Genomic DNA, 114,158 nt, shown 5'->3' on the forward strand with positions numbered 1-114,158 from the left:
TGAATGGTGTCGGGCCTAAGCTTGCCTTGGCCCTTATGTCCGGCCTTGAGGTGGATGAACTGGTACGTTGTGTCCAGGCGCAGGACACTTCGGTGCTGGTCAAAATCCCCGGAGTCGGCAAGAAGACCGCCGAGCGACTGTTGGTCGAGCTGAAGGATCGCTTCAAGGCCTGGGAGACCATGCCGTCCATCGCTACCTTGGTGGCGGAACCTCGGGGGGCTGTGGCAGTCTCAAGCGCCGAGAGTGATGCCGTCAGCGCGCTGATCTCCCTTGGCTTCAAGCCGCAAGAGGCGAGCCGTGCCGTAGCCGCCGTACAGGAAGACGATTTGAGCAGTGAAGACCTAATCCGCCGTGCACTGAAGGGAATGGTCTAACGTGGTTGCTCGAGCTTTTTTTGCTGAGTTGCTCGTCACGTTGGGGGGGCAGCGTTATTCGCTTCCCTGCGACCGCGGCGAGTTGCCCGTGTGGTGTCTGATCTCGCAATCCATCTGCGCTCTGCCTGATTCGGAGCTCAGCAAGGGTGAGCGGTTATGATCGAAGCTGATCGTCTGATAACTGCCACCGGTCGGGACCGCGAGGAGCAGTTCGACCGCGCCATCCGCCCGCTGAGTCTTGCTGAATATATTGGTCAGCCGGTGGTGCGCGAGCAGATGGATCTCTTCATCCGTGCGGCGCGTGGGCGCAAAGAACCGCTGGATCACACGCTTATCTTTGGTCCGCCAGGGCTGGGTAAGACCACGCTGGCTAACATCATCGCCCAGGAAATGGGTGTCTCGATCAAAAGCACCTCAGGCCCCGTGCTGGAACGGCCGGGCGATCTTGCGGCGTTGCTGACGAACCTGGAAGAGGGTGATGTCCTCTTCGTCGACGAGATCCATCGACTGTCACCAATCGTGGAGGAAGTGCTTTATCCCGCGATGGAGGATTTTCAGCTCGACATCATGATTGGTGAGGGCCCCGCGGCACGCTCGATTAAACTCGACTTACCACCGTTTACGCTGGTTGGCGCGACGACGCGGGCCGGCATGCTCACCAATCCGCTGCGCGACCGTTTCGGTATCGTCCAGCGTCTCGAATTCTACTCGACGGCTGACCTGGCAACGATCGTAACTCGATCAGCCGGAATCCTCGGTCTACCTATCGAGGCGGAAGGGGCGGTCGAAATCGCCCGTCGCGCCCGTGGTACGCCGCGTATTGCCAATCGCCTGCTCCGTCGGGTGCGTGACTTCGCCGAAGTGCGTGGTAATGGCGAAATCAGCCGCACTACCGCAGACCTCGCGCTGAACATGCTCGATGTCGATGAGCGCGGTCTGGATCACCAGGATCGCCGTTTGCTGCTAACGCTGATCGAGAAGTTCGATGGCGGTCCGGTTGGCATCGACAGCCTCGCAGCTGCTATCAGCGAAGAACGTCACACCATCGAGGATGTGCTTGAGCCCTATCTGATCCAGCAGGGTTACATCATGCGCACCCCGAGGGGGCGCGTCGTCACGCGTCACGCCTATCTGCATTTTGGTTTGAATCTGCCAAAACGTTTGGGAGATACGCCGACTCCCGACCTTTTCGGTGGCGACACAGAGTGACGAAAATTTCTTTGTTTTACCCGATTGGCAATTGCAGGGCCTGGCACTAGTATGCGCGCGGAATCACAAGCTCAATTGTTCTCCCATCGCTGTCGCGTGTATTACGAAGATACCGATGCGGGTGGCATCGTTTACTACGTCAATTACCTAAAGTTCATGGAGCGGGCCCGTACCGAGCGGTTGCGTAGCCTGGGTTTTGCCCAGTCGCAGCTGGTTGGTGAAGACCTGCTTTTCGTCGTGCATTCGAGTGAAGCGCGTTACCACGCCCCGGCGCGTCTGGACGATGAGTTGCTGGTAACAGCCGAAGTGGTCGAGGTGAAGCGTGCAAGCCTGCGTTTCAAGCAGCAGGTGCGGCGAGCTGACGATGATGTGCTGCTCTGTGAAGGGCAGTTCGTGGTGGCCTGTGTGCGCACCGAGAGTTTGAAACCCCGTCCCATTCCCGAGCTGCTTCGTGTCGCTTTCGTCGGGTCGGGTCTACCCCCAGCAGGAGAGTAAGCGTGGAATCCAACGTCGATCATATGTCCATGTGGAGCCTGATCAGCAACGCCAGCTTTGTGGTTCAACTGGTCATGCTGATCCTGGTAGGCGCCTCGGTGACTTCATGGATCTTGATTTTTCAGCGCGGCAACATGATCCGAGCCGCCAAGCGGGCGCTGGACGCTTTTGAGGAGCGTTTCTGGTCGGGCATCGACCTGTCCAAGCTTTACCGGCAGGCCGGAAGCAATCCGGACCCGGACTCGGGCGTCGAACAGATTTTTCGGGCAGGTTTCAAAGAGTTTTCCCGCCTGCGTCAGCAGCAGGGCGTCGATCCGGACGCGGTTATGGATGGTGTGAATCGTGCGATGCGAGTGGCCATCTCTCGCGAAGAAGAAAAGCTCGAGCAGGGCCTGCCGTTCCTGGCAACCGTTGGTTCGACTAGCCCTTATATCGGCCTGTTCGGTACCGTGTGGGGCATCATGAACTCCTTCCGCGGGCTGGCGCAGGTTCAGCAAGCCACTCTAGCCACCGTTGCGCCTGGTATCGCCGAAGCACTGATTGCCACGGCAATCGGGCTTTTTGCGGCAATTCCAGCGGTCATCGCTTACAACCGCTTCGCGGCGCGTGGCGAGATGCTCATCGGTCGTTATTACACCTTTGCCGACGAGTTCCAGGCGATCCTCCATCGCAAAGTTCATACCTCCGAAGATTGAGGCCCGCTGGCCATGGCAAGAATTCGCAACAGACGCAAACCCGTCGCCGAGATGAACGTGGTGCCGTACATCGACGTGATGTTGGTACTGCTAGTGATCTTCATGGTGACCGCCCCAATGCTCAACCAGGGTGTGAAGGTCGACCTGCCAAAGGTCAGTAGCGAAGTGCTGCCCCAGGATAACGATGCGCAGGTGCTGACGATTTCGATCAAGGCTGACAAGACCTATTACTGGAACATTGGCAGCGAGGTCGATACCGATACCGTCCAGGACAAGGCGCTAACGCTAGAAGAAATGACCAAGGCGGTCACCGCGATCATGAACCAGAACCGCAGTCAGGGTAAGCAGATCCAGGTCTTCGTGCGAGGCGATAAAGCCGTGGATTACGGTTCGGTAATGGCGGCGATGGGCGGGCTGCAGGAAGCGGGCGTGGGTAACGTCGGCCTGATTACCGAGGCGCCTTGATGCAACAGCCGGATCGTTCGCGCTCTGAGAGTCTCTACTGGCCCACCATTTTGGCGGTGGGCCTGCATGTCATAATTTTTGGGATGCTCTTCGTTAGCTTCGCCATGACGCCGGAGCTTCCGCCGTCCAAGCCTATCGTCCAGGCCACCCTGTATCAGCTCAAATCCCAGAGCCAGGCCAAAGTACAAACGAACCAGAAAATTGCGGGCGAAGCGCAGAAGACCGCTGCTAAGCAGTATGAAGCCGAGCAGCTGGAGCAGCGTAAGGTCGAACAGCAAAAACAGGCGGCCGCAAAAGCTGCGGAACAAAAAAAGGCTGATGAGGCTCGAAAGGCCGAGACAGCCAAGGCTGATGCAGTGAAGAAAGCCGCCGAAGCCAAGAAGGCAGATGAAGCAAAAAAAGCCGAGCAGCTGAAGCAGGCGGAGATAGCCAAGAAAAAAGCGGCCGAAGAAGTGCAGAAGAAAAAAGCCGCCGAGGAAGCGAAAAAGAAGGCCGCTGCCGAAGCGGCGAAAAAGAAAGCCGCAGAAGAGGCGAAGAAAAAAGCGGCTGCTGAGGCAGCAAAGAAGAAGGCCGCCGAGGAGGCGAAGAAAAAAGCCGCAGCCGAGGCTGCCCGAAAGGCTGCTGAAGACAAAAAGGCACAAGCATTGGCCGAGCTACTTTCGGATGATACGGAACGACAGCAGGCGATGGCCGATACACAGGGCGACCAGACCGCGGGGAATTTTGATGATCTGATTCGCATGCGGGCTGCTGAAAACTGGACTCGGCCACCGTCGGCGCGAAATAACATGTCGGTAACGCTACGAGTCAACATGCTGCCGGACGGCACCATTACCGCTGCGACTGTTTCACGTTCCAGTGGCGATGCACCGTTCGACAGCTCCGCAGTAGCGGCAGTAAAGAATATCGGTCGGCTGACCGAGATGCAGGGGCTCTCTGCTCAGGATTTTCAGCCGTATCGTTCGTTCACGATGACGTTTACGCCTGAGGATCTAGCGTTGTGATCAATTACCTTCGAGGTTTCATCGTTCTTCTCTTGTTTGTGCTGGGTAATGCCACAGCCCAGGAGAAGAACATCGTTGTTACCAGCGGCGCGGACCGGGCGATCCCGATCGCGGTGGTGCCGTTCGGCTGGCAGGGTGGGACTGTCCTGCCTGAAGACATGGCCGAGATAATCGGCAATGACATGCGCAATTCCGGAATCTTCCAGCCGATTCCCAAGCAGAACATGATCAGTCTGCCCACTCGTGGCACTGAGATCATCTTTCGGGACTGGAAGGCGCTCGGCGCGCAGTACGTCATGGTCGGTAGTATCACTCCGGCTGCCGGCAAGCTGCAGATCCGCTACGAGGTGTACAACGTAGCCACCGAACAGCAGATCCTGACTGGCACTGTCGGTGGTTCTCAAGACCAACTGCGGGACATGGCGCACTACGCGTCCGATCAGGCTTTCGAAAAGCTCACGGGCATCAAAGGCGCATTCTCGACCCGTCTGCTGTATGTCACAGTCGAGCGTCTTGGTGGCGCCAATACTCGCTATACCCTGCAACGCTCCGACTACGACGGTGCTCGGGCGGTGACCTTGCTGCAATCCCGAGAGCCCATCCTTTCCCCACGTTATTCGCCGGACGGACGCCGTATCGCCTACGTTTCATTTGAGCAGAAGCGTCCGCGCATCTTCATGCAGCACATCGATACCGGTCGTCGCGAACAGATCACCAATTTCGAGGGGCTTAACGGTGCGCCAGCATTTTCGCCGGATGGCAATCGCCTGGCATTCGTGTTGTCGAAGGACGGCAATCCCGAGATCTATGTGATGGACCTCGGCTCGCGTCAGTTGCAGCGTCTGACTGACCATTATGCGATCGACACGGAGCCATTCTGGGGTGCTGATGGCCAAACCATCTATTTCACCTCAGACCGCGCCGGCAAGCCGCAGATCTACAAGCAGCGTCTTGGCACCAATAACGCCGAGCGCGTTACCTTTGTGGGCAACTACAACGCTAACCCTAAGTTGTCGGCCGATGAGAAGACGCTGGTCATGATCCATCGTCAGGAGGGTTACACGAACTTCAAGGTGGCGGCGCAAGACCTGCAGCGTGGGAATCTGCGCATCCTCTCCGAGACAAGTTTAGATGAGTCGCCCACTGTTGCGCCTAATGGCACCATGCTAGTCTACGCGACCCGCCAGCAGGGCCGGGGAGTCTTGATGCTCGTATCAATCAATGGTCGAGTTAGGCTCCCGCTTCCTACTGCTCAAGGCGAAGTCCGTGAGCCATCGTGGTCCCCTTACCTGAACTGATGCGGTATCAACGCTTTATCTAACCAAAACACACCTGGGGTTGTTACACATGGAAATGCTGAAATTCGGTAAGTTCGCTGCGCTGGCTCTGGCTATGGCCGTAGCTGTTGGTTGTTCGTCCAAGGGCGGCGACGATTCTGGCGAAGGTTCCTCTGCCATTGATCCGAACGCTGGTTATGGTGCCGACAGTGGTGCCGTTGACGGCAGCATGAGCGAAGAAGCTGCTCTGCGCGCTATCACTACTTTCTATTTCGAATACGACAGCTCGGACCTGAAGCCGGAAGCCATGCGCGCGCTGGACGTTCATGCCAAGGATCTGAAGTCCGCTGGCAACCGCGTTGTTCTGGAAGGCCACACTGACGAGCGTGGTACTCGTGAGTACAACATGGCTCTGGGCGAGCGTCGTTCCAAGGCTGTTCAGCGTTATCTGGTTCTGCAGGGCGTATCGCCTGCACAGCTGGAACTGGTTTCCTACGGTGAGGAGCGTCCGGTTGCTATGGGCAACGACGAGCAGTCCTGGGCTCAGAACCGTCGCGTTGAACTGCGTAAGTAATAAACCATGCTCAAGCACCGTTATGCTCTGACGCTTTTTGCACTTGGACTGCCGCTGTTTGCGGCGGCCCAGGTTCCGGTAGTGGACTACGACTCGCAAAACCAAAGTGGTGCGGCTGGGTCGGGCTATTCAACCGGGGCGGATACTGGCGGTGCCTATGCCGGGGGCGGAGCGTCAGCTCCGTCTTCGGCGCAGGGCATGCTCTTCGTGCAGTTGCAGCAAATGCAGGAAGAGATTGCGCAATTGCGCGGCATGCTCGAAGTGCAACAGAACGACATCCAGCGCCTGAAACAGGAAGGGCTGGAGCGATATCAAGATTTAGACCGTCGCTTGTCGGCTGCCTCTTCGGGTGGATCGACCAGCCAGAATTCTTCGACCGCTGGCGCAATTGACGCTAGCGGGGCCGCGCAGGCGCCCACAGGCACCTCAACAGCGCAAACGGCGAGCAGTCAGTCAGCTGATCCTGAAAAGGAAAAGCTTTATTACGACGCCGCATTCGATCTGATCAAAGCAAAGGATTTCGACAAAGCCAGTCAGGCATTTGCCGCTTTCCTGCGCAAGTACCCCAGTAGTCCCTATGCGGGTAATGCTCAATATTGGTTGGGTGAAGTGAATCTCGCCAAAGGTGATCTGCAAGGTGCCGGACAGGCATTCGCCAAGGTCAGCCAGGCGTATCCTCAGCACAACAAGGTGCCCGATTCGCTGTACAAACTTGCGGATGTCGAGTTGCGTATGGGTAACCGTGACAAGGCCAACGGGATTCTTCGGCAGGTCATTGCCGATTATCCGAACAGCTCAGCTGCGCAGTTGGCTCAGCGTCAACTGAATCGATAGGCCATCCCTTGCTTCTGCTTCAAACCCGCCCCTCCGGCGGGTTTTTTCGTTAGAATCGCGGCCCCTTCCCGCAACGGAGGCGGATGGCCTGTTTAGCCGTTACGCCCGTGGCTGATATGCACCATACCTTGCGAATCACCGAGATTTTCCATTCGCTGCAGGGCGAGACGCGCACCACTGGCCTGCCCACTGTGTTCGTCCGCCTGACCGGCTGCCCGCTGCGCTGTCAGTACTGCGATACTGCCTATGCCTTCGGCGGCGGCGAGGTCATACCGTTCGATGCCATTTTGGCACGCGTCGCCGCGTATCGGCCGCGGTACGTTTGCGTCACGGGTGGTGAACCACTGGCCCAGCCGAACTGCATACCATTGCTTAGGCATTTATGTGACGCCGGCTACGAAGTTTCTCTGGAAACCAGTGGCGCTTTGGATATCTCGGCGACTGACGTGCGGGTAAGTCGGGTGGTAGACCTGAAAACGCCAGGCTCGGCAGAAGTGGCACGCAACCGCTACGAGAACATCGGTCATCTAACGCGCAATGACCAAGTCAAGTTCGTGATCTGCTCGCGTGAAGACTACGATTGGGCAGTGACCAAGCTGATCGAGTACAGACTAGAAACGCGGGCGGGTGAAGTGCTTTTTTCACCCAGCCATGGGCAGGTAGAGGCGCGGGCGCTGGCCGACTGGATTGTCGCCGACAACCTTCCGGTGCGTCTGCAGTTGCAGCTGCACAAAATTCTCTGGAACGATGCGGCTGGGCATTGACTGGTCGCAAAGGTTTTCGACGGGCTTTAACTATGACTTCCAAGAAAGCTGTAATCCTTTTGTCCGGCGGGCTCGATTCGGCGACCGTGGTCGCGATGGCCAAAGCTGACGGTTATGCCTGCTACAGCATGAGTTTCGATTATGGCCAGCGTCATCGCGCAGAGCTGCAGGCTGCGGAGCGGGTGGCTCAGCACTTGGGCGTAGTTGAGCACAAAGTGATTGGTATGAATCTTAACGGGATTGGCGGATCGGCTTTGACAGATAGCAGTATCGCCGTGCCTGAAGAGCTAGGAGAAGGAATACCTGTCACCTACGTGCCGGCACGCAACACCCTGTTTCTTTCGCTGGCATTGGGTTGGGCTGAGGTGCTGGGCGCCCGGGATATTTTCATTGGTGTGAATGCAGTCGACTACTCAGGCTATCCAGATTGTCGTCCGGAGTTTGTCGAGGCTTTTGAGCGGCTGGCCAATCTCGCCACCAAGGCGGGTGTAGAAGGGCGCGGGTTTTCCATTCATGCCCCGCTGCAGGACCTAAGCAAAGGGGAGATCATCCAAGCTGGCGAGCGATTAGGTGTCGACTACAGCATGACCGTTTCCTGCTATCAGGCAGACGAAGATGGGCGCGCGTGTGGCAAGTGCGACAGCTGCCGATTACGTGCAGCCGGCTTCAGCGAAGCTGGTGTCCCTGACCCTACACGCTACAAGTGATTCAAAAAAAACTTGATTTACTCAATCAAATCAGTATCATGCGCCCCGCATCGGGTCGTTAGCTCAGTTGGTAGAGCAGTTGGCTTTTAACCAATTGGTCGTAGGTTCGAATCCCACACGACCCACCAAATTCCCTAGGGAACGAAAAAGCCGGAGGCCGAAAGGTCATCCGGCTTTTTTATATCCGCAGTTTATAAAGCTATAAGACCAAGCGTGCGACACGGTTATTAAGGTCAGTTCCTCTACGACCTTGGTATGTGACCCGAGCGTCTTTAAACGTACTAGACTGCCATCTTCCGATTTCTCAGTGGTTCGAGGCTCAAATGTATTCTGATCGCATCCGCTTGTCCTCCCTGCATAGCAAGGTCATGAGCGCCGACGAGGCCGCTACTCATGTGCTCGACGGTATGACTGTCGGCATGAGCGGTTTTACCCGTGCCGGTGAAGCCAAGGCCGTTCCCATGGCGCTGATCAAGCGTGCCAAGGAAAATCCGCTGAAAATCAGCCTGATCACCGGTGCCAGCCTTGGCAACGATCTGGACGGGCTGATGGCTGAGGCTGGCCTGCTGGCCCGTCGTATGCCGTTCCAGGCGGACGCAGCGCTGCGCAAGGCGATCAACGCGGGCGAGGTCATGTTCATCGACCAGCATCTGTCGCACACCGTTGAGCAAATGCGTAACCACCAGATCAAGAAGCCCGACCTCGCAATTATCGAGGCCGTTGCGATCACAGAAGATGGTCACATCGTGCCGACCACGTCGGTGGGCAACTCTGCCAACCTGGCTCTGTTTGCCGACAAGGTGATCATCGAGCTGAACATGGCACACAACCCGAATCTCGAAGGTCTGCACGACATCTACATCCCGGGTGAGCGCCCGAATCGCCAGCCGATCCCGCTGCTGAAAGTTGATGATCGTATCGGCACCGGCGCCATCCCGATCGACCCGGCGAAGATCGCCGCTATCGTTGTCACGGATCAGCCTGATTCCTATTCCACTGTCACGCCGCCGGACGACGAGACTCAGGCCATCGCAAATCACCTGATCCACTTCTTCAAGAAGGAAGTCGATGCAGGTCGTCTAAGCAACAGTCTCGGCCCGCTGCAGGCCGGTATCGGCAACATCGCCAATGCCGTAATGTGCGGCCTGATCGATTCGCCGTTCGAAAATCTGGTGATGTACTCCGAGGTGCTGCAGGACTCCACCTTTGATCTGATCGACGCGGGCAAGATGGTCTTTGCTTCCGGTTGTTCCATCACCCTGTCCGAGCGCTGCAACAGCCGCGTGTTTGGCAATCTGGAAAAATACAAGGACAAGCTAGTTCTGCGTCCCCAGGAGATTTCCAACCATCCGGAGCTGGTGCGTCGTATCGGCATCATCGGCATCAACACCGCACTCGAATTCGACATCTACGGCAACGTCAACTCGACTCACGTTGGCGGCACCAAGATGATGAATGGCATCGGCGGTTCGGGTGACTTCGCCCGTAATGCGCATATGGCCATCTTCGTCACCAAGTCGATCGCCAAGGGCGGCAATATCTCCAGCGTGGTTCCGATGGTCGCGCACGTCGACCACACCGAGCACGATGTCAGCATTCTGGTAACCGAGCAGGGCCTGGCTGACCTGCGAGGCTTGGCGCCTCGTGAGCGTGCTCGTGCGATCATCGACAACTGCGTGCATCCGTCCTACCGCGATGCGTTGAATGCTTACTTCGATGCGGCTTGTAAGAAGGGTGGGCAGACGCCACACCTGCTGCACGAAGCGATGGATTGGCATACCAACCTCGAAGAGCGTGGACACATGCTCAAGGGCAAGTGATGCAGAGCCCGCCGACGAAAGTCGGCGGGCTTTTCAGTTCAGGCTGATCTTTTGTTGTTTCCCCATCCGCTTTCACTTTTCTGAAAGCTTCGGCTAGTATTCCCCCCCCTTGGTAACGGCAGGGGTGAAAGGCTCGGCCCGTCCTCGCTTCATCTCTTCCTTCGCTACGTCCGTATTCTCGGCCTCGATGGCTATAATCGGCGGCTCGTACACCGCCGTGCTTGCAGGAACCAGCGAACATGACGCATATCCCCGAACGTATTCTGGTGCAGGCTCACCTGGCGGCCAAGCAGCCCAAGCCGCTGACGCCTGAGCAGGAGGCGCAGTTGCGCAGTGATATCGCCGCCGAACTGAAGCGGCAAAACGCGGTGCTGGTTGCCCACTATTACACCGACCCGGTGATCCAGGCATTGGCCGAGGAAACTGGCGGCTGCGTTTCGGATTCGCTGGAGATGGCAAGATTCGGCAACGAGCACTGCGCGCAGACGGTGGTCGTGGCAGGCGTCAAGTTCATGGGTGAAACGGCGAAGATCCTCAATCCCGAGAAGCGGGTCCTGATGCCGACATTGGAGGCGACCTGTTCTTTGGACCTTGGGTGCCCGGTCGAAGAGTTCTCGGCATTTTGCGACCAGCATCCAGAGCGTACCGTTGTGGTTTATGCCAACACGTCCGCCGCGGTAAAGGCACGTGCCGATTGGGTCGTCACCTCCAGTTGTGCGCTGGAAATCGTCGAAAGCCTGATGGATAACGGCGAGAAGATCATCTGGGCCCCCGATAGGCACCTCGGAAACTACGTGCAGCGTGAAACTGGCGCCGACATGTTGCTTTGGGATGGCGCATGCATCGTCCATGAAGAGTTCAAGTCGAAGCAATTGGAGGACATGAAAGCGCTGTATCCGGACGCAGCAGTGCTAGTCCATCCAGAGTCGCCTGAATCGGTGATCGCCCTTGCCGACGCGGTCGGGTCGACCAGTCAGCTGATCAAGGCGGCGCAGACCCTGACGAACACGACGTTCATCGTCGCGACTGATCGCGGGATTTTTTATAAAATGCAGCAGCTTTGCCCGGACAAGCAGTTCATTGAGGCGCCGACGGCCGGCAGTGGCGCCACCTGTCGGAGTTGCGCTCATTGCCCGTGGATGGCGATGAATACACTCGAGCGCACGCTTGAGTGCCTGCGCACTGGCAGCAATGAGATACGGGTCGATCCGGCTTTGATACCGCGAGCAGTCAAGCCGCTCAAGCGCATGCTTGAATTCACTCAGGCCGCTCGCATCAGGCAGGCTGGCAACGCCTGATGCAAGAGCTTGGACGGGTTGTGGGCCTGAATCCTGTGGCAGCCTGAGGCTGCTGCAGGATTCAACGCAACATGTCCTCAACCATACGTTTTTCTTCGATCAGCTGTTTCTGCCGGGCATCAATTCGTGCCGCGCTCTGGAAGTTGTTCGAGCGACGTTTGGCGAAGTCCAACTGCTCGATTGCCTGATCATAATCCCCAACGAGTGCGAAATATTCCGCGCGGGCCTGATGCAGGCCGATGATGTTGCCGGTGAGGCCACGGATTTCTGCAACCTGATACCAGATGTCCGGGTCCTGTGGCCGGGCTTCCACCAGAGCGTCAAGCTCCTGCTCGGCATCCTGCAGTTTGTTTTCCTTGATCAGCAGATCAATATTCGCCTGGCGTACCGGATAATTTCCTGGGTAAAGGATAAGCAAGCCCTGCAACCGCGCGCGCGCGGCGGCAAGGCGGTTAGCCGTGATGTCCAGCTCGATCTGGGCTAGGTTGTAGGTGGCATCGTCCGGTTCCTTTGCCAGCAATGGCTCAAGGTTCAACGTGGCTTCCTTCAGCTGGCCGCTTTTCATCTGCGCCAGCGCCAGCCCGTAGCGAGCCGCGTCGAGGTTCGGATCGTCCGCTAGCATCGCGCGGAAGCGCTTGGCGCTGACCCCTGGCGTGCTTTCGAACTTCAGGTCCATGCGAGCACGTAGCAACTGATACTTCAGACTGTCTTCGACGCCTGTATCGGGGTATTGCTCGGCGCGGTTCTTGGTGTCGGCAATACGTGATTCGGTGACCGGGTGGGTGAGAAGGAATTCTGGTGGCTTCTGGTCATAACGATATTGGCGCATCAGGCGGCCGAACATCTCAGGCATGGCGCGCGGGTCGTAGCCGGCTCGCTCAAGGTTGATGATGCCAATTCGGTCGGCTTCTTGCTCGTTCTGTCTGGAGAAACGACGCTGAGATTGAATTGCCGCCGCCTGCGTCGAAATAATGGCTGCGATGCCGGCATCGCCTGCACCAGCCGCAGCGGCGACAACACCGGCGAGCATGGCCGCCATCAGTGGTAGCTGCATACGTTTTTGCGCTTCCAGCCCGCGCGCGAAATGGCGTTGCGACAGGTGGGCCAGTTCGTGCGCGAGTACCGAGGCGTACTCGGCTTCAGTCTGCGCATGAAGAAACAATCCGCCATTGACCCCAATGATGCCGCCGGGCGCGGCAAAGGCGTTCAGCTGTGGGCTGTCGAGCAGCACGAATTCCAGGCGACGATCCTGTAGCTGGCTGGTTTCGGCCAGGCGATACACGCTGCGCTCCAAGTAGTCCTTCAGCAGCGGGTCGGACAGCTGAGGGACCTGGCCACGCAACAGGCTGAGCCAGGCTCTGCCCAGCTGATGTTCCTGCTCTGGCGAGACGATGCCGGAGCTGGAGTCGCCGAGCGAGGGAAGGTCGTTGGCTAGTACCGGCTGGCCGATCAGGCAGGCAAGTGTCAGCAGGGTAGGGCGCAGCAATTTCATCCAGACTGGCTCTTAAAGGCGGGAGCGCTACTGTAGCCTTGTGCTCGGGTCGCTGGCCAGAGCCGGGCGCAGCTCGGTATCCTGCAGCCCTTTCGAGGAGATGAACATGATTCAACAGGGTGCCCCCGGCATGGCCTGTGACGCCGAGCTGGATGCGGTCGGGCTGGCCTGTCCGATGCCGCTGCTAAAGGCCAAGCTGGAACTCAATCGACTGGCCAGCGGGCAAGTATTAATGGTCACCGCGACCGACCCGGGATCGCAACGCGACTTTCGCAGTTTCGCCAATCTGGCCGGCCATACGCTGCTGCACGAAGAAGCGGACGAAGGGCTTTACCGTTACTGGCTGCGCAAGGCCTGACGGCTGTTAAGGAAGGCATATGCTCAACGTGTTACGGAGTTGGATACATCGCTATTTTTCGGATGAGGAGGCGGTGGTCCTTGGGGTTCTGCTGGTGGTCGCCTTTGCGACAGTGTTGACCCTCGGTCACATGCTGGCCCCCGTCATCGCCGGCTTGGTGCTGGCGTATCTGATGCAGGGGTTGGTCGGTGCGCTGGAGCGAATCAAGCTGCCGCATTTGATAGCGGTTTGGCTGGTGTTTTTGATGTTCATCGGTCTGCTGACCGTCTGCATGCTGTTCTTGGCGCCGTTGATGTGGCAGCAGGTGCTGACGCTGTTCAACGAGCTCCCGCGGATGCTAGTGGAATGGCAGTCGCTGCTGCTTCTTCTGCCCGAGCGCTACCCCCAATTGCTCACTGAGGTGCAGGTGCTGCGGGGTATCGATTTCATCCGCGGCGAGGTCGGTCGTTATGGCCAAATCATGCTCACGTCTTCGTTGTCGAGCCTGCCGCTGCTGCTGAGCCTGATGATCTATCTGATCCTGGTGCCGATCCTGGTGTTCTTTTTTCTCAAAGATCGCCAACAGATTAACGATTGGCTCAGTGGTTACCTGCCGCACGAGCGAGGGCTGATCACCCAGGTCGCGCAAGAAATGAATGTGCAGATCGCCAACTACATACGCGGCAAGGCGATCGAGATTCTGATCTGTGGTGTGGTCTCGTATGCAGTGTTCGCCGCCCTTGAGCTGAACTATGCGGCGTTACTGGCCATGCTCGTCGGGATTTCGGTGGTGGTGCCCTATATCGGGGCCACTGTCGTTACCATTCCGATCGCATTGATCGGGCTCTTTCAGTGGGGGGTGGGCGACCAGTTCATCTACTTGATGGTGGCCTACGCCATTATCCAGGCGTTGGATGGCAACGTTTTAGTGCCGCTGTTGTTTTCCGAGGCGGTGAATCTGCACCCTGTTGCGATTATCTGCGCCGTGCTGCTGTTCGGTGGCTTGTGGGGCTTCTGGGGCGTGTTCTTCGCGATTCCCTTGGCGACCCTGTTCAAGGCCGTGCTTTACGCTTGGCCGCGCCGGCCGGCCACGCTACCGGTGGTGGAGCACGTCGGATAATTTTAAAGGCGGCACGTCGGAAGGGCGGCCCGGTGGGGAGCGCAGCAGGCGAGGCCACGGCAAGCTGCAAGCCGTAGCCTCAGCATTCCCGGTTTGCTGCGATGGAGCTTGGTAGGTCGCTCGGATCAGCCCTGGTGCAATGCTTGTGCGGCCTGCAGCACGGCGTCTACATGCCCTGGCACCTTCACCCCGCGCCATTCCTGCCGCAGCACGCCGTCAGCGTCGATGAGGAAGGTGCTTCGGTCTATGCCCAGATACTCCTTGCCGTAAAGCTTTTTCAGCTTGATCACGTCGAATAGCTGGCAAAGCTGCTCGTCTTTGTCGCAGATCAGCTCGAAGGGAAAGCCCTGCTTGGTCTTGAAATTCTCATGGGTTTTCAGGCTGTCTCGCGACACTCCGAAAACGACCGTGTCGGCGGCAATGAAGGCGTCGTGCTGGTCGCGAAAGCCCTGGCCTTGCGTCGTGCAGCCCGGAGTATTGTCCTTCGGGTAGAAGTAGAGGACCACCTGCTTGCCCTTCAACGCATCGAGGCTGACCTGCGTGTTGCTGGTCGCCTGTGCCTGGAAGGCCGGCACGGGTTGGTCAACGGCTACGGACATGGAGGTCTTTCCTAAATTAAGGGTTCTGAGGGCGCCAGGGTTCGATCAACGCATCCAGGTTTAGTGCATCGGCGAAATCGAGGAATTGGTCCCGTAGCCAGCTGATCTGCGTGCCAGCCGGCAATGTGACGGTCATCGTCGCGTTGAGCATGGTGCCGCCAGTTTGCGGTGCCTCATAGGTATCGCATGTAAGGGCTTCGAGCTCGACACGATGGTCGATAAAGAACTGGCACAACTCGTTGAGGATGTCTGGACGATAGGCCGAGCTGACATACGCCACATAGGGCAGCGCCTGTGGTCGAGTCTCCAGTGCTTCGCTGCGCACCACATTAGTGGTGAACTCGTGCTTCTTGGCCAGGCCGGGCAGGGCCGTCTCCATTCGAGCAAGCGCGTCCCAGCTTCCGGTGATCTCCAGAACCAGGGCACAGCATTCGCCGTGTCGGGTCAGGCGCGTACTGACCACGGCGCAGCGATTCTCGTTGCTGGCTCGGCAAAGCACATTGGTGAGCGCCATCGGGCTCCGGCCCATGGCGCTGATGACGAGAAATTGTTCTCGGGGTACTGGGGGGGTGGACATGCAGATTCCTGGCGGTGATGAATCGGGCGGCCAGCCAAGCCGAAAATGGCTAAGGGTAGCGAAAAGCGTCGTCAGAGGGAATGCGTCGGCCGAGTAAGCCAGTTGACTGTCGCGCCGGTGCTCAGTCGTTCCGGCGGTTGATGCCTCCAGCGTACTCGCAAAGCGCTCGGGAGCCTTGTACCATTACGCCTCTCTTTTTCCGGCAGGAGTGGGTTGCATGATTGCGGGCAGTATGGTGGCGTTGGTCACTCCCATGGACGCACAGGGTGGTCTTGATTGGGATAGCCTGAGCAAGCTGGTCGACTTCCATCTCCAGGAAGGCACCCATGCAATCGTTGCGGTCGGTACTACTGGCGAAGCGTCTACTCTCGAAGTGGCTGAGCATATCGAGGTGATCCGTCGAGTAGTTGATCAGGTCAACGGTCGAATCCCAGTGATCGCCGGTACCGGGGCCAACTCAACGCGTGAAGCCGTCGAGCTGACTGAAAACGCCAAGCAGGCCGGCGCTGACGCCTGTCTACTGGTTACGCCGTACTACAACAAGCCGACGCAGGAAGGTATGTATCTTCACTTCCGCCACATCGCCGAAGCTGTAGCGATTCCCCAGATTCTTTACAACGTCCCCGGGCGTACTGCCTGCGACATGCTGCCGGAAACCATCGAACGCTTGGCCAAGGTGTCAAATATCATCGGCGTTAAAGAAGCAACCGGTGATCTCAAGCGCGGGCAGGAGGTGCTTGATCGCGTCGCCAAGGACTTCCTCGTCTATTCCGGCGATGACGCCACTGCCGTAGAACTGATGCTGATGGGGGGCAAGGGCAACATCTCCGTTACCGCGAACGTTGCGCCGCGCGCGATGAGCGAGCTGTGTACCGCTGCTATCGCTGGCGATGCCGACAAGGCGCGTGCCATCAATGCGCTGTTGATGCCGCTGCACCAGACACTGTTCCTTGAGGCCAATCCGATTCCGGTGAAATGGGCTCTGCACGAGATGGGTCTTATACCGGACGGCATTCGCCTGCCGCTCACCTGGCTTAGCCAGCGTTGCCACGAGCCGCTTCGCGACGCGATGCGTCAGTCCGGTGTGCTGGCCTGATAGTCTCAGGCGTACTGGTTTAATAATGAAGGAACATGCATGAAGCGATTGGCCGGCCTCTCGACCCTAGCCTTGATCATCTCTGGAACCAGCGGTTGTGGCTGGTTGTGGGGTGAAGACGGATACTTCCGCGACCGTGGCAGCGACTACCTGCAGGCACAGCAGGTGCCGCCGATGCAGGTGCCTGGCGATGTCGAGCTGCGCCCGATCGAGCCGCTGCTGCCAATTCCACAGCAAGTAGCCGACAGTCGTGCGACAGGCGAGTACGAAGTGCCCCGTCCACAGCGTCTTGTCGCCGCCGAAGAGGCGAGCGACTACACGCTGCAGACATCTGAAGATGCGCGCTGGCTTGTTGCTATGCGTGCTCCTTCGCAAGTGTGGGCGGCGGCCCGTCAGTTCTTCACCGATAACGGCTTCCAGATTGCCGAAGAGCGGCCTCAGACCGGTGAGTTCGTCACCGCCTGGCAGACCCGTGACCAGCTCTCGCCAGCATTAGTACGCAACCTTGGCCTGGGCGAAGGCGAAACCCGTGTAAGGGTTCGCGTCGAGCCCGGTGTGCAGCGTGATACCAGCGAGATCTTCTTGGTCAGCGTTGAGCGCCCCGCAGGCAGCAGTGCCGATGTTGCCTGGCCGGACACCCCGGCGAATGCGGAGCGTGATCGTGTACTGCTCGATGAGCTGCAGGCAGGGCTGAGCAGCAGCACCGCACAAGGTGGATCCGCCTCGCTGCTGGCTGAGCGCGAGTTCGACGCGCCAAGCCGTGTCACACTCAATGAAGCCGGCAGCGGCGAGCCAGTGTTGCAGCTTGACACCGATTTCAACCGTGGTTGGTCGAGCGTCGGTCGTGCTCTAGCTGCGAGCGATATCCTCGTCGAGGATTTGGATAGAAGCCTTGGCGTTTACTACGTCAATCTGGCGGAAGGCGCGGCTAATCCAGACGAGAAGCCAGGTTTCTTCTCGCGCTTGTTCGGTGGAGCCCCTGACCGCGAAGAAATCGAAGCCCGCGCCGAACGTTATCAGGTACGCGTGACCGCTGTGGGAGACAAGGTACAGGTCACCCTCGACAAGGATCTCGACACCGTTGCTCCGGCTGAAACCTCGCGACGCGTGCTGAATATGCTCAAGGACAACCTGGACTGATTCTGCAAAACAGTCCGCTTCGATCAAGTCAGGCGAAACCTCTCGGTTTCGCCTGTTTCGTTTGATGACTGATCCAATCGTTGCGGCTGCGCTGTTGCGCAAGCCGGCGTAGGTTCGGCAACCGCGAGAATCGCCATGACCACTCCCAATTCCCTCAGCCTGAAGAAAATCTATTCTGGCAAGGTGCGTGATCTGTACGAGATCGACGACAAGCGCATGCTGATGGTCGCCACCGACCGGCTTTCGGCATTTGATGTGATCCTAGCCGAACCGATCCCGGAGAAAGGCAAGATCCTGACCGCCATTTCCAACTTCTGGTTCGACAAGCTTGCTCAGCTGGTCCCTAACCATTTCACCGGCGACAAGGTCGAGGACGTAGTATCTGCCGCGGAGCTGCCTCTGGTAGAGGGGCGGGCGGTAGTGGCTAAGCGTCTGAAACCCGTAGCAGTCGAGGCCATCGTGCGGGGTTATATCGTCGGCTCGGGCTGGAAGGAATACCAGCAGAACGGCACCGTCTGCGGCATCAAGCTGCCAGCCGGCCTGAAAGAGGCGGCCAAGCTGCCGCAGCCGATCTTTACGCCGTCGACCAAGGCGGCCGTGGGCGATCACGACGAGAACATCTCCTTTGAGCAGTGCGAAGCCATCATAGGTAAAGAGCTTGCGGCAAAGGTGCGCGATACGTCGATCGCGCTGTACAGCGCAGCCGTCGCGTACGCAGCAACGCGGGGCATCATCATCGCTGATACCAAGTTCGAGTTCGGCCTTGACGAAAACGGCGAGCTGACACTGATGGATGAAGTGCTTACACCTGACTCCAGCCGCTTCTGGCCTGCAGACAGTTACGCTGAAGGCAGCAACCCGCCGAGCTTCGACAAACAGTTTGTCCGCGACTGGCTGGAATCCACCGGCTGGAACAAGGAGCCGCCAGCCCCGCCTGTTCCAGCTGATGTGGCCCAGAAGACTGCCGGCAAATACCGTGAAGCGCTGACGCGCCTGACCAGCTAATTGGAGGCGGCCGGGCGGGGCTGATCACTGCAGCCAGCCTGGCTGTCACGATATGGCGCCGTTAAAAAAATCTGAGCAGTTGGGGTTAGACAAAACAAACCGAGCTGCTATGATGCGCGCCGCTGGAGAGATGCCGGAGTGGCCGAACGGGACGGATTCGAAATCCGTTGAACTGGCAACAGTTCCTAGGGTTCAAATCCCTATCTCTCCGCCATTCTTCTAGAAGCCCCGTAATCAAATGATTTACGGGGCTTTTTCGTTTCTGATGCTTATGGTTCTCTTTTGTGGTTCCTGAGCTGACTCCCCTGGTCGCTCTTAGGCTGGAGCCGGGTAGTTGGACCAAGCGGACGGTGTTGGCGCCTGATCCAAAGGTAGAGGCCCTGGGTGTCCGTTTTACATTGCAAGATAGATATCAAAAAGCCATCATTCCCCGTTTATGAATGTTTGGCGAGGCTCCACATGGATCGTGATATTGGGTGCTGGTACTTGCTCCAATGCAAAGTACGCCAAGACGAGCGCGCTGAAGAGAATCTGGTCCGTCAGGGCTATGAGTGTTTGCGTCCAACGCTTTCGCGCGAGCGAGTCGTGCGGGGCAAACGGCAGCGTGTCGTGGAGTCGCTATTTCCGGGCTACCTGTTTATTCGGCTCGATGCGGGAGACAACTGGGGGCCGTTGCGCTCGACGCGCGGGGTTCTTCGTCTCGTTGGGTTCGGCGAGGGTGCGCTTCCAATAGATCCCGAAATCATCCTGCAGCTCCGGCAGCGAGCAGGGCAGGCGGAAGGAGCACCCGTGTTGGTCGTCGGTGAAACGGTCCGGATCATCAGCGGCCCGTTTGCTGAGCTGGAGGCCGTCTTCTGTGCCATGGATGGCGACGACCGGGTCGTGCTGCTACTTAACTTTCTGCAGCGTGAACAGAGGATCCGCGTGCCGCTGGGCGGCATCGCTAAAGCTAAATAGAACGTTGCCGCGACACTAAAACATGATGCCTAAATGCCATCCCGCCAGTATACTCCGCGGCGATTTCTCTCCCGCCCTCATGGGGCCAGTTAGAGCGTACGGACCCTGCAGCTGACGGATACAGTCGGCGCAGCGTCAAAGCAGTGATAGATGGATGCTCGAAAGGCCGAACACAGGCCTGAGTTGGATCACCGCGTGCAATAGCGACATTTTCTTCGCGCTGCCAAGCCGCGAAGTTTATTTGGGGAACATTTCCACTCGTACGTCTTCGCGGTTCCCGCGATTTCATCGAAGCATGGATTTCATACCGCGCCGTTTTCAGGAATCCGACGGAAAATCCTGGGGCGGTAGCGTGTCTGCAGCCTCGTGACTGCTGCGCTCGTTAAAGGATTAACGTCATTTTTGATTACTTCTCCCTTTACTACACGATGCGTTCTTCCGCGTCGTGTTTTCGTTCGTCCGCCATTCAGCAGCCTGCACGAACATGACTCTGGTCCGCGTACCAGCCGGCTACGGCGGGGCCGGGCGAAACGATAACCACCGCTACCCGCTGCTCACGCAGCGGGAGGGCAAGAACCATGCAACAGCCAACGAGGACGTTCATTATGCGCAAAACCCTATCCACTCTTACTCTGGCCATGGCGCTGGCTTCCGGCCATGCACTAGCCGATCAGGCCACGCTGGCCGCCATTCAGGCGACTGGTGTACAGCTGACCGAAGCCCAGGCACAGGCCCTCGCCGTCGCTCAGGGTGACGCCTTGGCACAAGCCGTTGCGGCTGTCGTGGCTGCCAATCCAGATGCCGCTGCTTCGATCGTCGCCGCTGCCGTTGCGGCTGCTCCAGCTCAGGCTGCTTCCATCGTTAGCGCTGCCGTAAGCGCTGCTCCGGCTCAGGCCGCAGCAATCGTGACGGCTGCAATCAGCGCCGCACCAGCTCAAGCCGTAGCGATCACTAATGCAGCTGTTGCCGCTGCTCCAGCCCAAGCCGCCGCTATCAACGCAGCTGCATCAGCAGCTGGTGCAGCTCCGGCTGGCGCTACTGCCGGCTCGACCACCACCGTTTCCAACAACCCTGCAAGCAGCGGTGGCGGCGGTGGCGGTGGCAGCAGCACACCCGCCAGCCCTAACTGATCGACTCGATCGCACCAGAAGTCGGTGATGAGCCGGCTTCTGATTTTGAAACTTCCTGTCGATGGGTAAGGGACTGGAACGCATGAGCACCAAAATCAAGGCCAGCCTGCTGGCAATCGCTGTGTCCGCTGCTAGTGGCAGCGCTCTGGCTGTTGAAGCCATGAGCATGAAGATCGCTGACGGTCTGGAATTCACGCCAACCCTGAAAGTCAGCGAAAGCTATGACGACAACTTTCGTGAAGTGGAAAAGAACGAAGAATCGTCTTGGATCACCCGTATTTCGCCGACCCTGGCACTGACTGCATACGGTCGCAAATCTGAATACGTCCTGAGCTACACAGCTGACAGTGACACCATTCACTCCAGCCACAAGGACAACAACACCGACCATCACCTGACGGGTGATGCTGGGTTCCGCTTCAATGCGCGCAATCAGCTTGTCCTGAATGCCGGTTACCACAAAGTGGAAGAAACCACCTCGGCGACTCCGGGCGTGCAGGGCGACAAGTACAACAGCAAGAACATTGGTGGCGTCTACACCTATGGTGTCGAGACTGCGCGTGCTCAGGTCGACTTCGGAGCCGACTACAAAGAGCTGCGCTACGACAACACCGGGCTTCGCTCCAACGGTACGCGTCTGAACTCCGAAAAGGAGCGTGACGCCACAGCACTGCGTAGCACGCTGTACTACCGCCTCGGCGCCAAGACACGTGCTCTGGCCGAGCTGCGTCACACCGATTACTCCTATGTTTCGGCCAAGAGTCTGGACGCCACCAATCTGGCATTCCTCGGCGGTCTGACCTGGGATGCCACGGCCAAGACTACCGGCACCGTCAAGTTCGGCCGTGAAAAGAAAGAGTTCGACCGCAACATCAATGACGACCAGTCGGGCGGTATGTGGGAAGCCGGTATCACCTGGCAGCCACGTACCTATTCCACGTTCGGCCTGAAAGCGCGTCGCGCTCTGGACGAAGGCGAAAATGGCGCATCGGCAATCCAGGCAACCAGCACCACCCTGGACTGGAAGCATTATTGGCTTGATCGCGTGTACTCCATCGCCAGCTACACCCGCAGCGAGCAGGATTACATCGACGACACGGTAAATAACCGTCTCGACAAGACCGATATCTTCGGTCTGGGCCTGAACTACGAAATGCGTCGCTGGCTGGATATCGGCATCGGCTACAAGTACGCCGAGAACGATTCCAACGTGGTGAATGAGAGCTACGAACGCAACATCTATTCGATCAGCTTCACAGCCAGCCTGTAATACCCGCGGTTACGGACGATCCGGCAGTAGCAACGCTTCCGGATCATTCGCGCGTCAACCAAGAGAAACCGAGTCATATGTTCAATCGATTCTTCTACAGCATGCTTTTCGGCATGTTCCTTCTCAGCGCCAATGCTCAGGCCGAAGGCAGCTCTACCTACAAGCTGGCTTCAGGCGACGTCATTCGCATCAACGTATTTGGCGAACCGGACCTGAGCTTCGAGGAGCTGCGCCTCACCGATGCCGGCACCTTCTCTTATCCGTTCATTGGGGAGCTGCGCGCCAAGGGCAAGACTGCGTCGGAAATCGAACAGATGCTCGTTGACAACCTCAAGGGCGAATACCTGATCAACCCACGCGTATCGGTCAGCGTCCTGACCTACCGTGAGTTCTTCATCAGCGGTGAAGTGAAAGAGCCGGGCGGCTATCCCTATCAGCCGGGCCTGACGCTGCGTCGTGCCATTGCTCTTGCGGGCGGCCTGACCGAGCGCGCGTCCACCAAGCGAATCAATGTGATCCGCGATCAGCAGAGCGACAAGCCGATCAGCGGCACGCTCGACACCGTTGTGGCACCTGGCGACACCATCACCATCGAGCAGGGATTCTTCTAAGCCCGCCGAAGCTGAGCAAGCGCCGCTGTAGACCTCGCGGCCAATACTTAAATCGTCGTTCCTGATGGGCGGCCGCCGAGCCGACTGGGCGCGGTCCGGTGCCTGAGCGCCTACATCTATTCAGAGTTTTTCCGAGCATGACAAGCGACAATACCCAGATCATCGAGCGCAACCTGGTCGGCCAGCGCCAGGACGACAACGACGATGATGAAATTGACCTGTTGAAACTTTGGCAGACCGTCTGGCGCCGCAAGTGGAGCATCATCACCCTGGTGCTTGTGGTCACTATGGTCACGATCCTTGGGGTGCTCGCGATCACGCCAATCTATCGCGCGGCTGCAACGCTCCTCATCGAGGAAAAAACCGCCAAGGTCGTATCCATCGAGCAGGTGTACGGGCTCGAAGGCGCAGGCAGCGAATATCTACAGACCCAATTCGAACTGCTCAAGTCCAGGGCACTGGCGGAGCGCGTGGTGCGTCAGCTCAACCTGACCACCCACCCTGAGTTCGACCCGCGACAGCAGCCCGAGCCGCTGATCGATGTGAGCGGCGTGCTGGCCAAGCTTGATTTCCGCAAGGCGATGCCCTTTACCATGCCGGGTGACCTTGACGGCGAAATGGACAAAACCGAATCGGACATCTTCGATGCGGTAACACTCGAGTTCATGGAGCGCATCAGCATTGAGCCGCAAGGCAAGAGCCAGCTGGTAAAGGTCCAGGTCGACATGGCCGACCCTTACACTGCCGCACTCGCCGCCAACGCCTTGACCAATGGCTTCATCGAGACGCAACTCGAAGCGACCATGGAAATGTCGTTGACGGCCACCAACTGGATGAACAGCCGCCTCGGCGAACTGCGCACCAAGTTGAAGAGCGCCGAGGATCGGCTGCAAGCCTTCCGCGAGAAAGAAAACCTGGTTGATGTCGACGGCGTGGCCACCATCAGCGCCGCCGAACTCTCGCTCACTGGTGATCGCATGATTGATGCTCGTCGTCAGCGTGCCGAGGCCGAGAGCCAGTATCGCCAGGTGCAGAGTATGCGCACCGGCGGTTGGGAGCGTCTGGCGACCATTCCCGCCGTGCTTGGCCATCCGCTGATCCAGCAATTCAAGGCCGAGCAGGCCAAGGCCCAAGCGAAGGTCGAAGAACTGTCCAAACGCTATGGTCCGGGGCATCCGTCGATGGCGGCTGCACGCTCGGATCTCAGCGCTGCGTCCGGTAGCCTGCGCGGGCAGGTTGAGCAGATCGTGGCCGGTATCGAGCGCAACTATCAGCTGGCACTGGCTAACGAGAGCTCGCTGCAGGCCTCGTTCAACGCCAACAAGTCGCAAATTCAGGACATCTCCCGCAAGGAATTCCAACTGCGCGAACTGCAGCGCGAAGTCGATGGCAACCGCGCGCTGTACGACACCTTCATGACCCGTCTGAAAGAAACGGCCGCAACCTCCGATCTGGAAACCGCAAACGCCCGCGTGGTCGACAAGGCCGTGGTGCCAAACGAGCCGATCAAACCGAAGAAGTCGCTTATCGTCGCCATCGCCGCACTGCTGGCGCTGTTTGTCGGTGTCGGCCTGACCTTGCTGTTGGACGCGCTGAGCAACACCTTCAAAAGCACCGAAGAAGTAGAAGGGCGCCTGAACATCCCGGTGTTCGGCATTCTGCCGATGATCAAGCAAGGCGAGCGCAGCGACATGGCGCGGCTGTTCACCAGCGACAAGGACAAGAGCTTTTCCGAGTCGATTCGCACCATCCGGACCGGTGTCGTGCTCTCCGGGATCGATAACCCTCACAAGGTCATGGTGATCACCTCGTCCATTCCGGGCGAGGGCAAGAGTACCGTTTCGGTCAACATGGCCTTTGCACTGGGCCAGATGGAGCGAGTGCTGCTGATAGATGCCGACCTGCGTCGTCCAACGCTGGCCAAGAGTTTCGAGTTCCCGGTCGGCACGCCCGGCCTGGCCAACCTGATCGCCGGCAATGCCAAGCTGGACGAGTGCATCAAGACGGTCGACGGCCTCGACATGATCGGTGCCGGCACCGTTCCGCCGAACCCGCTCGAACTGCTGTCCTCACAGCGGTTCGCCAAGGCCATCGAAGTGCTCAAGACCAAGTACGACCGCATCATCATCGACTCCCCGCCAACCCAGGCCGTGAGCGATGCGATCATCCTGTCGACCCTGGCCGATTCGCTGATCTACGTGATCAAGTCCGACTCCACGCATATCCCTCTGGTGGAGAAGGGCGTAGGCCAACTGCTGCAAAACAACGCCCCGGTCAAAGGCATTGTGCTCAACCAGGTCGATATCAAAAAGGCCAAGAAATACGGCTACAGCTACGGCGGTTATTACGACTACTACGGCTACAGCAATACCAAACCCGCTTGACCAGTAGCCCGTCGTAGGGTGGATCACGCTCCATCGATCCACCGGGTGGCGTACCACCTGACCATCCACCCGACAGCCAAAGCAACCGACCAAAGACAAACCGAACCACCATGATCGACCTTCACAATCACCTGCTACCAGGCATAGACGACGGCGCACCAGACCTGGATACGGCACTGGCGCTCGCCCGTATGGCTGTGGATGAAGGCATCACTCACCTGGTCTGCACACCGCACATTCACCCAGGCCGCTACGACAACACCCCAGTCAGCATTGCCGCCGCCAAGGCCCAATTTATCGCGGGCTTGCAGCAAGCCAATATCCCCTTGCAGGTCGCCTCGGCCGCCGAAGTACGCTTCGGTATGGAGCTGATGGTCGGCATCACCCAAGGCGTGATCCCTTTTCTTGGCGAATGGCAAGGCAAGCAGGTCCTGTTGCTGGAATTCCCCCATGGCGAAATCCCCTTTGGTGCGGAGCGCCTGACCAGCTGGCTGATTCAACGCAACGTCATTCCGATGATTGCCCACCCCGAGCGCAACAAGGGCCTGCTGCGCGCACCAAGCAAGCTCAAACCGTTCCTCGAACAAGGTTGCCTGCTGCAGGTTACCGCCTCATCAGTGGCGGGTGGCTTTGGCCCGGCGGCCGAACAACTGGCCCATATGTTGTTGGAGGAGGGCGTAGTGACGATTCTCGCCACCGACGCCCATAACCAGCAGCACCGGCCACCGAAGCTCAACGACGGCATGCAACATGCCGCACGCCTGATAGGCGAAACCAAGGCCGAAGCCCTGGTCAAGCTCAACCCCTGGCAAATCGCCCAGTCCCACTTCCAATGACCGACCTTACCCTTGACCGGCCAAGCCGCCGGAAGCGCCAGCGTTCGCGCGCTGAATCGCAAAACGTGACCAGCATCACCCAAAAAGCGGTAATAGCGCTCGTTCTCCTGGCCTCGTTGGGGCTGTTGTTCGCCGGCCTGCGCATGGCCGGCGCCGGGTTTGCCAGCTACCAGGCAGAAGCCTTTCTCCAGGATTGGGCAGGCAAAGGAACCGAACCATCGGATGCGGCTTGGCGAGTCGCCGAAGGCGCTGCACAACGCGCCGTCGGCCTTTATCCAGTCGCCAACGGCGAATACCTTGACCGCCTCGGGCGGGTCTACAGCTGGCAACAGTTCGAACGGCCCTATGGCAGCCCGGATGCGCTCGGCTCTCGCTTGGCCGCCCTGGATGCCTATCGCGCCTCGCTCGAAGCACGGCCGGTATGGCCCAACACCTGGGCGCGGCTGGCCAATACCAAGCTGCATCTGGCGCTGTTTGATGACGAGTTCAAGCAAGCCCTGGAGCAAGCCTCAGCCCTCGGCCCCTCGCGCCTCGAAGTCCAGCGGGAAGTGGCCATGATCGTGTTTGCGGGCTGGGCACAGTTGAGCAAACAGGAACGCGCAAACTTTCTCGAATCCGCTCGGCGCAGCGTGACCTATGGCCAGCGTGAAGCCCAACAGATCCAGTTGCTCGCGGCGCAAAACGGGTTGACCGGTGCGCTCTGCAACAGCCTGCCCTTCGAGATGAAGGCCCAACGCGGACTGTGCCTGGAGAGAAAGTGAACCCATGTTCACTCGCCTGATCAATGTGGCCTTACGCGGCATGACGCTAGTCAGCAAGTTCCTGCTGATCTTCTTCCTGGCGCGTTTGCTTGAGCCAGCGGAGCTGGGTCTATATGGGCTGCTCACAGCAACAATTAGTTATGCCCTCTATTTGTTGGGTTTTGACTTCTATGCATTCACAACTCGCGAATTGCTCAAGCGCGAGCGCAGCGAGTGGGGCGGGCTATTGAAGGATCAGGGGGCCCTTTCAGGAATCATGTATGCCGTATTCTTGCCATTGCTGTGCCTGCTCTTCCTACAAGGACTCCTGCCTTGGAGACTGATCGGCTGGTTCTTCGCACTGCTGATACTTGAACACCTGACTCAGGAAGTGGGTCGCCTGCTGATCGCTATTTCGGAACAGCTCCTTGCCAGCTTGGTGCTCTTCCTGCGCTCCGGAGTCTGGGCAGTTGCGGTAACCGTGCTGATGTTTTTTGAAGCTGACGCCCGTAGTCTGCATTACGTACTAGCCGCCTGGTCGCTTGGGGCGCTTACAGCCTTGCTGCTTGGCATCCACACAATCACTCGGCTGAAAATGGGTAACTGGGAAAAACCGGTCGACTGGCAATGGATCGGCAGAGGACTGAAGATTGCTGTTCCGCTGCTAGTGGCCACCCTGGCGATACGAGGCGTCTTTACCCTTGACCGCTATTGGTTCGAAGCGCTGGCGGGCATCGAAGTGTTGGGCGCTTATGTATTGTTCATGGGCATTAGCAATGCGCTGATGTCGTTTCTGGATGCAGGCGTGTTCGCCTTCAGCTACCCCGGCCTAATCGCTGCGCATAATCGGCGGGACGCCACAGCCTTTCGCCAAGGGTTGCGCAAGTTGCTACTACAGACTCTGCTGCTATCTGCCGCCTTTGCCGTGATAGCGCTGCTGCTGATCGGTCCCTTGCTGCAATGGCTGGACCGACCCCTTTATATCGAGCGGCAAGGCCTGTTCCCGTGGGTTCTGCTGGCCACCGTGCTTTATGCCATCGGCATGGTTCCGCATTACGCCCTGTACGCCCAAGGCTATGACCGCCCAATCATGCAAAGCCACATCGCCAGCTTCCTGTTCTTTATCCCGGCTACGTGGCTGTTTTCACTTTGTTCGCCACTGCTGGCGATACCCCTCAGTCTATCCGCAGCCTTCGCACTGGTGCTGCTATGGAAGTCCTGGTTCTTTTTCCAGCTGACACCCGCACCCTACCGCGCAACTAGCACCAACCGAGCTTCAGGTTTTAACCGAGGAACCCGCTAAATGTTCAGCAACAAGATCATCCTCGTCACCGGCGGCACCGGTTCGTTCGGCAATACCTTCGTGCCGATGACACTAGCCAAATACAACCCGAAGAAAATCATCATCTTCTCCCGCGACGAGATGAAACAGTGGGACATGGCTAAGAAGTTCGAGGGTGACAAGCGCGTGCGCTTCTTCATTGGCGACGTGCGTGACAAGGATCGCCTCTACCGCGCCCTGGATGGCGTGGATTACGTAGTGCATGCCGCCGCGACCAAGATCGTGCCGACCGCCGAATACAACCCTTTCGAGTGCGTCAAGACGAACGTTGACGGCGCCATGAACCTTATCGACGCCTGCATCGACAAGGGCGTCAAAGGCGTAGTCGCCCTGTCCACCGACAAGGCCAGCAGCCCGATCAACCTGTACGGCGCCACCAAGCTAGCCTCCGACAAACTATTTGTCGCTGGCAACTCCTATGCCGGTGAGAACGGTACCCGTTTTTCCGTGGTCCGCTATGGCAACGTCATGGGCTCTCGCGGCTCGGTAATCCCATTCTTTATGTCCATCAAGGATAAAGGTGTGCTGCCAATTACCGACCAGCGCATGACCCGCTTCATGATCTCCTTGGAAGAAGGCGTGGAACTGGTCTGGCACGCCTTTCAAGACATGGAAGGCGGCGAGATCTACGTGAAAAAGATCCCTTCGATGAAGGTCACCGACCTTGCGCGCGTTATCGCTCCGGCAGCAGAACAGGAAGTAATCGGCATTCGCCCTGGTGAAAAGCTGCATGAGCAGATGATCAGCGCCGAAGACGCCTACTACACCTACGAATATCCCGAGCACTTCAAGATTCTGCCGACCATCAACAACTGGGCTACTTGCATCAAGCGCATCAAAGACGGCAAGAAAGTACCTGAAGGCTTCGTTTACTCCAGCGATAACAACAGCGAATGGATGAGCGATGAGGAGCTAAGCGCCTGGATCGACCGCAACTACGAAAAAATCGGAAGCATTTGAGTCATGATCCCTTAAGGTCGTAAGGACATTACACAAGCCGATATCGACACGGTTCTGGAAGTGCTTAATCTGACTTACTGACCCAAGGTCCGATGGTGCCTCGCTTTTAAGCAGCGTGTCGCAGAGCACGTCGGTGCCAGCTATGCGTTGGCCGTGAACAGCGCTACCTCGGCGTTGCATATCGCCTGTCTGGCACTTGGGCTTGGCCCCGGTGACCGTTTGTGGACTACTCCGGTCACTTCACGCTCGACCGCAGCGGCGGCGGACCGGACGACAGTTTCTCGCTAGGGCCCATGGAGCTTGCCGCACTGTGTCGTGACAGTAAGACGGCCCGGGCCGCGTTGGGCAAGGTGGATTACGGGCGTAAATACAGTGAGCAGGGGAACGTAAAGTTTCGGCGGTCGTTGTACTTCGTAAAGGATTTGAAGGCGGGGAGGTGATTACTGAGGATGCTGTAAGGAGTGTGAGGCCAGGGTTAGCTGTAGCACCGAAGAAAATTAATGAAGTCGTCGGCGCAAGATTTTTGATTGATATAATAGCCAACACACCCACAAGCTTAGAGCTGCTCTCGAAGAAATGAAGATAAGAATAAACTTTCTGCAGGCCACGCCAAATGATGCCAGCACGGACGTAATGAGCGTAGGAATTAGAATAATCCTGTCGACGCTAGCCTAGTAAAATTCGTTTCGATAAATAAGCTCACCTACGCTGATTTAATCACCGCAGGCGTAACAGCGCCCAGGCTCTCAAGGTACCAGTTGCATATCTTATATATGCTCGCAGTAGCCTTGTTTCTTCCTAACCAATGCTACCAATCCTTAAAAATGAAGATTCTGATAAGCTGTGAAGTAACCGAAGAGCTGAATGATATACTACAAATAATAAACGAAAATCTGGAAGGCGCTCTAATTACCATCTATGCACCGGTCAGACTGAAAAACTCCATTGAACTGATCGAAAGCAGGGCCATAGTCAAAAAGAAATATTACCGCACTATATCCCGCTCAAATTTCATAAACAAAATACTTGAATTGATAAACTTTATTCACCTGTCGCACGTTGAGAAGCCAGACATCATTATATCTGGCTTTTCAATGATGAAGCATAGACTATCCAGCACCCTTTTTAAAATCAAACATATCGCCTATCTTAGAGGCCTAATGTTTGATTCCGCGAACAAATCAGGGGTCTCTGATCTACTTCGCTTTAGCATTCCAGGCTTTATAACCAAAAACAAGCTATTTAATTCTTGCGAAGCCTCTAGCATCATAACGGTATCCGCCATAAACGAAACTTTCATAGTTGACCGTGGAGTAGATAAGAATAAAATTTCACTAATTCCGCCACCTTGGTTAAAGAAAGAAAGAAAAACAGGTATCCGCCAAATCCCTGAATTATTCTTTATCACCCAAGCGTTCGCTGCCCATGGCCATGTCGAACAACACATGGAGCAAATATCATTTTTAAGATTGTTGAGCAAGTACTGTTCTATAAACGAGAAAACGCTTACCGTACGGATACACCCTAGAGACTATTTTGACTACAGAGCCGAACTGCCTAACCTTAAATACGACAGCCAAACACCAAAGGATTTTTTGAATCACTTGTCGGCAAGCGATATTCTAATATCGCCATTATCTACGTTATCGTTTGAGCATATGTACTACGGCGGAAAGTGCATCTTTTATTCAACCCCTGCACTAGACATAGTTTATGCTAGATCTTATAAAAAGCTAACAATAAGTCCCATCTGCCAAGAAGAAATTGCTAATCTTTCGGAGATTATGGAAACAAGGTTACACAGCCTAAATATTGGATTTTCGCAATATGGAGAGCTACCTAGGAATTTTTTTAAATGAATACACCTATAAGCAGCCGCTCTTTTCTTATAACCGTCATTGCAACCCCTATTTGTCTAGTTATCCTGCTGGGCATAAACCTAGCTGCGGACAACAACATCGTTTACTCCGCATTTTCATTAATAATTTTCTTAGTATCCTGCTGCTTTCTCTTAAAAGCGAATAGAGGGGTTTTTTTTCTAACTCTCTTAAGTTTCGCCTCATTTATACCTATTGTCATCTCAAATCTATACATAGAAACGGGGCAGTATATTTCAGAGCAAGCCGTCAATGGACACAATAATGGCGCCACTATTCGACTCGCTATTTTCGTACAGGTTTACATGTTAGGGCTGTTTTGGACATCAGTCTATCTGACAAATATTATAAGCAAAAGATACCAGCTCTCTGACAGCAGCAACAAACTTAAAAAATTGGACTATATAAGTACTTGCTTTTTGGGAATCGTATTATCTCTAGGCTTCAGCACTATTCTTGTGTACGGTTCGCCATTGCTCATGGGAGTCTCACGATTTCGCTACTGGCATTATTTGCCTAGTATCTTAAGCAGAATCCCTGCGTTGATAACATTCGGTGCGTTTTTCCTTGGTCTGCTAACCGCATCCTTCGGCGTGAAACGTAAGTATATTGCTTTAACAGTAATGAATATTTTTCTGTTAATATTACTTGCCGAAAAGTTTACATCCGTTTTTTTGTATGGAATCTATTTTTTTACTGCATATATGCTAGGCCTAATTCTGGTGAGGGAAACGCAACCCAAGCTTGGAAAGTTGTTTCTGCTTAGTATTTTGCTTATTTTATTGCTGCTATTTCTCGCCGCTGCGGGCTACGTATATCTTCACGATTACAACTGGGAGGATGTTCCAAAAAAAATTGTGGATCGAGCCTTTGGCTTACAAGGCCACGTATGGTACGGAATCGACAGACTCGCCATTCAAGGAGCCCCCTTAGCGACCCCATTAGACTTATTGAAAAACCACTCTGAACAGGACCCTGCAGGGCTGGTTATGCTTATGTGGATGATCTCACCCGATCGGCTAGTTTCTGCGATGCGAGAGTTAAACATTCGATTTACGATGGGAGGACCTGCCGTAGGCTTAGCTGCTTTGAACTATTTTGGCGGCGCCATTTATCAGTTGGCTACAGGAGTTTTTTCTTCCCTTATATTTTCGTACTTATATCTTTCTGTTGCGCGGCTAAGTTTCTTTAGGATTCTCATAGCTCTTTTAGGAACAAAAATAGTCATGAATGCATTTTTTATGGGCGAGCCCTACAAAGCGTATGATGCCTTGGCGATATCATATTATTTTGCCGTCTCTGTAGACTTGATGGTAACCAGAAGGAAGCGCAGGACAACTTTCAGATTAGGTCTCAAGCGAAATATCAAACGGCAATCCGTAAACCCGATATCGATTAAGCGAAGTTTACTTTGAAAATATTAATAATTGGAGCTGGCTTTTCTGGCTCAGTTGTTGCCAGGGAGCTAGCATCTCACGGGCATGATATTCATATCACTGATGCTCGGGCTCAATTAGCTGGAAACTGTTATTCAGAACGCGATAACACTTCCGGTGTAATGATGCACAAATATGGCCCTCACATATTTCACACTGACAATGAGCGAGTCTGGAACTTCGTAAATAGATTTGCCACCTTTATGCCTTATACCAACAGAGTGAAAACAACTGTAAACGGAAGAGTATTCTCTCTTCCAATCAATCTGCACACCATAAATCAGTTTTTCGAACAAGCGCTGACTCCTGATGGCGCCAAAGCACATCTAACAAAAATTGGCGACACCTGTATCGCCAATCCAATGTCCTTCGAAGAGCAGGCATTACGCTTTGTCGGCAAAGAGCTCTACGAAGCTTTTTTCAAAGGCTACACTAAAAAACAGTGGGGACTGGAGCCAAGCGAGCTTCCAGCAAGCATTCTCAAGCGACTGCCTGTTCGTTTCAATTATGACGACAACTATTTCAACCATAAGTACCAAGGCATGCCGAAAGACGGCTACACGGCCCTAGTAGAACGCCTGCTGGACCACTCATCGATCAGCGTTGAGTTAGAGCGAAAAGTCGCACGTGCCGATATCGGGGATTACGACCACGTATTTTATAGTGGCCCGATCGATGAGTGGTTTAACTACTGTGAAGGGCGTCTGCCTTACCGCACCTTGGATTTCGAAGAGATCCGGGCGGATGGGGACTACCAGGGCTGTGCCGTAATGAACTATGGCGACGAATCAGTTCCCTATACCCGCATCGCCGAGCACAAGCACTTTGCACCTTGGGAGACGCACGAAAAAACTGTCGCATTCAAGGAATACAGCCGTGCCTGTGAGCCAGGCGATATCCCTTATTACCCCATCCGCCTAGTGCGCGAGCAAGCGCAACTAAAAAGGTACGTAGAATTGGCACGCAAAGAAACGAAGGTTTCCTTTGTAGGGCGACTGGGCACTTATCGCTATCTGGATATGGATGTGACCATCGCGGAGGCATTAGACGCTGCGGCTACCTATCTTGATTGCCTAAAAAACAATATTGCCCCGCCGGTATTTTTTGTGGATCCTATTTGATGAATACTGCTGTTTCGATCATGGTGGCTGCGCACAAGAATTATGAGTTTCCTGCAGATCTTGGCTATATGCCTATTCAGGTTGGAAGAGAAACGTCTAAGCAACAGCTAGCTATTTGCGGAGATAACACCGGGGAATCCATCTCCGAGTTAAACCGCTCTTTTTGTGAGTTGACTGGCCTTTATTGGCTTTGGAAAAATCAGAAATCAAGCATATATGGGCTGTCGCATTATCGTCGATATTTTAAGTCGATCAACGGCGAAGCATCAGTCGTTTTGCAACATTCTGTAGCGAGCTCAATAGAACTAGCCTTACTACTCAAATCGCATGATGTTGTTGTTTCCAAGCCCCGCAACTACTGGGTTGAAACAGTGCGCGAACACTACAAGAATGCGCACCATCAAGATGACCTTCTGACGGTAGAGTCGATAATTGCCGAGCAGTGTCCCGACTACTTATCTGCATTTAACGAGGTTATGTCACGCCGGCGCGTTTCGCTTTACAACATGTTTGTAATGCGTTCAGCTGAATTCAACAGATACTGCGGATGGCTATTCGCAATCTTGTTTGAGGCGCAGAAGCGAATCCCTTATCAGAGTTACGGTCCGTACCAAGGCCGAGTGTTTGGTTTTCTAGCGGAACGTTTGCTCAACGTGTGGATTGAGCAAAATGTACAGAAGGAAAGGGTCAAATACCTCCCGGTCGTGAATCTGGAGGGAGAGAACATTGTAAAGAAAGCGGTTGGCTTGCTGGGAAGGAAGTTTCGAGGCACCAAACTGGATTGATGCAACTGAGACAAAAAGCAGATTCGGCCACCAATCGCTAGCTATCAATCAGCCGATGAGACCACTTCGATTGCACAAGCTTTGCCAAGAACTATAGCGGGACCAATTTTATGTGTAGATCGCTCTGCACCCGAGCCCGATCTCTACTCCGAACATTAGCAATCGCGCCGATTGTTGAGAGGTTCGTCAACACGAGCGCTTCTGGACGCTGTATCTGTTGGAGGGGATCATGGAACTGACATTCAGACGCAGCAGAAACCTGTCGCACAAATATGGATGGCTGAGTAGCCGGCTGGCGCAGCTTACTGATGTAGGTGCAACAGCACTGGCCGCCTATGTGGTGCATGTTCTGTATTTGAAACAAAGCTTTATGTCACCGTTATACATATGGGGTACGACAGTTGGCGCATTGTTGATAGCGGTCGTGTTGCCCTCGTTGGGTATATACAACACCTGGCGAGGCCGGGTGCTTAGCCCGCTGCTATTCAAGCTGTCGACGGGTTATCTGATTGTCGGCCTCGTTTGTACCAGTCTGCTGTTCCTAACGGGGCTATCGGACTCATTTTCACGTGTGTGGCTGGTGGTTACGCTTACCGTCGCGTTTCTGACATCGCTCTCGGCGCGTGCGGCGGTGTACCCACTGCTCAAGCGTTATCGAATGCTTGGCCGCAACCGCAAGCATGTGGTGCTGGTCGGCGACGCTAATTCGTGCGCAACGGCCGCCCGTCATCTTCAATCAGAGCCGGCCGCAGGCTTCGATATTAGCGCTGTCTATCTGACCGGTGATGATCGCCACAAGGAACTCGCTGAACGAGGATTGGACTGGGTGCCCTATGCTGCCAGCCGTGTTCAGGACATAAAGAGCGACGAGGTGTGGATCTGCCTCCCATTGGCGGAAGGCGAGCGCGTCAAGCAGACCATCGCCGACCTCGGCGTGACAGCAGCAAACGTGCGCTTTATGCCGGATATGCGCGATTTCCGTCTGATCAACCACAACATTTCTCATGTGGCCAACCTGTACCTGCTCGATATGAGTTGCTCGCCTATCAGTGGCAGTGCGCATTTCTGGAAGGCGCTAGAAGATCGCCTGATTTCGGTGTTTATCGTTCTGATGATTTCCCCTGTGCTGTTGGCGGTTGCCATTGGGGTGAAGCTGTCATCTCCGGGCCCTATTTTCTACCGGCAGGAGCGGGTCAGTTGGAACGGCAAGCCGTTCGACATGTTGAAGTTTCGCTCCATGCCGGTGGACTCGGAAAAGAGCGGCGTGACCTGGGGGGGCGCTCAACAGAAGCAAACCACCCGCTTTGGCGCTTTTATTCGTCGCACCAGCCTTGATGAACTACCGCAATTCATCAACGTCCTGAAGGGTGACATGTCCATCGTTGGGCCACGACCGGAGCGCACGTTATTCGTTGATCGCTTCAAGCACGAGATTCCGGGTTATATGCAAAAGCACCTGATGAAAGCCGGTATTACCGGCTGGGCGCAGGTCAACGGTTGGCGTGGCGATACCGACTTGGAAAAACGCATCGAGTGCGATCTTTGGTACATCGAAAATTGGTCGCTGATGCTTGATTTCAAGATCATCCTGCTGACGGTGTTCAGGGGATTTATCAACAAAAACGCTTACTGAGCCTTCTGGCTGTTGCTCTGAAGAGATCTGGTGCTGTGTGGCGCCTGCAAGGCGCCATTTGTTTTACTGAAAGGAAGCACTCTTGAAAGAAACCATTCTGGTGACCGGCGGTGCCGGCTATATCGGCTCGCACACCGCCCTGGCTCTGCTCGAAGCAGACTATGACGTTGTAGTGCTGGACAACCTCAGCAACAGCTCGGATGAATCTCTTGAGCGCGTCACCCGCATCTGCGGCAAGGCTCCGGTTTTTGTACGGGGCGATATTCGCGATGCGGCGCTGCTCGATCTACTGTTTGCCAGCCACCCCATCAGCGCCGTGCTGCACTTCGCTGGGCTCAAGGCCGTTGGGGAAAGCGTGCGCGAGCCGCTTGCCTATTATGAGAACAATGTGGCCGGCAGCCTTTCGCTGTGCCAGGCCATGGCCCGTTCCAAGGTGTTCCGTCTGGTGTTCAGTTCCTCAGCTACGGTTTATGGCGACCCAAAGCAGATGCCGATTTCGGAAAGCTGCCCTACCGGTAACCCCACCAATCCCTATGGCCGCTCCAAGCTGGGCGTCGAAGAAGTACTGCGAGACCTGGCCGCTTCAGATCCACGCTGGAGCGTTGCACTGCTACGCTACTTCAATCCGGTTGGCGCTCATGAGAGCGGGCTTATTGGAGAATCGCCCAACGGCATACCAAATAACCTGCTGCCGTACATAAGCCAGGTCGCCGTGGGCAAGTTGCGTGAGCTGACGGTGTTCGGCAACGACTATGCAACGCCAGACGGAACTGGTGTGCGTGACTATATCCATGTCATGGACTTGGCTGAGGGGCATCTGAAGGCGCTGGAGCGCATCACATCGGATGCAGGCTTGCAGGTTTGGAACCTGGGCACTGGTGCAGGCTACAGCGTGCTGCAGATGATCCATGCATTCGAACAGGCGTCAGGCCGCTCGATTCCCTACCGATTTGCGCCACGTCGCACCGGCGATATCGCCGAATGCTGGGCCGACCCTCGTAAGGCCGCCACCGAATTGGGCTGGCAGGCCAAGCGAGGGATCGACGCGATGATGCGTGATACCTGGCGCTGGCAGCTGGGCAATCCGGATGGTTATGTTTCTGAAGATTCAGTGCTGGAATCGGGTGTGCCGTTACCTCCGGCATCTATCGCCTCGTAAGTGATCTTCCTGTCTATGGCACACAGGCGCGGCCACGACATTTCGCCCTTGATTTATCGCTTCGTGATGTCGAGGTCATGGCCGGTTTTGCTTTACCCAGTTGGTTTGGCGGCTCCTAGCTCGCCATCGTCGCGCTTTCCCTGACCATGCCTATACGTGGCACCTGCATTCCATAATGCGGGTTGGCTTCTTCCTTCTCTTTGATTTGTCGCGAGTCTCGATTGATGCGCTATTGGCGATTCCTGCCGTTGCTGGTTGTAACGGCAATCCTCCTGTACGCCGGGTTGCGGCCCGATCCGGTGCCGCAAGTGTTCGATCAGCAGGACAAACTGCACCACTTACTGGGCTTCGCTGCGTTGGCGTTTAGCATGCGGCTGGCGTTGCCTCGCTGGTCTGTCGTCTGGATCTTTTCGCTGTGCTTGGCGACGGCCGTGCTGATCGAGCTCGCTCAGGGTTACCAGCCGCATCGCTTCGCCTCCCTGGCGGACATGGTCGCTAACACGCTGGGAGTAGGGGCGGGCGTCGTGAGTTCTGGAGCCTGGCGTGGCATTTGCCGCCGCTGGGCGCGGCATTCGCGCCCGCTTACGGCAGTGGAATTAGCCGTGAAGGGCCGCGCTTGAGGCCCGAATACCCAAGCGCGCCGATATCTGACATAAGCCACAACCAACGCCTGAGCTGACCGTTCATCGGCGTCGCCGTTTCGCTTGCAACGTTGTACATCCGCCTCGGTCCGTATTCATGTTCGGCGGGATTCGAGGAAGACGATCGCTTCGCCCGCTCCAGATGGATGGATGAGGGCGAAATATGGCTAGTCGATTGAGGAGCGTCGAAACCGCAGTTGTTCCGGTGCCTGGTTGGCATTCATCCATGCGTCTCGCACCGGCTGCCCTTGTGTGCGGCCTTCTGGCGCTGCTGACGGGTTGCGCGAGTGAACCGGCTACGCCAGTCACCCGTGACGAGGCGCTTATCCATATACGGCTGGTCGACAAGATCGATTACAAGCCAGGCATGAAGGCCTTTGGTCTGTCGCGCTGCGCCAATGGCGTGTGTGTTGTAGAGGTGTTGCGGGAGAACTACCCCTACTGCGTGGGGCATGAGATTCGACACGTGTTCGAGGGCGACTGGCACGCCGGGCACGAGAGCACTGAGGGTTGCTGAGGCTAGCCGTTGGCAGTGGTCGGTGATTTCAGCCCCAAACCGGTGAGCCGGGTAGCACTTGATCGCTCGCGGTCGGTTCCACGCACCCGCGAGTGACTGCCGGCAAGTACTGCTATGGCACAGACCACCACCAAAGTGGCGGCGTTGGCCGGTATTTGCAGATTGAAGTCAGTACTGGAGTGGATCAACAGCGAAATGATCCCCATCGCCGCACCAAATCCTACGCCACTTCGATAGATTGATTCGCGCTGCCACAGCGCACGCAGTGCCTGCCAAAGTGCGAGCAGCACGAAGGCGGCGAGCGGCAGGCTGCCTAGCAAGCCAAACTCGATGCCGAACTGCAGGTAGTCGTTGTGGGCATGGTCGAAGTGCAATCGAATGTCCGGCCCTGGGTACTTCGGAAAGACTGCCTCGAAACTGCCTGCACCCTGGCCGATCAACGGGCGCTCCAGTAGCAGCGGAATGGCATAGCCAAACACGTCATCACGCACCTCGTTGGCCTTCTGAATAATGTCCCCATCGACGACCTTATCGCTGAGCTGCGTGCTTAGTACGCGATCCTTCAGCCGTTCAAGACCGAAGTACTGACTGATCACCAGTACGTCGATCAGGATGAGGCTGACCAGGATGATGCTGTTGCGCAGGCGGTGTTCCTTGTCCAGCAGGACGAACACGCCACCAACGATGAGCAGGCTGGCGAAGAATGCAGCGTTGCCCATGCGCGAATGCGTCATCACCAGCGCAATGACCATCACCACCAACGCCAGGCGCAATCGCGCCTTGGGGCCCATCAGCAGTTCAAGCAGGTTGACCCAGCTGAACGGACGGCTGTCACGCAGCGCCATCAGCAGACCAATGCCACAGGCCAACGTCAGTTCCAGGTAGCCGGCCAGGTGGTTGCGGTTGACGAAGGTACCGGTGGCCACGCCGATGTAGCTGGTTTTTGGGCCTATCAACAGCCACTCGACGCCCGACAGGGTCATGAGCGCGCCCCAGAAGGCTTGTAAGGTTCCGCTGACTACCAGGGTCGCTAACAACAGTGTCAGTCGCTTGCGGGTATTGAAGAGGCTGATGATGAGCAGGAATAGCAGGCTGTAGGCTACGCCAAGGGATAGATACTGGACGGTGGCGCCGTTATCGACGGTGAAGCCAAACAGCCATTGCACTGCTACCCAGAGTTGGCTGAGTAGCAGTAACGCCAACATCGGTCGCGCTGCTTGTATGGCCTTGGACGGCATGATCGGCTCGCCGCTGCGGGCTCTTTCTACGGCCCACAGCCCGCACAGGCCACCCACCAGCGCAATCAGCACACCTACCGACCAGTCACGATTGCTGCCCAGCGGTAGCGGCAGCCACACGAGAGTGAAGAGAACGAGGGCTACGAGCAGCCGGTCGAGGCGGTTGACGGGTTGAGGCATGACGGTTCGCCAGTCAGGGCCGCCCAAGCGGCTGAATGTGAGGCGCGATTGTAGAGCGTTGGTCAGACGATAACCATGGCGAACAGCCACCATTCCGCAGCTATAGCTTGCGCCGGGCAGAAAGTTACTGCGAAGGCAAGTAGCAATCTGCTGGCATCGGTTCGTTGCAGCAGGAGAGCATCCATGACGTGTGTCGCTTGCGGTTACCAGCCGACGGTAAAGAACGTGCCGAACAGCCCTATGCGTGCCCGCGTTGCGAGCCAGAATCATGGCGGCCGTCTTTGTCGCAGGCGACGAAGGATTGTTTCAAGAGCCTGGCTAAAGCGGCGCTTGGGCCGCGGTGTCGCGGACAGGATGCGCTTTGCAACGGGTTTCGCTGATGCCATGGATGACCTTGAGGCCATGAACGATCCGCGCAATACAGCGCAAAGCGTCGCGGCTGCTCACGAGAAGCGACGTGCAAGCCCAGGGCTGGTTCGCGTGATGTCCGACTGGGTGCTCTCGCGCTGGCCGGCCAAAAAAGAATCAGATGGCAGTTCTGCGAAACGCGACATGACGCCGCAAGAAGAAGCAACGCAGCTGTCAGAAGCAGTTACCCATGCGTTTGATCAGGTTGATGCCGTTGTTCATGCCTACCAGCAGAGCCGTCCGCCTGTGACTACGAGCATGCCTGAGCCAACCCCTGAAGCTTTAGCCCAGACAGCCAGCAAGGCGTCGTAGACACTGGACCTTGCTGACACCCCGACCCATCTCTGGTGCTCCGCCAGCAGGCTGCGGCGCATCAGGCGCTCCGCCACTCGCTATCGCTAGTGGACCTGAGCCGGGATCATCTCTTCCGTTCCCATCTCCCCAACGTCCTATCGGCTTTACGCCTGAAAGGCAGAAAACGTTCTTGAAACAATACATATAAAAATATAATGTAATTCAAGAATGTAATTGCCGATACGAATCAATTTTGCGATTCAGGCTGAACGGCAGGCCGATCGGCGTTATCGGTGCTATGCGCATCGAGAGGATTTTTTCTTAAGGAGCGGCCGCGCATGAAGACCATCAGTGTTCAAGGCAGTATGGGTGACGGCTTCGCAATCGAAGTGGATTGCGGCAATCACCGGGTGCTGATCGACCAGCCGCGTGCCGCGTTTGGTACTGATACCGGACCAAGTCCGCTGGAGCTGGTCTTGGCGGCGCTTGCAGGTTGCTTCGGAACGATCGGTCGTTTCCTCGCCCACCAGCGCAAGGTGGAGCTGCGCGGCATGCGCTTCGAAGTCGAGGCGGACTACGGTCCGGCCGGGTTGCTAGGGCGTGACACTAGCGTGCGGCCCGGATTCGAGGAAGTGCGCCTGCGGGTAGAGATCGATGCTGACATGACGCTTGAGCAGAAACAGGAATTCCTCGCCGAGGTGGAACGCCGTTGCCCGCTGGCAGATAACCTGTTGCATGGCACGCGTGTGCACAGCGAGTTGGCAGGCTGAGCGCTGAAGCTGCACTAGCGCCAATGCAAAGGACAAGTGGGCGCCGAGGGCACCGAAACTTTCGGCGAGGGGGACGCTGGACGATTAAATGCGCATGCTTTCTTCGGCACTGGCGAAAGTAACGTGTGCAACACACAGCGAGTCTGCGACAGCTGCGCAGATGCCTGGTCGCAGGGGCGCGGGTCCAATTGGTTTTCGATTCAATACATCTCTTCGGCCAGTAGGCCACCAAGGAGTTTTTATGCGCTATCTGTTGCCCTTGAGCTGTTTGGCGTTGAGCTTGTCTGCCCAAGCGGAGCCACTGGATCCGCTGATCAGTGAGGGGATGGCACTCATTCCTCCATTTCAGCAGCAGCTGATGGCCACGGTGAAGTCCGCTGTGGAAAGTGGCGGACCGCAACAGGCGGTGCAGGCCTGCCAGCAATTGGCGCCGCAGATCACTGCCGAGCATAGCGAGGCGCCTTGGCGGGTGGGTCGCACGGCACTGAAGCTGCGTAACCAAGACAATGCGCCCGATCCTTGGGAGCGCGCCGTGCTGGAGCAGTTCCAGCAGCGCGCTGCGGAGGGTGAGCCGCTGCAAAACATGTCGCATGCCGAAATGGTGGATGGTGAGTTTCGACTGATGAAGGCCATTCCCACTGGCGAGGCGTGTCTGGCATGTCATGGTGGCTCGATCAAACCCGAGCTGGCGGCGCTGATTGACCAGTATTACCCCGAGGATGAGGCTCGGGGCTTCAAGCTTGGGGAGCTGCGGGGCGCTTTCACGCTTAGGCGTGCTGTCGACTAGCCGTCTGCTTTACTGACCTGCCCGTGGCCGCCCGGCTGCGGCGCACGGAGAATGTAGTCGTGTATCGACAGCGCCTGCACATACAAGCTTTAGCATCCCGCCGCTTTGATCATGCGCCGATGCGTCCTGTCACGCTGGCCAGTCCAGACGCCGGTGATAACAAGGCTGATGCCGTCCACAGTCGCAGACGGCAACTCAGGTCGTCCGATGGCGGTGGCTAGCGCGATAGATAGCCAATCAGCGTTTCTGAGAATCCTCTTCGTTATCTACGCGCTCGTCGTCTCCGTGAGCGTTTTCGATCGTGTCCTCGGTTAAACGTGGTTGCGGGTCTTCGCCGGTAGGGTTCTGGTAGCCATGTGCGCTTGCCTCGTTGTTGAGGTCCCGCCGGGCCTGGCTGTTTGTATCGGCCGGCTCATGCTCGGTCGGTTCCTGATTGGCCGACGCGGTCGTTGCTAGCAGGGCTAGTAACACTGATGAAGCGATGCTCAAGCTCTTCATTTGATATCCCTCGACTGTTTGCGGGCTCCATGTTTCGGACCTGCAGCGGCTGGCGTTCGTTCGTGTCTGCTGCTGGACGGGCCGCGCCTGGAGCGGCGCCTACCGACAGGGTTGGGGCACCCAGCCGGGTTTGGACTGTCTCAGCTGGGAATCACTTACCGAGACGCTACATGATCGATTGGTTAATGAAGAACCAGCAGCTCGTTTCGTTGCTGATCTCCTTGAGCACGCTTCTGGTGTGGATGTTCTATGCGCATTTGCTCTTGCGAAACTTCAGACGGCAGCGCCAGCCGAGCCTGCTCATCAATCGAGGCGCAGGCAAAGGGCTCGGCTCGCTTTGCATCATCTCCAACATGAGTGCCGAGCCGATGTTCATCAATCAGCTCGTGGTCTCGGTGGTGACGTCACGGGGACCCTTGGAAGTGGATATCACCGACATTCGCCAGAGCATGGAAGATGACGTGCCACCCGATCTCGCCATCCACCAGACCACCCACCAGGGGCCACTGAGCAGTGGTGATTTCATTCACGTCGGCACCTTTCAGGGTATGTTGCGGCGAGTTGCCGAGCTTAATGGCATCGAGCTTCAAGGCCATCAGCCAGTGGGTGACTGGCAGTTCCACTGCATGGAAATCCGCGCGGTGGCGTTTTACGGGCCAGAGCGCCACCCGCTGGGTGTGTTGCGGCGCTTCAAACTGGGCGACCTCACCGATCCGGAATGCCGTCTGGTGCCGGAGAGCCCGTTCACCCACCAGCTGACCTCCTGGCGTGACCGTCGCCGCGTACGGAGCTGGCTATCGGAAGGGCTGAATGACTAGCCCTTCGCACGCATGGGCGTAAGCAGGCTGGAACTCCGCTTCGTTTCAAAGGTCACGTAGAACTGGCTTCTCAGCGCGTGTCGTAGCGATACGCCGGGTTCAAGCCGTGACATGCGCTGCGCAGCAGGACATTGCTGACGTGTAAATGATTGGACAGCTTGGTTTCGGCGAGGCTGCAGCAGTAAGGGAATCGGTCGTGGAGATCAACCGGGTAAGCGCAAAGGACATCAACGAAGAACACTATGAGTTGGTTGTAGTCGGGTCTGGTTTTGGTTCGAGCTTCTTTTTGACTGAAGCCTTGAAACACCTCACCGGACGCGCATTGATCCTAGAGTGGGGTGATTTCCATCCCTGGGATTGGCAGATCCAGACCCAAAGCAGTTCTGCCATCAAGCCGGACTCCACCTACGACAACCGCGGCGAGAAACCTTGGAATACCACCATCGCCTTGGGCGGTGGAATGAATTGCTGGTATTCACAGACGCCTCGTTTGCACCCCAGTGATTTCGCCATTCGGACGCGTTACGGTGTTGGCAACGATTGGCCGCTGAGCTATGCCGAGCTCGAACCCTACTATTGCCAGGCCGAGCAGATCATGTCGATCGCAGGCGACCCGGATATGACCCGAGTGTTGCCTCGCAGCCAACCCTTCCCCCAGCCTCCGCATAAAGGCTCCTCCATCGACATGTTGATGAAGGAGGCCATGCCCGACCATCATTTCATCATGCCGACCGGGCGTGCTCGGGTCGCGACCGGCACCCGAGGCGTCTGCTGTGCCAATGCCACCTGCAACCTCTGCCCGATGAACGCCAAGTTCACCGCGCAGAATGGCTTGGCCGAGCTGTACAGCCATCCCAAGGTGGATGTGTGCCTGAAGACCGAAGTGCGCACACTCGAATACCAAGGCAACATCATTAAGGGCGTCACGATCCGCTCCGATGGGCAGGAGTTCAAAGTATTCGGTGATCTGTTCGTGCTGGGCGCCAATGCCATTCAGAGCCCGGCGATCCTGCTGCGTTCGGATATCAACTTCGGCGAAACCGGTATGGCCTGCACGAGCAAGTGGGGGCCAACGTCGAGGTATATCTCGATGGGCTGGGCAACTTCGATGGCAGCACGATCACCACCGGCCTTAACTACTCGCTATACGACGGTGACTTCCGTAAGGAGCACTCGGCGTGCCTGGTCTACTTTGAAAATCGCTGGCCCTACGGGCTACGTCCAGAAATCGGGCGCTGGAACCAGACGCTGCCGTTGATGCTGGTGAGCGAAGACCTGCCCAACGTCGAGAACCGGGTCCTCATCGACCCGCAGACCGGGCAGGCGATCATCGACTACCGCGGCGAGTCCGACTACGGCATGAAGGGGGTTCAGTACGGCCTCGACAGCTTGGAAAAATTGCTCGCGCCGCTGCCGGTGGAATCGATCAATTTCAGGGAATGGCGTCTGACGGAATCGCACGTGCAGGGCACGTTGCGCATGGGGCAGGTGGATGACGGTTCGGTCGTCGATGGGCATATGGTGCATCACAAAATGCGCAATCTTGTTGTCGTCGGTACTGCGACTTACCCGAGCTGCTCGCCGGCGAATCCCAGCCTGACGGCTGCCGCCTTGTCCATCCGTGCTGCCGACCTGCTTTATAGCTAAGGATTGCCCATGAAACGTCGTACGTTGTTGGTTTCGTCCGCCGCCACACTGGGTCTGGTGGCAATCGGGTCCGGCGCCTTGATCTACGAGGACCGTCAGGTCTTCATCCCACAGCTACTGCAACGGCTGGTGGGAAACTTCCAGATGGATCCTGACGACCAGCGCAAATTCGTCGATGCGATGGCTGACCACTACGGCTCGGAGAAGCTGACCGCATTGATGGGGCTCTACAAGATCCGCCAGCAAACCGGTGTGGGAACAGCCTACACTGATCTTCGGGTCGACAACTTCGAGCGCCGCTTGTTAACGGATTTCATGGTTTCGACTGATTTTTTGCGGCAGCAGAACAAGACCAATCCCAAGATTAGCTTTCTTGGCTATCGATTGCCCTGCAGCAACCCTTACGCCCGGTTCGACGGGCTGGTGTGAGGTCATACGGTATCCGCCTGCCTCGTTGAACCCGTCGGCCGATGGCCTTTGCAATGTCATTCGATGGATCAAGTGACAGGCTGGGTGGCCCCCTCAATCCGTCTCATTCGGAGCCTGTTCATGCGCATCGCCGTCTTCAGTACCAAGCCCTACGATCGCACATTTCTCGACCAGGCCAACCAGTCGCACCAGCACCAACTGGTCTATCTGGACGCCCGGCTGACCGCGGAAACCGCGCCGCTAGCGGCGGGTTTCGCCGGCATATGTGCCTTCGTTAACGACAAGCTCGACCGCGAAGTGCTGCAGCGCTTGCATTCCAGCGGTACGGAGCTCATCGCCCTGCGGTCGGCCGGTTTCAATAACGTCGACCTCGCCGAGGCGGAGCGGCTGGGCATAACGGTGGCGCGAGTGCCGGCGTATTCGCCCCACGCGGTCGCAGAGCATGCGGTGGCATTGGTGCTCGGGCTCAACAGGATGACCCATCGCGCCTATAACCGCGTGCGTGAAGGAAATTTCTCCCTCGATGGCCTGCTCGGTTTCGACCTGTACGGTAAGACGGTGGGCGTGATTGGGACCGGTAAGATCGGCCTTATCTTCGCCGACATCATGCATGGCTTCGGTTGCAGGGTGCTGGCCAGCGATCCCTTTCCCAGCGCCGATGCGAAGGAATTCGTCAGCTATGTGCCGTTAGAAAAACTGTTCGGCGAAGCGGACATCATTTCGCTGCACTGCCCGCTGACCCCGGAAACCAACCACCTGATCGATGCCGACGCGATTGCTCAGATGAAACCGGGCGTAATGTTGGTCAACACCGGCCGAGGCCGTGTAGTCGATACGCGCGCAGTCATCGAGGGTCTCAAGAGCGGAAGGATCGGTCGGCTGGGGCTGGATGTTTACGAGGAGGAAGAAAACCTTTTCTTCCAGGACCTTTCACAGCAGGTCATCAGCGACGATTTGTTCATGCGTCTGACGACCTTTCCCAACGTGTTGATAACTGGGCATCAGGCATTCTTCACTGCGGAAGCGCTGACCAATATCGCCGAGACCACGCTGGCGAATATCAGCGTCTTCGAGCAGGGCAGCGGTGCCCTGCATCGCGTGACCGTCGACAAGCTGGTGTAGCCATCACGGTTTGCTCCCGCCTGGATTGCCAGGCGGAACCCTGGCCGGGTCAGCGTGGGCTCTGCTCGCTGATCAGCATCCCGCATGCCACCTGATAAACCTGATTTCCACGTCTGATCGTCAGTGGCGCTCGTTCAGCAATCACCGCGCCGCTGTCGAGCATCCGTTCGATGTGGGTACGCAATTGATGGTATTGCCTGGTGTATTCCCGATGCATCTAAGTCAGCCCCCTCAGCCATCTTGAGTTATTAGGCGTAGCGACCCAGTTACGACTCGCTAGAAGTCGATTTATCCCACCGTTCGTCGGAGCGTGCGCGGGCGAAGCCTGGCTGCGACCGCTTAATGCAGCGATGGTATTCGCCCATTAACGCCGGTAGTATCAAAAAGCTATTACTGCCGCGACGCTTTACTAAGGGTGAGCTAGGACGCATGAACGAACAAGCCATACCGGTGCTAATCACATTTCTCGCCGTTGCCGGTATCGCCGCGCTGTTGCTGCGTCGAGCGTTGACCCTTTCGAGTCTTCAGCGCAATGCGAAGGAAGCACAACCAACCCAAGCGAAAGTTACTCATCCCAACTCCGAGCCGACCGATAGTCCAATCGACGGGCACGGCGCGGCGATACGCCCGACCGGGTCAGCTCTGGAATAGCTGGCGCAGGCTACTGGGCGCTAGCCCGGTCCAGCGTTTGAACGAACGGCGGAAATTGGTGGTGTCGTTGAAACGCAGGTAGCTCGCTACTTCATCATTGCTGTAGCCCTTCATTTGGTACAGGTACAGCGCTACATGCTTGCGTACCTGATCCAGCTGCTCCTGAAAACCGGTGCCGTGCTTGTGCAGTTTGCGCTTGAGCGAGGCGGGACTCATGTCGAAGGACTGGGCGACACGCTCCAGATTCAGCGGCTCTCGGATGTTCGCGTAGAGATGGTCGTACAGTTGATCGATAAAGCTGCCAGGCCAGCCAAGGCTCTCCAGCTGCGCGCAACTCGCCTGCTGAGCGACCTGTCCGGCGGTCGCCGAGGCGCCTGGCCAAGGCTTGTGCAGATATTCCAGCGGCAGGCTCATCATGGTCATCTGACTGGCGAAGGTCAGCTGCTCGCTCAAATGCACCCAGTACTGCTCGACATGCCGCGGCTGCGGGTAGGCGAGGTGGAAGCGCCAAGGCAGGCGCTCGCCGGAAAGCCGTCTGCTCATCGCCACCACGGCGGTCAGGCTGGCCTCGGTGAGGAACCGCTGCTGGTTACCGATACCACAGTTGTCGGTCCAGTACAGGTATGCCCTCCGCTCGTCGAGGAGCAGCCGGGGCGTCAGTAGCGGACTGAGCAGGGCGCGGAATTGCTGCAGCTGTTCCAGCGCCTGTTGCAAGGTGCAGGCATGGGTCAACGCGTGGCTGACCTCGCCGTAGTGGCCCGGTAACAGGCGCTGGCCGAACAGAAAGCTGCTGTCGTCAGCCTCAAGCAAGCGCTGCGCGTTTCCGATCAGGGTCAGGAACTGCCGGGGGCTGATCCGCGCCTGGCCACCGATGACGTCTTCATAGAACAGCCCACTACCGCGCAGTAGCTGGTGGTTGTCGATCCCGCGTGACAGCGCCAGATCGATCAGCACGGCCGGCTGGTGATGAGCGGCGATGAAACGCGTATCGCAATCGTAACCAGTGGGCATGGCCATTTCCTCAGGCGCAGCGCGGCAGCTGCTGCTTGGTTTTGGCCAGGTTCAAGTTCAGGCGTTTGAGCAGCTGTTCAGCATCCTCGTCGAACGCCATCACTGTCCCTGTGCTTGCACGGAGGTGCACCCGTTCGCCGTGCTGTGCTGTTTTGTGCGCCAGGCTGGCCACGGCCTGTTGCAGTTCTTCTGCGATCATTCGGGCCTGGGTCTCGCCCGTGTTTGGCAACACCGCCACGAAGCGATCCCCGGCCAAGCGGCAGAGTAGATCCTGACGGCGCAGATTGAGCAGCAGTAGCTGCGCCATGGCCTGCAAAACCGCATCCCCCTCTGCCTGGCCGTAGCGCTGATTGATTGTGTTGAAATCGTCCAGGTCCACGACCACCAGCGAGAGTGGCTGCTGTTCCGCCTGGGCATGACCGAGCGCCTGCTGCACCTGCTGGCGCAAGTATTCCGCGGCGCCCAATGGGGTCAGCTTGTCGAACAGGCGGTGCTCGCGGAATCCTTTCTCACGCTTGCTCATCTGCTGGCTGATGGCACGCTGTTCCTGGTTGAGGTGATAGATGCCCAGCGTCAACAGCAGCAAGCCGATGGGCATCGGCGCGGTCTCCAGCCAATTGTCCCAGACGGCCAGCTCCGGCAACTGGATGAACTCGTCCAGCGTGTCCATCCACCAGGAAAAGAACACGCAGGCCAGGCCCAGGGCGAGCAGCCGTGTCACACGACCGGCTGGACGGCTGTGCAGCAGCATGATCAGCCAGGCGAGCGCCAGCACGGCCGAGCCGCCTTCGCCGGCGACGTCCGTCCAGTTGATCTCCGCCCAGGTTTTGATCTGGCCGGTCGCCAGGTAGACCTGCAGACCAAGATTGGCGACGAAAGCGAGGCCGAGCAGGGTGAGGGTGTGGAGCTTGAGCAGGGATTTCATCGGGTCTCCGTGGCGAGCCGCGCCAGTGCGTGAGGGCACGGAAACAGATGGATGTGACGGTTGGATGAATGGGGTGGGGGTTGAATTGGCTCAGGGATTTTTAGGGATAGGTTTAAAAGCGGTGCTGCGTAGGTTCAGCGTTAGGCTTATTGGCGAGTTGGTTGATAGCTTGGTTTCGCCCTGCCAGGCGAGTCACTTTTTCTTGTGTGGCCAAGAAAAAGTAACCAAAAAGAAGGCCACCCCTGCATCCGGGTTTTGCTTCGCAAAACTTCCCTCGCTTCGGCGCTGCTCCGGGGGTCGTCGCGAAGGGACATCCATGTCCCATCGCTCCTCGCTCGGCATCCATGCCTCGCGTCCCCCTGCGCAGCGCCTACGCTCGGCCTCCTGAAGGGGAGTCGGTCCGAGTTGCCTGAAAGTTTTAACAGCCAAACAAACACGCTTGGCTTGTTTTCTGAAGAACGAGCTACCAGACGCCACCGAACGCCCCTTCCAGTAGGCTGAATGGAATCGCTGCTTAGAGGGGCGAGCGGCATGGATGCCGCGAGAGCCGTGAAGGGCCATGGATGGCCCTTGCGCGGCGACCCTCGGAGCAGCGATGGAATGAGGGAAGTCTCGCGAAGCGAGACCCGGATGTAGGGGCAAGACCTTTTGGTTCCTTTTGGGGCAACTGCCAAAAGGGACTCGCCCAGCAGGGCGAAACCAGCGTCCCGGACCGTGCCGAAACGGCCAGCGGCACGACCCGCGCTCCCACCAATGCGTCACCCCGCCATCACCGTAGGGTGGGCTTCAGCCCACCGTGACGGAGTCGCGATGTGCTTGTGGTGGGCTAAAGCCCACCCTACGGGTTGAGCGTTGCGTCCGAGCCGAAGGCGGGTCATATCGGCTCACCTCATACCCCAAACTACCCCAATAACCCCCTCTCTGGCGCCCCAGCAAAAAAACCTGTCACAGAACCGCCATATCCCAACCCTACCGTCCGCTCCAGTTCCGGGATGGACCCGGTAAACAGCGTTCGGGGGATTGTTCATGAGCACATACCGCAGCGGCATCCGTCATGCAGGGTTCCGCATCAGCCTGCTGGCCCTGGCCGTCAGCGCCGGTTCGGCCTGGGCCGAGGAGCCGCTTGTCATGGAGCACGTCGAGGTGATCGGCCAGGCCGTCAGCATCGACGAGGCATTGAGGGACCAGCGCAACTCCGACAGCGTGAAAAGCGTCGTCCATGCCGATGGCATCGGCCAGCTGCCCGATGACAACGCCGCCGAAGCCTTGCAGCGCATCCCTGGCCTCTCCGTCGAGCGCGATCAGGGTGAAGGCCGCTTCGTCAGCGTGCGCGGCATCGCGCCGGACCTGAACAGCGTAACCATCAACGGCACCCTGGTGCCCTCACCGGAGAGTGGTCGCCGCGCGGTAGCGCTGGACGTGCTGCCTTCGGAACTGGTGCAGTCGCTTTCGGTGGTCAAGACCCTCACGCCGGACATGGACGCCAACTCCCTGGGCGGCACCATCGAGGTGGAAAGTCTGTCCGCCTTCGACCACGACGGCCTGTTCTACAGCCTCAGCACCGAAGCCAGCTACGACGAGAACGTCGGCGAGACCAGCCCCAAATTTTCCGGTGCCATCAGCAACCGCTTCAGCCTGGGCGGTGGCGTCGATAACTTCGGCGTGGCCGCGGCGCTGAGTTGGCAGGATCGCGACTTCGGCTCGGACAACGTGGAAACCGGTGGCGCCTGGGATTTCGAAGACGGCGCCCGGCTGGAAGAGTTCGAGCAGCGCGATTACGAGATCACCCGCGAGCGCACCGGATTTGGCCTTAACTTCGATTACCAGCCAGACGACTTCAGCAGCTATTACCTGCGCACACTGTACAGCCGCTTCAAGGACACCGAGACCCGTAACGCAGCCGGGGTCGAGTTCGAAGATGCGCAACTGGCCGGCGAGCTGGGCGATGCCGAGGGCTGGCGTGAGCTGAAATCCCGCGAGGAAACCCAGACCATTCAGTCCTACGTGTTCGGCGGTGAGCGCATGATGGGCCTCTGGACCCTCAGTAGTCAGGTCGGCTACAGCGAGGCGCGCGAGCGCAACCCGGGCGGCATTTCCAGCGCGACCTTCGAGGGTGACTTCGCTGACGTCGGTTTCTCCAGCACCAGCAAACCGCGCCTGACCGTCGACCCGTCTTTCTACGATCCTGCCAGCTTCGAGCTGGACGAGGTGGAGTGGGAGAAGACCGATGCGCGCGACAAAGAGAAAAACATCCGTCTGGATCTGGCCCGCGATTACGACATCCAAGGCTACGCCTCGCAGCTCAAGTTCGGTGGCAAGCTCAGCCGGCGCGACAAGACCAACGACGCCGAGATCTGGGCCTACGATGATTTCGACGACCTGACCCTGGCCGATTTCCAGAGCGGCAATGTCGACTACGCGCTGGGCCGCTTCGGCTCGGGCATCAGTGCCGGTGGGCTGGAAGGCTTGATCGGTGGGCTGGACGCGAGCGAGTTCTACGATGACGAGGAGTCGCGCATCGGCGACTTCGACATGAGTGAAGACATCAACGCGGCGTATTTCATGAACACCCTGGACTTGGACAAGTGGCGCATCATCGCCGGCCTGCGCTATGAGGGCACCGAGTTCAGCGCCAAGGGCACCGGCCTGCGCGACGGTGAGTTCGAAGCCGTCTCCAGCGACAACCGTTATGACCATTGGCTGCCAGGCCTGCATACGCGCTATGAGCTGACGCCCGATACCTTCATCCGTGCCGCCTGGACCAACACCGTGGTGCGCCCGACGTTCGAACAGCTGGCGCCTGGCTTCGTCATCGATGGCGAAGATGCGGAGTTTGGCAACCCGGACCTCAAGCCACTGGAGTCGATGAACTACGACCTCGGCATCGAGCACTACATGGGCCGTGCGGGCGCCGTGTCGGCGTACCTCTTCTACAAGGACATCGACAATTTCATCTACAACACCGATCTGGCCGGCACGGGCCAATGGACCGGATTCGACGAAGCGCTGAGTTTCGAGAACGGCAGCAGCGCCAAGCTCTACGGTGTCGAGTTGGCCTATTCGCAGAAGCTCGATTGGCTACCGGCACCCTGGAATGGCGTGCTGCTGGGCGCCAACGCCACCTTCAGCAAATCCGATGCAGAGATCGAAGGGCAGGGCAGCCGTCGCAGCATCGACCTGCCAAACCACTCCGATAGCGTCGGCAACCTCATGGTCGGTTGGGAGAATGACGTGTTCAACATGCGTCTGGCCGCCAACTACAAATCCGAGTACCTGGCCGAAGTGGCCGGTATCGATGACGCAGCCCACGATCTCTACGCAGACGATCAGCTGTTCGTGGACTTCAAGGCAGGCTACTTCATCACGCCGAATCTGCAGGTGACGTTCGAGGCGTTGAACCTTACGGACGAGTCCTACTTCGTTTACACCGGGCGCAGCAACTACAACGCCCAGTACGAGGAATACGGCCCGACCTACAAGCTCGGCCTGACCCTGACTCACTTCTGACTCTTTTCGACTTATTCGCCGCCCCGCCTCTGCTCTGTTCCCCTTTTCGGAATGGTGGCGGTCAGCGGCTGCTGATTGGAAAAACCATGTACATGACTTTGCATAAACCCATGCTGCTGAGCCTCTGCATTGCGCTTGCGGCCTGTCAGTCCGGAGCGGGCGTCGACTCCGACAAGCAGCCATCGCCGAGCCTGAGCATCGTGGATGCCGCACCGCTGGAAGCCGTGAACGCTCAGTTGATCGCCAATACGGATTTCTGGCCGAATGCGTCGCGACTGGTCGTTCGACCGGATTCGCGCGGGCTGCAGATACTCGACGCCGATGGCGCCGTGATCAGCGATTCCAAAGGCCGCTTCGAAGGGCTGGATCATCGTGTCGGTGAGCAGGGCATGCTGATCGCCACCCTCGACCGCAAGCGACAGCAGGCCGTGTTGCTAGGGCTTGACCGCCAGCGTCGCTGGAGTCAGCCGCTGTACATCCCGCGAACGGACTTCGCCATCGAGGGGCTGTGCTTGTTCCGCGACGCGGCGCGCAACAGCTTCCTCTTTCTGGTCGGTGAAGAAGGTGTCGGCGAGCAATGGCTGGTCGCCGCGAACATGCGCCCACTTGCGACGCCGCAGCGCGTACGCGGCCTGAGCCTGCCACCGGAAAGCGGCTACTGCCAGGTGGATGATCAAACCGGCGAGCTGATCGTCAACGAAGAAGGCGTGGGACTCTGGCGTTACGCGGCAGATGCTGAAGCACCGCTCGTACGTCAACCCGTGGACATCGTTCAGCCGTTCGGTGGGATCGCTGAAGCCGCTGCCGGCATGGCATTGGTGCCGGGCGGATTGCTGGCGCTAGACCCGGAAGCAGGCGCGCTGCACCTTTATGGGCGAGACGCCGACAGCTGGCGTAGCCATTCGGTACTGCCGCTCGAAGGCTTCGACGAGCCTGAGCAGATCAGCGCCCGATTGACCGAGCGTGGCGTCGAGCTGCTGCTGACCGATGAGCGTGGCGCCCACGCGGCTCGTCTGGATTGGCAGCCTCCAACGCCCACCGCGACGGCTGTCATCCCGATGTTGCCGGCCCAGGTTCAGACCGACCCTGTGCCGCACCTCGGCGATGCTGCCGACGACCCGGCGATCTGGGTCAACGCAAGCGACCGCGCCAGAAGTCGTGTGCTGGGCACCGACAAGAAGGGCGGGCTCGGTGTGTACGACATGGCCGGCAAGCAACTCCAGTACCTGCCCGTCGGACGGTTGAACAACGTGGACGTGCGCACTGGCTTTGTTCTCGGTGGCAAGCAGGTTGACCTCGCCGTGGCCAGCAATCGGGATCACAACAGCCTGCACCTGTTCGCCATCGAACCAACGAGCGGGCAGTTGAGCGACATCGGCCAGATCGCCACGCCGATCACGGATATCTATGGCCTGTGCATGTTCAAGGATCGCCAGGGCGCCATCCACGCGATCACCAACGACAAGGACGGCACCTTTCTACAGTACCGCCTTGACGGTACAGGCGGCTCGCCGCGCGGCGAGCTGGTAAGGCAGTTCAAGGTCGGCAGCCAACCCGAGGGCTGCGTGGCCGATGACCGGACGCAACGGCTCTTCGTCGGTGAGGAAGACGAGGCGGTCTGGACGCTGGATGCCCGTAGCGATGCGCCAGCGAAGCTGGAAAAGGTCATCGGTGTCGGCGGCCCGTTGCATGACGACGTCGAGGGTCTGGCGCTCTATCAGGGTGAGAAGGCCGATTACCTGGTGATCTCGAGTCAGGGCAACGACAGCTATCTGGTGCTCGATGCCTCCGCCCCCTACGCCGTTCGCGGCGCCTTCCGCGTCGGGTTGAATGCCGAACTCGGTATCGATGGTGCATCGGAAACCGATGGGCTGGAGGTCACCTCGGCCAACCTCGGCGGTATCTGGAGCCGCGGCATGCTGGTGGTGCAGGACGGCCGCAAGCGTATGCCCGAAGGGGCTCAGAACTACAAGTATTTGCCATGGACAGCGGTTGCCGACGCGCTGGGGCTGGACTGAGCCCGGTTGGCATAACCCCCTCTGGTAACGCCTGCAGCAATCGAGGCGTTGCCCGAAGCGATCCAACGAGTGCCGTCCCACGGGGCGGCCGGAGGAATACAGATGCAAAGTGAACACATGTCGGTCTGGGGTCTGGTCAGCGAAGCCAGCCTGGTGGTGCAACTGGTGATGGTAATTCTGGTGCTGGCCTCGATTGCCAGTTGGTACCTCATCATCCAGCGTGGCGCGGCCTTGCGCCGCAGCGAACGCCTTTTGAAAACCTTCCTGCAGCGCTTTCGTAGCGGCGCGGAACTGACGCAGTTGTATCGCGAGGGCAGTGATCAGCCGCTGCCCCGGGAGGCGGCCCTGCAGCACATCTTTCTCGCCGGTTATCAGGAATTCAGCCAGCTGCAGCGCCAGCCGGGTATCGCGCCGGATGCGGTGATCGAGGGGGTGGAGCGCAGCCTCTATGTCGCGATTTCCGAGCAGGAAGAGCGCTTGGAAGGCGGTTTGCAGTTCCTCGCCACCGTCGGTTCGGTCAGCCCTTATATCGGGCTGTTCGGTACGGTGTGGGGGATCATGAATTCCTTCCTTGGTCTGTCCATGGTGCAACAGGCGACGCTCTCCACCGTTGCTCCGGGCATTGCGGAAGCGCTGATCGCCACGGCCATCGGCCTGTTCGCGGCTATTCCTGCGGTGATGGCCTACAACCGTTTCTCCGCCCGTGGCCAGACCCTGAGCGCGCGTTACTACAGCTTCGCCAACGAGCTGCAGGCGCGCCTGCATCGTCGCCTGCATGCCGGCTCGCCCAACGTCGCCGCTGCTGCCTGAAGGAGCTTCGCCATGCTGGTCAAACCGCAGCGTAAACACGGCCCCAAAGCCGAAATGAATGTGGTGCCCTACATCGATGTGATGCTGGTGCTGCTGGTGATCTTCATGGTGACCGCGCCGATGCTGGTGCAGGGCGTGAAGATCGAACTGCCCAAGGTCGCCGCCGAGGCGCTGCCCACGGAGAACGAGCGGCAGATCCTGACCCTCTCGGTAAAGGCTGACGGCGGCTTCTACTGGCACCTGGGCAGCGAGCTGAATGCCGAGGATCAGACCGACAGCGCCATCGACCTCGATGACATGCGCGAGAAGGTCGCGGCGATCATCGCCGAGCGCGGCGATACCCAGGTCTACGTACGCGCTGATGATGCCGCGGACTATGGCCGCGTGGTGGCCGGGATCGCCGAGCTGCAGCGCGGCGGGGTGGTGAATCTGGGCCTGATCACCGAGGCGCCACCTGGGCAGCCTGCGCCATGAGCAGCCTGAGCATGACGCTGCCAGCCAGCTTCCCGGTAGCGCGAACGCAGTGGCGCAGCCATGCCGGTGCGGCGGCGGTCACCCTGGCGCTGCACGCGGGAGTGTTCGGTCTGTTGCTGCATGGCTGGACGCCCGAGCTGAGCGCGCCGAGCCAGACTCAAGTACTCAAGACACAGCTGATTAGCCTGCCGACACCCAAGCCGGCGGCGGAGGCTGTGATTGAGCCCGAGCCTACAGCCGTCCCGGAGCCGCTGGTGGAGACGGTCATCGAGGAACCGCAGGTCGATCCGCAGATCGAACAGCAGCGCCTGGAACAGGCCGAGCTGGCCTACAAGCGCGCCGAGCAGGAGCGACAGGTAGAGGAGGCGCGCGTCAAAGAGCAGCAACGAGCCAAGCAGCAGCGCAAAGAGCAGCTAGAGCGCGAACGGCAGGAACGCATCGAAGTCGAGCGGCAACAGCGCGAAGCCCAGCGCCGCGAGCAGCTGGCTCGTGAGGAACAACAGCGCCAACAGGCGGCACGTGCCGAAGCGGCGGCCGCTGCAGAACGCGCGCGCCAAGCCGAAGCCGCAGCGGCTGCCAGTCGGCAGTATCTGCCCATCGCCAAGGATGCACCTGACTACCCATCGCGGGCGTTGGACAAGGGCATCGAGGGCACCTGCACCGTCAGTTATTCGGTCAACCGACAGGGGCGGATCGAAAACCCGAAAGCGCTGGAAGACTGCCATCCGCTGTTTATCCGACCGTCACTTACGGCTGCTAAAAGTTTTCGCTACCAACCTCGGATCGTCGACGGTCGCGCCGTGACCGTCCCCGAGGTCAAAAACACCTTTCACTACCGCATCCAGTGATGCGGACCAGACCCATTTGCTTAACGAGTTAATGATGAAACAGGATTTCCAAAGCTTTCACGCCAACCTTTCCGCGCTCGATGATCAGGCCATCAACCCGAGCGCCAACGTCTCGCTGGAGCAGCTTGTCGATCGCAGCCGACGCAACCTGCTGAAGGGCGGGATGGGCCTTGCCGCACTGGGCTTTCTCGGTGGCAGCTTGGGCGCCTGTCGAAGCGCCGTACAGTCTGAGTCGCTGATCGGCTTCAAGGGTATTCCCACCCAGCTAGACCCAGCGTTCGACAGCGTGCAGGTCGCACCGGGCTACAGTGCGCGGACGTTCTTTTCCTGGGGCGATGCGGTCATGGCCGACGCTCCGGAGTGGAACCCGGACGCCACCGATGACTGGCAGGCCCAGCTCAAGCAGGCGGGCGACAACCATGACGGCATGCATTTCTTTCCCTTCCCGGAAAATCCGGACAGCCACGGCCTGCTGGTGATGAACCACGAGTACGCCAATCCGCCGCTGCATCCCAACGGCATGACGTTTACCGACGGCAAGCGCCCGCTGGATGAGGTGCGCAAAGAGCAGGCAGCTCATGGCGTCAGCGTCATCGAAGTGAAAAAGGATGCACAGGGCCAATGGCAACGGGTTATGCCGTCGCGCTACAACCGGCGCATATCGGCCATGACGCCGATGGCGGTGAGCGGCCCGCTGGCCGGCAACGATGCACTGAAAACCGCATCCGATCCCAGCGGCCGCGAAATCATCGGCACGCTGAACAACTGTTCCAGCGGCATCACGCCCTGGGGTACCTATCTGGTCTGCGAGGAGAACTGGCACAACTACTTCGTCAACCATGACGCCGAGGACATGGCCAAGCGCGTATCGCACAAGAGATACGGCATCGAAGGCAAGGGCCTGAGCAAACTCTACGGCTGGGAAACCGCCGACGCCCGCTTCAACGCCACACCGGACCCTGCGCAACCTCATGGTGGCCACGTACATGAGCCAAACCGTTTCGGCTGGGTGGTCGAGGTCGATCCCTTCGATCCAGCGAGCAAGCCGGTCAAGCGCACCGCGTTCGGTCGCTACTGCCGCGAGTGTTCCGTTCTTTCGCTGGGTGACGACGGCCGCATGGCCTTCTATTCCGGCGACGACACCAAGGGCGAATATGTCTACAAATTCGTCCCAAGCGGCCGTTATATAGCGGGCGATGATCAGGCCAACCGGCGACTACTGGACGATGGCACCTTGTACGTGGCGCGGTTCAACGCCGATGGCAGCGGCGAGTGGCTGGCGCTGGTCCACGGACAGAACGGTTTGACCGCCGAGAACGGTTTCGCCGACCAGGCTGAAGTGTTGCTCAACGCCCGCGCCGCTGGCGACCACGTGGGCGCGACGCCCATGGACCGGCCAGAGTGGGTGGCCGTGCACCCGCGTAGCCGCGAGGTCTATGTAACCCTCACCAATAACGACAACCGCGGCATCAAGTGGCCCACCGACAAGGCCAACCCGCGTCCCGTGAACCTGCACGGCCAGATCCTGCGCTGGAGTGAAGAGGGCGCCGACCCCACCGCGACCGCCTTCACTTGGGAAGTCTTCCTGCTGGCTGGCGAGCAGCCTGGCGCCAAGGGCGTAGACGGGCAGCCGGTGCCGCCCAACCTTACCGGCACCATCAACGGCGACATCTTTTCTTCGCCCGACGGGCTCTCGTTCGACAATGCCGGGCGGCTTTGGATTGAAACCGACTACGGCGACGAGGAGGCCGCGATGCAGGCCATGGGCACCAACCAGCTGCTCTGTGCTGACCCGCGCACCCGCGAGGTGCGGCGCTTTCTGGTCGGCCCTCGCGGCTGCGAGATCACCGGTATCACTTGGAGCCCGGACTGCCGCGCCATGTGGATCAACGTGCAGCACCCCGAGCTGAGCTTTCCGGCCAGCGATGGCAAGACGCGTCCCCGGGCCTCGACAGTGCTTATTACCAAGGATGATGGCGGCATCATCGGGACCTGATGGCTGTTAGCGATGAGAGGCCTGCCGGCGCACTCATGTTCGTGCGCCGCAGTCACGCTGAACGTTGCACCGCAACCCTGCTCTAACATCCTGATACATACTTCTCTGCATGTAACCAAGGAGTCGGGCTATGGCCATTTCGCAGCTGCGCACTCGCGTGTCCCTCGCCGTCGTCGTTTCCTGTACACCGCTGGTGAGCCAGGCGGACCTCTACTCGCTGAAAATCGAAAACGATATTTTTGCTTCTGACGATGGGCACTACACCAACGGTTTCGAGTTGATGCGTTCGTTCGAGCCTGGCGCCGATCACTGGTCGCGGCGTTTCGCCGAGGCGATGCCGGGCTGGAGTTCCGATCAGGTTGATAACGTCGCCTATCGGCTGGGACATCAGCTATACACGCCGGACGATATAACTCGAGCTGAGCTGATCGAGGACGACCGTCCCTACGCCGCGCTGTTGTTTGCTGGCATGTCGATTTTCTCGAATGATCAGCATGAAGGCTGGCGCGGCACCAGCGGTCTGCATCTGGATGTCGGGATCGTCGGCCCGGCAGCTGGGGGCAAAAAGATTCAGCGCCGGGTCCACGAAATCACCAACAGTGACGAGCCGCGCGGCTGGGACAACCAATTGCGCAACGAACCCTTCGTCAACCTTGCGTACCACTACCGCTGGTGGGGTCAGCAGCGCCTTGGCGGTCTGGAGTTCGAGTACGGTCCGAGCGCCGGCTTTGCGCTAGGCAATCTCTACACCTACGGCTCTGCGGGGTTCGGGTTGCGCATCGGGCAGCGACTAGAGCGCAGTTTCAGCATTCCGGCAGTGGCGCCGGCACAGAGCGGCAGCATGTTCTTCGATCAGGGCGGCGGCTTCGCCTGGAGCCTTTTCGCCGATGTCGAAGGGCGCTATATGGCGCAGAACATGCTGCTTGAGGGTAACACCTGGAAAAGCAGTCATTCAGTGGACCCGAACGAATGGGTGGGTGACGCCAAGGCTGGTATAGCGCTCACCTGGAACAGCTGGCAACTGGCCTTTGCCAGGGTCTGGCGGACGCGTGAATTCAATGGCCAGGCCAATCATGACCAGTTCGGCTCGCTGACGGTCTCGACCTGGTTTTGAGAATCAAGCGGGGAGCGAGTGCCCCCCGCGAAGGCTTCACTTACTTCCTAACCCAGCTGCCGTTTAGCAGGATGATCTGGCCAGGCGGGGTTTTTTCGATGGCCTTCTTACCGGCAATGGCTTCCACGTCTGCGACGCCGATGCCGTTCTTCTGCGCCAAGCGATAGTACTCGGCGCGTCGGGCCTGGTTGATCTGACTGGCGATTTCTTCGGCTTGCCCGCCGCTCTGCACGACGCCGAGATAGCCGTCGGGTTTCTCGCCGAGCTGGCCGCTGGCCTTGGCCTGGCCGAGTGCGGACATGGCCTCGTTGAGCGACATGGCGGCAGCCGGCAGCGCAAGGCACAGCGCCACAAGCAGGGTTCCGAGTTTCAGATAGGTCTTCATAAGGCTCCTCAGAACAGACCGCTGTCTTCGTTGATGATCGAGTCGAGTTGCTTGTCGACCTTGATGTAGATCTCGTGCTCGATTTTCACGTTGAGATTGATGTTGATCGGCTCGTTGGGCACGGCCAGCTCAACGCGTGGGGTACAGGCAGTGGCCAGCAGGGCCAGCGCCAGAATGCTGATGGGATGGCACAACCGCATGACGGTGTTCTCCAGATCGAGGTCGCCGCTACATTGCCTCATCTGAGGCGCTCCTGCACGCGCCGTTGAATGGTTTCGCTGACACGATCAGACAATTGGAGGCTGGTTAGCAGGGCGGGAATGTCTTCCTCGAGGTTGATTGAAAAATTGATAGGGCGGCCGCCTTCCAGCGCGGGGTTGCGACCGTGCAGCTTGAGGCCCAGGTCGAGTGTGCCGTCGGCGGCATAGTGCACATCGCTGGCGAGCAGATCGTAGTGGAAGTCATCCAGCGCCTCGGTGACCAGGCGCATCGCCGGGTTGGCTTGGCCCAATGCCTGGATTTTCGGCGAGCGGAATTGCAGCGCGCCGCCAGGCTCGCGTGCCTGCAGCGAGCCTTGTTCGATGCTGATTCCGGCTTCACTGCGCTGCAGCTGCAGCTCGCCATCGATCACGCCTGTGCCGGATAGCCCTTCGGCGGGATAGGCTTCGAGCAATAACGGCAATTGCAGCCCGCGCAGGTGCGCTTTCAACTGCTGCGTGCCCGACCCAAGGTCAGCCATACCCGGTTCCAGCCATAGCCGACCGCCCAGCAGCCGCACCTCGGCGATACTCCAGGCCAGGCGGCCTTGATCGAGGTTGTAGAGCGGGCCCGCGTATTCACCGGCGAAGCGCAAGGGGCCGAACGTGAAGCCCGGATTGGCCTCGCGCAGGGTCAGTTCCGTCACGTCCAACCGCAGCTGATCGCGCCGTAACGCGGCCGAAATCTCTACGTCGAGCCCGCTCAATTCGGTGCGATCATAAATGCCGCCGAGCCCCTTGGCGCTGAGCTTGGCCGACGCTGCGAGTGGGCCGCTGCCCGGCAGGTTGAGTTGTGCCTGCCCCTGCAGGCGTCCGTTGTTCAGCTCCAGCAAGGGCGGCCAGTCGGCGAAAGTCGCGGCCAGTGGGTTACCGGCGCGCAGGAACAGCTCAGGCAGGATAACGTTGAGGCGAGTCGCGCTACTGGCCCAGGTGTGGCTCAGCGCCACTGGCAGGCTGAGGCCGCCATCGTTGCCCAGCGGGCCGTCGAGGGAGACCTGCGATAGGTCCGCATTGAGCGTGCCGCTCCAGCGCCAGCCCTGCGGACGCAAGGCCGGCTGCTTTACTTCACTGGCCGTTACAGCGGGCTTGCCGGTGATCGCCAAACGTTGCAGTTCGCCCTCGGCGAAGCCTGCTTCCACCCCGATTCCCGCCAGCTGCAGCATCAGCTTGCTGGCGGTCAGGCCTGACGCGGCTGACAGGCTCTCTACTCGCAGCCTTGAATTTTTGTCGAAGCGAATGGTGGCGCCCTGCTGCGAAACCCGCCCGCTCAGCCGTAGATCTGCTTCGAGCCCCTGCAGGCTGAAGTCCGCCTCTGTCATCGTCGGGCTGCGCAGCGTGAGCCGGGTTTGGTCGAAGGTCGCCGCATAGGGCACAGCGGTTGCCAGTACGAGACGCGTATCCAGCGTCACAGGCGAGGGGCCGCTGGCAGACAGCTGCACGCTCAAGGGCAGCGCCTGAGTCGCCTCGTCAGCCTCTGTCGGTATGATCTTGAGACTCACGGCACTGGGCCGCAGCTGTGCCGGCAACGCCGCGAACAGATCCGCGGCCGGCTGCAGGGTGACATCGCCGGCCAGCTCGGTTGGTATCCACAGGCCGTCATCGGCAAGAAGGCTCAAGTCCAGCTGGCCCTGTAGCTGGCCAAGCCCGACCACGGGCCAGGGCGCCGGTAGATTCGCCGATAATCGCAGCTCGCCATTCAGTGCCTGCCAATCCTCCGCCAGGGTTTGCGTGTCGAGTTGCAGTGCCCAGCCGGCGCCGATCCGCATCTGCTCGGGTAGTGTCGGCAACGCGGGCGGCGTATAGGCCAGCCATTCGTTCAACCAGGCCAGCAGCCACGGCGCTTCTGGCAACTCGTTCATCGCCAAGGTACCGCGCCAGAACGTCGAATCGGTCTGTGCTGTCAGTTGGTTTTGCATGCTCAAGCGCTGCTGGCCGTCCAGCTGCAAGCCGAGGTCCAGATGGGTGTCGCTGTCTTGTTCATACGCGTGCAGCGCCAAGGCCAGGCGATGCGGCTGGTGGTCCAGCTGCAGGTCGAGGGTGGCGGGAAGCAGCTCCTCCTCGCCAAGCTGCCAGCCAAGTTGCCCCTGGGCCCGGCAGGTCCCGCTTGCACAGGGCACAGTCAAGTCCAGCGAAGCGATCTGTCCTTGTCGGGGCAGCCAAGCCGACCAGTCGTTCAGTTGCTCAGGGTCGGGTAAAGAGAGGGGCTGGTTGTCGTCGTTCTTGCTGGCAGCGGGCTGCCATTGGGCGTCGAGGCGCTCGATGCTCAGTGACCGAAGCGGCAGCAGTCGCCAACCGTCTGCAAAGTCGAGGCGCAGATTGTCGAGTGTCACTTCGAGCCGTTCGTCGGCTGATGGCTGCCGGACGAGGACCATCTGCCGCACGGCAAAATGGTCGAGCGTCAGGCGCACCCCGCTCACATCGAGCGTGACAATTCCGAGGTCGCGCTTGAGTTGCTGCCAGCGGAAGCCACCGTAAAACCCGAACCCCAGAACGAGCAGAGCCAGGCCGGCAACCGCCCAGACAAGGATTGTCCGCCGCTTCGTCATGACCCGTTCCGCTGAAAATCGATGCGTAAGCATAGGCCGGTCGTTGCGCGCTTGCGACCGCCTCACGAAGCGAGGTCGTCGAGACCGAACTGGGAACGGAAAGTTCCTTGCCATACCGCGAAACGCTGGAGGGACGTGCCCAGACGGGCGTTTCGAGAAGGTTGCGCCAAACTTGTGCACATTCGCTGTCGAGCCTTGTCAAGCGCTTATGACAATCTGTCGCAAATCAAGCGGAAGCTTATATCGACAATAACCTACTGAAAAATAAAGGTTTTTTACATTGGCGAAAAAACCGCCAGTTTAACTGCAGCCCGCTAACCACAGGCGCTAGGGGAATTTGTAACCTGTTTGCCCACAGAGTTATCCACAGCTTCTGTGGATTAAAAATTTGTGTGATCCAGATCGTGTATTTCGAATTTTTGCAAGACTTTAACTCTGTGAAAAAAGGAGTAGAGTGCGCGCCCTTGTCCCCCCGAACCATTCGGTGACCATGAGAACGCGTCCACTCGCCTCGAGCTCGCTCGAGAGCACTTCATCTTCTCCACGCCTGCCGATGCGCATGGCGTTGTGGCTGCTGGACAGCCAGCGTCTAGGACAGGCCAAGAGTGTCAAACGCATCGCCGGTCGGATGCTCAAGCAGCCGGCACTCGAAGGTGTGGTTGAAGCGCAGAGCCGCCTGGGACGGTTGCTCTGCCACGATTGCGATAGCCAGCGTGATCGTCGCATCGGTTTCGAGTTGCTGCGCCAAGCCGCTCGCGCCGGCGATCGTCAGGCGCAATTCGAGCTGGGTCAGCTGTACTTCCACGGGCAGTACCAAGAGCTGACCAAGGCGCGTCACTGGTTGGAGCAGGCTGCAGCCCAAGGCTCGGTCGAAGCCTCGCGCCTACTTTCTCGGCTGATTGCCACGCGCTAAAAGCTGCATCGCAGACGGGCCGGCCTGACCTGCAGGGTCATGCTGGCTATACTGCCCGGCAATTCAGCCGGAGCCGTTCATGCCTCTCGATCCCCTCTATTTATCCGCTGCTCTAGGCGCGCTCTGCCTGGTACTGGTCACTGTAGCGGTGCTGCTGCAGCGGCGCCTGTCTCAGCAGCAGGCTGAACTGTCGCTGCTCGAAGAGCGGCTTAGCCAGGCTCTGATGGCGCAGGAAGGCTTGAGTGCACAGCTGGAAACCAGCCGCCAGGATCAGGCAGATCTCCACGAATCCCGCGCCGCTCTGCAATCAGAAGCTGCTGTCTTGCGCCGTGAGTCCGAATGGTTGCAGGCACAGCGCCTCGAAACCCGCGAAACCCTTGATGACCTGCAAGCCGAGCGCGACGCGCAGCAGGCCGAGCTTCGCGCACTGAGCGCTGCCCATGCGGCCGTAACGGCCGAGCTGAATGAACAACAGAAGACCCACGAACAGCGCCTCACAGATCTTCAGGGTGCCCGCGATGAACTGCGCGCGCAGTTTGCCGAGCTTGCAGGCAAGATCTTCGAAGAGCGTGAGCAGCGTTTTGCCGAGACCAGTCATGAGCGGCTGGGCCAGCTGCTCGATCCGTTGAAGGAGCGCATCCAGTCATTCGAAAAGCGTGTCGAGGAGAGCTACCAGAACGAGGCGCGCGAGCGTTTTTCCCTGGCCAAGGAGCTCGAGCGGCTGCAGCAACTCAACCAGCGCCTCGGCGACGAAGCGACCAACCTGACCCGCGCCCTGCAGGGGCAGAAGACCCAAGGTAACTGGGGCGAGCTGATCCTCGAGCGGGTGCTCGAGCATGCCGGGCTTGAAAAGGGCCGCGAATACCACACCCAGGTCAGTCTCAAGAGCGCCGATGGCGAGCGCTTCCAGCCTGACGTGTTGATCCAGCTGCCCGGCGACAAGCAAGTGGTGGTGGACGCCAAGGTCAGCCTCACGGCCTACCAGGCGCTGATCTGCGCCGAAGACGAGGGCAGCCGCGCTCTGGCGCTCAAGCAGCACGTCCTGTCGTTGCGCAATCACCTGAAAGGCTTGTCACTCAAGGACTACCAGCGCCTCGAAGGGCTACAGAGCCTGGATTTCGTCCTGCTTTTCGTGCCCATCGAAGCGGCGTTCGCAGCGGCGCTACAAGCCGACCCCGAGCTGTTTCAGGATGCCTACAGCAAGCACATTGTGATCGTCAGCCCAACAACCCTGCTGGCGACGCTAAGGGTGATCGACAGCCTCTGGCGCCAAGAGCGGCAAAGCCAGAATGCTCGTGAGATCGCCGAGCGGGCAGGGGGGCTGTACGACAAGTTCGCCGCGTTCATCCAGGATCTCGACGAGATCGGTACGCGGCTGCAGCAGTTGGACAAGGCCTACCTGGGGGCACGTAACAAGCTCACCGACGGGCGCGGAAATCTGGTGGGGCGCGCCGAACAGCTCAAGCTGTTGGGCGCGCGGGCGAGCAAGCGGCTGCCGTCCGATTGGCTCGAGCGTGCCGGGGCCGAGCTGCCGCTAGAAGCTGAGGAGTAGCGCGCGTATTTAGCGTCACAGCAGCCACAACACCGCCAGCCCGGCGAGCAAACCGCTGAACATGAACGGTAGGGTCAGCATCGCCAGGGCGCGGCCGCCGATAAAGACGATCAGGCCTCCCTTGACCAGACTGTTGCTCAGCGCCGCGAGAAAGATGCCACGCACCGCGACCTGTTCAGCCAGATCGGTCCGGGCGCTGTTGGCCAGCGACAGGGTGATTGCATCCACATCGGTGAGACCGGACAGCAAAGCAATCAGATAGACCCCCGCGTCGCCCAGCCCCCTTTGCGCGCCTTCGACAAGGAACAGGATGAGTACGAGCAGGCCGGCAAAACGAAGCGCCGGACCCAGTTCGAACGGGTTCTTCAACGGTGGCTCGGCGGCGTTGTCGGGCTGCTGGCCGGCGCGCAAGTAGTAGAACAAGGCGCCGGCGGCGTAGATCAGGCCGGCCGTCAGCATGGGCGCGAGCAAGGCCGGCAGTAACGTCCTATTGATCACCCCGACTTCCAGCAGTACCCGCGGGAACATCAGCGCCGAGGTTGCCAGCAGGCCCGCGGCCAGGGCGTGGCGCATTTTCCCCGAGTCCAGGCGAGCGAGGGTGATGGTCATCGCTGTGGAGGAAACGATGCCGCCCAGCAGTGCCGTGATCATCAATCCGTGGCGGGTGCCCAACAGACGGATGGCGACATAGGCAGCAAAGCCAATACCGGCTATCAGCACCACCATCCACCAGGTGGTATAGGGGTTGAACGCCTGCCAGGGCCCATACCCCTGATTCGGCAGTGCGGGCAGCAGCACCACGGAAATGAACAGCAGCTTCAGCACGCCGCTCAGTTCCGCTTCGTTTAGCTTGTGCAGCGCGCCGTGCAGTCGCGCTTTCAGGCTCAACAGCAAGGCCACCACGACCGCCACAGCCGCGGCCAGCAAGCGACTTTCGGCCACGGCCAGGCTGCCAAGCAGGAAGGTCAGTAGCAGCGCCATCTCGGTGGTCATGCCACGATCAGTATTGGTGCGGGACTCGATCACGTAGCCGGCGATTGTCAGCAAGGCCAGCACGACGAACATTGCGATCCAGGCGGGCGTACCGAAATGACTGGCGCTCAGCGCAGCCAGGCCGCCGAACAGCCCGGTAAGGCCGAAGGTGCGGATGCCGGCCATCTCCTGGCCGTCTCTATCACCGCCGCTCCAGCTGCGTTCTGTACCGATCAGTAGGCCAACGCCGAGAGCGGTTGCTAGGTTCAACAATAATTCGAGGGTCATGGGCAAAGGCCGTCGGCAACTTCTAATGAGACCAGTCTAGCCGTCTCGCTGCGGCCGCGGTTTGCGTTGGCGCAACGCGACGTCAATGCAGCGGAACGTGGCGGCTCATCAGTGCGCGCAACGCTGCTGGCTTGACCGGTTTGGCGAGAAAATCCAGCCCTGCCGCATGGATCGCCGCGATCAGCTCCGGACGTCCGTCTGCACTGATCACCACTCCGGGCACCGGTTCGCCGAGGCGGGTGCGCAGCCAGGCCATCAGTTCCGAACCGGTCTCACCGTGATCCAGGTGGTAGTCGACCAGCACCAGTTGCGGGCGCACGTCCTCACGCAGCAGTGCCTCGCATTCGGCCCGGTTACTGGCCGTCCAGACCTGGCAGCCCCAGCGCGACAACAGGCTGTTCATGCCCACCAGAATGCTGTCTTCGTTGTCGATGCACAGCACCTGGATGCCGGTCAGAGCGGTTTGCTGCGCTTCGCCGTTGCCATTGCTGGTGACCTGCCGGAGCACCTGGCTGGCGATCGGTACCGTCACGCTGAATACACTTCCTTTGCCAGGCCAGGAGCGCACCGCCAGCGGATGGTTGAGGACCTGGCAGAAGCCGTCCGCAATCGCCAGACCCAGTCCCAGCCCTTTCTCGGCGCGCGTCTGATGGCTGTCCAGACGTTTGAACTCCTCGAAGATCACTCGCAGCTTGTCTTCGGCGATGCCCGGGCCGTGGTCCCAGACCTCGAGACGCAAGGAAGAGCCCTGGCGACGCACCCCTAGCACCACGCGACCTTTGGCGTAGCGGAAGGCATTGGTGAGGAAGTTCTGCAGCACCCGGCGCAGCAGGCGGATGTCGCTGTCGACCCGCAGTCGGCTGCCATGCACCCTGAAATCGACGCCTTGTTCGGCGGCGAGCATGGTGAACTCCGTGGTCAGCGTGTCGAACAGGGTCGCAAGTGGGAAGGGGTTACGGTCGGGGGTGATGCGACCATTTTCCAGGCGCGAGATATCGAGCAGGTCGGAGATCAGGTCTTCGGCCGAGCGCAAAGAGCTGTCCAGATGCCGAACCAGATCCCGGGCTTCCGCTGGCAGCGCATCGTGTTGGTGTGACAGGGCGGCGGAAAACAGTCGCGCCGCATTCAGGGGCTGCATCAGGTCATGGCTGACCGCGGCAAGGAAACGCGTCTTCGATTGGCTGGCCGCCTCGGCCGCGCTCTTGGCGGCCGTCAGCGCCTTGTTCAGTTTGGACAATTCATGGGTGCGCTCGCTGACGCGCTGTTCGAGGCCTTCGTTGGCATCCTTGAGGGCGCGTTCGGCGTCGCGGTAGGCGGTGATGTCACTGAAGCTCATGACGAAGCCGCCGCCGGGCATGGGGTTACCGATCAGTTCGACCACCCGGCCGTTAGGGAAGGTGCGCTCCGAGGTGTGCGCGCGGCCCTGGCGCATCCAGTACAGCCGCTTGGCTACGTGGGTGTCCGGGTCGCCAGGCCCGCAGAGCCCACGCTCGGCGTTGTAGCGGATGATGTCGGCGATGGGCCGGCCAATGTAGACCAGCCCGTCCGGGTACTCGAACATTTCTAAGTAGCGGTGGTTCCAGGCCACCAGCCGTAGCGACTGGTCGACCACGCTGATGCCCTGAGTGATGTTCTCGATCGCGCCTTGCAGCAGCGCGCGGTTGAACTGCAGCACTTCCGATGCTTCGCCGACAATGCGCACAACGTCATCGACCTGCATGTCGCGGCCTTCCAGCGCGGCCTTGACCACGGCACGGGTGGACGAGGCGCCCAGCACACCGGCCAACAATCGCTCGGTATGGGCGATCCATTGACCGTCGGCCTGCTGTCGGGGTGAGTAATCATGGCCGTGACGCCGGGCAAAGCGCTGGAAGCTGAGTTCGGCGCGCTCGGCGCCGACGAAGCGTGAGGCCAGCAGGAGCAGATCCTCGACCTGCACGGCCAGCAGCCGGCGGCTGCTGGCCGTGGGGTGGATTTCCTGTCCGATGAAACGGCTGGCCTGCCAGTGTTCGGCGACACGTGTCTGCGACAGGATTGACACCCAGAAGAACAGCGTCGCGTTGCCCACCAGCGACAGGGTGACGCCAAGCGTCAACGCGCTGGTATTGAATGGCAGATCGGTTGTGTACATCCACTGCAGGCCAGGAAACATTTCCAGCGGCCAGCCGAGCAGCGGCAGAATCAGCGTGTAAAGCCAGATCAGTCCGCCTGCGGTGAGGCCAGCAAACACACCGCGGCGGTTAGCCTGCTTCCAATACAGCGCGCCGACCATGGCCGGGGCCAACTGGGTGAGCGCGGCAAAGGCGATCTGGCCAATGGTCGCCAGGCTCGCGCTGGAGCCCAGCAGGCGATAGCTGACATAGGCCAGCAGCAGGATCGCGACGATGCTGATCCGGCGCACCGAGAGCATCCAGTGGCGGAACACTTCGAATGGTTGCTCGGCTTCCTTGCGACGCAACAACCAGGGCAGCAGCATGTCGTTGGACACCATGGTCGACAGCGCCACGCTCGCCACGATCACCATGCCGGTCGCGGCCGACGCGCCGCCAATGAACGCCAGCAGCGCCAGGGCAGGATGGGACTCGGCCAGTGGCAGGCTGATCACGAAGGAGTCCGGGCTGACGCCGCTGGGCAACAGCAGCTGGCCCGCCAGGGCGATCGGGATGACGAACACGGCGGCCAGTACCAGATACAACGGGAACACCCAGCGGGCCAGGCGAAAATCGTGCGGTTCGATGTTTTCCACCACCGTCACGTGGAACTGGCGTGGCAGGCAAACGATGGCCATCAGCGCGACCGTGGTCTGCACCATCATGGCTGGCCAGTTCACCGTTTCCTGCCAGAACTCCGAGAGTTCGGGGGCATCGTGAGCCCGGTTGAACAGGTCGCCAAACCCATCAAACAGACCAAAGGTGACGAAGGCACCGATCGCGAGGAAGGCAAACAGCTTGACCAACGACTCGAAAGCGATGGCCAGGACCATGCCGCGGTGGTGCTCGGTCACGTCCAGGTTTCGGGTGCCAAACAGAATGGTGAACAGCGCCAGCACCATCGATACGATCAGCGCCGTGTCCTGCGCGCCGGAGCCGGCCGCGGCCTCGCCCTCGTTGCCCACCAGCAGGTTCACGCCGAGGACGATGCCCTTGAGCTGCAACGCGATGTAGGGCAGCACGCCGACCAGGCAGATGAGTGTCACCACCACCGCCAACGGTTGCGATTTGCCGTAGCGCGCGGCGATGAAGTCTGCAATCGAAGTGATATTTTCCTGCTTGCTGATCATGATCATCTTCTGGATGACCTGCGGCGCCAGCAGCATCAGCAGAATCGGACCAAGGTAGATCGGCAAGAAGGCCCAGAGTTGTTCAGCCGCCTGGCCGACCGCGCCGAAGAAGGTCCAGCTGGTGCAATAGACCGCCAGCGACAGGCTATAAACCCAGGCACGAACCCGCGGCGACAACTGGCTGCGGTTGCGATCCCCGTAAAAGGCAATGGCAAACAGCACGGCCATATAAGTGAGGGCGACCAGCGCAATCAGCCCACCGGACAACGACATGCGAACTCCAGATGTACATAAGTAAGCGGGCTCCAGCCTGGCCGTTTCCACAGAGTGGTCGATCCATGCCAGGCCGGGCAGCGTTCACCGTCGCCGGTAGGCAGCCTGACCACTGGAGCTGCGCGTCAGGGACAGCCAATGAATGGTGACTACCGGGATGGTGCTTGGGGCTGCCCAGGCTCAGCAGGTTTCGATGGCCGGAAGCTACCGCTTGTTGAATACTTGAAAGGGTAAAGTTTCGCAGTAAAACGGGGCGGCGTGTTGCGGCTGCGACCATGGTCGCATGAGCTGGGCAAACACGACTGAATCCGCCGCAAAGCACTGCGCTAGACAATCTGCATGCCGGGTCTGGTGATTTGCAGCTTCAGCGCGGTCCGGGTGCCGTTGATCCGAAGCGAGCCACTAGACTGACGACCGTTTGACCGCGTCGCGCTGGCCCATTAATGACCGGGGCACTTACTGCTGCCCCTGCGATCACAACAGGGCCTCATTCCGTTCAAGTCTGGAGAAAAACTGATGTTCACGCCGGGTCCGGTCACCTTACAGCGGGGCGCCCTACGGTTGGAGCCGCTGGTAGAAGCCGACATTCCGGCCTTGGTCGAACTGGCCGAGCACAACCGCGACGAACTGATCTACCTGAACGGGCCCTTGCGCCCCGATTGGTATCGCCTGGCCGTGACCGAACAACGCCAGGGTCGTGCCGTGGTGTTCACCCTGCGCATGGCCGAGCGCATCGTGGGCACGACCCGCTTCGCCGACTTCAACCCGGCATTGCCTGCTGCAGAACTGGGTTGGACCTGGATCGACAAGGCCGAGCATGGCAGCGGCCTCAACGGATCGATCAAGCACCTACTGCTCAAGCATGCTTTCGAAGACTGGCACCTGGTGCGCCTGCAGCTGAAGACGGCGGCAAGCAACATGCGCTCTCAGCGCGCGATCGAAAAGCTGGGTGCACAACGTGAAGGACTCTTGCGCAATCACCGGCGACTCGCCGACGGTCGCCTGGATGACACCGTGCTGTACAGCATCACCGACCGCGAATGGCCGGCCGTCAAGCGCTTGCTCGAGCCCGCCACGCGCTGAACCCGCATGGGCCGGCCAGGCCCGGTTCGGCCTTTTGATTTCGGCCTGGGCAACCAAAACCCCGTGTGCCGGCCATCGCCCTTGGGGCTCGACTTGGGGTAATGTTGGGTCCCTTCAGGAGCGCTATGTCAGCGTTCATCAGCTTGTCTTCAACCTTTCCCTATGCTCCGGCCCAGACGGCGGTGCGTAGCTCATCATCGTTTGCGGTGCATATCTAAGGAGCCCCGATGTCCCGCTCGCAAGAGTTCTTGCATGGCTGCCGCGATATCCTGCCGCTGATCGTCGGCGCCATTCCCTTTGGCATCATTTTCGGAACGCTGGCTATTGGTGCAGGGCTGTCTAGCTGGCAGGCCATGGGTATGTCCGCGCTGGTATTCGCCGGCTCGGCGCAATTCATCGCCATTACCTTGATTACCGGTGGTGTGGGTGCAGCGGTGGTGTTACTCACGACCTTCGTGGTCAACCTGCGGCATGCGCTTTATAGCGCTTCGATGCAGCCTTTCGTCCGGCATTTGCCGAGCCGCTGGCGCGTGCCGCTGGCGTTCTGGCTGACCGATGAAGCCTTTGCCGTCATCCAGCATCGTTATGCTCGCGATGACGCTTCGCCGTATAAACACTGGTTCTTCCTCGGCGCTGGCCTGACCATGTATTTGAGCTGGCAGCTGGCAACGCTTGCCGGTATCGCCTTTGGCCAGGCTGTGCCCAACGTTGCCAGCTGGGGCCTGGACTTCGCCATGATTGCCACCTTTATCGGCATTGCCGTACCCATGATGCGCACCCGCCCGCAGGTCGCATCAGCGCTTGTGGCAGCGGGCGTCGCGCTGCTGACATGGGAACTGCCCTACAAGCTCGGCCTGATCGCTGCAGCGCTGGCCGGCATTATCGTTGGCGTCTGGCTCGAGCGACGGGCCGAGCGCCAGCTTCAAGCGGAGGCGTGCTGATGCAGATCTGGTTGCTGATCCTGGGAATGCTGGTTATCACCTTTCTGACTCGATACAGCTTCTTCGCCTGGCCCAACCTGCGCTTTCCTCGCCTGGTGGAGCAGGGGCTGCATTACGTACCCGTCGCGGTGCTGACCGCCATCGTAGTGCCAGGGATGTTGATGCCAGCCGGCGAATGGGCGCTGGACTGGCACAACGCCTACCTGCTGGCGGGTGTGCTGTCGATCCTGATTGCGGCCTTGACCCGGAACCTGCTGGCGACCATCGCGGGCGGGCTGCTGTTCTTTTTTCTGTTGCGCTGGGCGTTCGGGCAGTTGCCCCTGTGATGGGCTGCCCAGTCGGCGATACGGGCATGGCAGTGCTGTGCCTTTACCGGACCCTTGATACTCAAATATCCGACGTCTTATCCATGGAAGCGGATCGATGACCAAGCCTCACTCGCAATTCACCTTGTTCGGCAAGCGGCGCTTCCTGCCGTTCTTTCTGACGCAACTATCGGGCGCCTTCAACGACAACCTGTTCAAGCAGTCGCTGATTCTGGCGATCCTCTACAAGATCGGCTCGAACGCCGACACCAGTTTGCTGATCAATCTGTGCGCGCTGCTGTTCATCCTGCCGTTCTTTCTGTTCTCGGCGCTGGGCGGCCAGCTGGGTGAGAAGTACGCCAAGGAGCGGCTGATCCGGGCGATCAAAGCTGGCGAGATCTTCATCATGCTCGGCGGTGCGGCCGGTTTGTTGTTGGGCAACCTGCCGTTGCTGCTGACTGTGCTCTTCTGCATGGGGACGCAGTCCGCGCTGTTCGGGCCGGTCAAATACTCGGTGCTGCCGAAGCTGCTTGAGAACCACGAACTGGTCGGCGGCAACGCGCTGGTGGAGATGGGCACCTTTTTGGCCATCCTCGCCGGCACCATCACCGCTGGCGTGATGATGGCCAGCGAAGGCTACGCTCAACTGGTCGCCGGCAGCGTGGTGCTGGTGGCGGTCGCCGGTTACCTCGCCAGTCGAGCGGTGCCTGTGACCGGTGCGTCCTTGCCGTCGCTTGAGATGGACTGGAATTTGTTTCGTCAGACCGGCGCGATCCTGCGAATGGGGCTGGGGCAGCGCCTTTCGGTGTCGCGTTCACTGATTGGCAACTCTTGGTTCTGGTTTCTTGGCGCGACCTACCTGACCCAGATCCCGGCCTATTCGAAGGATCTGCTGCATGGCGACGAAACCGTCGTCACGCTGATCCTGACGGTTTTCTCGGTCGGCATCGCTCTTGGCTCGCTGCTCTGCGAGCGACTATCCGGTCACAAGGTGGAGATCGGGCTGGTGCCGTTCGGCTCCTTTGGTCTGACGCTGTTCGGCTTGCTGCTGTGGTGGTGGTCGGGCGGCTTTCCGCAGGCTGCAGCGCCTCACGACTGGCTAGCACTGCTGGGCATCGGTCAGGCCTGGTGGGTTCTTGCCTCGGTGCTTGGCATCGGTGTGTTCGGTGGCTTCTATATCGTGCCGCTGTACGCGTTGATCCAGGCGCGCACGCCGGAGCATGAGCGGGCGAGGGTGGTGGCCGCAAACAACATCCTCAATGCGCTGCTGATGGTCGCGTCGGCGCTGGTCGCCATCCTGCTGTTGAGTGTCGCGGAGCTGTCGATTCCGCAGCTGTTTCTCGTGGTGTCGTTGATGAACGTGGCGGTCAGCGCCTACATCTTCAGCATCGTGCCGGAATTCAGCATGCGCTTTCTGGTGTGGCTGCTCGGCCACTCCATGTACCGGGTGCGTCATCAGGGACTGGACGCGATTCCCGAGGAGGGTCCGGCAGTGCTGGTCTGCAACCACGTGTCCTATGTCGATGCGCTGCTGATCGCTGGAGCGGTGCGCCGCCCCGTTCGCTTTGTCATGTACTACAAGATCTTCCGCATTCCGGTATTGAACTTCATCTTTCGCACGGCGGGCGCGGTGCCCATCGCTGCGCGTCATGAAGACGAGGCGATCTACACCGAGGCGTTCGAGCGCGTCAGCCACTACCTCAGCAATGGCGAAGTGGTGTGCATCTTTCCCGAAGGCAAACTCACCACCGATGGCGAGATCAACGAGTTCAAGGCGGGAGTCGAGCGTATTCTCGAGGCGAACCCGGTGCCCGTGGTGCCGATGGCGCTGCGTGGGCTGTGGGGTAGTTTTTTCAGTCGCGATCCAGACAAGGGCTTCTTCCGACGGATCTGGTCGCAGGTGGACCTGATCGCCAGTTCGCCTGTCGCCGCGAGCGAAGCCAGCCGTCAACAGTTACAGGCGCAGGTCCATCTGTTACGCGGCGACCGGCGCTGAGCGCAGGTCGCCGTGTCGTGTGGTCTATTTGATCTCGATGCGTTCCAGCAGATAGGCCTTGGCACTGGCATCGCCGACCCGCGCAGCCTCATCGGCCAGGCGCAGCGCGCGCTCCAGATCCTTGCTCGCAAGCGCTGCGTCGATGCCCTGTCGGTAGTACGCCTGGGTTTCCGGCAGAACTGCCGGTGCGGGCACTGACGGTAAATCGTTACCCATTTCGCGGCCGATGCTATAGGAAGGCACATAAGTATTGGCCTGCTGGCCGGCGGCCTTGTCCTCGATCAGCACCATCTTCACGACGCCGGTAGGTGAATGCTGCGCAACCGGGTCGGGCAGGCTCGGTGGCTCATTACCCAGCGCCCTGGCGTAGGCCTTGGCCGGGTGCTCAAGCGGCGTGTGACCGTCTAGCTGGGCTCCGTCTGCATACAGCACCAAGTAGTACTCGTTGCCCGGGTTGTCCAGGTAGGTGCGATCGATGCGCAGCCGCGCGTCCAGGCTGTCGCCTTTAAGGCCGGAAGCGGGGGCATAGGTGAAGTCATCCGCATCCAGAATGCGGGTGGGCCGCAAGCGGCTGTCGAGCAGCATCACGCTGGGGGCCAAAACGGCCTTACCGGCTTGGCTGTAGAGGCGGATCTCGAAGGACTTGCTGTCTTTGGGCAATGCAAAGGCGCGAAAGAAGCTCTTGCCACTGTCAAAGCGATACGCCGGCGCCGAGGCGTCGAGCGTCACGTTCCCGTTGAAGCTCGCGGGCAGTGGCTGGAAGGGAAAATCAGCGATCGTGTCGCAGCAGATCGGGGCATTGGCCAGCGCCTGACGGGCAGTGCTCGCGGACTGTTCCAGCGGCGCGGGTGTATGGGTCAGCGCGTCCACTCGGCGCAAGGGTTCGCTGCCGCATCCGGCAGCCAGCGTAATGGCGAAGCCAAGCAGGGACGTTCTCAGATAGCTCATAAGGGCAACTCCAGTCGCCAATCGAAAAAAGACCCCGACCAGCCACGGTCGGGGTAAAACACCGCCAAAACGGTGGGAGCGGAACATGCAGTGCTGCCGATAGCAGCGGGCGATACGGAAGGAGACGACCGCTACGCCTCGCCGCACCTCAGGTGATTACCACCAGGCTTCGGCCTGGACGCCAAAGGTCAAACCGTCGTCTTCACCCGCGTCGATGGATTCGCTAGCGGCCTGATAGCGGCCGCCGTCCCACTGGGCGTAGGTGGCAAACACGCGAATCTGCGGACGTGCCCAAAAGCTGCGGCCAGCTGACCACTGCTGGGCGAGGGTGAGTTTTTTCAGGTCGCGGCTGCGCTCGCCATCGGCCTGCGGGTCGATTCGGTCATAGCCGAATTCCAGCGCGGTGCTCATGACGTCGGTCCACTTGTAGACCGGGCGTACACCGAAGGAGAGCCATTGCTGGCCGGACTCGTTGTCGAAGTCGCGGTCTTCATAAATCTGGACGTACATCATCTCGATGTCATCGGTAATGCCGACCACGCCCTGGTTGACCAGGCGCAGCATGTCGCCGTCGCTGTTGCCGGTGTTGTTGCGGCCGCTGGTGGCGATGATGCCGTCGGTGCCGTATTGAACGGCGAGCTTGTTGTAGCCACCGAACCACCCCGCCTGGGTGTGTTCGAGCGTAACCAGGTGACCTTTCTGGTCCTGGTAGCCATCGTCACGTTCCTGGAAATCGGTCAGGTTGGCCTTGCCGTAGTCGTAACCAATCTCCAGCTTACCGTTGGGGTTGACGTCGATCTCGCCGATGCGGAAGTCCAGGGTGTCGTTGGCCAGGTTGGTGCCGGTGCCCGAGCCCTGATAAGTCCACTCACCGTCGGTATTGCGCATCCAGGCGATGCTGGCCTTGCCGAAGCCCAGATCAATGTCTTCGATGCCGGCGCCGGGGCCGGATACGTCCCAGTAGTAGTAGTCGTTGATGTGTACGTCGTGGCGCTTGTAATAGCGCTTGCCAGCCCAGATGTCGGCGCCCGGCAGACTCTCGATGAGGTTGTGGCCGACCACGTTGAACTGGCGGATCGCGACGTCGCCGCTCTCATCAAAGGGGTTATTGGCATCGCCATTGGTGTCGGTGCGGGTCGCTTCCCAGTCATTCGCCTGCCGCGAGTTGTAGGCGATCATGGTGTCGACGTAGAAGCTCTGTTCGCCTTCCTTCCAGACCTCCTGGCCGAGACCGATCTCGGCATAGGTCTCGCACTCGTTGCCCAGGCGGTACTTGGCGGGAGCGCCGGCTGCCTGGAAGCAAGCTTGGTCGCCACCGCCCACGGTGGTGCCGACGCCTGAGCGCAAATAGCCGTGAAAATCCACCGCATGCGAGGGCATTGCGGCTATGAGGGCTGTGCAAAGCAGGGTCGGTTGCAGAAGACGTACGGATCGTTGGGGGTTCATCGCGAAGTCCTTTGTTTTTGTTGTTGGTCTGTGCGGCCGGCGAGCTGCGGCCGGCTGGTCCACGGCAGCTGTCGGTGTTTGCCACTGCCCGGGTTGCTGCGCCGGATTGGGCTGGTGGCGACCAAAAGCCTGCGGATCGGCGACATTCGCGACATCCTCCCGGCCGATCTTTTTTGAGGCGGAGCGGTGGGGCGTAGCGGGGGAGGAGGGAGACAAGCACGCGCAGCGGTACCCATTACGCCTGGCCACTAAGCCCGGAAAAAACCGTGGGGGGAGCTATGGTCAGCGCAATCACCGGCGCCGTCTGGCCCGGTCAATGATGTTTGCATTGGCGGTTGCATCCGGTTTCCGCGGTCGCCGGTAATCGCTGTCGGGTGCTCACAACAACTACAAAACTGGGGCTACTTCGATGAAATATTCCTTGCTTCCCACCCGTCTGGCCATGGTGGCCACCTCCCTGCTGCTGACACTGGGTAGCGCTCATGCCGCTGATCTCGCTGGCAAGAGCCCGGCCGGGGTTCGTTACCACGGTGGTGACGAAATCATCCTTCAAGGGTTCCACTGGAACGTAGTCCGGGAGTCTCCCAACAACTGGTACAACACTCTGCGCGACATGGCGCCAACCATTGCGGCTGATGGTTTTAGCGCGATCTGGATGCCAGTGCCGTGGCGCGATTTCTCCAGCTGGAGCGATGGTGCCAACTCCGGCGGCGGCGAAGGCTACTTCTGGCATGACTTCAACAAGAATGGCCGCTACGGCAGCGATGCTCAGCTCAAGCAGGCGGTTGCTGCGCTGAACGGTGCCCAGGTTAAGGTGCTGTACGACGCGGTTCCCAATCATATGAATCGCGGTTATCCGAACAAGGAAATCAACCTGCCGGCCGGCCAGGGCTTCTGGCGCAACGATTGTTCCGATCCCGGCAACTACCCCAACGATTGCGACGATGGTGACCGTTTCGTCGGTGGCGATGCCGACCTGAACACTGCCAACCCGCAGGTCTACGGGATGTTCCGCGACGAGTTCGCCAATCTGCGCAGCAACTACGGTGCCGGTGGCTTGCGTTTCGACTTCGTGCGCGGTTATGCCGCTGAGCGGGTCGATGGCTGGATGAGCGCGGCGCATGACAATGCCTTCTGCGTGGGCGAACTGTGGAAGGCGCCGGGTGAATACCCGAGCTGGGACTGGCGCAACACGGCCAGCTGGCAGCAGGTCATCAAGGATTGGTCCGATCGCGCCAAGTGCCCGGTATTCGACTTCGCACTCAAGGAGCGTATGCAGAACGGCTCCATCGCCGACTGGAAGAACGGCCTCAACGGCAACCCCGATCCGCGCTGGCGCGAAGTGGCGGTGACCTTCGTCGACAACCACGACACCGGTTATTCGCCTGGGCAGAACGGCGGGCAGCACCACTGGGCGTTGCGTGACGAGCTGGTACGCCAGGCCTACGCCTATATCCTCACGAGCCCGGGCACGCCGGTTGTGTACTGGTCGCACATGTACGACTGGGGGCATGCGCCGCTGATCCGTCAACTGATCAAGATCCGTCGTGCTGCGGGCGTTCGGGCTGATTCGGCGATTGAATTCCACGGCGGCTATTCCGGCCTGGTGGCAACCGTTCGAGGCACGACACAGACACTCGTGATCGCCCTGGGCTCGAACCTGAACGATCCATCCCTGGTCAGCAGCGGCACTTTCAATCCGGCGCTGAACGAGGACAGCGGTCAGCTGAAAGTCTGGACGACCGGTGGTGGGGTCGGTGGCGGTAATGGCGGCCTGGTTCGCGTCAATTTCCGCTGCGAGAACGGCATAACCCAGCCGGGTGACAGCATCTATGCCGTCGGTAACCTGGCTCAGCTTGGTAACTGGGCGCCGGCCAGCGCGGTGCGCCTCACGGACGTCAGCAGCTATCCCGCCTGGAAAGGCAGCATCAGCCTGCCCGCGCAACAAACGGTCGAGTGGAAATGCATCGTGCGCAGCGATGCCAGCCCGACTCAGGTGAAAAGCTGGCAGCCGGGTGCCAACAACCGGGTGACCAGTGCCGAAGGCGCGACAACCGTAGGGCGTTTATAACGCTTGCCTGCCGGGCCCGCTCGGGCCCGGCTCCCTATTCGGTACCCCATGCCGGCCGCAGTTTGACTAAGCGATCTGCCAGCGCTCGGCCAGCTCTCGTGCCCGCCGCAGCTCCTCGATTAGCTGTCGTTGTGGCTCGACGGGTAGCAAACGCTGCAGGTCGCCATGCCGCTCGCGCGTGGTGCGCTCCAGCCAGCCAATGCGCGCAAGAGTCGAGGCGGTGCAGGTCTGGCCGCTGAGGTCATCGTGCAGATCGAGCCAATGCGAACGCCAGGCTTCCTTCAGGTACAGCGCTTCGAGATCGCCGCGCATCGCGTGCTTCCATTCACCAATGATGCCGGCCAACCAGTCGAGTACCGTCGAACTGGCGCCGCGCGCCTCAAGCTCCATGTGCAGTCGCCCATATGCCTCCAGGGCGATGCGTTTCTCCAGCGCAAACGCGGCCAGCGCGAGCGGTTCCTCCCGTTGCTCCAGTGCTAAAAGATGTGCGAAGTATTGGCGCGTCTCGAAGCGCTCGGCGGCGTGAAATTGAGGCATTTCGGTGCCGTTGCTGTTGAACTGACGCAGTGGGTCGAAGCGGTACATATAGCCGAAGTCGAACAGCCGCACCTCGCCGTCATCCAGTGTATTGCCGGGACATAGATCCCATTCGAACAGCCCGCCGAGCAACAGCGCCACCAGCATCTCGAACAGCTGCGTCAGCTGTCGCTCATTCCAAGCCGCGATGGGTTCGCCCTCAATCCAGGGCGAAAGCAGTACGCCTTGGCGAAAGCTTCCATAACAGGTGTCGACGATGCCGACCAGCCGCGCGCCGAGAGTCGGGTCGCGCTTGAGCTCGCGCAAGTCCGCACGGCGTTGCACCTCATTGAGAAAAGACGTCTGGCCATCAGTGTTCTGCACCAGGCACCTCTCGCGGGCGCGTTTGAGCGTCCAGCTCCGGCCCTGCGCCTCGATCCGGTAGACATGCGCTGTGAGCCCGCCGGAGAGTACGCGGCTGACGTAGTCTTCGCTGCCATCGGTGGTCGCCAGGGTTGCCAGCGGTAGCGGACAATCGTCCGGGTGCCCGACTTCCAGTTCGGCATTGCTGGCGATGAAAGCCAGCTGCGCTTGCTGGCGCGTGTTCAACGTGTTCATGGCGAGGTCTCCGCACAGGGTGCGCTATGGATGAGATTGCATGGATCGGTCGCGGCGTGTCGGGGTCGATAGGAGAACAGACGTGGAGGTGAACATGGCCGATGTGTACAAGACTGAAACCATCACGCGCGCCGAGGTCGACTCGCTCGACGGGGTAACGGTGCTCGACTTCGGCACCAACTGGTGCGGACATTGCCGCTCTGCCGAGCCGCACATCGAGCGGGCACTGGCCGAGTATCCGCAGATCAACCACATCAAGGTCGAGGACGGCCCGGGACGTCCACTTGGGCGCAGCTATCGCGTCAAGCTCTGGCCAACTCTGGTCTTCGTGCGTCTCGGTCAGGAGCTGGCCCGAGTGGTGCGGCCGACCGACGCCAAGGTGGTCGGCGATGCCGCTGCCCAGGCCACCAACCCGCTCAGCGATTGACCAGAGCCCCCGCCTGCACCACGACGACCCTGTCGTTGCCCTGTACCCGCGAGAACGCGTAGGGCTGGTTTGAAAGCCATTGGTGCCGGCCGGCGCCAATGGCTGGATGCCGTGCGCGGAACTGACCGATTCGTTGCCAGTGATCGATTAGCGCAGCGATCTCGGGTTTGGTGTGCTCGCTCCAGTTCATATCTGACCGTGTGCCCTGATAGGGGTCGGAGCCGGTGGGGCCGAAAGCGCGGGCGCTCTCGTCGCCGTAGTAGATCTGCACGGCGCCGGGGCTCAGCAGAAGTGCGCTGGCAAGGCCGTGCTGTCGCATCAGATCGCCGTCGTGCTGCGCACTGAATAGCGAAGTGTCGTGGGATGAGGCATAGCTCATGAAGTTGTGCCCGGGATTGTCCGCCAGCAGGCTGGCGTAATGCCCGTAGCTCTTGTCGGCACGGACCAGGCAATCGCTGGCAGCTCCAGCGACCTCCTGCTGGAAGGTAAAGTTGATCAGCGCATCGAAGCCGTTGCTCTGGTAATCGCTGATTTCCGGGCCGTGGCCAAAGACTTCGCCCACCATCCAGAACGGCTCGCCCGCGAACGGGTCGTCTGGATTGGCTTCAGACCAATCGCGCCGGGCCTGGTCCGCCTGCTGGCGCAGCTGCGCCCACGCGGTCGGCTCGACGTGCATGACAGTGTCGGCGCGAAAACCGTCGACGCCGAACTCGCGCACCCAATTGGTCAGCCATTCATTGAGGTAGTCGCGCACACGATAGCCGTCCCGTTCGACGGCGCGGGTCGGTTGTTTATGGCGAAGGAATTGCGGCAGGCCGACCGGAATGTCGGACTCGGTGCGAAAATCCGGCAGGAATGCCAGCGAGCCTTTGAGCGGGTCCACCAGAACGCTGGGTGGCACCGGGTAGTCGGCAATACCGGCGCGCACCCAATCCTTGCCCCACCAGCGAGACCAGGCCGGGTGATCGTAATCGATCAGGTTGTGGTAGGCGTGCAGGTGCTCGTAGGGCTCCGGCTGCCAAGCGGTCCAGCGTTCGGGCAGGTATTGCGCCATCCCGTCTCGCAGGCCACCAAAGCCAAACTGTTGCATGTCCGCGAGGGTGGAGTAGCCAGCGTGGTTGAGCACGACGTCGAACAACACGCGGATGCCGCGGGCATGTGCCTCCCTGATCAGCTCGCGCAGGTCGGCTTCGGTGCCCATGTTGGCGTCCAGCTGGGTGTAATCCAACGCGTAGTAGCCGTGGTAGGCGTAATGGCGAAAGTCGCCTTTATCGCCGCCACCGACCCAGCCGTGTATCTGTTCATAGGGTGCGCTGATCCACAGCGCGTCCACGCCCAGCTTGGCCAGGTAATCGAGCTTGCTGGTCAGCCCTTTGAGATCGCCGCCATGGAAGGTGCCGATTTCCTGAGCGCCGTCGGGCTCTCGGCCATAGCTGCGGTCGTTGCTCGGGTCGCCATTGGCGAAACGGTCGGTCAGGGCGAAATAGACGGTCGCGTTGCGCCAGTCTCGCGCTCGTACCGGGCGCGCGTCGACGGCTTCGATCAGCAGTAAGCCGTTGCTGCCGGGCGCCGGGGTCAGTTCGACCTTGCCGTCCTTGACGATGGTCGTGTTGCCGCTGTAAGCGTCGCGCAATCGCTGGCCATTCTCGAATACCCCAGCGACCGGAACCTGTACGGCTTCGCCATTCCATGGTTGGCAGGCCTGCTCAATCGGCTCCTGCGATTGGCGACTGGGCACCAACCGCAGGTTGGCGTCATCGCCCGTCTGCACCAGCAGGCGGTAGCGCCCCGGTTTGACTACATCGAAATCGAAGCGATCGCCAGCGTTCAGCGCGTGGCGTTGAAACGGCTTGAGCGACTTCTGTTCGGCCTCGCCAGTACCCAGTTCGAGGGTGCCTTTGGTTAGCTCCAGCTCCGCCGCGAAGCGATCCTCGGCTAGCGTTTCCCAGGCCGGTTGCAGGGGGTGACCGTTCAGTCTGATAGGGACTTGCGGTTCCGCTTGTATAACGGGTGCGAGCAGTCCGAAACAAAGGGCTAGGATAGATGGACTAAGGGGCGGCAGAGGGCGCATGTCCGGCTCCGGCTTGGCGGGAAAGAGGCGGTATTCAAGCCTGTTTTCGTCGGCCCGTGCAGGCTGAGAAAGGGCGATTCGAGGGCTCTGCGGGTGCAGTGCGAATGCAAAACTACGCCCTGCTTCTACGCCCCTCATCCTCCCTTCGGGGAGGATGTCTTCGCCCACTGGCGGGGCGAGTATGGATGCACTGCGAGACCGTCAGACGGCACGCAGAACGTTGTGGATCAAAAATAAGAAGCCACGAGGAAATACCTACATGAATAAAAAGCTGTTTGCAGCGGCCGCGATCGGTCTCTCCGCAACTCTGAGCCTGCCGCTGTCTGTCCAGGCCGCCATCGAAGAAGGCAAGCTGGTCGTCTGGATCAATGGCGACAAAGGCCATAAGGGACTGGCCGAGGTAGGCAAGAAGTTCACCGAAGAAACCGGCATTCCCGTCGAGGTGGCACACCCCGATGCAGCCACGGACAAATTCCAGCAGGCCGCCGCCACCGGCAATGGCCCGGACATCTTCATCTGGGCCCATGACCGCCTTGGTGAGTGGGCCCAGAGCGGCCTGATCACTCCCGTTACGCCAAGCGCCGAGACCAAGCAGGAAGTCGCCGATTTCGCCTGGGACGCCGTTAGCTACAACGGCAAGCTGTGGGGCTATCCCATGGCCGTCGAAGCCCCCGCGCTGATCTACAACAAGGCCCTGGTATCGACGCCACCGAAGACCTTCGACGAAGTGCTGGCGCTGCATAAAGACCTCGCCGCAGACGGCAAGCGCGCAATTCTGTGGGACTACAACAACACCTATTTCACCTGGGCCTTGCTGGCTGCAAACGGCGGTTATGCCTTCGAAGATACCGGCTCGGGCTATGACGTCAGCAAAACCGGCGTCAATAACGAGGGCGCCAAGCAGGGCGCGGCCGTCCTCAAGCGTTTGATCGACGAGGGCGTGATGCCCAAGGGCGCCGACTACAGCGCCGCCGAGGCAGCCTTCAATAAGGGCGAGTCGGCAATGTTCATCAGCGGCCCCTGGGCTTGGTCAAACATCAAGAAGAGCGGCATCGACTTTGGCGTGGCGCCGGTCCCGGCGGTAGGCGATAGCCCGAGCAAGCCGTTCTCCGGCGTGATGGCCGCGACCCTCAACGCCGCCAGCCCGAACCAGGCGCTCGCCGTCGAGTTTCTCGAAAACTACCTGCTAGAAGTGGATGGCCTCAAAACGGTGAATGCCGACGTGCCGCTGGGTGCGGTGGTGAACAAGGAATTCATGGCCGAGTTGTCCGACGATCCGATGATCAAGGCGACGTTCGAGAGTGCTCAGCAGGGCCGTCCGATGCCGAACATTCCGCAAATGGGCGTGTTCTGGTCAGCCATGGAGCCTGCCCTGACGAACATCACCTCCGGTCGCCAAACTGTGGATGCCGCCCTGGATGACGCCGCCAAACGCATCGTCAAATAACGACAACCCACAGCCGCGGTTGGAGACGCCTGCGTCTTCGGCTGCGCGCCCTGAGGCCCAGATCCCGATGTCCGCCGTGAATGTTCCCGCCGAAATGCCCGGCCGCGCCGTGCCGAAACTGTCGATACCCAAGCTGCCAGCTGCGATGCGTTGGGGCCTTTGGCTGCTGTGCAACGCCTTTGCCCTGTACCTGATCATCGCGCTCTATGCGCAGGGGCAAACCGTGTTCGCTCTGCTCGGGCTGGTGGTCGCCGGAATCGCCAGTTTCGTGTTCATCAACCGCCGTGCCTACGCCCACCGCTACATATTCCCGGCGGTAGCGGGGATGCTGGTGTTCGTGATCTTCCCGCTGCTCTACACCGTGGGCATCGGCTTCACCAATTACAGTGGCACCAACCTGCTGAGCTTCGAGCAGGCGCAGCGTTACCACCTCAATCAGACCTACCTTGCAGGCGAACGCTTCGGCTTCAGCCTGCACCAGAACGATGCCGGTGAGATGCGCCTGCGGGTCGACCGTGGCGAGCAGGGCGTCTGGGTTTCCGCTCCGCTGGCGGGTGAGCCGGTCGCGGGCGAGCCGCTTGGCATGAGCCGGGAGCCTGAGGTCGAAAACCTGGGTGCGGCCTTGCCGTTGCGTGATGTGATCCGCCAGCGCAAACAGCTGGAACAGTGGGTCATGCGCGGCCATGAAGGTCAGCTGCTGCGCCTTTATGGCCTGCGTGAAGTCGCCGCTGTGGAGCCGCTGTACCGGTTGCACGACGACGGCTCGCTGGTCAATAGCCAGACCGGTGAACGCCTTACGGCCAACGATGAGATCGGCTTCTACGTCGATGCCGAAGGGCAGAAGGTCGCGCCGGGTTATACGGTCTATGCCGGCTGGAGCAATTTCGCCAAGGTGCTGACCGATCCGAAGATTCGCGGCCCGTTTCTGCAGATCTTCGTCTGGACGGTGTGCTTCGCCGCGCTGACGGTGGTCTTCACCCTCGCGGTCGGCCTGGTGTTGGCCAGTCTGCTGCAGTGGGAGATGGTCCGCGGCAAGGCGTTTTATCGGCTGATGCTGATCCTGCCGTACGCGGTGCCGGCGTTCATCTCGATCCTGGTGTTCAAAGGCCTGTTCAACCAGAGCTTCGGTGAGATCAACCTGATGCTCGACAGCCTGTTCGGGGTGCGGCCGGACTGGTTCAGTGACCCGACCCTGGCGCGCAGCATGATCCTGATGGTCAACACCTGGCTCGGTTATCCCTACATGTTGTTGCTGTGCATGGGGCTGCTGCAGGCGATTCCGCGCGATCTCTATGAGGCCTCGGCAATGGACGGCGCGACGCCAGTCGACAACCTGTTGAAGATCACGCTGCCGCTGCTGATCAAGCCACTGGCGCCGCTGCTGATCGCAAGCTTCGCCTTCAACTTCAACAACTTCGTGCTGATCACGCTGCTGACCCGTGGCGGGCCCGACATCCTCGGCACCACGACTCCGGCAGGCACCACCGATCTGCTGGTCAGTTACACCTACCGCATCGCCTTCCAGGATTCGGGGCAGAACTTTGCCCTGGCCGCCGCCATCGCCACGCTGATCTTCATCGTCGTCGGCGCCATGGCCTGGCTGAACCTGAAGCTCTCGAAAGTGAAGGTCTAAGGATTACGCACATGGCCATGGTTCAACCGAAATCCGTCAAATACCGCCTCTGGCTGACGCACGCAGGCTTGCTCGCCTTTGTCGCGCTGATCGTGTTCCCACTGCTGATGGTGGTGTCGATCTCCTTCCGGGAGGGCAACTTCGCCACCGGTAGCCTGCTGCCCGACAATCCGACTTTGGAGCATTGGTCGCTGGCGCTGGGCATCCCTTACGTCCATGAAAATGGCGAAGTCAGCAACCCGCCGTTCCCCGTGCTGACCTGGCTGTGGAACTCGATGAAGATCGCGCTGATCAGCTCGCTGCTGATCCTCATGCTGTCGACCACCAGCGCCTATGCCTTTGCGCGGCTGCGCTTCGGTGGCAAGAGTCCAATCCTCAAGGGCATGCTGATCTTCCAGATGTTCCCGCCGGTGCTGACGCTGGTGGCCATCTACGCCTTGTTCGATCAGCTCGGTGAGCACATCAGCTGGCTGGGCGTTAACACCCACGGCGCCGTGATCATCGCCTCGCTGGGTGGCATGGCGCTGCATATCTGGACCATCAAGGGCTACTTCGAGAGCATCGACGGCTCGCTGGAAGAAGCGGCCATCGTCGATGGCGCCACCACCTGGCAGGCTTTCGTGCACATCTTGCTGCCCATGAGCGTGCCGATTCTGGCGGTGGTGTTCATCCTCGCCTTCATCACCAGTGTCACCGAGTACCCCATTGCCTCGGTGCTGTTGATGGATGTAGACAAGCTCACCTTGTCGGTCGGTGCGCAACAGTATCTCTACGATCAGAACTACCTCTGGGGCGACTTCGCTGCGGCGGCGGTGCTCTCCGGACTGCCGATCACCGCGGTGTTCCTGTATTGCCAGAAGTGGATCGTCGGCGGGCTCACAGCCGGAGGCGTAAAGGGGTAATCGACCCAGGACAGCTCGATGCGTCACGACACCCGAACAGGGAACGAACAACGGGAGACGACCATGAACGCCGCAATACCTGCACCCTTGCCGCTGATACCGGCAAAGCTGAACATGCCGCTGTTGCCGCGCGGTCTGTTGGCGCGGCCACGCCTTGACGAGTGGTTTCAACGTCTTGGCGAGGTGCGGCTGGCTGTACTGCACGCACCGAGCGGTTTCGGCAAGACGACCCTGGCGTGCCAGTGGGCAAGGGCGTTCGAGGGTAGTGTCGCCTGGTTGCAGCTGCATCCGGGCGATAATGATCCGCTGCAGCTTGGCCGCTATCTGCTTCACGCCCTCGACGCTCAGTTGGAGCATGGGTGTCCCCGCAGCCTCTTGCTGGCCGGTCAGGGCAGGGAGGCTTTCGATACGCTGCTTACGCATCTGCTAGCCGAATTGCCGGGCGAGCACGAACCGCTGCTGCTGGTACTGGATGATTTCGAAACGCTGTACACCGCAGAAGTCATCGCTGCGCTGCGCTTCTTCCTGCGCAACATGCCGAGCTGGATGACGCTATTGGTCTGCAGTCGCGGCCTGCCGGAACTGGGCGTGGCGGATCTACGGGTCAAGCATCAGCTGCTTACCGTTGACGCTCAGCATCTGGCCTTCGAAACCGACGAAGTTCAGGCACTGCTGGATCTGGGCCTGCCGGTTTCGATCAACCGCGAGCAGGTCGAGCGCTTGAACCGGCGTATCGGCGGCTGGCCGTGCGCATTGCAGCTGGTTCTGCAGGAGGTGCAGACGGGCCGTGGTATGGACCTGTTTCTGGAAAACCTGCAGCTCGGCCATCCGTATATTCGCGATTACATGCGCGAGCAGGTCGTTGCCAACCTGGGCGCAAGCACGCTGGATTTCCTCCAGGCGACCTGTCTGCTGGATCGCTTCAACGCAGCACTGGCCGACCGACTGACTCAGGGCAGCAATGCTCGCGGGATGCTCGAGCAATTGGAGCGTAACGGGCTCTTCCTGCAATCGCTGGATGGCCTTCGTCAGTGGTATGCCTACCACCCATTGTTCGCCACCTTTGTGCTGGGCGAACTGCGCACCCATCAGCCGCAGCGGCTATCCGATCTGCACCTGCGTGCGGCCGAAGCGCTGATGGCGGAAAACCTGCCGGAAGAGGCCGCGCGGCATGCGGTACAGGCCGGCTGCCCGACCCGCGTCGGCGAAGTGCTGGAGCGCCACGGCCGGCAGTTCTACCGTCAGGGCCGTCTTGAGCTGCTGCAGCAATGCCTGGAAACACTGCCGGAGGCGGTTATCGCCGGCTCGCCGCTGTTGACCCTGCTGCAGGCCTGGGTGTCGCAGAATTCCTACCAGTTCGATCAGGTCGAACGCTGGTTCAAGGCCGGCGAGCAGGCCCTGCAGCAGAGCTGTTCGGAAGACGACTGGGCGCGCATCGTTGGCGAATTCAACGCCGTTCGCGCTCAGGTCGCCATGAACCGTGGTGATGAAGAGCAGGCAATTGCCCTGGCACGGGAAGCCTTGGTACGTGAGCCGTTGATCATGCGTACTTCGAAGGTCGCAGCCCTCTCGGGCCTGGCCGAGGCGCATTTCGTTCAGGGCCTGCTACCGCAGGCGCAGAAGCAGTATGAAGAGGCCGAACGCCGTGCCCGTGAGATTCGCGCCTCGCATCTGGTGGTATGGAATCTCGGCCAGCTTTCTGAAATCGCCATTGCCCAGGGCTATCTACAGAAGGCCTATTCGCTGCAGGAGCGGGCGATCCAGTACGTCGAACAGGCCGACCTGCAGGCGACCCCGATCATGGAGTTCATCTACCGCGTGCGTGGTCAGGTGCTGCTCGAGTGGCACCATCTGGATGCCGCCGAGCAGTGCGCGCTGCAGGGCATCCAGATACTCGAAGACGTCGGCGATCGCTGGCTGCTGCAGTGCTACGCGCTGCTGGCTGGAATCGCTCATGCGCGCGGCCAGCAGAGCGCCTGTGCCGATTACATCGGCAAGATGCAGAGCATGCTCGCCGACGACAATTACCATGTCGACTGGCTCGCCAATGCCCATGCGGTAATGCTCAGCTACTGGGACTCCACCCAGGACAAGACCGCGATCCAGCAATGGCTGCTGACGGCGCCAGCACTCGAGCGCGGCCTCAATCACTTCGCCCAGTACAACGGCCGCAACCACGCGCGAGCCCACCTCTCGCTGAAGCAGCCGGACAAGGCGCTGCCGATCCTCCGGCAGCTGCAGACCGATGCCGAGCAGCACGGCCTAGTTATGGACTTGAATCGCAACCATATCTTGCTTGCGCAGCTGCACTGGCTGCGCGAGGAGCGTCAGCAGGCGCTGGACAACCTGCAGCTGGCGTTGACCCTGGCGAGCAGCACGGGTGCCATCGGCAGCTTTCTGCGCGTCGGTAAGCTGCTGATCGCCATGCTCAAGGCGTTGCAGCATGAACGTCGGCTCGACGAACTCGAAGCGCAGCGCGCCGACCGGCTGATCCAACTGGCGCAACAGCAGCGCGACTTCAGCCGGGCGATCCGCATCACCCTCGACGAAGCGGTGATTCAGGACATCATCAACCGCCCGGATGTGCCGGAGCTCATCCGCCATTCGCCGCTGACCCGCCGAGAGTGGCAGGTGCTGAGCCTGATCCACGCGGGGCAGTCCAACGAGCAGATCGCCGAGCACCTGAATGTTGCGCCCACAACCATCAAGACGCACATCCGCAGCCTGTATCAGAAGCTCAACATCACCCATCGCAACGAGGCCGTGCAGCTGGCGCGTAGCCTGCTGAGTAAAATTCAGGGCGAATAGCGGGTGGCATGCGAGCGATGGCGCATCCGGCCGGTCCAAGGCTGAATGCGTCATTTTCATCCAGGGGAGCCCGACATGCCGATGACCGAAAAACAGAAGATGCTCGCCGGCGAACTCTACCGGCCCGGTGACGCCGAGTTGCAGGCTGATCAAGCCGCCGCCAAAGCCTGGATGGTGCGTTACAACGCAGCGCTCGGCGAAACACCGGCGGTGCGCCGTGACTTGCTGAAAGAGCTTTTAGGAAGCGTAGGCGAAGGCGCTGTGATCCGGCCGCCGTTTCATTGCGACTACGGCTACAACATTCACCTCGGCGACGATGTGTTCTTCAACTTCAATTGCGTGATTCTCGACGTGGTCGAGGTGCGCATCGGTTCGGGAACGCAGATCGGACCAGCTACGCAGATTTACGCGGCGGACCATCCTCGAAGCGCGGAAGAGCGCCGCAGCGGCCTGGAATTCGGCCGTCCGGTGGTGATTGGTGAGAATGTCTGGATTGGCGGTGGCGCAATCATTCTGCCGGGCGTAACCATCGGCGATGACGCCGTGATCGGAGCGGGCAGCGTGGTGACTCGGGATGTGGCGGCGGGGACGACAGTCGTAGGCAATCCGGCCCGTAGTCGCTGATAGACGTGAGAATGGCAGCCGGCTCCGAGGCCGGCTGCCGGCACTGCTTACTGCTGAGTCACGGTGGCCATGTTGCCCGAGCCCATCTGCGACACCATTGCCGTGTCGCCCATGCCGCTCTGCATCACCATCGCTTGGTTGCCTACGCCGCCCTGAAGCACGGTCGCCATGTTGTCCTGGCCATCCTGGGTCAGGCTGACTTCGTTGTCTGAGCCGTAGATCTGCTGGATGTCGGCCACGTTGAGGTCGCCGCCCTGCACCACGTCCACGCGGTTGTTGTCGCCGTAGCTGGAACCGGTCAGCTCGTTGCCATTGCCGCTCTGGTTAGCGGTGAGCAGGTTGTCGGCGCCATCCTGGGCGAAGTCGATCAGCTGATCGGTGCCTTCCTGAGTGACGTAAGCCTCGTTGAACTGCCCGTTCTGCTGCAGCGAAGCAGTCATCATGCTGCCGTCTTGATCGACGATGGCATAGTTGTTGTTGCCGGTCTGCTCGGTGCTGGCGGTGTTGCTATCGCCAACCTGGAAGATGTCGGCGCTGTTGGCGGTACCGTCTTGGAAGATCGACGCGGTCTGCAGCGAGCCGCTCTGGTCGATGTAGGCTTCGTTCTGCAGTCCGTTGGACCGGATCTCAGCGCTATGCTCGGCGCCTTCCTGGGTGACGGACGCGACCTGCATATCACCCTGCTGGTCGATATCAGCGACGGAGTCAGAAACGTCCATCTGATAGACAGTAGCGTCGTTGCCGTTGCCTCCCTGATTAACCAGGCCGTCGTTGCGCGCGCCATTTTCCTGCCAGACCAGCGAGACGTTGTCATTGCCGATCTGGCGTTGTTCCGAAACGCTCAGTTCGGTGTTGCTCTGGATGGATTCGGCGAAGTTGTCGCTGCCGTCCTGGTCGATAACGGCGGTGCTCAGGTCAGCTGCGGTCTGCTCGGTGTACGCAGTATTGAAACTGCCCGCCTGGTACTGGCGAGCGGTGGCGCCGGTGGAGTCGCTCTGGACAATGCTCGCATCGTGGTTGTCGCCACTTTGCAGCTGGATGGCTTCGCTCTGCACGGTCGAGGACTGCACGATGTCCGCGCGGTTCAGGTCGCCGGTTTGCGTCTGCACGGCGTCGGACATCGTGGCCTGAGTCTGGGTCACCATGCCGTCGTTGCTGGCGCCGGTCTGGGCCTGGTAGGAAATGTTGTCCTGACCACCAGTCTGAGTCACTTCGACAATGTTGTCGGCACCGTTCTGATTCTGTTCTGCGCTGTTGTCTTGGGCGTGAGCCTGAGTGGCCAGAATCGCGATGATGGCGGCTGCGAGGGGCTTGCACTTGAACATTTCATCTCTCCATGGATTTTGGATGCGTGTCGCTCCTGACTGGGCGGCTGCGCAGGTCTGCTGGGCGGCGGCTACTGCGGATCAGTCCTGGAACTGCATCGATCCTAAATACCGCTCGTGACAGATAAGTGTCGATTCGCTTGTTTGTCGACATTTTTATGACGAATGACAGGGGCCGGCTATACACGACTTCCGGCAGCCCGCTCTACGCCCCCCGCTCAGGCCGGCTCTACGCCCGAGCCATACGCCTCGGTATTGCGCTGCCGGGAGGATGTTGCGGCGGGATGACGCACCTAGAGTGGCGGCGTGTTCCCCCAAACATCGAAGGTTGGTTGTATGAATCGCAATGACTGGTGGCGCGGCGGCGTCATATATCAGGTTTACCCGCGCAGCTTTTTCGACAGCAACGGCGACGGGGTCGGCGATCTGCTCGGTGTGGTCGAGAAGATCGACTACATCGCCAGCCTCAACGTCGATGCCATCTGGCTGTCGCCGTTCTTCACCTCGCCCATGAAGGACTTCGGCTATGACGTGTCCGATTACCGCGGCGTAGATCCGCTGTTCGGCACGCTGGAAGACTTCAAACAGGTCATTGATGTTGCCCATGCGCGTGGCATTCGCATCCTCATCGATCAGGTGCTCAATCACTCGTCCGATCAGCACGCCTGGTTCAAGGAAAGCCGCTCGAGCCGCGACAACGACAAAGCCGACTGGTACGTCTGGGCCGATCCGAAAGATGACGGCACCGTGCCCAACAATTGGCTGTCGGTCTTCGGCGGTGCCGCCTGGACCTGGGACAGCCGCCGCAAGCAGTACTACCTGCACAACTTCCTCTCCAGCCAGCCCGACCTCAACTTCCATTGCGAAGCGGTGCAGCAACAGCTGCTCGAGGACATGGAGTTCTGGTTGAAGCTCGGTGTCGACGGCTTCCGTCTGGACGCGGCGAACTTCTATTTTCACGACCGCGAGCTGCGAGACAACCCGCCGAACCATGACATTCGCGAAGGCAGCATCGGCGTTCGCGCTGACAATCCTTACGCCTTTCAGAAGCACGTATACGACAAGACCCAGCCGGAAAACCTCGACTTTCTGCGGCGTATTCGCCAGTTGCTGGAACGCTATCCGGGCAGCGCCACGGTGGCCGAAATCGGTTGCGACCATTCGTTGAGCACCATGGCCGCTTACACGGGAGGCAGCGACACGCTGCACATGGCGTACTCCTTCGATCTGCTGACCGAACAGTGCAGCCCGGGTTTTCTGCGGCACACCATCGACTGCGTGGAACGCGAGTTGGTAGACGGCTGGCCGTGCTGGTCCATCGGCAACCACGATGTGGTGCGGGTCATGAGCCGCTGGGCGCTCGCCAACCAGCCCGATCTGGCGCGCGGCCGCATGTTCATGGCGATGCTACTGACCATGCGCGGCAGCGTGTGCCTTTATCAGGGCGAGGAGCTGGGGCTGGATGAGGCCGAGCTGCAGTTCGAGCAGTTGGTCGATCCCTATGGCATTCGCTTCTGGCCGGAATTCAAGGGCCGCGACGGTTGCCGCACGCCAATGCCTTGGCATGATCGGGACCAGCACGGCGGTTTCAGTCGGGAACAGCCCTGGTTGCCGATGGCTGACCGTCACCTGCCGATGTCAGTGGCCGCCCAGGAGCAAGACCCGAATTCGATGCTCAACATCTATCGCCGTTTTCTTGCATGGCGTCAGGACCAGCGCTTGTTGATCGAAGGCAGCATGCGCACCGTTTACCATGACGATGCGCTGCTGGTGTACGAGCGCCGCCTGGACGATGAGGTTTGGGTATGTCTGTTCAATATGGGCGATAGCGCACGGCACTTTGATCTGTCGGCTCCGGTCGAAGGCCTCGACGTGCCCTCGGCATCAGCCGTTTTCGAGGGGCACGGCGTACATTTGCCGGCGCATGGTTTCGGATTTGCGCGCCGGCTTGGCTGAGCGAGTCGGTTGAGACGGGCGTCTGGTCCGTTTCGACCGGGTTGCTGTCGCCCGTTTGGCTTGCCGCGATGCGTCGTGGCGGCTGTTTGAAGGAGAACAACAATAATGGCCAGCGTAACCCTGCGGAATATCTGCAAGAGCTTCGATGACGTTCCTATTACCCGCAGTATCGATCTGGATATTGCTGACGGTGAATTCGTGGTGTTCGTGGGCCCTTCCGGTTGTGGCAAGTCGACACTGTTGCGACTGATTGCCGGATTGGAAGACATCACGGACGGGGAGCTGCGCATCGATGGCGAGCGGGTCAACGAGCTGCCGCCCATGGATCGTTCAGTGGGCATGGTGTTCCAGTCCTATGCGCTCTACCCGCATATGAATGTCGCAGAAAATATGGCGTTCGGTCTGAAGCTGGCGAAGATCGACAAGGCTGAAATCAAACGTCGCGTCGACTCGGTGGCGAAAATTCTTCAGCTCGATCAGATGCTTGATCGCAAACCCAAGGATTTGTCCGGCGGTCAGCGTCAGCGTGTCGCCATCGGCCGGACCATGGTGCGAGAACCGAAGGTATTTCTGTTCGACGAGCCGTTGTCGAACCTCGACGCTTTTCTCCGCGTGCAGATGCGTATCGAGATCTCGCGCCTGCACCAGCGACTGCAGTCCACGATGATCTATGTCACGCACGATCAGGTCGAAGCCATGACGCTGGCGGACAAGATCGTCGTGCTCAACGCCGGCCGCATCGCTCAGGTCGGGCCGCCGCTGGAGCTGTATCACTACCCGAAGAACCAGTTCGTAGCGGGCTTCATCGGTTCACCGCAGATGAATTTCCTGCCGGTAAAGGTGTTACGCGCCGATGCGGGGTCGGTGGAGGTCGCGATGCCAGGGGGCAGCGCGTTACGGCTACCGGTCGATGGCAGTCAGGTTGCTCCAGGCGATGCGCTGACCCTGGGCGTCCGGCCAGAACATTTCGTTGACCCCGAGCAGGCTGATTTCGTCTTCCATGGCGAAATTGCAGTGGCTGAGCGCCTCGGCGATCACAATCTGCTGCATCTGAACTTCGAAGGCGTGGACGAGATGGTGGCAGTTGCCAGTGACGGTAACCGCCGCGTGGCGGTGGGCCAGACCTACGCAACGGGACTGTTGGCCAACAAATGCCACCTGTTCCGGGCCGATGGTCAAGCTTGTGACCGGCACTATCGGGAGCCGGCACTGTTCGGCTGAGGGCGGTATTTAGCTAATTGCACATGACAGCTGGCTGTTGGCCAGCTGTCATGCTGCTTCAATGACTGAGCTTCAGGCCAAGCAGTCCGGTGCAGATCAATAGCACGCTGCCGAGGCGAAACAGGCTCATCGATTCCCCGAACAAGATGGTGCCGGCGATCACCGTTCCCACTGCACCTACTCCAGTCCAAACGGCGTAGGCGGTGCCCAGCGGCAACTCCTTCATGGCAAGCCCCAGCAGGCCCAGGCTGGCGGCCATCGCTGCGACAGTAAGCAATGTGGGAAGAGGGCGGGTGAATCCCTCGGTGAACTTCAGCCCAACGGCCCAGCCAATCTCGAACAGACCGGCAAAAAACAGAATGACCCAGGACATACGCACCTCGACAGGACGGTAATCAGGTGGGGCCGTCCCCGGTGAGTGTGTACAGCCTGAGGTCGTCCTCAGCGGGCGCTATTGTCCACAGCGAGCCGGTCCGGGCAAGAGCGCCGGACCGGTGGCCGTGTCAGCGCGCGTCCGGGCCGTCGTCTTTCATCCTCCGATAGACCGTCGCCAGCAGTGCACCTGACAGGTTGTGCCAGACGCTGAACAGCGCGCTGGGCACTGCTGCAAGAGGTGAGAAGTGCGCACTGGCCAGGGCTGCGCCGAGCCCCGAGTTCTGCATGCCCACTTCGATCGAAAGGGTTTTGCGCTGCGCCAGTGGCAGGCCGAACAGTCGTCCGACCAGGTAGCCGATGCCGAGGCCAAGGCTGTTGTGCAGCACCACAACCGCCATGATCAACAAACCAGACTCGGCGATCTTCGCCTGGCTGGCGGCAACCACGGCGGCAACGATGATCACGATGCTGACTACCGAAACCAGCGGCAGGATATCGACAACCTGATGCACCCGGTTGCCCAGAAAACGGCGTGCGACCAGGCCGAGGGCAATAGGCAGTAGAACAATCTGCACGATGGACATGAACAGCGCGCCAAAGTTGACCGGTAGCCACGCCGATGCCAGCAGCCAGATCAAAGTCGGCGTTACCAACGGGGCGAGCAGTGTGGTCACGGCGGTGATCGCGACTGACAGCGCGACGTCACCACGGGAAAACCAGGCGATCACGTTCGAGGCGGTACCGCCCGGACAGCAGCCGACTAGAATCACGCCGACAGCGATTTCCGCTGGCAAGCCCAGCAAGGTGCAGAGTCCCCAGGCGAGAGCAGGCATGATCAGAAATTGCGCGCCGACACCCAGCGCGACCCAGAGTGGACGTCGAGCAACTTCCGCAAAATCGGAGGCTTTCAGCGTCAGGCCCATGCCGAACATGATTAGCCCCAGCAGTGGCACGATCCAGGCGGTGGCGGGCAGGAACCAGCTGGGCTGGAAGAAAGCGAGAACGGCGAACAGCAGGACCCAGAGGGCGAAGGTATTGCCGACAAAGCGGCTGAGGGAGGCGAGGGCGCGCATCGGACTTACCTTGTAATGATGGAAGGAGCGCCGTCAGCATCAACTGCCGGCGCTGAGGCAGTTTAGATGCCTTGCGGGATCTCCTCTCCACCCAGGGCTTCGAACAGTGCGGGAAGAAACTCTTTAAAGGTCAGCATCATTAACAGGAAGCTGGCGTCCTGCTGGCCGAGGTCGTCATCGCCACCGTCCTGTTCGGCCTGGTCCTGCAGCAATTCCTCGAAGCGCAGGCGCTTGATTACCATCTTGTCATCGAGCACGAAGGACAACTTGTCCTGCCAGCCCAGTGACAGTTGAGTGACCTGCTTGCCGACTTCCAGGTGCTGCTGGATTTCGTCGCTGGTCAAGTCCTGGCGCTTGCAGCGCACGGTGCCGCCGTCTTCGTGGGTGTCACGCAGCTCGCATTCATCGAGCACGAAGAAATCATCCGCCGATTTCTGCGTCTTGACCCAGTCGGTCATGGTGGCCGAAGGGGCAATTTTCACGGTCAGCGGGCGAACCGGCAGCGAACCAATGGCTTCACGCAGTGTGGAAAGAAGGTCTTCGGCGCGCTTGGGGCTGGAAGCGTCGACCAGGACCAAGCCTTGTTCAGGCGCGATGGCGGCGAAGGTGCCGGACTTACGGATGAAGGCGCGCGGCAGAAACGCCTGGATGATGTCGTCCTTCAACTGCTCGCGCTCTTTCTTGTAGACCTTGCGCATCTGCTCGTTTTCGATCTCGTCGACCTTTTCCTTCAGTGCGTCCTTAACCACGCTGCCGGGTAGGATGCGCTCTTCCTTGCGCGTGGAGATCAGCAAGAAGCCCTGGCTGGCATGCACCAGAGGCGCATCTTCGCCTTTGCCGAAGGGGGCGACGAAACCGTAGGTGCTCAGTTCCTGGCTGGCGCAGGGGCGCGCGGGCTTGGCGGCCAATGCAGCTTCAAGTGTCTCGACATCGAAAGGGACGTTCTGGGTGAGACGGTAGACGAGCAGGTTGCGAAACCACATGGCGATTTGAAACTCCGGTAAAAGCAAAGCGCGCATTATTCCCCTCCGGCGAACGCAGGCCAACCCTGCGCAAGGGCAATGCCGATGGAAACCACAAAAACGGGCCATAAACAGAGGCTTTCCTAAGTCTTTGTAAGTTCTTCAATTTTTTTTTCAAAAGGGGGTTGCCAAGGTCCAGATCCCTCTCTAGAATGCGCCCCACTTCGAGAGCAAACGGGTGATTAGCTCAGCTGGGAGAGCATCTGCCTTACAAGCAGAGGGTCGGCGGTTCGATCCCGTCATCACCCACCACTCGAGGTTTAGCGCAGCGGTAGTTCAGTCGGTTAGAATACCGGCCTGTCACGCCGGGGGTCGCGGGTTCGAGTCCCGTCCGCTGCGCCATATTTGCCATCAAGGACCACTGAACGCCTTGATGGCCCGAAAAAAGCGACCTTAGGGTCGCTTTTTTTTGTCCTCGAATTCACTTCTGCCTGTTTCGCCGTTTCGTGCGGCACTTCTGTACTTTTCACTGTCTTTACCTATTAGCGCGGTGTGCTCGGTAGCCACTGTCCGAGCTCGCTGCTAAGCTCCGGCAATGTTTTTGCACCACTTCTTGGGTAATAAGGAAACAGAATGAGACCTCAACGTTTGGCGTCGGCGATAGCCCTGGTTGGCCTGGTCCTGGCGGGCTGTGATTCGGAAACCAGCGCTAAGCTGGAAACGCCAGCGCAGAAAGCCTCCTATGGCATCGGCCTGAATATGGGCAAGAGCCTGGCACAGGAAGGCTTGGCTGATCTGGACTCGACGGCCGTCGCGCAAGGCATCGATGATGCCATCGGCAAGAAAGATCAGAAGCTGACCGATGAAGAGCTGATGGAAGCCTTCGCTTATCTGCAGACTCGTGCCGAAGAGCGCATGGTCGAGATGAACAAGGAATCCGTCGCCGCTGGCAAGAAGTTCTTGGAAGAAAACGCCAAGCGTGAAGGCGTTAAGACCACCGAATCTGGCCTGCAGTACGAAGTGATCAAAGAGGCCGACGGCGCCCAGCCGGGTCCGGACGATGTCGTCACTGTCCACTACGAAGGCAGCCTTACTGACGGCACGGTCTTCGATAGCTCGATCAAGCGTGGCACCCCGATCGATCTTCCTGTCAGCGGCGTGATTCCAGGCTGGGTCGAAGGGCTGCAGCTGATGCATGTCGGCGAAAAGTACAAGCTGTATATCCCGAGCGAACTCGCCTATGGCGAGCAGAGCCCGAGCCCGCTGATTCCTGCCAACTCCGTTCTGGTCTTCGACCTTGAGCTCCTGGGCATCAAGGGTGAAGAGGGTGAGGCGACGCCTCCACCGGAAGCTGTCGAAGAGGCTGTCGAGGCTGCCAAGGAATAACAGATCCTTGCGTTCCAAACGCCCCGCATATGCGGGGCGTTTTAGTTTCCAGTGTCAGCGTTGTGTGAGAATTGGTTCGCCGATTACGCATTGTAGGAGCGAGCTTGCGCGCGATCAGTGGTGATGCGGTTCTGCATAACGGCTGTGTTTGGTTTGCCAGCAAGCGAGCTCCTACAGACCGTTGTTGGTGGGGCGTGGGAGGTTAGCGCCTACAAAGTAAAGCCCGGGCACTGGTCTGATGCTTTGAAGTTGGCTCCGCCACCTGGACTCGACTGCGCAGCAGACGCGCTTCAGCGCGGCCCCGAAGGAGTGAGCGAAGCGAATCACCTGGGACAGGGTCCCTGGTGAGAGTCCGACGGAAACAAAAAAGCCCCAGATTTTCACCTGAGGCTTTGAAGTTGGCTCCGCGACCTGGACTCGACTGCGAAGCAGAACGCGCTTCAGCGCGGCCCCGAAGGGGTGAGCGAAGCGAATCACCTGGGACAGGGTCCCTGGTGAGAGTCCGACGGAAACAAAAAAGCCTCAGATTTTCACCTGAGGCTTTGAATTTGGCTCCGCGACCTGGACTCGAACCAGGGACCCAATGATTAACAGTCATTTGCTCTACCGACTGAGCTATCGCGGAACAGCGGTGCGTATCCTAATGATAACTAAGGGAAAGTCAACCCTCGGCAGCTCAGAGAACCTGCACGATCGCATCAGTCACGTGGTCCAGATTGCTGTGGTTCAATGCTGCGGCACAGATGCGCCCGGTGCCGATCGCATAGACGCCGAATTCGACGCGCAGGCGCTCGACCTGGGCGGCGGTCAGGCCGGAGTAGGAGAACATCCCGCGTTGCTTGGCGACAAAGCTGAAATCCTGCTTAGCGCCTTTTTCAGCCAGCTGTCGAACCATGGTCAGACGCATGTCCTGGATGCGGGTGCGCATCTCGCCCAGCTCGGTTTCCCACATTGCGCGCAGCTCAGGGCTGTTGAGCACGGCAGACACCACGGTCGCGCCATGGGTTGGCGGGTTGGAATAGTTGGTGCGGATCACGCGCTTGATCTGGGACAGGACTCGGGCCGACTCGTCGCGGTTCTGGGTCACCATCGACAGCGCGCCGACGCGCTCGCCATATAGCGAGAATGACTTGGAGAAGGAGCTCGATACAAAGAAGCTCATGCCTGAGTCGGCGAACAGGCGCACGGCAGCGGCATCCTCCTCGATGTTGTCACCGAAGCCCTGATAGGCGATGTCGATAAACGGCACGTGATCATTGGCGCGCAGCACTTCGAGGATCTGCTTCCAGTCCTCCGGCTGCAGATCGACGCCGGTCGGGTTGTGGCAGCAGGCGTGCAGCACAACGATCGAGCGTGGCGGCAGGTTTTTCAGGTCTTCAAGCATGCCGGCGCGGTCGATGCCATGGCTGGCCGCGTCGTAATAGCTATAGTTCTGCACGGGAAAGCCCGCAGCCTCGAACAGTGCGCGGTGGTTTTCCCAGCTTGGATTGGTGATGGCGACGACCGCATCGGGCAGCATGCGCTTGAGGAAATCCGCGCCGATCTTCAACGCGCCAGTGCCGCCCAACGCCTGCGTAGTAACCACGCGGCCATCGGCAACCAGCGACGAGTCGGCACCGAACAGCAAGCCCTGTACAGCCATGTCATAACTGGCGATGCCCTCGATGGGCAGATAGCCGCGCGGTGCATTCAGCTCCAGTCGCGCCATCTCGGCGGCGGCCACAGCGCGCAGCAGGGGAATTCGACCTTCTTCGTTGTAGTAGACGCCTACCCCCAGGTTGACCTTGTTCTGCCGAGTGTCGGCATTGAAGGCTTCATTGAGGCCGAGGATCGGATCGCGCGGCGCCATTTCGACAGCGGAGAACAAACTCATGATGGGGAGGCTCGAAGAGAGGAGGTGACTGATGCAGCACCCTCGCTTCGCGCTGAGGGCGGTGCGCAAACGGGGCAAGAGTATAACGGGACTGGCCCTGTGCCGCGATATGCTAGGGCGGTTTTTCTGTCGGTTTAAGCCCAGCGGAGGCCGCGAGTTTTCCTGGCTTTGCCTGCTCGTCGCCCGAGCACTTGATATCGCTGAGCGAGCCCGCATTGAAAGGGGTTGTGGTTGCTGTGCGCCGCGTCGCCAGCAGCACGTTGCACGTCTGGAAACACCGCCATAGCGGCTCGAATAGTCATTTTCGAGTCGTCTCGCTATCTGAAGAGGTCGATATGTCGCAGTTCGAATTGGTCACGCGCTTCAAGCCAGCCGGAGACCAGCCTGAAGCCATTCGGCAGATGATCGAAGGCATCGAGGCCGGCTTGTCGCACCAGACGTTGCTCGGTGTAACGGGGTCGGGCAAGACCTTCAGCATCGCCAATGTGATCGCCCACGTGCAGCGGCCCACGCTGGTGCTTGCGCCAAACAAGACGCTTGCAGCTCAGCTCTATGGGGAGTTCAAGGCGTTCTTCCCGAACAACGCGGTTGAGTATTTCGTCTCCTACTACGATTACTACCAGCCGGAAGCCTATGTGCCGTCGTCCGATACCTTCATCGAGAAGGATGCTTCGATCAACGACCATATCGAGCAGATGCGTTTATCAGCGACCAAGGCGCTGCTGGAGCGGTCGGACGCAATCATCGTCACTACTGTTTCGTGCATCTACGGCTTGGGTAGCCCCGAAACCTACCTGAAAATGGTGCTCCACATCGACCGAGGCGATCGCCTGGACCAGCGTGAGCTGCTGCGCAGACTCACCGGGCTGCAGTACACCCGCAATGAAATGGATTTCGCCCGTGCGACCTTTCGCGTGCGTGGCGATGTGATCGATGTCTATCCGGCCGAATCGGACCTGGAAGCGGTGCGCATCGAGCTGTTCGATGACGAAGTGGAAAGCCTGTCTGCCTTCGATCCCCTGACCGGCGAGGTGATCCGCAAGCTGCCGCGCTTCACCTTCTATCCCAAGAGTCACTACGTGACGCCGCGCGAGACCCTGCTGGATGCCATCGAGAACATCAAGGTGGAGCTCAAGGATCGCCTCGATTACCTGCGCAGCAACAACAAGCTGGTGGAGGCTCAGCGACTCGAGCAACGCACCCGTTTCGATCTGGAAATGATCATGGAGCTGGGCTATTGCAACGGCATCGAGAACTACTCGCGCTATTTGTCCGGGCGCGACTCTGGCGAGGCCCCACCGACGCTTTATGACTATCTACCAGCCGATGCGCTGTTGGTGATCGACGAGTCCCACGTGAGCGTTCCGCAGGTCGGTGCCATGTACAAAGGCGACCGCTCACGCAAGGAGACGCTGGTCGAGTACGGCTTCCGTCTGCCATCGGCGTTGGATAACCGGCCGATGCGTTTCGATGAGTGGGAGGCGATCAGCCCACAGACGATCTTCGTCTCGGCGACGCCTGGACCTTACGAGGCTGAGCATGCGGGGCGAGTGATCGAACAGCTGGTAAGGCCTACCGGGCTGGTCGACCCTCAGATCGAGATACGACCAGCGCTGACGCAGGTCGACGATCTGCTTTCGGAAATCAACAAGTGCGTGGTCAAGGAAGAGCGTGTGCTGGTCACGACGCTGACCAAGCGAATGGCCGAGGATCTCACCGACTACCTCGGCGATCACGGCGCGCGGGTGCGCTACCTGCACTCGGACATCGATACCGTGGAGCGGGTCGAGATCATCCGAGACCTACGCCTGGGCGTGTTCGACGTCCTGGTAGGCATCAACCTGCTGCGTGAGGGCCTGGACATGCCCGAGGTGTCGCTGGTGGCGATCCTCGATGCGGACAAGGAAGGCTTCCTGCGCTCCGAGCGCTCGCTGATCCAGACCATCGGCCGCGCGGCGCGTAATCTCAACGGCCGGGCCATTCTGTATGCCGACAGAATAACCGGCTCGATGGAGCGGGCCATCGGCGAAACTGAGCGCCGGCGCAACAAGCAAATCGCCTTCAACGAAGCCAACGGTATCGTCCCGCAGGGTGTGTTCAAGGATGTTCAGGACATCCTGGAAGGCGCTACCGTGCCGGGTTCGCGCAGCAAGAAGCGTCGCGGCGAAGCCAAAGCGGCGGAAGAAGCGGCGCGCTACGAGAACGAACTCCGCTCACCGAGCGAGATCACCAAACGGATTCGCCAGCTGGAAGAGAAGATGCTCGCCTATGCGCGCGATCTGGAATTCGAAGCCGCCGCGCAGACGCGCGACGAGATCCACAAACTACGCGAGAGGTTGCTGCAAGTTTGATGCTTTCGGTGCGTCGCAAGGCGACTCGGGCAAGTAAATCGCCTCTGCATTGCGGGACGCGTAAGACGCTCGGTCCTGTAAGGGCGAGTTTTCACCCGTGACGCTTGGCGAAATACCACCTTCCGGCCTCAGTGGGCCGCGCCACCTTTGATGTCGTCAGGCAGGCGCCGCGTCAGCAGCACAGCAACCATGCTGACTGCTAGCGCAATGCCGACGAAGTGGAAGGCATCGTTGTACGCCATGATCATCGCCTGCTGATGAGTGATCTCGCTGATCCGCCCTAGTGCGGCCTGCTCGCTGCCCAGCTGCTGAGTCAGGGCGCTCAGCCGCTCCGCGACAGCAGGGTTGCCCGGCACCACCGACTCGCGCAGATAGTCGAAATAGATCTTCGCGCGACTGTCCAGCAGTGTCGCCAGCAAAGCGATGCCAATCGCGCCGCCGAGGTTGCGCAGAATGTTGAACAGGCTGGACGCTGAGCCGGCGTCCTGCGGCTGGATGTAGGCCGTGGCGATCAGCGAGATGGTGACCATGATCATGGGTTGGCCGAGCGCTCGGATGATCTGGATCGGATGGAACTGGTCGCCGGCAAAGTCCGGATTGAGTGCGCCGGAGGCAAAGCTGGAGATGCCGAACAGGGCGAAGCCTGCAGCGCATAGCAGCTTTGGAGGAATGATCTTCATCAGCTTGGGAACCAGTGGAATCAGGAACAGCTGCGGAATGCCCATCCACATGATGACCTGGCCGATCTGCAGCGCGTTGTAGTTCTGGATCTGCGCCAGGTACAGCGGTAGCAGATAGATCGATCCATAAAGCCCGAGCCCCATGCCCAGGCTGGCGATGCTGGTCAGACCGAAGTTGCGCTCACGCAGGATTCCCAAGTTGATCAGTGGGTTAGGCCGCGACAGCTGCAGGATCACGAAAAGTATCAGACTGACCACTGCCACCGAGCCCAGCTGGACGATCAGGGTCGATTCCAGCCAGTCCTTGCGATGTCCTTCTTCGAGAAATTCCTGCAGGCATCCCAGCCCCATCGCCAGCGTGATGATGCCCGCGTAGTCGGTGCTTTTGAGCAGCTCCCAGTGCGGCGGCTTTTTCTCCAGACCGTACAGCAGGCCCGCGATCATCAGCAGCCCGGGCGGCACGTTGATGTAGAAAATGTATTCCCAACCCCAGCTCTCGGTGAGCCAGCCGCCCAGTGTGGGCCCGATCGAGGGTGCAAAGGTCGCGGTGATGGCGAACAGCGCCATGCCCTTGGCGCGATGATGGTCCGGCAGCTTGATCAGCGTCAGGGTGAAGGCCAGTGGGATCAGCGCGCCGCCGGTGAAGCCCTGCAGTGCGCGAAACACGATCATGCTTTCCAGGTTCCAGGCAAAGGAACAGAGCAGTGACGAGATCAGAAAGCCGATCGATACCCAGACCGCCAGGCGCCGCGCAGAGAGCAGCTGCACCAGCCAGGCGGTGAGCGGAATCATGATGATTTCCGCCACCAGATAGGAGGTGGAGATCCAGGAGCCTTCCTCCAGCGTGGCGGACAATGCACCCTGGATGTCCTTCAGCGAAGAGTTGGTGATCTGGATATCCAGTACCGCCATGAAGGCGCCAAGCATGGCGCTCATCACGGCAATCCAGTCGCGTCGGCTAGGCTCACCGACCGGCCGGATCAGGGCATCAGCGGCCACGGATGTCGATCTTCACGTCCACCGACATGCCGGGGCGGATACGGCCGTTGAGCGGGTTATCGCTGGCAAAGGTCAGCTTGACCGGAATGCGCTGCACCACCTTGGTGAAGTTACCGGTGGCATTGTCCGGCGGCAGCAGACTGAACTGCGCGCCGGAGGCGGGGAACAGGCTTTCGACGCGGGCATCGATGGGCGTGTCAGGATAGGTGTCGAAGGTCAGTTCGGCGTTTTGTCCAACCTGCATCCGGCCGATCTGGGTTTCCTTGAAATTGGCCTGAACCCAGATTTCCTCGTCGGGAACGATCGACATCAGGTAGGCACCGACCGGCACGTATTGGCCGTTGCGCGCTGAACGCTGCCCGACGATCCCGCTGATCGGCGAGCGAATTTCCGTACGGCCCTGGTTCAGCTCGGCTTGCTCGATTTCGGCTCGAGCGCTGCCAATTTGCGCGTCCAGACGTTTGACGTCCGCTTCCAGCGCGTCGACCTGCTGGCGTTGCGCTGCCAGGTCGGCTTCGGCTTTCTGTCGCTGCGAGCGGGCGACCTTTGCGTCGGCAGACAGCGTGGTGACGCGTTCTTCCGAGATGAAGCCGGGCTTTCGTAGCGCTTCGACGCGCGACAGGTCCGTCTGGCTACGCTCCAGATTTGCCTGAGCCGCGCCAACCGAAGCCTGGCTGGCGGCGATCAGGCTGCTCTGCTGCGCCAGGCGGCTGCGTGCCTGGGTGAGTTCAGCTTCACGAATCGCCAGGTTGGCCCTGGCCTGTTCCAGGGCGAGGCGGAAGTCGCCTGGTTCAAGGCTGACCAGCAAATCACCTGGTTGCACATGCTGATTATCCTGCACGTGGACCTGTTCGATACGCGCGGCGAGCTGGCTGGAAATCCGTGTGATTTCACCTTGTACATAGGCGTTGTCGGTGTGTTCGTAATGACGACCAACGAAATACCATTGAGCGAAGAACCCGGCTGCGACCAGCAGTACAAGGGCAACGAAGATGATCAATCGGCGTTTCAGCTGGGCGGGCATGGGGTCGCTCATTGGCGGAGTGAGCCGGCAATCTAGCAGCGTTCCGCTTCAGTAATAACCCGTTACAATTGCGAAACTTTGTTGCAAATACGGAACAATGCAATGGGTCTGGATGACGCGCTGATCTTCACTCGTGTGGTCGAGTGCCACAGTTTTACCCAGGCGGCTTCGAGCCTGGCCATGCAGAAGTCAACGGTAAGCCGTCGTATCGTCCAGCTCGAAGAGCGGTTGGGCGTGCGGTTGATCAACCGCACCACGCGCCGCTTGCGGCTGACCGAAGTGGGGCAGGCATACTACGAGCGCTGTCGGCAGATCATGGTCGATTTCGCCGAAGCCGAGCAGGCCGTCATGCAGCTTCAGCAGGCGCCGGCCGGGCTGCTGCGAATCTCCGCGCCGATCGAATTTGGTCAGTGGATCCTGGGTCGAGTGCTGGGTGATTTCATGCGCTTGTATCCGGAGATCAATGCCGAAGTGGAACTGGCATCGAGGCACATCGACCCGGTAGAGGAGGGTGTCGACATCGTCATCTCGGTGGGGCAGCCCCAGGACTCCAGTTTGATCGGGCGTAAGCTCTTCGAGACCCGGCGGCGACTCTGCGCCAGTCCAGAATATCTGGCCCAGCATGGCGTGCCCACGCGGGCGGAGGATCTCGCCAGCCACCGCGCGATCACGCTGTCGCGCGACCCGGTGCGCTACTGGCCGATCCTCGAACAGAACGTCAGTTGCCGCCGGGTGCTGACCTGCAACAACATCACCTTTGCCCGCGAGGCTGCACTGGCCGGAGCAGGCATCGCGGCGCTACCGACCATGATCACCGATCAGGAGGTGCGTGAAGGTCATCTGGTCGAGCTTCTCCCAGATGTCGATCTGCCGATAGGCGAGGTGTATGCGGTCTATCCCTCGCGACGTTTTCAGGCGATGAAGGTCAAGGCGTTTCTTGATTTTCTGATGCAGTCGTTGCCAGTTGCGGAAGGCCGTCTGGTGGAGCCGGTGGATGCGCGCCTGTTAACATCGCGCCTTTACACGCGCTGACCCAGCCGGCCGAACCGGCTATCGCAGCCGCCGTGTCTTCCTGTGCCTTGATTCGAGAACATCATGACCACCGTTCGCACCCGTATCGCACCATCCCCTACCGGCGATCCGCATGTCGGCACCGCTTATATCGCGCTGTTCAACCTGTGCTTTGCGCGCCAGCACGGCGGCGAGTTCATCCTGCGCATTGAGGACACCGACCAGTTGCGTTCCACGCGCGAGTCGGAACAGCAGATCTATGACGCGCTGCGTTGGTTGGGCATCGAGTGGGACGAAGGCCCGGACGTGGGCGGTCCACACGGACCGTATCGGCAGAGCGAGCGCGGCGAGATCTACAAGAAGTATTCGGACGAGTTGGTCGCCAAGGGACATGCGTTCCCATGCTTCTGCAGTGCCGAGCGCCTGGATCAGGTGCGTGCCGAGCAGATGGCCAACAAGGAAACGCCGCGCTACGACGGGCATTGCATGCACATCCCGGCCGAAACCGCGCAGCAGCGCATTGCGGCGGGCGAGTCGCACGTGATCCGCATGAAGGTGCCGAGCGAGGGCATATGCCAGGTCAACGACATGCTCCGCGGCACGGTCGAAATCGGCTGGGATCGCATGGACATGCAGGTACTGATGAAGGCTGATGGTCTGCCGACCTACTTCCTGGCCAACGTCGTCGACGACCATCTGATGGGCATCACCCATGTGCTGCGCGGCGAGGAATGGCTGCCGTCGGCGCCGAAGCTGATCAAGCTCTACGAATATTTCGGTTGGGAACAGCCACAGCTCTGCTACATGCCACTGCTGCGCAACCCGGACAAGAGCAAGCTTTCCAAGCGCAAGAATCCCACTTCGGTGACTTTCTACGAGCGCATGGGTTTTATGCCCGAGGCGATGCTCAACTACCTGGGCCGCATGGGCTGGTCGATGCCGGACGAGCGCGAGAAATTCACGCTGGCGGAAATGATCGAACACTTCGACATCAATCGCGTCTCGCTGGGTGGACCGATCTTCGACGTCGAAAAGCTGTCCTGGCTCAACGGCCAGTGGCTGCGCGAGCTACCAGTCGAGCAGTTCGCAGCCGAGGTGCAGAGGTGGGCGTTCAACCCCGAGTACATGATGAAGATCGCGCCCCACGTGCAGCAGCGTGTCGAGACCTTCAGCCAGATCGCGCCATTGGCTGGCTTCTTCTTCTCCGGCGCACTGAACCTTGATCCGGCATTGTTCGAGCACAAGAAGCTCGACGCCACTCAGGTCCGTCAGGTGTTGCAGCTGACGCTGTGGAAGCTGGAAGCTTTGCGTCAGTGGGACAAAGAGCGCATCACCGAATGCATCCAAGCGGTTGGGGCGCATCTCGAATTGAAGCTGCGTGACGTCATGCCCTTGATGTTCGCCTCGATCACCGGCCAGGCCAGCTCCGTGTCGGTGCTCGACGCCATGGAGATCATCGGGCCCGACCTGACCCGCTTCCGTCTGCGTCAGGCGTTGGAGCTGTTGGGCGGCGCTTCGAAGAAAGAAGTGAAAGAGTGGGAAAAGCTCTTCGCCGCGATGGCGTGATCCGCGATGGCTTCTCGGGACGCGGTTGGCGCCGTCCCGCTGCTGTTCGGCGTTTGCCACTCGTCGCCGGTAAGTATTTGTTCTGATGCCAAAAAATCTTCGGGGTCAGGCAAAAATATCGTTGACACTCCGAGAGGCCGCACCTAATATGCGCCCCGTCCTCGAGATGGGGCTATAGCTCAGCTGGGAGAGCGCTTGCATGGCATGCAAGAGGTCGACGGTTCGATCCCGTCTAGCTCCACCAATCTCGATTGCCACACCGGTTCACGCCGGTTGCCTTTGAAGGGCTTTGCGTCCCCTTCGTCTAGTGGCCTAGGACACCGCCCTTTCACGGCGGTAACAGGGGTTCGAGTCCCCTAGGGGACGCCATTATTCAAAATCGCAACGCGAGAGCGGGGCGAGTCGAGAGACATTAAATCCGGGGCTATAGCTCAGCTGGGAGAGCGCTTGCATGGCATGCAAGAGGTCGACGGTTCGATCCCGTCTAGCTCCACCAATCCACGACAGGTCGTAGCGGTTACGGTTTGTTCATCGAAGGTTTCGTCCCCTTCGTCTAGTGGCCTAGGACACCGCCCTTTCACGGCGGTAACAGGGGTTCGAGTCCCCTAGGGGACGCCATTTTTTTTGCCCGTTTTGGGCATCAAAGGGTCATTTCTCACGAAATGACCCTTTTTGTTTTGCCCGCAATTTGAGCGTCGTCATCAGGGCGACATGGTCTGGCATGCTGAATGGTGGGCCATAGATCCGGCCCGCATGCGTGACAATCAGGCGGCAGGTGGCTTCCAATAGGCGATTCGGCCGCATCTGCGGCGCACAGCACAGCGAGGGTACGCATGATCTGGGACCAGGCCGACTCATTCGTCATCGATATTGACGTGCAATCCGAGCATATCGACGAGCTCGGCCACGCAAACAATGCGGTTTATGTGACTTGGCTGGAAACTTGCGCCTGGCAGCATTCGCAGCATCTGGGGCTTGGGCTGGGCGACTACCGTAGGCTTGATCGAGCGATGGCGGTACTGCGACACGAAATCGACTACTTGGCTGCTGCGTATCAGGGCGATCAATTGCAGCTCGGTACTTGGATCGTGGACTCCGATCAGCGACTGAAGATGAAACGTAATTTCCAGCTGATCCGGCCGGCGGACGGGGTGACGCTGTTACGTGCGCAAACCACCTTCGTCTGCATTCAGTTGTCTACCGGCAAGCCCAAGCGCATGCCGGGCGAGTTTGTCGAGGGGTATGGCAAGGCGCTGGTGCAGCCTTATCCCCTCGAACTCTGACCCCATTTATGATCAGCGCTGTTCCGGCTTGCTGACGTCTGCCTCGCGGCGTTCCTCGGCATCGCCGCGCCAATCGTCCTGCACCTCGTTTTCCATCTTCTGCTTGAGGGTCTCGGGGTCATTCTTGATGTTTGCCGTATCGGCGCGCTGGTGGTTTTCATTCATTGCGCTGCCCTGGGCCGTGCTTGACAAGCCAAGGTCTTCGTCGTCCTGCATGACTTCCTGATTGGCCATTGCTCCAGTCGCAAGCAGGCTGATGAAAAGGGCAGTGGCAATACTCAAGGTCTTCATCGGTAATCCTCCGGGTAGCTTGGAAGTGTTTGCTGCTCTACCTCTTAAATTCCGACTCGGTGGTCCGGGAATTGTTCGTGGGTAGCCGCATTGGCCGGGGCTTGCAAGCGATGGCGCGGCCTCTAGCGCCGCGCTTTCGTTCGTTTTACCTCTGGTCGGTTTGCCGCCCGAATGGTTTGTTCAGTTGAGTAAATACAGCGAATTGCCAGTGGCCGCCGGTTCCAAGAAGGTTCCGGAAAAGTGATCGCCTCGAGTCGCCGGCTCGCTTATCCGCTCATCCTCGCAATATCCTCGGGGCGACCCGGATCGGCCATAATGTCGCGCGGCCCGCTTCGCTCTTGATGGAGTTGTTCAAGGGGAGCGGCGATTTAGTCCAGTCACGAGTTTCTTACCGTTATCCCGTCCAGAAAAATCATCCATGTCGATTGCGATTGCTTCTATGCCGCGATCGAGATGCGCGACGATCCCAGTCTTGCCAACCGGCCTATCGCGGTTGGTGGCTTGGCTGATCGACGCGGCGTTATTGCCACCTGCAACTACGAAGCTCGCGCATACGGCGTGCGCTCCGCGATGGCCTCCGGTCATGCGCTGAAGCTGTGCCCGGACCTGCTGATCGTGCGGCCGCGGATGGATGCCTATAAGGAAGCTTCGCGCGAAATCCACGGGATTTTCCGGACCTACACCGATCTGATCGAACCCTTATCGCTCGACGAGGCTTTTCTCGATGTGAGTGGCTGCGAACATTTTGCCGGCAGCGCCACCCGCATCGCACAGGACATCCGCCGGCGAGTCTGGCGGCAGCTGCGCATCACGGTTTCAGCGGGCGTTGCGCCTAACAAGTTTCTGGCAAAGATCGCCAGCGACTGGAACAAGCCGGATGGTCTGTTCGTGATTACCCCGGATCAGGTGGACGATTTCGTACTCGCTCTGCCGGTCACCAAACTCCATGGTGTCGGCCGGGTGACGGCGGAGAAGCTGAAGCGCATGGGTATTCACACCTGCGCTGATCTGCGCAGCTGGAGGCGCCTTGATCTGGTTCGGGATTTCGGCTCGTTCGGTGAGCGACTGTGGGGGCTGGCGCATGGCGTCGACGAGCGCTTGGTTCAGGTCGAGAGCCGGCGCCAGTCGGTCAGCGTCGAGAATACCTACGAGCGCGACTTACCAGACCTCGCCGCCTGCCTTGAGCGACTTCCGGAGTTGCTCGAGCAACTCGCCGGCAGAATGGCGCGACTCGATAGCGGCTACCGGCCCGGCAAGCCGTTCGTGAAGTTGAAGTTCCATGACTTCACCCAGACGACCCTCGAACAGTCCGGTGCCGGACTGGAGCTTGAAGACTATTCCGACCTTCTGGCGGGCGCCTTTGCCCGTGGCAAGCGACCGGTGCGGTTGATTGGCGTCGGGGTTCGTTTGATCGACCTGCGAAGCGGCTTCGAGCAGTTGCGGTTGTTCTGATCGCCGTCCGTTGGTCATCCGTCTAAGCCCACCCTGCTTTTTGGTACGTCTGTTGCTTCAGCTGTTGCGACGTGGCCAAAGCTGCCACTTTTCCGGCGCGGATTGTTCAGACGCGCTCTGGCGACGAGTGGCCTAACTGAGGGGCAGCAGTGGCCGATACGGTGGAAGGTTTTTGACGCCTCGTCGTGAAGAGCAGAGGTGTCGGTGATTGGACTAGATAACGGTTTTTGTTAGGCTTCCTATATAGATGGCAATCTGATATCAGATTAGGTGCGTGTGTTCCGTCTCGTGTTTAGAGTTGTGCAAGTCGCGAAGCGGCAGGAGTGCCTTCCCTGATGGGGCTATTTTTCAAACGTCGCAAAGCCACCGCAATGGGGCTACTGGGTCTTGAGTTCGGGCCGCAAGGCGTCGCACTTGCGCAGGTTCAGCGTGCTGACGGCGAGACACCACAGTTGCTGCGTTGCGACTACCTTGAGGGTCAGCCGGAGGCGCAAGCTGAATTGCTCAAGCAAGCCGTTGCCGAGCATGGCCTGAACGGTATGTCGGTCAATCTCCTGCTGCACCCTTCGGCTTATCAAATGTTCCTGCTTGAAGCGCCAGAGGTACCGGCTGAAGAGCTGCGTGACGCCATGCGCTGGCGCGTCAAGGACTTGCTCAGCGAGCCGCTTGAAGACGTTGTCATCGATTGCTTTAGCCTTCCTGAGGACGCTTATCGTGGCCGCACGCGCATGGTTTATTGCGTGGTGCTGAAAAAGTCCCGGATGAATGAGTTTCGCTCACTCGTCCAGCATGCCGGCCTGACCCTGGCAAGCATCGACATTACTGAAATGGCCTTTCGCAACCTCGGGCTGCTGGCCGGTGCCGATGCCATCAATTTGGCGCTGTTGCGCCTACGTACCAGCGAAGGTTTGATCTGTGTACAGAACGGTGCCGATCTGTATATGGCACGGCGTATCGAACACGGTCTGGCACGTGCCGAGCAGGATCTGTCCAGCATGACCCTGGAGATCCAGCGCTCGCTCGACTACTACGAAAGTCAGCTGGGCAAAGGCTATATCAGCCGCCTGTTGCTGTTGCCGATGAAACAGGACGGTGAGCGGACCCATCAGGCGCTGGCGGCCGGGCTGGCTGTCAATCTGCAACGGCTGGATTTGCGTGAGCTGTTCCCGGGGCAGCCGGCCGGTGACCTCGCCGAATCGAGCCAGGCCTTCTGTATCGGCGCTGTCGGTGCCGCCCTGCGTCAGGATGCTTGCTGATGCAGAACATCAACCTCTATCAACGCGAACGCCGTAGCGGCGGTGGACCACGCCCCAGGCAGATGCAGCTGGGCGTCGTGTTGGTTATCGCAGTGCTGGCGATCCATGGCGCATGGCAGGGTTGGAAGCTGCATACCGCCGGCCAAGCTGCCGTACTCGCCGAACAACAGGCCGGGCAGGCAGAGGCCAGGCTGGACGTGGTCAAGGCGGATTTTCGCGAGCCGACGCTCGACCCGCGGCTTCCGCTGCAGTTGGCCGAGCGCGAAGCCGAGAACCGCGAGCTGCAACGACTCGCCGACCACCTCAAAACGTTGGATGCGCAGCGCAGCACCGGCTTCTCAGGGTTGCTGCAGGGCTTGGCTGATCGCCACCCGCCACAAGGGCTCTGGCTGACCCGGATTCGCCTGCAGGCGGGCGGGGATGAAATGGCATTGCAGGGGCTGACGCAGGATCAGGAACTCCTCCCGCTTTATTTGCAGAGCCTGGGTCAGAGCAGCGCGTTCAGCGGACGCGAGTTCGCCCGTTTCGATCTTCAGCGCGACGACAGCGATCTGCTGCAGTTCCGTTTGTCCTCACAGGCCGTAGTGGAGCAGGACGATGAATAAGCTCATCCAGCACTGGCAGGCGCTGGCGCCGCGCGAGCAATGGCTGACCTACGGGGTGGGGCTGTCGCTGCTGATCATGCTCTACGTGTTGTTGATCGCCGAGCCGCTGGGTCTGCGCATTGCCGCCGAAACCAGTCGGCAACAGGCTGCGCACACCCGTCTTCTCGCGGCTGAGAGCAGCCTGCTGGAAATCCAGGCCAAGCTTGCGGCCGATCCGAACCTGAGCTACCGGCAGGCACTGGCGGCTGCACAGGTCAGCCATGACGAGTTGCTGCAACGTATCGATCTGGAAACCAGCACGCTGGTATCGCCGACCCGGATGAAGGGGCTGCTGCAGGATCTGTTGCGTAACCAGACCCAGCTCAAACTGGTCGCCCTTGAAAGTTCGAGCGGGCCGCTCGCGGTGCCCGCTGCGGCAACGGCTGAGAGCAAGGAGCAAAAGACGCCACCGGTGGTGTTCTATCGCCATGGCCTGCGCCTGACCCTCGAAGGCGGCTATTTCGATCTACTGGCCTATCTCAACGCCGTCCAGGGGAGTGGCTGGCGTTTGCATTGGGACAGCCTGAACTACGAAGTCGGTGAGGAGGGTGCTGGCCGGGCTCGCGTCACCCTCGACTTGCATACCTTGAGTCGCGATGCGGGGTGGGTTGGTGTTTAGAACTGCGATCAAACTTCTCTGCCTGGCTTCGCTGTTCGGCGCCGCGCCTGTCGTCGCGCTGGATCCCACGCAACCGCCGGCCGGGCGGGCGGCTGGTGATGCGCCGGTAGACGCGGCTGCCAGCTTGCACCTGCAGGCGATCCTGCGTGGCCCCGGGCGTGCCAGCGCCGTGATCAACGGAAACAGCCTGCAGGTCGGAGACCGCGTGGGAGATGCTCGCATCCTTGCAATTCACCGGCACGCCGTCCTCATTGATCGCCAAGGTCAGCAGCAAGAACTGCACCTCAGCGCCCCCATCATCCAAACGAGCCGTACCCAGCCATGATGCCGACCCAGATGTCTCGCTTCGGCGTGTTGAGCCTGATCTGCCTGCTTTCTGCCTGTCAGACCTTCGAAGACGGCGATCAACGTCTGTACGAGCAGAGCAACCGCCTGTTCGAGGAAAGCCTGGAACAGAACCAGCTGAAAGTGGTTCCGCCAGTTTCGGTGCAGGCGGGACTGATCCCACCTTTGGCAGCCGACAAGCTCGTCGTCTCGGGGCCTCGGTTCGACGTGGCCGTCAGCGACATGCCGGCCCGCGAGTTCTTCCTCAGCCTGATGAACAGTGCCGGGGAAAATCTGCTGGTGCACCCCGGCGTGACCGGCAACGTAACCTTCAGTCTGCGTAACGTCACCCTCGAAGA

Annotated in this window: 101 protein-coding genes, 9 tRNA genes and 2 pseudogenes (2 of these 112 running past the window's edge); 87 read left to right on the forward strand and 25 right to left on the reverse strand. The window is 59.6% G+C overall.

Annotated elements, in window-relative coordinates:
- The 14 genes from ruvA to nadA form a co-directional block, all read left to right on the forward strand.
- Positions 1–374, forward strand: the 3' portion of a protein-coding gene (ruvA, locus tag ACQKEK_RS03135; RefSeq protein ID WP_046161930.1) for a Holliday junction branch migration protein RuvA. The gene continues 232 nt to the left of window position 1, outside the view; only the last 374 of its 606 coding nucleotides appear in the window; the start codon falls outside the window, past its left edge; it ends in the stop codon at positions 372–374.
- A gap of 156 nt (positions 375–530) precedes the next feature.
- The gene (ruvB, locus tag ACQKEK_RS03140; protein ID WP_499140987.1) at positions 531–1,583 is read left to right on the forward strand and encodes a Holliday junction branch migration DNA helicase RuvB; all 1,053 of its coding nucleotides are present in this window, start codon (positions 531–533) and stop codon (positions 1,581–1,583) included.
- Between the two features lie 51 nt (positions 1,584–1,634).
- Positions 1,635–2,078 carry a tol-pal system-associated acyl-CoA thioesterase gene (gene ybgC, locus ACQKEK_RS03145; protein ID WP_045428729.1) on the forward strand — a complete coding sequence of 148 codons (444 nt, stop codon included), beginning with the start codon at positions 1,635–1,637 and terminating at the stop codon, positions 2,076–2,078.
- A gap of 2 nt (positions 2,079–2,080) precedes the next feature.
- Positions 2,081–2,773 (forward strand): protein TolQ, encoded by a 693-nt coding sequence (tolQ, locus tag ACQKEK_RS03150; RefSeq protein WP_045428727.1) that lies wholly within the window; start codon positions 2,081–2,083, stop codon positions 2,771–2,773.
- Between the two features lie 12 nt (positions 2,774–2,785).
- Positions 2,786–3,238: a protein TolR gene (gene tolR / locus ACQKEK_RS03155; protein WP_045428725.1), complete on the forward strand. Its 453-nt coding sequence runs from the start codon at positions 2,786–2,788 to the stop codon at positions 3,236–3,238.
- A complete protein-coding gene (gene tolA, locus ACQKEK_RS03160; RefSeq protein WP_499140988.1) occupies positions 3,238–4,242 on the forward strand; it encodes a cell envelope integrity protein TolA in 1,005 nt (334 codons plus the stop codon). The genes tolR (ACQKEK_RS03155) and tolA overlap by 1 nt, the downstream gene beginning before the upstream one ends.
- Positions 4,243–4,262: 20 nt before the next feature.
- Positions 4,263–5,540 carry a Tol-Pal system beta propeller repeat protein TolB gene (tolB, locus tag ACQKEK_RS03165; RefSeq protein ID WP_499141343.1) on the forward strand — a complete coding sequence of 426 codons (1,278 nt, stop codon included), beginning with the start codon at positions 4,263–4,265 and terminating at the stop codon, positions 5,538–5,540.
- Between the two features lie 49 nt (positions 5,541–5,589).
- A complete protein-coding gene (gene pal / locus ACQKEK_RS03170; protein ID WP_045428720.1) occupies positions 5,590–6,093 on the forward strand; it encodes a peptidoglycan-associated lipoprotein Pal in 504 nt (167 codons plus the stop codon).
- A 6-nt stretch (positions 6,094–6,099) separates the two neighbouring features.
- Positions 6,100–6,927 carry a tol-pal system protein YbgF gene (gene ybgF / locus ACQKEK_RS03175; RefSeq protein ID WP_499140989.1) on the forward strand — a complete coding sequence of 276 codons (828 nt, stop codon included), beginning with the start codon at positions 6,100–6,102 and terminating at the stop codon, positions 6,925–6,927.
- Positions 6,928–7,043: 116 nt separating this feature from the next.
- Positions 7,044–7,691 carry a 7-carboxy-7-deazaguanine synthase QueE gene (gene queE, locus ACQKEK_RS03180; protein ID WP_499141344.1) on the forward strand — a complete coding sequence of 216 codons (648 nt, stop codon included), beginning with the start codon at positions 7,044–7,046 and terminating at the stop codon, positions 7,689–7,691.
- A gap of 32 nt (positions 7,692–7,723) precedes the next feature.
- A complete protein-coding gene (gene queC / locus ACQKEK_RS03185; protein ID WP_128119379.1) occupies positions 7,724–8,398 on the forward strand; it encodes a 7-cyano-7-deazaguanine synthase QueC in 675 nt (224 codons plus the stop codon).
- A 52-nt stretch (positions 8,399–8,450) separates the two neighbouring features.
- Positions 8,451–8,526, forward strand: a tRNA-Lys gene (locus ACQKEK_RS03190).
- Positions 8,527–8,721: 195 nt separating this feature from the next.
- Positions 8,722–10,218: a succinyl-CoA:acetate CoA-transferase ScpC gene (scpC, locus tag ACQKEK_RS03195; RefSeq protein WP_128119378.1), complete on the forward strand. Its 1,497-nt coding sequence runs from the start codon at positions 8,722–8,724 to the stop codon at positions 10,216–10,218.
- Between the two features lie 239 nt (positions 10,219–10,457).
- Positions 10,458–11,516: a quinolinate synthase NadA gene (gene nadA / locus ACQKEK_RS03200; protein ID WP_499140990.1), complete on the forward strand. Its 1,059-nt coding sequence runs from the start codon at positions 10,458–10,460 to the stop codon at positions 11,514–11,516.
- A 61-nt stretch (positions 11,517–11,577) separates the two neighbouring features.
- Here the strand turns inward: nadA and ACQKEK_RS03205 are convergent, their stop codons facing one another.
- Positions 11,578–13,008 carry a M48 family metalloprotease gene (locus ACQKEK_RS03205; protein WP_128119376.1) on the reverse strand — a complete coding sequence of 477 codons (1,431 nt, stop codon included), beginning with the start codon at positions 13,006–13,008 and terminating at the stop codon, positions 11,578–11,580.
- A 106-nt stretch (positions 13,009–13,114) separates the two neighbouring features.
- On the opposite strand from ACQKEK_RS03205, the gene ACQKEK_RS03210 reads away from it, so the two are divergent.
- Together ACQKEK_RS03210 and ACQKEK_RS03215 are read left to right on the forward strand one after the other, a co-directional pair.
- Positions 13,115–13,366 carry a sulfurtransferase TusA family protein gene (locus tag ACQKEK_RS03210; RefSeq protein ID WP_128119375.1) on the forward strand — a complete coding sequence of 84 codons (252 nt, stop codon included), beginning with the start codon at positions 13,115–13,117 and terminating at the stop codon, positions 13,364–13,366.
- 19 nt (positions 13,367–13,385) lie between these two features.
- Positions 13,386–14,465, forward strand: a complete 1,080-nt coding sequence (locus ACQKEK_RS03215) for an AI-2E family transporter (RefSeq protein ID WP_499140991.1) — start codon at positions 13,386–13,388, stop codon at positions 14,463–14,465.
- Positions 14,466–14,590: 125 nt separating this feature from the next.
- On the opposite strand, the gene ACQKEK_RS03220 is transcribed toward ACQKEK_RS03215, so the two are convergent.
- Together ACQKEK_RS03220 and ACQKEK_RS03225 are read right to left on the reverse strand one after the other, a co-directional pair.
- Positions 14,591–15,064 (reverse strand): peroxiredoxin, encoded by a 474-nt coding sequence (locus tag ACQKEK_RS03220; RefSeq protein ID WP_045428704.1) that lies wholly within the window; start codon positions 15,062–15,064, stop codon positions 14,591–14,593.
- 16 nt (positions 15,065–15,080) lie between these two features.
- Complete coding sequence (locus tag ACQKEK_RS03225) at positions 15,081–15,641, reverse strand: glycine cleavage system transcriptional repressor (protein ID WP_045428702.1); 561 nt, start codon at positions 15,639–15,641, stop codon at positions 15,081–15,083.
- 217 nt (positions 15,642–15,858) lie between these two features.
- Here ACQKEK_RS03225 and dapA point away from each other — a divergent pair, with 217 nt between their 5' ends.
- The 23 genes and pseudogenes from dapA (at position 15,859) to ACQKEK_RS03340 (ending at position 38,281) form a co-directional block, all read left to right on the forward strand.
- Positions 15,859–16,737 carry a 4-hydroxy-tetrahydrodipicolinate synthase gene (dapA, locus tag ACQKEK_RS03230; RefSeq protein WP_127838853.1) on the forward strand — a complete coding sequence of 293 codons (879 nt, stop codon included), beginning with the start codon at positions 15,859–15,861 and terminating at the stop codon, positions 16,735–16,737.
- A gap of 39 nt (positions 16,738–16,776) precedes the next feature.
- Positions 16,777–17,877, forward strand: coding sequence for an NlpB/DapX family lipoprotein (bamC, locus tag ACQKEK_RS03235; RefSeq protein WP_499140992.1), 1,101 nt, complete (start codon positions 16,777–16,779; stop codon positions 17,875–17,877).
- Positions 17,878–18,012: 135 nt separating this feature from the next.
- Positions 18,013–18,882, forward strand: a complete 870-nt coding sequence (locus ACQKEK_RS03240) for a phosphoribosylaminoimidazolesuccinocarboxamide synthase (RefSeq protein WP_499140993.1) — start codon at positions 18,013–18,015, stop codon at positions 18,880–18,882.
- Positions 18,883–19,006: 124 nt separating this feature from the next.
- A tRNA-Ser gene (locus ACQKEK_RS03245) sits at positions 19,007–19,096 on the forward strand.
- Positions 19,097–19,341: 245 nt separating this feature from the next.
- Positions 19,342–19,839, forward strand: a complete 498-nt coding sequence (rfaH, locus tag ACQKEK_RS03250; RefSeq protein WP_499140994.1) for a transcription/translation regulatory transformer protein RfaH — start codon at positions 19,342–19,344, stop codon at positions 19,837–19,839.
- Positions 19,840–20,444: 605 nt separating this feature from the next.
- Entirely contained in the window at positions 20,445–20,969 is a 525-nt protein-coding gene (locus ACQKEK_RS03255; RefSeq protein WP_499140995.1) for a hypothetical protein, read from the forward strand.
- Between the two features lie 82 nt (positions 20,970–21,051).
- Positions 21,052–22,239, forward strand: a complete 1,188-nt coding sequence (locus tag ACQKEK_RS03260) for an outer membrane beta-barrel protein (protein WP_499140996.1) — start codon at positions 21,052–21,054, stop codon at positions 22,237–22,239.
- 77 nt (positions 22,240–22,316) lie between these two features.
- The gene (locus ACQKEK_RS03265) at positions 22,317–22,850 is read left to right on the forward strand and encodes a polysaccharide biosynthesis/export family protein (protein WP_499140997.1); all 534 of its coding nucleotides are present in this window, start codon (positions 22,317–22,319) and stop codon (positions 22,848–22,850) included.
- A gap of 137 nt (positions 22,851–22,987) precedes the next feature.
- The gene (locus ACQKEK_RS03270) at positions 22,988–25,234 is read left to right on the forward strand and encodes a GumC family protein (protein ID WP_499140998.1); all 2,247 of its coding nucleotides are present in this window, start codon (positions 22,988–22,990) and stop codon (positions 25,232–25,234) included.
- A 110-nt stretch (positions 25,235–25,344) separates the two neighbouring features.
- Positions 25,345–26,070, forward strand: coding sequence for a tyrosine-protein phosphatase (locus ACQKEK_RS03275; RefSeq protein WP_499140999.1), 726 nt, complete (start codon positions 25,345–25,347; stop codon positions 26,068–26,070).
- A gap of 65 nt (positions 26,071–26,135) precedes the next feature.
- Positions 26,136–26,831 carry a hypothetical protein gene (locus ACQKEK_RS03280; protein ID WP_499141000.1) on the forward strand — a complete coding sequence of 232 codons (696 nt, stop codon included), beginning with the start codon at positions 26,136–26,138 and terminating at the stop codon, positions 26,829–26,831.
- A gap of 4 nt (positions 26,832–26,835) precedes the next feature.
- Entirely contained in the window at positions 26,836–28,113 is a 1,278-nt protein-coding gene (locus tag ACQKEK_RS03285) for a lipopolysaccharide biosynthesis protein (RefSeq protein WP_499141002.1), read from the forward strand.
- On the forward strand, positions 28,114–29,112 hold the full coding sequence (pseB, locus tag ACQKEK_RS03290; RefSeq protein ID WP_499141003.1) for a UDP-N-acetylglucosamine 4,6-dehydratase (inverting): 999 nt from the start codon (positions 28,114–28,116) through the stop codon (positions 29,110–29,112).
- Between the two features lie 27 nt (positions 29,113–29,139).
- Positions 29,140–29,367 (forward strand): annotated as a pseudogene (locus ACQKEK_RS03295) (DegT/DnrJ/EryC1/StrS family aminotransferase); the annotation flags it as partial.
- Positions 29,349–29,692 (forward strand): annotated as a pseudogene (locus ACQKEK_RS03300) (SAF domain-containing protein); the annotation flags it as partial. The pseudogenes ACQKEK_RS03295 and ACQKEK_RS03300, both read left to right, overlap by 19 nt.
- Before the next feature lie 244 nt (positions 29,693–29,936).
- A complete protein-coding gene (locus ACQKEK_RS03305) occupies positions 29,937–30,971 on the forward strand; it encodes a glycosyltransferase family protein (protein ID WP_499141005.1) in 1,035 nt (344 codons plus the stop codon).
- On the forward strand, positions 30,968–32,404 hold the full coding sequence (locus ACQKEK_RS03310) for a DUF6418 domain-containing protein (RefSeq protein WP_499141007.1): 1,437 nt from the start codon (positions 30,968–30,970) through the stop codon (positions 32,402–32,404). The genes ACQKEK_RS03305 and ACQKEK_RS03310 overlap by 4 nt, the downstream gene beginning before the upstream one ends.
- Positions 32,401–33,546: a UDP-galactopyranose mutase gene (glf, locus tag ACQKEK_RS03315; RefSeq protein ID WP_499141009.1), complete on the forward strand. Its 1,146-nt coding sequence runs from the start codon at positions 32,401–32,403 to the stop codon at positions 33,544–33,546. Before ACQKEK_RS03310 ends, glf begins: the two co-directional genes overlap by 4 nt.
- Complete coding sequence (locus ACQKEK_RS03320) at positions 33,546–34,331, forward strand: DUF4422 domain-containing protein (RefSeq protein WP_499141011.1); 786 nt, start codon at positions 33,546–33,548, stop codon at positions 34,329–34,331. The genes glf and ACQKEK_RS03320 overlap by 1 nt, the downstream gene beginning before the upstream one ends.
- Positions 34,332–34,560: 229 nt before the next feature.
- A complete protein-coding gene (locus ACQKEK_RS03325; RefSeq protein WP_499141013.1) occupies positions 34,561–35,964 on the forward strand; it encodes an undecaprenyl-phosphate glucose phosphotransferase in 1,404 nt (467 codons plus the stop codon).
- Positions 35,965–36,046: 82 nt separating this feature from the next.
- Positions 36,047–37,123 carry a UDP-glucose 4-epimerase GalE gene (galE, locus tag ACQKEK_RS03330; protein ID WP_499141015.1) on the forward strand — a complete coding sequence of 359 codons (1,077 nt, stop codon included), beginning with the start codon at positions 36,047–36,049 and terminating at the stop codon, positions 37,121–37,123.
- Between the two features lie 224 nt (positions 37,124–37,347).
- Positions 37,348–37,743 carry a VanZ family protein gene (locus ACQKEK_RS03335; RefSeq protein WP_499141017.1) on the forward strand — a complete coding sequence of 132 codons (396 nt, stop codon included), beginning with the start codon at positions 37,348–37,350 and terminating at the stop codon, positions 37,741–37,743.
- 247 nt (positions 37,744–37,990) lie between these two features.
- Complete coding sequence (locus tag ACQKEK_RS03340; protein ID WP_499141019.1) at positions 37,991–38,281, forward strand: hypothetical protein; 291 nt, start codon at positions 37,991–37,993, stop codon at positions 38,279–38,281.
- Positions 38,282–38,283: 2 nt separating this feature from the next.
- Here the strand turns inward: ACQKEK_RS03340 and ACQKEK_RS03345 are convergent, their stop codons facing one another.
- A complete protein-coding gene (locus ACQKEK_RS03345) occupies positions 38,284–39,699 on the reverse strand; it encodes an O-antigen ligase family protein (protein WP_499141021.1) in 1,416 nt (471 codons plus the stop codon).
- A gap of 183 nt (positions 39,700–39,882) precedes the next feature.
- Between ACQKEK_RS03345 and ACQKEK_RS03350 the strand changes: the two genes are divergently transcribed.
- The 3 genes from ACQKEK_RS03350 to ACQKEK_RS03360 all read left to right on the forward strand — a co-directional run bounded on the left by ACQKEK_RS03350 (position 39,883) and on the right by ACQKEK_RS03360 (position 41,958).
- Complete coding sequence (locus ACQKEK_RS03350; RefSeq protein WP_499141023.1) at positions 39,883–40,419, forward strand: hypothetical protein; 537 nt, start codon at positions 39,883–39,885, stop codon at positions 40,417–40,419.
- A 320-nt stretch (positions 40,420–40,739) separates the two neighbouring features.
- Positions 40,740–41,171, forward strand: a complete 432-nt coding sequence (locus tag ACQKEK_RS03355; RefSeq protein ID WP_499141025.1) for an OsmC family protein — start codon at positions 40,740–40,742, stop codon at positions 41,169–41,171.
- A gap of 241 nt (positions 41,172–41,412) precedes the next feature.
- On the forward strand, positions 41,413–41,958 hold the full coding sequence (locus ACQKEK_RS03360; RefSeq protein WP_499141027.1) for a Tll0287-like domain-containing protein: 546 nt from the start codon (positions 41,413–41,415) through the stop codon (positions 41,956–41,958).
- A gap of 237 nt (positions 41,959–42,195) precedes the next feature.
- Here ACQKEK_RS03360 and ACQKEK_RS03365 read toward each other — a convergent pair whose 3' ends face one another.
- The gene (locus ACQKEK_RS03365) at positions 42,196–42,456 is read right to left on the reverse strand and encodes a hypothetical protein (protein WP_499141029.1); all 261 of its coding nucleotides are present in this window, start codon (positions 42,454–42,456) and stop codon (positions 42,196–42,198) included.
- 170 nt (positions 42,457–42,626) lie between these two features.
- Here ACQKEK_RS03365 and ACQKEK_RS03370 point away from each other — a divergent pair, with 170 nt between their 5' ends.
- The 6 genes from ACQKEK_RS03370 (at position 42,627) to ACQKEK_RS03395 (ending at position 47,123) form a co-directional block, all read left to right on the forward strand.
- Positions 42,627–43,274, forward strand: coding sequence for a hypothetical protein (locus ACQKEK_RS03370; protein WP_499141031.1), 648 nt, complete (start codon positions 42,627–42,629; stop codon positions 43,272–43,274).
- 145 nt (positions 43,275–43,419) lie between these two features.
- Positions 43,420–44,532: a GMC family oxidoreductase gene (locus ACQKEK_RS03375; protein WP_499141033.1), complete on the forward strand. Its 1,113-nt coding sequence runs from the start codon at positions 43,420–43,422 to the stop codon at positions 44,530–44,532.
- Positions 44,532–44,921, forward strand: a complete 390-nt coding sequence (locus ACQKEK_RS03380) for a GMC oxidoreductase (RefSeq protein ID WP_499141035.1) — start codon at positions 44,532–44,534, stop codon at positions 44,919–44,921. Before ACQKEK_RS03375 ends, ACQKEK_RS03380 begins: the two co-directional genes overlap by 1 nt.
- A 9-nt stretch (positions 44,922–44,930) precedes the next feature.
- Positions 44,931–45,350: a hypothetical protein gene (locus ACQKEK_RS03385; RefSeq protein WP_499141037.1), complete on the forward strand. Its 420-nt coding sequence runs from the start codon at positions 44,931–44,933 to the stop codon at positions 45,348–45,350.
- 120 nt (positions 45,351–45,470) lie between these two features.
- Entirely contained in the window at positions 45,471–46,472 is a 1,002-nt protein-coding gene (locus ACQKEK_RS03390) for a 2-hydroxyacid dehydrogenase (protein ID WP_499141039.1), read from the forward strand.
- 429 nt (positions 46,473–46,901) lie between these two features.
- Positions 46,902–47,123: a hypothetical protein gene (locus ACQKEK_RS03395; RefSeq protein ID WP_128119367.1), complete on the forward strand. Its 222-nt coding sequence runs from the start codon at positions 46,902–46,904 to the stop codon at positions 47,121–47,123.
- Here ACQKEK_RS03395 and ACQKEK_RS03400 read toward each other — a convergent pair.
- A complete protein-coding gene (locus ACQKEK_RS03400) occupies positions 47,109–48,140 on the reverse strand; it encodes an AraC family transcriptional regulator (RefSeq protein WP_499141041.1) in 1,032 nt (343 codons plus the stop codon). The genes ACQKEK_RS03395 and ACQKEK_RS03400 overlap by 15 nt on opposite strands.
- A 4-nt stretch (positions 48,141–48,144) precedes the next feature.
- On the reverse strand, positions 48,145–49,059 hold the full coding sequence (locus ACQKEK_RS03405) for a GGDEF domain-containing protein (protein WP_499141043.1): 915 nt from the start codon (positions 49,057–49,059) through the stop codon (positions 48,145–48,147).
- Between the two features lie 1,026 nt (positions 49,060–50,085).
- On the opposite strand from ACQKEK_RS03405, the gene ACQKEK_RS03410 reads away from it, so the two are divergent.
- The 7 genes from ACQKEK_RS03410 to ACQKEK_RS03440 all read left to right on the forward strand — a co-directional run bounded on the left by ACQKEK_RS03410 (position 50,086) and on the right by ACQKEK_RS03440 (position 59,826).
- On the forward strand, positions 50,086–52,566 hold the full coding sequence (locus ACQKEK_RS03410; protein WP_499141045.1) for a TonB-dependent receptor: 2,481 nt from the start codon (positions 50,086–50,088) through the stop codon (positions 52,564–52,566).
- 86 nt (positions 52,567–52,652) lie between these two features.
- On the forward strand, positions 52,653–54,584 hold the full coding sequence (locus tag ACQKEK_RS03415) for a phytase (protein ID WP_499141047.1): 1,932 nt from the start codon (positions 52,653–52,655) through the stop codon (positions 54,582–54,584).
- Positions 54,585–54,680: 96 nt separating this feature from the next.
- On the forward strand, positions 54,681–55,394 hold the full coding sequence (gene tolQ / locus ACQKEK_RS03420) for a protein TolQ (RefSeq protein ID WP_499141345.1): 714 nt from the start codon (positions 54,681–54,683) through the stop codon (positions 55,392–55,394).
- 12 nt (positions 55,395–55,406) lie between these two features.
- Positions 55,407–55,868 carry a protein TolR gene (gene tolR / locus ACQKEK_RS03425; protein ID WP_499141048.1) on the forward strand — a complete coding sequence of 154 codons (462 nt, stop codon included), beginning with the start codon at positions 55,407–55,409 and terminating at the stop codon, positions 55,866–55,868.
- Complete coding sequence (locus ACQKEK_RS03430) at positions 55,865–56,716, forward strand: energy transducer TonB (RefSeq protein ID WP_499141049.1); 852 nt, start codon at positions 55,865–55,867, stop codon at positions 56,714–56,716. Before tolR (ACQKEK_RS03425) ends, ACQKEK_RS03430 begins: the two co-directional genes overlap by 4 nt.
- 34 nt (positions 56,717–56,750) lie before the next feature.
- On the forward strand, positions 56,751–58,712 hold the full coding sequence (locus tag ACQKEK_RS03435) for a PhoX family protein (RefSeq protein WP_499141050.1): 1,962 nt from the start codon (positions 56,751–56,753) through the stop codon (positions 58,710–58,712).
- A gap of 130 nt (positions 58,713–58,842) precedes the next feature.
- Entirely contained in the window at positions 58,843–59,826 is a 984-nt protein-coding gene (locus tag ACQKEK_RS03440; protein ID WP_499141051.1) for a lipid A deacylase LpxR family protein, read from the forward strand.
- A gap of 40 nt (positions 59,827–59,866) precedes the next feature.
- On the opposite strand, the gene ACQKEK_RS03445 is transcribed toward ACQKEK_RS03440, so the two are convergent.
- The 3 genes from ACQKEK_RS03445 to ACQKEK_RS03455 are packed head-to-tail and all read right to left on the reverse strand — an operon-like array spanning position 59,867 to position 63,014.
- Positions 59,867–60,211 (reverse strand): YdbL family probable chaperone protein, encoded by a 345-nt coding sequence (locus tag ACQKEK_RS03445; protein WP_128119360.1) that lies wholly within the window; start codon positions 60,209–60,211, stop codon positions 59,867–59,869.
- An 8-nt stretch (positions 60,212–60,219) separates the two neighbouring features.
- Positions 60,220–60,411, reverse strand: coding sequence for a YnbE family lipoprotein (locus tag ACQKEK_RS03450; protein ID WP_045431992.1), 192 nt, complete (start codon positions 60,409–60,411; stop codon positions 60,220–60,222).
- A 38-nt stretch (positions 60,412–60,449) separates the two neighbouring features.
- The gene (locus ACQKEK_RS03455) at positions 60,450–63,014 is read right to left on the reverse strand and encodes an intermembrane phospholipid transport YdbH family protein (RefSeq protein ID WP_499141052.1); all 2,565 of its coding nucleotides are present in this window, start codon (positions 63,012–63,014) and stop codon (positions 60,450–60,452) included.
- Between the two features lie 553 nt (positions 63,015–63,567).
- Here ACQKEK_RS03455 and ACQKEK_RS03460 point away from each other — a divergent pair.
- Both ACQKEK_RS03460 and ACQKEK_RS03465 read left to right on the forward strand, forming a co-directional pair.
- Positions 63,568–63,927: a tetratricopeptide repeat protein gene (locus ACQKEK_RS03460; protein ID WP_499141347.1), complete on the forward strand. Its 360-nt coding sequence runs from the start codon at positions 63,568–63,570 to the stop codon at positions 63,925–63,927.
- A gap of 79 nt (positions 63,928–64,006) precedes the next feature.
- The gene (locus tag ACQKEK_RS03465; protein ID WP_499141053.1) at positions 64,007–65,479 is read left to right on the forward strand and encodes a DNA recombination protein RmuC; all 1,473 of its coding nucleotides are present in this window, start codon (positions 64,007–64,009) and stop codon (positions 65,477–65,479) included.
- A gap of 15 nt (positions 65,480–65,494) precedes the next feature.
- On the opposite strand, the gene ACQKEK_RS03470 is transcribed toward ACQKEK_RS03465, so the two are convergent.
- A complete protein-coding gene (locus tag ACQKEK_RS03470; protein ID WP_128119357.1) occupies positions 65,495–66,739 on the reverse strand; it encodes an MgtC/SapB family protein in 1,245 nt (414 codons plus the stop codon).
- 82 nt (positions 66,740–66,821) lie between these two features.
- A complete protein-coding gene (locus ACQKEK_RS03475) occupies positions 66,822–70,292 on the reverse strand; it encodes a hybrid sensor histidine kinase/response regulator (RefSeq protein WP_046161893.1) in 3,471 nt (1,156 codons plus the stop codon).
- 516 nt (positions 70,293–70,808) lie between these two features.
- Here ACQKEK_RS03475 and ACQKEK_RS03480 point away from each other — a divergent pair.
- The 4 genes from ACQKEK_RS03480 to ACQKEK_RS03495 all read left to right on the forward strand — a co-directional run bounded on the left by ACQKEK_RS03480 (position 70,809) and on the right by ACQKEK_RS03495 (position 74,617).
- Positions 70,809–71,375 carry a GNAT family N-acetyltransferase gene (locus tag ACQKEK_RS03480; RefSeq protein ID WP_045428641.1) on the forward strand — a complete coding sequence of 189 codons (567 nt, stop codon included), beginning with the start codon at positions 70,809–70,811 and terminating at the stop codon, positions 71,373–71,375.
- A gap of 227 nt (positions 71,376–71,602) precedes the next feature.
- Positions 71,603–72,316: an AzlC family ABC transporter permease gene (locus ACQKEK_RS03485; protein ID WP_046161891.1), complete on the forward strand. Its 714-nt coding sequence runs from the start codon at positions 71,603–71,605 to the stop codon at positions 72,314–72,316.
- Complete coding sequence (locus ACQKEK_RS03490; RefSeq protein WP_045428637.1) at positions 72,316–72,642, forward strand: AzlD domain-containing protein; 327 nt, start codon at positions 72,316–72,318, stop codon at positions 72,640–72,642. The genes ACQKEK_RS03485 and ACQKEK_RS03490 overlap by 1 nt, the downstream gene beginning before the upstream one ends.
- A 97-nt stretch (positions 72,643–72,739) precedes the next feature.
- Positions 72,740–74,617, forward strand: a complete 1,878-nt coding sequence (locus ACQKEK_RS03495) for an MFS transporter (RefSeq protein WP_499141054.1) — start codon at positions 72,740–72,742, stop codon at positions 74,615–74,617.
- 24 nt (positions 74,618–74,641) lie between these two features.
- Here the strand turns inward: ACQKEK_RS03495 and ACQKEK_RS03500 are convergent, their stop codons facing one another.
- Complete coding sequence (locus ACQKEK_RS03500) at positions 74,642–75,565, reverse strand: MalM family protein (protein WP_499141055.1); 924 nt, start codon at positions 75,563–75,565, stop codon at positions 74,642–74,644.
- A 156-nt stretch (positions 75,566–75,721) separates the two neighbouring features.
- Complete coding sequence (locus ACQKEK_RS03505) at positions 75,722–77,011, reverse strand: maltoporin (RefSeq protein ID WP_499141056.1); 1,290 nt, start codon at positions 77,009–77,011, stop codon at positions 75,722–75,724.
- 442 nt (positions 77,012–77,453) lie between these two features.
- On the opposite strand from ACQKEK_RS03505, the gene ACQKEK_RS03510 reads away from it, so the two are divergent.
- The gene (locus ACQKEK_RS03510) at positions 77,454–79,082 is read left to right on the forward strand and encodes a glucan 1,4-alpha-maltotetraohydrolase domain-containing protein (RefSeq protein WP_499141348.1); all 1,629 of its coding nucleotides are present in this window, start codon (positions 77,454–77,456) and stop codon (positions 79,080–79,082) included.
- A gap of 66 nt (positions 79,083–79,148) precedes the next feature.
- Here the strand turns inward: ACQKEK_RS03510 and ACQKEK_RS03515 are convergent, their stop codons facing one another.
- Positions 79,149–80,216: a protein kinase family protein gene (locus tag ACQKEK_RS03515; protein WP_499141058.1), complete on the reverse strand. Its 1,068-nt coding sequence runs from the start codon at positions 80,214–80,216 to the stop codon at positions 79,149–79,151.
- Positions 80,217–80,310: 94 nt separating this feature from the next.
- Here ACQKEK_RS03515 and ACQKEK_RS03520 point away from each other — a divergent pair, with 94 nt between their 5' ends.
- Positions 80,311–80,643: a thioredoxin family protein gene (locus ACQKEK_RS03520; RefSeq protein ID WP_046162117.1), complete on the forward strand. Its 333-nt coding sequence runs from the start codon at positions 80,311–80,313 to the stop codon at positions 80,641–80,643.
- Here the strand turns inward: ACQKEK_RS03520 and ACQKEK_RS03525 are convergent.
- Complete coding sequence (locus ACQKEK_RS03525; protein ID WP_499141059.1) at positions 80,633–82,714, reverse strand: alpha-amylase; 2,082 nt, start codon at positions 82,712–82,714, stop codon at positions 80,633–80,635. The genes ACQKEK_RS03520 and ACQKEK_RS03525 overlap by 11 nt on opposite strands.
- A 259-nt stretch (positions 82,715–82,973) precedes the next feature.
- Between ACQKEK_RS03525 and malE the strand changes: the two genes are divergently transcribed.
- The 5 genes from malE (at position 82,974) to ACQKEK_RS03550 (ending at position 90,128) form a co-directional block, all read left to right on the forward strand.
- Positions 82,974–84,161: a maltose/maltodextrin ABC transporter substrate-binding protein MalE gene (gene malE / locus ACQKEK_RS03530; protein ID WP_499141060.1), complete on the forward strand. Its 1,188-nt coding sequence runs from the start codon at positions 82,974–82,976 to the stop codon at positions 84,159–84,161.
- A gap of 67 nt (positions 84,162–84,228) precedes the next feature.
- On the forward strand, positions 84,229–85,794 hold the full coding sequence (gene malF, locus ACQKEK_RS03535) for a maltose ABC transporter permease MalF (RefSeq protein WP_499141061.1): 1,566 nt from the start codon (positions 84,229–84,231) through the stop codon (positions 85,792–85,794).
- An 11-nt stretch (positions 85,795–85,805) separates the two neighbouring features.
- Positions 85,806–86,696, forward strand: a complete 891-nt coding sequence (gene malG, locus ACQKEK_RS03540) for a maltose ABC transporter permease MalG (protein ID WP_046161882.1) — start codon at positions 85,806–85,808, stop codon at positions 86,694–86,696.
- Positions 86,697–86,759: 63 nt separating this feature from the next.
- Positions 86,760–89,504, forward strand: a complete 2,745-nt coding sequence (malT, locus tag ACQKEK_RS03545; RefSeq protein ID WP_499141062.1) for an HTH-type transcriptional regulator MalT — start codon at positions 86,760–86,762, stop codon at positions 89,502–89,504.
- Between the two features lie 75 nt (positions 89,505–89,579).
- Positions 89,580–90,128, forward strand: a complete 549-nt coding sequence (locus ACQKEK_RS03550; RefSeq protein ID WP_499141063.1) for a sugar O-acetyltransferase — start codon at positions 89,580–89,582, stop codon at positions 90,126–90,128.
- Positions 90,129–90,175: 47 nt separating this feature from the next.
- Here the strand turns inward: ACQKEK_RS03550 and ACQKEK_RS03555 are convergent, their stop codons facing one another.
- On the reverse strand, positions 90,176–91,453 hold the full coding sequence (locus tag ACQKEK_RS03555) for a hypothetical protein (RefSeq protein WP_499141064.1): 1,278 nt from the start codon (positions 91,451–91,453) through the stop codon (positions 90,176–90,178).
- 336 nt (positions 91,454–91,789) lie between these two features.
- Between ACQKEK_RS03555 and ACQKEK_RS03560 the strand changes: the two genes are divergently transcribed.
- Positions 91,790–93,409 carry an alpha-glucosidase gene (locus tag ACQKEK_RS03560; protein WP_499141065.1) on the forward strand — a complete coding sequence of 540 codons (1,620 nt, stop codon included), beginning with the start codon at positions 91,790–91,792 and terminating at the stop codon, positions 93,407–93,409.
- A gap of 105 nt (positions 93,410–93,514) precedes the next feature.
- Complete coding sequence (malK, locus tag ACQKEK_RS03565) at positions 93,515–94,630, forward strand: maltose/maltodextrin ABC transporter ATP-binding protein MalK (protein WP_128119345.1); 1,116 nt, start codon at positions 93,515–93,517, stop codon at positions 94,628–94,630.
- A 58-nt stretch (positions 94,631–94,688) separates the two neighbouring features.
- Here malK and sugE read toward each other — a convergent pair whose 3' ends face one another.
- The 3 genes from sugE to rdgC all read right to left on the reverse strand — a co-directional run bounded on the left by sugE (position 94,689) and on the right by rdgC (position 97,061).
- Positions 94,689–95,003 (reverse strand): quaternary ammonium compound efflux SMR transporter SugE, encoded by a 315-nt coding sequence (gene sugE / locus ACQKEK_RS03570; RefSeq protein ID WP_499141066.1) that lies wholly within the window; start codon positions 95,001–95,003, stop codon positions 94,689–94,691.
- A gap of 130 nt (positions 95,004–95,133) precedes the next feature.
- Positions 95,134–96,078 (reverse strand): bile acid:sodium symporter family protein, encoded by a 945-nt coding sequence (locus ACQKEK_RS03575; protein ID WP_128119343.1) that lies wholly within the window; start codon positions 96,076–96,078, stop codon positions 95,134–95,136.
- Positions 96,079–96,140: 62 nt separating this feature from the next.
- Positions 96,141–97,061, reverse strand: coding sequence for a recombination-associated protein RdgC (rdgC, locus tag ACQKEK_RS03580; protein ID WP_499141349.1), 921 nt, complete (start codon positions 97,059–97,061; stop codon positions 96,141–96,143).
- A 215-nt stretch (positions 97,062–97,276) separates the two neighbouring features.
- On the opposite strand from rdgC, the gene ACQKEK_RS03585 reads away from it, so the two are divergent.
- The 3 genes from ACQKEK_RS03585 to bamJ all read left to right on the forward strand — a co-directional run bounded on the left by ACQKEK_RS03585 (position 97,277) and on the right by bamJ (position 98,426).
- Positions 97,277–97,352: transfer RNA gene (locus ACQKEK_RS03585), tRNA-Val, on the forward strand.
- A 13-nt stretch (positions 97,353–97,365) separates the two neighbouring features.
- A tRNA-Asp gene (locus ACQKEK_RS03590) sits at positions 97,366–97,442 on the forward strand.
- A 231-nt stretch (positions 97,443–97,673) separates the two neighbouring features.
- Positions 97,674–98,426: a BamJ family beta-barrel-assembly machinery protein gene (gene bamJ / locus ACQKEK_RS03595; RefSeq protein ID WP_181689953.1), complete on the forward strand. Its 753-nt coding sequence runs from the start codon at positions 97,674–97,676 to the stop codon at positions 98,424–98,426.
- Positions 98,427–98,975: 549 nt separating this feature from the next.
- On the opposite strand, the gene ACQKEK_RS03600 is transcribed toward bamJ, so the two are convergent.
- Together ACQKEK_RS03600 and ACQKEK_RS03605 are read right to left on the reverse strand one after the other, a co-directional pair.
- A tRNA-Asn gene (locus ACQKEK_RS03600) sits at positions 98,976–99,051 on the reverse strand.
- A gap of 51 nt (positions 99,052–99,102) precedes the next feature.
- Positions 99,103–100,299 carry an amino acid aminotransferase gene (locus tag ACQKEK_RS03605; protein ID WP_046161876.1) on the reverse strand — a complete coding sequence of 399 codons (1,197 nt, stop codon included), beginning with the start codon at positions 100,297–100,299 and terminating at the stop codon, positions 99,103–99,105.
- A 335-nt stretch (positions 100,300–100,634) separates the two neighbouring features.
- Here ACQKEK_RS03605 and uvrB point away from each other — a divergent pair, with 335 nt between their 5' ends.
- A complete protein-coding gene (gene uvrB, locus ACQKEK_RS03610; RefSeq protein ID WP_046161875.1) occupies positions 100,635–102,650 on the forward strand; it encodes an excinuclease ABC subunit UvrB in 2,016 nt (671 codons plus the stop codon).
- Positions 102,651–102,778: 128 nt separating this feature from the next.
- On the opposite strand, the gene ACQKEK_RS03615 is transcribed toward uvrB, so the two are convergent.
- Positions 102,779–104,329, reverse strand: coding sequence for an MDR family MFS transporter (locus tag ACQKEK_RS03615; protein WP_499141067.1), 1,551 nt, complete (start codon positions 104,327–104,329; stop codon positions 102,779–102,781).
- Positions 104,319–105,353, reverse strand: a complete 1,035-nt coding sequence (locus ACQKEK_RS03620) for an HlyD family secretion protein (RefSeq protein WP_499141068.1) — start codon at positions 105,351–105,353, stop codon at positions 104,319–104,321. The genes ACQKEK_RS03615 and ACQKEK_RS03620 overlap by 11 nt, the downstream gene beginning before the upstream one ends.
- A gap of 102 nt (positions 105,354–105,455) precedes the next feature.
- Between ACQKEK_RS03620 and ACQKEK_RS03625 the strand changes: the two genes are divergently transcribed.
- The 7 genes from ACQKEK_RS03625 (at position 105,456) to ACQKEK_RS03655 (ending at position 109,213) form a co-directional block, all read left to right on the forward strand.
- Complete coding sequence (locus ACQKEK_RS03625) at positions 105,456–106,385, forward strand: LysR family transcriptional regulator (protein ID WP_127838918.1); 930 nt, start codon at positions 105,456–105,458, stop codon at positions 106,383–106,385.
- Positions 106,386–106,448: 63 nt separating this feature from the next.
- On the forward strand, positions 106,449–107,930 hold the full coding sequence (gene gltX, locus ACQKEK_RS03630) for a glutamate--tRNA ligase (RefSeq protein WP_499141069.1): 1,482 nt from the start codon (positions 106,449–106,451) through the stop codon (positions 107,928–107,930).
- A 168-nt stretch (positions 107,931–108,098) separates the two neighbouring features.
- Positions 108,099–108,174 (forward strand) — tRNA-Ala (locus tag ACQKEK_RS03635).
- Positions 108,175–108,223: 49 nt separating this feature from the next.
- Positions 108,224–108,299, forward strand: a tRNA-Glu gene (locus tag ACQKEK_RS03640).
- 51 nt (positions 108,300–108,350) lie between these two features.
- Positions 108,351–108,426 (forward strand) — tRNA-Ala (locus ACQKEK_RS03645).
- A 46-nt stretch (positions 108,427–108,472) separates the two neighbouring features.
- Positions 108,473–108,548, forward strand: a tRNA-Glu gene (locus ACQKEK_RS03650).
- 215 nt (positions 108,549–108,763) lie between these two features.
- A complete protein-coding gene (locus ACQKEK_RS03655; RefSeq protein ID WP_045428595.1) occupies positions 108,764–109,213 on the forward strand; it encodes an acyl-CoA thioesterase in 450 nt (149 codons plus the stop codon).
- A gap of 12 nt (positions 109,214–109,225) precedes the next feature.
- Here the strand turns inward: ACQKEK_RS03655 and ACQKEK_RS03660 are convergent, their stop codons facing one another.
- Positions 109,226–109,504, reverse strand: coding sequence for a hypothetical protein (locus tag ACQKEK_RS03660; RefSeq protein ID WP_499141071.1), 279 nt, complete (start codon positions 109,502–109,504; stop codon positions 109,226–109,228).
- Positions 109,505–109,900: 396 nt separating this feature from the next.
- Here ACQKEK_RS03660 and dinB point away from each other — a divergent pair, with 396 nt between their 5' ends.
- From dinB to mshL, 6 genes are all read left to right on the forward strand, one after another.
- Entirely contained in the window at positions 109,901–110,956 is a 1,056-nt protein-coding gene (gene dinB, locus ACQKEK_RS03665) for a DNA polymerase IV (protein ID WP_499141351.1), read from the forward strand.
- Between the two features lie 335 nt (positions 110,957–111,291).
- Positions 111,292–112,212 (forward strand): MSHA biogenesis protein MshI, encoded by a 921-nt coding sequence (locus tag ACQKEK_RS03670; protein WP_499141072.1) that lies wholly within the window; start codon positions 111,292–111,294, stop codon positions 112,210–112,212.
- On the forward strand, positions 112,212–112,817 hold the full coding sequence (locus ACQKEK_RS03675; RefSeq protein ID WP_064482011.1) for a PilN domain-containing protein: 606 nt from the start codon (positions 112,212–112,214) through the stop codon (positions 112,815–112,817). Before ACQKEK_RS03670 ends, ACQKEK_RS03675 begins: the two co-directional genes overlap by 1 nt.
- The gene (locus ACQKEK_RS03680; protein WP_463287563.1) at positions 112,810–113,475 is read left to right on the forward strand and encodes a type II secretion system protein M; all 666 of its coding nucleotides are present in this window, start codon (positions 112,810–112,812) and stop codon (positions 113,473–113,475) included. Before ACQKEK_RS03675 ends, ACQKEK_RS03680 begins: the two co-directional genes overlap by 8 nt.
- Complete coding sequence (locus ACQKEK_RS03685; protein ID WP_499141073.1) at positions 113,468–113,800, forward strand: type II secretion system protein N; 333 nt, start codon at positions 113,468–113,470, stop codon at positions 113,798–113,800. Before ACQKEK_RS03680 ends, ACQKEK_RS03685 begins: the two co-directional genes overlap by 8 nt.
- A protein-coding gene (gene mshL, locus ACQKEK_RS03690; protein WP_046161867.1) for a pilus (MSHA type) biogenesis protein MshL crosses the window boundary here: on the forward strand, positions 113,797–114,158 show its start. The gene runs 1,237 nt beyond the window's last position; 362 of the gene's 1,599 nt are visible here — the first part of the coding sequence; it begins with the start codon at positions 113,797–113,799; its stop codon lies off the right edge, out of view. The genes ACQKEK_RS03685 and mshL overlap by 4 nt, the downstream gene beginning before the upstream one ends.

The organism is Pseudomonas sp. NPDC077408, from assembly GCF_050269105.1.
GTDB lineage: Bacteria > Pseudomonadota > Gammaproteobacteria > Pseudomonadales > Pseudomonadaceae > Stutzerimonas.

Coding starts and splice junctions, on each gene's coding strand:
- ACQKEK_RS03465 (WP_499141053.1), top strand. CDS start 64,007: ATGCCTCTCGATCCCCTCTATTTATCCGCTGCTCTAGGCGCGCTCTGC.
- malE (WP_499141060.1), top strand. CDS start 82,974: ATGAATAAAAAGCTGTTTGCAGCGGCCGCGATCGGTCTCTCCGCAACT.
- ACQKEK_RS03660 (WP_499141071.1), bottom strand. CDS start 109,504: ATGAAGACCTTGAGTATTGCCACTGCCCTTTTCATCAGCCTGCTTGCG.
- ACQKEK_RS03275 (WP_499140999.1), top strand. CDS start 25,345: ATGATCGACCTTCACAATCACCTGCTACCAGGCATAGACGACGGCGCA.
- bamJ (WP_181689953.1), top strand. CDS start 97,674: ATGAGACCTCAACGTTTGGCGTCGGCGATAGCCCTGGTTGGCCTGGTC.
- pal (WP_045428720.1), top strand. CDS start 5,590: ATGGAAATGCTGAAATTCGGTAAGTTCGCTGCGCTGGCTCTGGCTATG.
- ACQKEK_RS03335 (WP_499141017.1), top strand. CDS start 37,348: ATGCGCTATTGGCGATTCCTGCCGTTGCTGGTTGTAACGGCAATCCTC.
- ACQKEK_RS03320 (WP_499141011.1), top strand. CDS start 33,546: ATGAATACTGCTGTTTCGATCATGGTGGCTGCGCACAAGAATTATGAG.
- ACQKEK_RS03440 (WP_499141051.1), top strand. CDS start 58,843: ATGGCCATTTCGCAGCTGCGCACTCGCGTGTCCCTCGCCGTCGTCGTT.
- ACQKEK_RS03340 (WP_499141019.1), top strand. CDS start 37,991: ATGCGTCTCGCACCGGCTGCCCTTGTGTGCGGCCTTCTGGCGCTGCTG.
- dapA (WP_127838853.1), top strand. CDS start 15,859: ATGATTGCGGGCAGTATGGTGGCGTTGGTCACTCCCATGGACGCACAG.
- ruvB (WP_499140987.1), top strand. CDS start 531: ATGATCGAAGCTGATCGTCTGATAACTGCCACCGGTCGGGACCGCGAG.
- ACQKEK_RS03460 (WP_499141347.1), top strand. CDS start 63,568: ATGCGCATGGCGTTGTGGCTGCTGGACAGCCAGCGTCTAGGACAGGCC.
- pseB (WP_499141003.1), top strand. CDS start 28,114: ATGTTCAGCAACAAGATCATCCTCGTCACCGGCGGCACCGGTTCGTTC.
- ACQKEK_RS03415 (WP_499141047.1), top strand. CDS start 52,653: ATGTACATGACTTTGCATAAACCCATGCTGCTGAGCCTCTGCATTGCG.
- ACQKEK_RS03470 (WP_128119357.1), bottom strand. CDS start 66,739: ATGACCCTCGAATTATTGTTGAACCTAGCAACCGCTCTCGGCGTTGGC.
- ACQKEK_RS03240 (WP_499140993.1), top strand. CDS start 18,013: ATGACCACTCCCAATTCCCTCAGCCTGAAGAAAATCTATTCTGGCAAG.
- ACQKEK_RS03490 (WP_045428637.1), top strand. CDS start 72,316: ATGCAGATCTGGTTGCTGATCCTGGGAATGCTGGTTATCACCTTTCTG.
- ACQKEK_RS03480 (WP_045428641.1), top strand. CDS start 70,809: ATGTTCACGCCGGGTCCGGTCACCTTACAGCGGGGCGCCCTACGGTTG.
- ACQKEK_RS03450 (WP_045431992.1), bottom strand. CDS start 60,411: ATGCGGTTGTGCCATCCCATCAGCATTCTGGCGCTGGCCCTGCTGGCC.
- ACQKEK_RS03205 (WP_128119376.1), bottom strand. CDS start 13,008: ATGAAATTGCTGCGCCCTACCCTGCTGACACTTGCCTGCCTGATCGGC.
- ACQKEK_RS03575 (WP_128119343.1), bottom strand. CDS start 96,078: ATGCGCGCCCTCGCCTCCCTCAGCCGCTTTGTCGGCAATACCTTCGCC.
- ACQKEK_RS03680 (WP_463287563.1), top strand. CDS start 112,810: ATGAATAAGCTCATCCAGCACTGGCAGGCGCTGGCGCCGCGCGAGCAA.
- sugE (WP_499141066.1), bottom strand. CDS start 95,003: ATGTCCTGGGTCATTCTGTTTTTTGCCGGTCTGTTCGAGATTGGCTGG.
- ACQKEK_RS03550 (WP_499141063.1), top strand. CDS start 89,580: ATGCCGATGACCGAAAAACAGAAGATGCTCGCCGGCGAACTCTACCGG.
- ACQKEK_RS03310 (WP_499141007.1), top strand. CDS start 30,968: ATGAATACACCTATAAGCAGCCGCTCTTTTCTTATAACCGTCATTGCA.
- bamC (WP_499140992.1), top strand. CDS start 16,777: ATGAAGCGATTGGCCGGCCTCTCGACCCTAGCCTTGATCATCTCTGGA.
- ACQKEK_RS03475 (WP_046161893.1), bottom strand. CDS start 70,292: ATGTCGTTGTCCGGTGGGCTGATTGCGCTGGTCGCCCTCACTTATATG.
- ACQKEK_RS03555 (WP_499141064.1), bottom strand. CDS start 91,453: ATGTTCAAGTGCAAGCCCCTCGCAGCCGCCATCATCGCGATTCTGGCC.
- ACQKEK_RS03500 (WP_499141055.1), bottom strand. CDS start 75,565: ATGAGCTATCTGAGAACGTCCCTGCTTGGCTTCGCCATTACGCTGGCT.
- ACQKEK_RS03675 (WP_064482011.1), top strand. CDS start 112,212: ATGCAGAACATCAACCTCTATCAACGCGAACGCCGTAGCGGCGGTGGA.
- ACQKEK_RS03525 (WP_499141059.1), bottom strand. CDS start 82,714: ATGCGCCCTCTGCCGCCCCTTAGTCCATCTATCCTAGCCCTTTGTTTC.
- ACQKEK_RS03560 (WP_499141065.1), top strand. CDS start 91,790: ATGAATCGCAATGACTGGTGGCGCGGCGGCGTCATATATCAGGTTTAC.
- ACQKEK_RS03370 (WP_499141031.1), top strand. CDS start 42,627: ATGATCGATTGGTTAATGAAGAACCAGCAGCTCGTTTCGTTGCTGATC.
- ACQKEK_RS03345 (WP_499141021.1), bottom strand. CDS start 39,699: ATGCCTCAACCCGTCAACCGCCTCGACCGGCTGCTCGTAGCCCTCGTT.
- ACQKEK_RS03435 (WP_499141050.1), top strand. CDS start 56,751: ATGAAACAGGATTTCCAAAGCTTTCACGCCAACCTTTCCGCGCTCGAT.
- tolA (WP_499140988.1), top strand. CDS start 3,238: ATGCAACAGCCGGATCGTTCGCGCTCTGAGAGTCTCTACTGGCCCACC.
- ybgF (WP_499140989.1), top strand. CDS start 6,100: ATGCTCAAGCACCGTTATGCTCTGACGCTTTTTGCACTTGGACTGCCG.
- ACQKEK_RS03405 (WP_499141043.1), bottom strand. CDS start 49,059: ATGAAATCCCTGCTCAAGCTCCACACCCTCACCCTGCTCGGCCTCGCT.
- malK (WP_128119345.1), top strand. CDS start 93,515: ATGGCCAGCGTAACCCTGCGGAATATCTGCAAGAGCTTCGATGACGTT.
- tolR (WP_499141048.1), top strand. CDS start 55,407: ATGCTGGTCAAACCGCAGCGTAAACACGGCCCCAAAGCCGAAATGAAT.
- ybgC (WP_045428729.1), top strand. CDS start 1,635: ATGCGCGCGGAATCACAAGCTCAATTGTTCTCCCATCGCTGTCGCGTG.
- ACQKEK_RS03365 (WP_499141029.1), bottom strand. CDS start 42,456: ATGAAGAGCTTGAGCATCGCTTCATCAGTGTTACTAGCCCTGCTAGCA.
- ACQKEK_RS03355 (WP_499141025.1), top strand. CDS start 40,740: ATGAAGACCATCAGTGTTCAAGGCAGTATGGGTGACGGCTTCGCAATC.
- ACQKEK_RS03225 (WP_045428702.1), bottom strand. CDS start 15,641: ATGTCCACCCCCCCAGTACCCCGAGAACAATTTCTCGTCATCAGCGCC.
- ACQKEK_RS03305 (WP_499141005.1), top strand. CDS start 29,937: ATGAAGATTCTGATAAGCTGTGAAGTAACCGAAGAGCTGAATGATATA.
- malT (WP_499141062.1), top strand. CDS start 86,760: ATGAACGCCGCAATACCTGCACCCTTGCCGCTGATACCGGCAAAGCTG.
- ACQKEK_RS03625 (WP_127838918.1), top strand. CDS start 105,456: ATGGGTCTGGATGACGCGCTGATCTTCACTCGTGTGGTCGAGTGCCAC.
- ACQKEK_RS03605 (WP_046161876.1), bottom strand. CDS start 100,299: ATGAGTTTGTTCTCCGCTGTCGAAATGGCGCCGCGCGATCCGATCCTC.
- ACQKEK_RS03285 (WP_499141002.1), top strand. CDS start 26,836: ATGTTCACTCGCCTGATCAATGTGGCCTTACGCGGCATGACGCTAGTC.
- ACQKEK_RS03255 (WP_499140995.1), top strand. CDS start 20,445: ATGCGCAAAACCCTATCCACTCTTACTCTGGCCATGGCGCTGGCTTCC.
- ACQKEK_RS03260 (WP_499140996.1), top strand. CDS start 21,052: ATGAGCACCAAAATCAAGGCCAGCCTGCTGGCAATCGCTGTGTCCGCT.
- ACQKEK_RS03395 (WP_128119367.1), top strand. CDS start 46,902: ATGAACGAACAAGCCATACCGGTGCTAATCACATTTCTCGCCGTTGCC.
- ACQKEK_RS03410 (WP_499141045.1), top strand. CDS start 50,086: ATGAGCACATACCGCAGCGGCATCCGTCATGCAGGGTTCCGCATCAGC.
- ACQKEK_RS03520 (WP_046162117.1), top strand. CDS start 80,311: ATGGCCGATGTGTACAAGACTGAAACCATCACGCGCGCCGAGGTCGAC.
- ACQKEK_RS03265 (WP_499140997.1), top strand. CDS start 22,317: ATGTTCAATCGATTCTTCTACAGCATGCTTTTCGGCATGTTCCTTCTC.
- ACQKEK_RS03670 (WP_499141072.1), top strand. CDS start 111,292: ATGGGGCTATTTTTCAAACGTCGCAAAGCCACCGCAATGGGGCTACTG.
- ACQKEK_RS03380 (WP_499141035.1), top strand. CDS start 44,532: ATGCTGGTGAGCGAAGACCTGCCCAACGTCGAGAACCGGGTCCTCATC.
- ACQKEK_RS03350 (WP_499141023.1), top strand. CDS start 39,883: ATGACGTGTGTCGCTTGCGGTTACCAGCCGACGGTAAAGAACGTGCCG.
- rfaH (WP_499140994.1), top strand. CDS start 19,342: ATGGATCGTGATATTGGGTGCTGGTACTTGCTCCAATGCAAAGTACGC.
- ACQKEK_RS03390 (WP_499141039.1), top strand. CDS start 45,471: ATGCGCATCGCCGTCTTCAGTACCAAGCCCTACGATCGCACATTTCTC.
- ACQKEK_RS03510 (WP_499141348.1), top strand. CDS start 77,454: ATGGTGGCCACCTCCCTGCTGCTGACACTGGGTAGCGCTCATGCCGCT.
- ACQKEK_RS03495 (WP_499141054.1), top strand. CDS start 72,740: ATGACCAAGCCTCACTCGCAATTCACCTTGTTCGGCAAGCGGCGCTTC.
- ACQKEK_RS03220 (WP_045428704.1), bottom strand. CDS start 15,064: ATGTCCGTAGCCGTTGACCAACCCGTGCCGGCCTTCCAGGCACAGGCG.
- malF (WP_499141061.1), top strand. CDS start 84,229: ATGTCCGCCGTGAATGTTCCCGCCGAAATGCCCGGCCGCGCCGTGCCG.
- ACQKEK_RS03430 (WP_499141049.1), top strand. CDS start 55,865: ATGAGCAGCCTGAGCATGACGCTGCCAGCCAGCTTCCCGGTAGCGCGA.
- rdgC (WP_499141349.1), bottom strand. CDS start 97,061: ATGTGGTTTCGCAACCTGCTCGTCTACCGTCTCACCCAGAACGTCCCT.
- ACQKEK_RS03375 (WP_499141033.1), top strand. CDS start 43,420: ATGATTGGACAGCTTGGTTTCGGCGAGGCTGCAGCAGTAAGGGAATCG.
- queE (WP_499141344.1), top strand. CDS start 7,044: ATGCACCATACCTTGCGAATCACCGAGATTTTCCATTCGCTGCAGGGC.
- ACQKEK_RS03400 (WP_499141041.1), bottom strand. CDS start 48,140: ATGGCCATGCCCACTGGTTACGATTGCGATACGCGTTTCATCGCCGCT.
- scpC (WP_128119378.1), top strand. CDS start 8,722: ATGTATTCTGATCGCATCCGCTTGTCCTCCCTGCATAGCAAGGTCATG.
- ACQKEK_RS03655 (WP_045428595.1), top strand. CDS start 108,764: ATGATCTGGGACCAGGCCGACTCATTCGTCATCGATATTGACGTGCAA.
- ACQKEK_RS03485 (WP_046161891.1), top strand. CDS start 71,603: ATGTCCCGCTCGCAAGAGTTCTTGCATGGCTGCCGCGATATCCTGCCG.
- ACQKEK_RS03620 (WP_499141068.1), bottom strand. CDS start 105,353: ATGCCCGCCCAGCTGAAACGCCGATTGATCATCTTCGTTGCCCTTGTA.
- tolR (WP_045428725.1), top strand. CDS start 2,786: ATGGCAAGAATTCGCAACAGACGCAAACCCGTCGCCGAGATGAACGTG.
- ACQKEK_RS03445 (WP_128119360.1), bottom strand. CDS start 60,211: ATGAAGACCTATCTGAAACTCGGAACCCTGCTTGTGGCGCTGTGCCTT.
- ACQKEK_RS03505 (WP_499141056.1), bottom strand. CDS start 77,011: ATGAACCCCCAACGATCCGTACGTCTTCTGCAACCGACCCTGCTTTGC.
- nadA (WP_499140990.1), top strand. CDS start 10,458: ATGACGCATATCCCCGAACGTATTCTGGTGCAGGCTCACCTGGCGGCC.
- ACQKEK_RS03515 (WP_499141058.1), bottom strand. CDS start 80,216: ATGAACACGTTGAACACGCGCCAGCAAGCGCAGCTGGCTTTCATCGCC.
- ACQKEK_RS03215 (WP_499140991.1), top strand. CDS start 13,386: ATGCTCAACGTGTTACGGAGTTGGATACATCGCTATTTTTCGGATGAG.
- ACQKEK_RS03360 (WP_499141027.1), top strand. CDS start 41,413: ATGCGCTATCTGTTGCCCTTGAGCTGTTTGGCGTTGAGCTTGTCTGCC.
- malG (WP_046161882.1), top strand. CDS start 85,806: ATGGCCATGGTTCAACCGAAATCCGTCAAATACCGCCTCTGGCTGACG.
- ACQKEK_RS03210 (WP_128119375.1), top strand. CDS start 13,115: ATGATTCAACAGGGTGCCCCCGGCATGGCCTGTGACGCCGAGCTGGAT.
- gltX (WP_499141069.1), top strand. CDS start 106,449: ATGACCACCGTTCGCACCCGTATCGCACCATCCCCTACCGGCGATCCG.
- uvrB (WP_046161875.1), top strand. CDS start 100,635: ATGTCGCAGTTCGAATTGGTCACGCGCTTCAAGCCAGCCGGAGACCAG.
- queC (WP_128119379.1), top strand. CDS start 7,724: ATGACTTCCAAGAAAGCTGTAATCCTTTTGTCCGGCGGGCTCGATTCG.
- ACQKEK_RS03325 (WP_499141013.1), top strand. CDS start 34,561: ATGGAACTGACATTCAGACGCAGCAGAAACCTGTCGCACAAATATGGA.
- ACQKEK_RS03385 (WP_499141037.1), top strand. CDS start 44,931: ATGAAACGTCGTACGTTGTTGGTTTCGTCCGCCGCCACACTGGGTCTG.
- ACQKEK_RS03270 (WP_499140998.1), top strand. CDS start 22,988: ATGACAAGCGACAATACCCAGATCATCGAGCGCAACCTGGTCGGCCAG.
- ACQKEK_RS03455 (WP_499141052.1), bottom strand. CDS start 63,014: ATGACGAAGCGGCGGACAATCCTTGTCTGGGCGGTTGCCGGCCTGGCT.